At 62.9% G+C, this 110,407-nt stretch carries 115 protein-coding genes, 1 tRNA gene, 1 pseudogene and 1 riboswitch (2 of these 118 only partly in view); of the genes and pseudogenes, 70 read left to right on the top strand and 47 right to left on the bottom strand.

The window, feature by feature from the left end; translation table 11 throughout:
• The 17 genes from rplE to bfr all read left to right on the top strand — a co-directional run.
• Positions 1–211 carry the final stretch of a 50S ribosomal protein L5 gene (rplE, locus tag BUQ73_RS01060; RefSeq protein ID WP_003255474.1) on the top strand. It extends 329 nt beyond the left edge of the window, so the window shows 211 of its 540 coding nt (coding positions 330–540); its start codon lies beyond the left edge, outside the window; it ends in the stop codon at positions 209–211.
• Positions 212–224: 13 nt separating this feature from the next.
• A complete protein-coding gene (gene rpsN, locus BUQ73_RS01065) occupies positions 225–530 on the top strand; it encodes a 30S ribosomal protein S14 (RefSeq protein WP_012316516.1) in 306 nt (101 codons plus the stop codon).
• A 209-nt stretch (positions 531–739) separates the two neighbouring features.
• Entirely contained in the window at positions 740–1,132 is a 393-nt protein-coding gene (gene rpsH, locus BUQ73_RS01070) for a 30S ribosomal protein S8 (RefSeq protein ID WP_019097628.1), read from the top strand.
• A 12-nt stretch (positions 1,133–1,144) separates the two neighbouring features.
• Positions 1,145–1,678, top strand: a complete 534-nt coding sequence (gene rplF, locus BUQ73_RS01075; RefSeq protein ID WP_079226345.1) for a 50S ribosomal protein L6 — start codon at positions 1,145–1,147, stop codon at positions 1,676–1,678.
• A gap of 10 nt (positions 1,679–1,688) precedes the next feature.
• Positions 1,689–2,039 (top strand): 50S ribosomal protein L18, encoded by a 351-nt coding sequence (rplR, locus tag BUQ73_RS01080; RefSeq protein WP_003255467.1) that lies wholly within the window; start codon positions 1,689–1,691, stop codon positions 2,037–2,039.
• A 3-nt stretch (positions 2,040–2,042) separates the two neighbouring features.
• A complete protein-coding gene (gene rpsE, locus BUQ73_RS01085) occupies positions 2,043–2,543 on the top strand; it encodes a 30S ribosomal protein S5 (RefSeq protein WP_003255465.1) in 501 nt (166 codons plus the stop codon).
• A gap of 2 nt (positions 2,544–2,545) precedes the next feature.
• Positions 2,546–2,722: a 50S ribosomal protein L30 gene (gene rpmD, locus BUQ73_RS01090; protein ID WP_003255463.1), complete on the top strand. Its 177-nt coding sequence runs from the start codon at positions 2,546–2,548 to the stop codon at positions 2,720–2,722.
• A gap of 3 nt (positions 2,723–2,725) precedes the next feature.
• The gene (rplO, locus tag BUQ73_RS01095) at positions 2,726–3,160 is read left to right on the top strand and encodes a 50S ribosomal protein L15 (protein ID WP_079226346.1); all 435 of its coding nucleotides are present in this window, start codon (positions 2,726–2,728) and stop codon (positions 3,158–3,160) included.
• The gene (gene secY, locus BUQ73_RS01100) at positions 3,161–4,492 is read left to right on the top strand and encodes a preprotein translocase subunit SecY (RefSeq protein WP_016393394.1); all 1,332 of its coding nucleotides are present in this window, start codon (positions 3,161–3,163) and stop codon (positions 4,490–4,492) included.
• A 28-nt stretch (positions 4,493–4,520) separates the two neighbouring features.
• Positions 4,521–4,637 carry a 50S ribosomal protein L36 gene (gene rpmJ / locus BUQ73_RS01105; protein ID WP_002555468.1) on the top strand — a complete coding sequence of 39 codons (117 nt, stop codon included), beginning with the start codon at positions 4,521–4,523 and terminating at the stop codon, positions 4,635–4,637.
• 131 nt (positions 4,638–4,768) lie between these two features.
• Entirely contained in the window at positions 4,769–5,125 is a 357-nt protein-coding gene (rpsM, locus tag BUQ73_RS01110; RefSeq protein WP_003255457.1) for a 30S ribosomal protein S13, read from the top strand.
• 18 nt (positions 5,126–5,143) lie between these two features.
• Positions 5,144–5,533 carry a 30S ribosomal protein S11 gene (gene rpsK / locus BUQ73_RS01115; RefSeq protein WP_003255454.1) on the top strand — a complete coding sequence of 130 codons (390 nt, stop codon included), beginning with the start codon at positions 5,144–5,146 and terminating at the stop codon, positions 5,531–5,533.
• Positions 5,534–5,548: 15 nt separating this feature from the next.
• Positions 5,549–6,169: a 30S ribosomal protein S4 gene (rpsD, locus tag BUQ73_RS01120; RefSeq protein WP_079226347.1), complete on the top strand. Its 621-nt coding sequence runs from the start codon at positions 5,549–5,551 to the stop codon at positions 6,167–6,169.
• Between the two features lie 22 nt (positions 6,170–6,191).
• Complete coding sequence (locus tag BUQ73_RS01125) at positions 6,192–7,193, top strand: DNA-directed RNA polymerase subunit alpha (RefSeq protein WP_003255452.1); 1,002 nt, start codon at positions 6,192–6,194, stop codon at positions 7,191–7,193.
• Between the two features lie 42 nt (positions 7,194–7,235).
• Positions 7,236–7,622, top strand: a complete 387-nt coding sequence (rplQ, locus tag BUQ73_RS01130) for a 50S ribosomal protein L17 (protein ID WP_003255451.1) — start codon at positions 7,236–7,238, stop codon at positions 7,620–7,622.
• 172 nt (positions 7,623–7,794) lie between these two features.
• On the top strand, positions 7,795–9,234 hold the full coding sequence (locus tag BUQ73_RS01135) for a catalase (protein ID WP_079226348.1): 1,440 nt from the start codon (positions 7,795–7,797) through the stop codon (positions 9,232–9,234).
• Between the two features lie 164 nt (positions 9,235–9,398).
• Positions 9,399–9,863: a bacterioferritin gene (gene bfr, locus BUQ73_RS01140; protein ID WP_003257116.1), complete on the top strand. Its 465-nt coding sequence runs from the start codon at positions 9,399–9,401 to the stop codon at positions 9,861–9,863.
• A 72-nt stretch (positions 9,864–9,935) separates the two neighbouring features.
• On the opposite strand, the gene uvrA is transcribed toward bfr, so the two are convergent.
• Positions 9,936–12,770: an excinuclease ABC subunit UvrA gene (uvrA, locus tag BUQ73_RS01145; RefSeq protein WP_079226349.1), complete on the bottom strand. Its 2,835-nt coding sequence runs from the start codon at positions 12,768–12,770 to the stop codon at positions 9,936–9,938.
• A gap of 129 nt (positions 12,771–12,899) precedes the next feature.
• Between uvrA and BUQ73_RS01150 the strand changes: the two genes are divergently transcribed.
• The 9 genes from BUQ73_RS01150 to BUQ73_RS01195 all read left to right on the top strand — a co-directional run bounded on the left by BUQ73_RS01150 (position 12,900) and on the right by BUQ73_RS01195 (position 24,645).
• Positions 12,900–14,294 (top strand): MFS transporter, encoded by a 1,395-nt coding sequence (locus BUQ73_RS01150; RefSeq protein WP_079226350.1) that lies wholly within the window; start codon positions 12,900–12,902, stop codon positions 14,292–14,294.
• Between the two features lie 9 nt (positions 14,295–14,303).
• On the top strand, positions 14,304–14,846 hold the full coding sequence (locus BUQ73_RS01155; protein ID WP_027917840.1) for a single-stranded DNA-binding protein: 543 nt from the start codon (positions 14,304–14,306) through the stop codon (positions 14,844–14,846).
• 594 nt (positions 14,847–15,440) lie between these two features.
• Positions 15,441–18,509 (top strand): formate dehydrogenase-N subunit alpha, encoded by a 3,069-nt coding sequence (gene fdnG, locus BUQ73_RS01165; protein ID WP_152031493.1) that lies wholly within the window; start codon positions 15,441–15,443, stop codon positions 18,507–18,509.
• Positions 18,509–19,459 carry a formate dehydrogenase subunit beta gene (gene fdxH, locus BUQ73_RS01170; RefSeq protein WP_079226352.1) on the top strand — a complete coding sequence of 317 codons (951 nt, stop codon included), beginning with the start codon at positions 18,509–18,511 and terminating at the stop codon, positions 19,457–19,459. The genes fdnG and fdxH overlap by 1 nt, the downstream gene beginning before the upstream one ends.
• Positions 19,456–20,112: a formate dehydrogenase subunit gamma gene (locus BUQ73_RS01175; protein WP_027917836.1), complete on the top strand. Its 657-nt coding sequence runs from the start codon at positions 19,456–19,458 to the stop codon at positions 20,110–20,112. The genes fdxH and BUQ73_RS01175 overlap by 4 nt, the downstream gene beginning before the upstream one ends.
• 4 nt (positions 20,113–20,116) lie before the next feature.
• Complete coding sequence (gene fdhE, locus BUQ73_RS01180) at positions 20,117–21,037, top strand: formate dehydrogenase accessory protein FdhE (protein ID WP_079226353.1); 921 nt, start codon at positions 20,117–20,119, stop codon at positions 21,035–21,037.
• Positions 21,038–21,199: 162 nt separating this feature from the next.
• Positions 21,200–22,627 (top strand): L-seryl-tRNA(Sec) selenium transferase, encoded by a 1,428-nt coding sequence (gene selA, locus BUQ73_RS01185; RefSeq protein WP_079226354.1) that lies wholly within the window; start codon positions 21,200–21,202, stop codon positions 22,625–22,627.
• Complete coding sequence (selB, locus tag BUQ73_RS01190; RefSeq protein WP_079230461.1) at positions 22,624–24,543, top strand: selenocysteine-specific translation elongation factor; 1,920 nt, start codon at positions 22,624–22,626, stop codon at positions 24,541–24,543. Before selA ends, selB begins: the two co-directional genes overlap by 4 nt.
• A gap of 6 nt (positions 24,544–24,549) precedes the next feature.
• A tRNA-Sec gene (locus tag BUQ73_RS01195) sits at positions 24,550–24,645 on the top strand.
• Between the two features lie 139 nt (positions 24,646–24,784).
• Here BUQ73_RS01195 and BUQ73_RS01200 read toward each other — a convergent pair.
• Both BUQ73_RS01200 and BUQ73_RS01205 read right to left on the bottom strand, forming a co-directional pair.
• A complete protein-coding gene (locus tag BUQ73_RS01200; protein WP_079226355.1) occupies positions 24,785–25,771 on the bottom strand; it encodes an asparaginase in 987 nt (328 codons plus the stop codon).
• Between the two features lie 72 nt (positions 25,772–25,843).
• Complete coding sequence (locus tag BUQ73_RS01205) at positions 25,844–27,286, bottom strand: alanine/glycine:cation symporter family protein (RefSeq protein ID WP_079226356.1); 1,443 nt, start codon at positions 27,284–27,286, stop codon at positions 25,844–25,846.
• 179 nt (positions 27,287–27,465) lie between these two features.
• On the opposite strand from BUQ73_RS01205, the gene BUQ73_RS01210 reads away from it, so the two are divergent.
• Complete coding sequence (locus tag BUQ73_RS01210; protein ID WP_079226357.1) at positions 27,466–28,275, top strand: helix-turn-helix domain-containing protein; 810 nt, start codon at positions 27,466–27,468, stop codon at positions 28,273–28,275.
• Between the two features lie 11 nt (positions 28,276–28,286).
• Here BUQ73_RS01210 and BUQ73_RS01215 read toward each other — a convergent pair whose 3' ends face one another.
• Both BUQ73_RS01215 and BUQ73_RS01220 read right to left on the bottom strand, forming a co-directional pair.
• Entirely contained in the window at positions 28,287–29,132 is an 846-nt protein-coding gene (locus BUQ73_RS01215; protein WP_079226358.1) for an alpha/beta hydrolase, read from the bottom strand.
• Positions 29,133–29,144: 12 nt separating this feature from the next.
• Positions 29,145–29,938, bottom strand: a pseudogene (locus tag BUQ73_RS01220) (TSUP family transporter).
• A 299-nt stretch (positions 29,939–30,237) separates the two neighbouring features.
• On the opposite strand from BUQ73_RS01220, the gene BUQ73_RS01225 reads away from it, so the two are divergent.
• Both BUQ73_RS01225 and BUQ73_RS01230 read left to right on the top strand, forming a co-directional pair.
• Entirely contained in the window at positions 30,238–31,122 is an 885-nt protein-coding gene (locus BUQ73_RS01225) for a sugar nucleotide-binding protein (RefSeq protein ID WP_054886538.1), read from the top strand.
• Positions 31,115–32,047 carry an NAD-dependent epimerase/dehydratase family protein gene (locus BUQ73_RS01230; protein ID WP_079226359.1) on the top strand — a complete coding sequence of 311 codons (933 nt, stop codon included), beginning with the start codon at positions 31,115–31,117 and terminating at the stop codon, positions 32,045–32,047. The genes BUQ73_RS01225 and BUQ73_RS01230 overlap by 8 nt, the downstream gene beginning before the upstream one ends.
• Positions 32,048–32,175: 128 nt before the next feature.
• On the opposite strand, the gene BUQ73_RS01235 is transcribed toward BUQ73_RS01230, so the two are convergent.
• Positions 32,176–32,619: a winged helix-turn-helix transcriptional regulator gene (locus BUQ73_RS01235; RefSeq protein WP_079226360.1), complete on the bottom strand. Its 444-nt coding sequence runs from the start codon at positions 32,617–32,619 to the stop codon at positions 32,176–32,178.
• 103 nt (positions 32,620–32,722) lie between these two features.
• Here BUQ73_RS01235 and BUQ73_RS01240 point away from each other — a divergent pair, with 103 nt between their 5' ends.
• Positions 32,723–33,916, top strand: a complete 1,194-nt coding sequence (locus BUQ73_RS01240; RefSeq protein ID WP_079226361.1) for an MFS transporter — start codon at positions 32,723–32,725, stop codon at positions 33,914–33,916.
• Here the strand turns inward: BUQ73_RS01240 and BUQ73_RS01245 are convergent.
• From BUQ73_RS01245 to BUQ73_RS01265, 5 genes are all read right to left on the bottom strand, one after another.
• The gene (locus BUQ73_RS01245) at positions 33,904–34,587 is read right to left on the bottom strand and encodes an OmpW/AlkL family protein (protein WP_079226362.1); all 684 of its coding nucleotides are present in this window, start codon (positions 34,585–34,587) and stop codon (positions 33,904–33,906) included. The genes BUQ73_RS01240 and BUQ73_RS01245 overlap by 13 nt on opposite strands.
• A gap of 109 nt (positions 34,588–34,696) precedes the next feature.
• Entirely contained in the window at positions 34,697–35,332 is a 636-nt protein-coding gene (locus tag BUQ73_RS01250; protein ID WP_237772734.1) for a DUF3299 domain-containing protein, read from the bottom strand.
• A gap of 11 nt (positions 35,333–35,343) precedes the next feature.
• Positions 35,344–36,609, bottom strand: coding sequence for an ABC transporter permease (locus tag BUQ73_RS01255; RefSeq protein WP_079226364.1), 1,266 nt, complete (start codon positions 36,607–36,609; stop codon positions 35,344–35,346).
• The gene (locus BUQ73_RS01260; protein WP_079226365.1) at positions 36,609–37,319 is read right to left on the bottom strand and encodes an ABC transporter ATP-binding protein; all 711 of its coding nucleotides are present in this window, start codon (positions 37,317–37,319) and stop codon (positions 36,609–36,611) included. Before BUQ73_RS01260 ends, BUQ73_RS01255 begins: the two co-directional genes overlap by 1 nt.
• A 1-nt stretch (position 37,320) precedes the next feature.
• Positions 37,321–37,908: a DUF2796 domain-containing protein gene (locus tag BUQ73_RS01265; protein ID WP_079226366.1), complete on the bottom strand. Its 588-nt coding sequence runs from the start codon at positions 37,906–37,908 to the stop codon at positions 37,321–37,323.
• A gap of 130 nt (positions 37,909–38,038) precedes the next feature.
• Between BUQ73_RS01265 and BUQ73_RS01270 the strand changes: the two genes are divergently transcribed.
• Positions 38,039–38,374, top strand: coding sequence for a hypothetical protein (locus BUQ73_RS01270; RefSeq protein WP_079226367.1), 336 nt, complete (start codon positions 38,039–38,041; stop codon positions 38,372–38,374).
• Positions 38,375–38,419: 45 nt separating this feature from the next.
• Here BUQ73_RS01270 and trxA read toward each other — a convergent pair whose 3' ends face one another.
• The 3 genes from trxA to BUQ73_RS01285 are packed head-to-tail and all read right to left on the bottom strand — an operon-like array spanning position 38,420 to position 40,436.
• Positions 38,420–39,292: a thioredoxin gene (gene trxA, locus BUQ73_RS01275; RefSeq protein ID WP_079226368.1), complete on the bottom strand. Its 873-nt coding sequence runs from the start codon at positions 39,290–39,292 to the stop codon at positions 38,420–38,422.
• A 31-nt stretch (positions 39,293–39,323) separates the two neighbouring features.
• A complete protein-coding gene (locus tag BUQ73_RS01280) occupies positions 39,324–39,983 on the bottom strand; it encodes a class I SAM-dependent methyltransferase (RefSeq protein ID WP_079226369.1) in 660 nt (219 codons plus the stop codon).
• A complete protein-coding gene (locus BUQ73_RS01285) occupies positions 39,984–40,436 on the bottom strand; it encodes a YbaY family lipoprotein (RefSeq protein ID WP_079226370.1) in 453 nt (150 codons plus the stop codon).
• A gap of 105 nt (positions 40,437–40,541) precedes the next feature.
• On the opposite strand from BUQ73_RS01285, the gene nrdR reads away from it, so the two are divergent.
• The 12 genes from nrdR to BUQ73_RS01345 all read left to right on the top strand — a co-directional run bounded on the left by nrdR (position 40,542) and on the right by BUQ73_RS01345 (position 49,364).
• On the top strand, positions 40,542–41,006 hold the full coding sequence (gene nrdR, locus BUQ73_RS01290) for a transcriptional regulator NrdR (protein ID WP_003255402.1): 465 nt from the start codon (positions 40,542–40,544) through the stop codon (positions 41,004–41,006).
• A 2-nt stretch (positions 41,007–41,008) separates the two neighbouring features.
• A complete protein-coding gene (ribD, locus tag BUQ73_RS01295; RefSeq protein WP_079226371.1) occupies positions 41,009–42,139 on the top strand; it encodes a bifunctional diaminohydroxyphosphoribosylaminopyrimidine deaminase/5-amino-6-(5-phosphoribosylamino)uracil reductase RibD in 1,131 nt (376 codons plus the stop codon).
• A gap of 42 nt (positions 42,140–42,181) precedes the next feature.
• Positions 42,182–42,847, top strand: a complete 666-nt coding sequence (locus BUQ73_RS01300) for a riboflavin synthase (RefSeq protein WP_027594907.1) — start codon at positions 42,182–42,184, stop codon at positions 42,845–42,847.
• 18 nt (positions 42,848–42,865) lie between these two features.
• Positions 42,866–43,957 carry a bifunctional 3,4-dihydroxy-2-butanone-4-phosphate synthase/GTP cyclohydrolase II gene (gene ribBA, locus BUQ73_RS01305; protein ID WP_027917815.1) on the top strand — a complete coding sequence of 364 codons (1,092 nt, stop codon included), beginning with the start codon at positions 42,866–42,868 and terminating at the stop codon, positions 43,955–43,957.
• Positions 43,958–44,048: 91 nt separating this feature from the next.
• Positions 44,049–44,525: a 6,7-dimethyl-8-ribityllumazine synthase gene (gene ribE / locus BUQ73_RS01310; protein ID WP_027917814.1), complete on the top strand. Its 477-nt coding sequence runs from the start codon at positions 44,049–44,051 to the stop codon at positions 44,523–44,525.
• Positions 44,522–45,022 carry a transcription antitermination factor NusB gene (nusB, locus tag BUQ73_RS01315; RefSeq protein WP_003255393.1) on the top strand — a complete coding sequence of 167 codons (501 nt, stop codon included), beginning with the start codon at positions 44,522–44,524 and terminating at the stop codon, positions 45,020–45,022. The genes ribE and nusB overlap by 4 nt, the downstream gene beginning before the upstream one ends.
• An 18-nt stretch (positions 45,023–45,040) precedes the next feature.
• Positions 45,041–46,009: a thiamine-phosphate kinase gene (thiL, locus tag BUQ73_RS01320; protein WP_079226372.1), complete on the top strand. Its 969-nt coding sequence runs from the start codon at positions 45,041–45,043 to the stop codon at positions 46,007–46,009.
• Positions 46,006–46,509, top strand: a complete 504-nt coding sequence (locus tag BUQ73_RS01325; RefSeq protein WP_027917812.1) for a phosphatidylglycerophosphatase A — start codon at positions 46,006–46,008, stop codon at positions 46,507–46,509. The genes thiL and BUQ73_RS01325 overlap by 4 nt, the downstream gene beginning before the upstream one ends.
• Positions 46,510–46,525: 16 nt before the next feature.
• Complete coding sequence (locus tag BUQ73_RS01330; protein WP_079226373.1) at positions 46,526–47,269, top strand: substrate-binding periplasmic protein; 744 nt, start codon at positions 46,526–46,528, stop codon at positions 47,267–47,269.
• Positions 47,270–47,518: 249 nt separating this feature from the next.
• Positions 47,519–48,136, top strand: coding sequence for a GTP cyclohydrolase II (ribA, locus tag BUQ73_RS01335; protein WP_079226374.1), 618 nt, complete (start codon positions 47,519–47,521; stop codon positions 48,134–48,136).
• A complete protein-coding gene (locus tag BUQ73_RS01340) occupies positions 48,133–48,552 on the top strand; it encodes a hypothetical protein (RefSeq protein WP_027917809.1) in 420 nt (139 codons plus the stop codon). The genes ribA and BUQ73_RS01340 overlap by 4 nt, the downstream gene beginning before the upstream one ends.
• Complete coding sequence (locus BUQ73_RS01345; protein ID WP_079226375.1) at positions 48,552–49,364, top strand: cobalamin-binding protein; 813 nt, start codon at positions 48,552–48,554, stop codon at positions 49,362–49,364. The genes BUQ73_RS01340 and BUQ73_RS01345 overlap by 1 nt, the downstream gene beginning before the upstream one ends.
• Here BUQ73_RS01345 and BUQ73_RS01350 read toward each other — a convergent pair.
• The 5 genes from BUQ73_RS01350 to ribB all read right to left on the bottom strand — a co-directional run bounded on the left by BUQ73_RS01350 (position 49,342) and on the right by ribB (position 55,459).
• Positions 49,342–51,213, bottom strand: a complete 1,872-nt coding sequence (locus BUQ73_RS01350; protein WP_079226376.1) for a TonB-dependent receptor domain-containing protein — start codon at positions 51,211–51,213, stop codon at positions 49,342–49,344. The two genes, BUQ73_RS01345 and BUQ73_RS01350, sit on opposite strands and share 23 nt — an antisense overlap.
• Positions 51,214–51,336: 123 nt before the next feature.
• Entirely contained in the window at positions 51,337–53,232 is a 1,896-nt protein-coding gene (gene dxs / locus BUQ73_RS01355) for a 1-deoxy-D-xylulose-5-phosphate synthase (RefSeq protein WP_079226377.1), read from the bottom strand.
• 177 nt (positions 53,233–53,409) lie between these two features.
• Positions 53,410–54,297, bottom strand: a complete 888-nt coding sequence (ispA, locus tag BUQ73_RS01360; RefSeq protein ID WP_079226378.1) for a (2E,6E)-farnesyl diphosphate synthase — start codon at positions 54,295–54,297, stop codon at positions 53,410–53,412.
• Positions 54,294–54,536 (bottom strand): exodeoxyribonuclease VII small subunit, encoded by a 243-nt coding sequence (locus BUQ73_RS01365; RefSeq protein WP_027917804.1) that lies wholly within the window; start codon positions 54,534–54,536, stop codon positions 54,294–54,296. The genes ispA and BUQ73_RS01365 overlap by 4 nt, the downstream gene beginning before the upstream one ends.
• Positions 54,537–54,808: 272 nt before the next feature.
• Positions 54,809–55,459 (bottom strand): 3,4-dihydroxy-2-butanone-4-phosphate synthase, encoded by a 651-nt coding sequence (ribB, locus tag BUQ73_RS01370; protein WP_079226379.1) that lies wholly within the window; start codon positions 55,457–55,459, stop codon positions 54,809–54,811.
• Positions 55,460–55,539: 80 nt separating this feature from the next.
• A riboswitch (FMN riboswitch) is annotated at positions 55,540–55,681 on the bottom strand.
• Positions 55,682–55,773: 92 nt separating this feature from the next.
• Between ribB and BUQ73_RS01375 the strand changes: the two genes are divergently transcribed.
• On the top strand, positions 55,774–56,979 hold the full coding sequence (locus tag BUQ73_RS01375) for an RtcB family protein (protein WP_079226380.1): 1,206 nt from the start codon (positions 55,774–55,776) through the stop codon (positions 56,977–56,979).
• Between the two features lie 29 nt (positions 56,980–57,008).
• On the opposite strand, the gene BUQ73_RS01380 is transcribed toward BUQ73_RS01375, so the two are convergent.
• From BUQ73_RS01380 to BUQ73_RS01390, 3 genes are all read right to left on the bottom strand, one after another.
• On the bottom strand, positions 57,009–57,899 hold the full coding sequence (locus BUQ73_RS01380) for an alpha/beta hydrolase (protein ID WP_079226381.1): 891 nt from the start codon (positions 57,897–57,899) through the stop codon (positions 57,009–57,011).
• Between the two features lie 83 nt (positions 57,900–57,982).
• The gene (locus BUQ73_RS01385) at positions 57,983–59,329 is read right to left on the bottom strand and encodes a sensor histidine kinase (protein WP_079226382.1); all 1,347 of its coding nucleotides are present in this window, start codon (positions 59,327–59,329) and stop codon (positions 57,983–57,985) included.
• Entirely contained in the window at positions 59,329–60,021 is a 693-nt protein-coding gene (locus tag BUQ73_RS01390) for a response regulator transcription factor (RefSeq protein ID WP_079226383.1), read from the bottom strand. The genes BUQ73_RS01385 and BUQ73_RS01390 overlap by 1 nt, the downstream gene beginning before the upstream one ends.
• A 193-nt stretch (positions 60,022–60,214) precedes the next feature.
• Between BUQ73_RS01390 and BUQ73_RS01395 the strand changes: the two genes are divergently transcribed.
• The 3 genes from BUQ73_RS01395 (at position 60,215) to BUQ73_RS01405 (ending at position 63,356) form a co-directional block, all read left to right on the top strand.
• Complete coding sequence (locus BUQ73_RS01395) at positions 60,215–62,392, top strand: TonB-dependent siderophore receptor (protein WP_079226384.1); 2,178 nt, start codon at positions 60,215–60,217, stop codon at positions 62,390–62,392.
• Between the two features lie 322 nt (positions 62,393–62,714).
• Positions 62,715–62,957, top strand: a complete 243-nt coding sequence (locus BUQ73_RS01400) for a hypothetical protein (RefSeq protein WP_079226385.1) — start codon at positions 62,715–62,717, stop codon at positions 62,955–62,957.
• Positions 62,958–63,092: 135 nt separating this feature from the next.
• On the top strand, positions 63,093–63,356 hold the full coding sequence (locus BUQ73_RS01405) for a DUF3077 domain-containing protein (RefSeq protein ID WP_079226386.1): 264 nt from the start codon (positions 63,093–63,095) through the stop codon (positions 63,354–63,356).
• 547 nt (positions 63,357–63,903) lie between these two features.
• On the opposite strand, the gene BUQ73_RS01410 is transcribed toward BUQ73_RS01405, so the two are convergent.
• The 9 genes from BUQ73_RS01410 to BUQ73_RS01450 all read right to left on the bottom strand — a co-directional run bounded on the left by BUQ73_RS01410 (position 63,904) and on the right by BUQ73_RS01450 (position 73,302).
• Positions 63,904–64,602, bottom strand: coding sequence for a LexA family transcriptional regulator (locus BUQ73_RS01410; protein WP_079226387.1), 699 nt, complete (start codon positions 64,600–64,602; stop codon positions 63,904–63,906).
• A gap of 177 nt (positions 64,603–64,779) precedes the next feature.
• The gene (ppa, locus tag BUQ73_RS01415) at positions 64,780–65,307 is read right to left on the bottom strand and encodes an inorganic diphosphatase (protein ID WP_016484715.1); all 528 of its coding nucleotides are present in this window, start codon (positions 65,305–65,307) and stop codon (positions 64,780–64,782) included.
• Between the two features lie 105 nt (positions 65,308–65,412).
• On the bottom strand, positions 65,413–66,228 hold the full coding sequence (locus BUQ73_RS01420; protein ID WP_079226388.1) for a zinc-dependent peptidase: 816 nt from the start codon (positions 66,226–66,228) through the stop codon (positions 65,413–65,415).
• Between the two features lie 8 nt (positions 66,229–66,236).
• A complete protein-coding gene (locus tag BUQ73_RS01425) occupies positions 66,237–66,884 on the bottom strand; it encodes a DedA family protein (protein ID WP_079226389.1) in 648 nt (215 codons plus the stop codon).
• A 353-nt stretch (positions 66,885–67,237) separates the two neighbouring features.
• Positions 67,238–67,696, bottom strand: a complete 459-nt coding sequence (locus BUQ73_RS01430) for a GNAT family N-acetyltransferase (RefSeq protein ID WP_079226390.1) — start codon at positions 67,694–67,696, stop codon at positions 67,238–67,240.
• Between the two features lie 109 nt (positions 67,697–67,805).
• Positions 67,806–68,636 carry an ethanolamine ammonia-lyase subunit EutC gene (gene eutC, locus BUQ73_RS01435; RefSeq protein WP_079226391.1) on the bottom strand — a complete coding sequence of 277 codons (831 nt, stop codon included), beginning with the start codon at positions 68,634–68,636 and terminating at the stop codon, positions 67,806–67,808.
• 9 nt (positions 68,637–68,645) lie between these two features.
• Positions 68,646–70,040 carry an ethanolamine ammonia-lyase subunit EutB gene (locus BUQ73_RS01440; protein ID WP_079226392.1) on the bottom strand — a complete coding sequence of 465 codons (1,395 nt, stop codon included), beginning with the start codon at positions 70,038–70,040 and terminating at the stop codon, positions 68,646–68,648.
• Between the two features lie 46 nt (positions 70,041–70,086).
• Positions 70,087–71,535 carry an ethanolamine permease gene (eat, locus tag BUQ73_RS01445; protein ID WP_079226393.1) on the bottom strand — a complete coding sequence of 483 codons (1,449 nt, stop codon included), beginning with the start codon at positions 71,533–71,535 and terminating at the stop codon, positions 70,087–70,089.
• Positions 71,536–71,781: 246 nt separating this feature from the next.
• Entirely contained in the window at positions 71,782–73,302 is a 1,521-nt protein-coding gene (locus tag BUQ73_RS01450; protein ID WP_079226394.1) for an aldehyde dehydrogenase family protein, read from the bottom strand.
• A 243-nt stretch (positions 73,303–73,545) separates the two neighbouring features.
• Between BUQ73_RS01450 and BUQ73_RS01455 the strand changes: the two genes are divergently transcribed.
• From BUQ73_RS01455 to BUQ73_RS01470, 4 genes are all read left to right on the top strand, one after another.
• A complete protein-coding gene (locus BUQ73_RS01455; protein ID WP_079226395.1) occupies positions 73,546–75,522 on the top strand; it encodes a sigma-54-dependent Fis family transcriptional regulator in 1,977 nt (658 codons plus the stop codon).
• Positions 75,523–75,588: 66 nt separating this feature from the next.
• The gene (gene mpl, locus BUQ73_RS01460; protein ID WP_079226396.1) at positions 75,589–76,938 is read left to right on the top strand and encodes a UDP-N-acetylmuramate:L-alanyl-gamma-D-glutamyl-meso-diaminopimelate ligase; all 1,350 of its coding nucleotides are present in this window, start codon (positions 75,589–75,591) and stop codon (positions 76,936–76,938) included.
• A complete protein-coding gene (gene ubiX / locus BUQ73_RS01465; RefSeq protein WP_060509549.1) occupies positions 76,935–77,564 on the top strand; it encodes a flavin prenyltransferase UbiX in 630 nt (209 codons plus the stop codon). Before mpl ends, ubiX begins: the two co-directional genes overlap by 4 nt.
• Positions 77,561–77,848, top strand: coding sequence for a YceK/YidQ family lipoprotein (locus BUQ73_RS01470; RefSeq protein ID WP_079226397.1), 288 nt, complete (start codon positions 77,561–77,563; stop codon positions 77,846–77,848). Before ubiX ends, BUQ73_RS01470 begins: the two co-directional genes overlap by 4 nt.
• A gap of 2 nt (positions 77,849–77,850) precedes the next feature.
• Here the strand turns inward: BUQ73_RS01470 and BUQ73_RS01475 are convergent, their stop codons facing one another.
• The 3 genes from BUQ73_RS01475 to BUQ73_RS01485 all read right to left on the bottom strand — a co-directional run bounded on the left by BUQ73_RS01475 (position 77,851) and on the right by BUQ73_RS01485 (position 80,890).
• Positions 77,851–78,495, bottom strand: coding sequence for an oxidoreductase (locus BUQ73_RS01475; protein WP_027917786.1), 645 nt, complete (start codon positions 78,493–78,495; stop codon positions 77,851–77,853).
• A gap of 27 nt (positions 78,496–78,522) precedes the next feature.
• Positions 78,523–80,256, bottom strand: coding sequence for a C13 family peptidase (locus BUQ73_RS01480; RefSeq protein ID WP_079226398.1), 1,734 nt, complete (start codon positions 80,254–80,256; stop codon positions 78,523–78,525).
• Positions 80,257–80,434: 178 nt separating this feature from the next.
• Positions 80,435–80,890, bottom strand: coding sequence for a MaoC family dehydratase (locus BUQ73_RS01485; RefSeq protein ID WP_079226399.1), 456 nt, complete (start codon positions 80,888–80,890; stop codon positions 80,435–80,437).
• A 143-nt stretch (positions 80,891–81,033) separates the two neighbouring features.
• Between BUQ73_RS01485 and BUQ73_RS01490 the strand changes: the two genes are divergently transcribed.
• From BUQ73_RS01490 to BUQ73_RS01500, 3 genes are read left to right on the top strand one after another with little or no spacing between them, the layout of a single operon-like run.
• Positions 81,034–81,399 (top strand): CidA/LrgA family protein, encoded by a 366-nt coding sequence (locus BUQ73_RS01490; RefSeq protein WP_027917783.1) that lies wholly within the window; start codon positions 81,034–81,036, stop codon positions 81,397–81,399.
• Complete coding sequence (locus BUQ73_RS01495) at positions 81,396–82,112, top strand: LrgB family protein (RefSeq protein ID WP_079226400.1); 717 nt, start codon at positions 81,396–81,398, stop codon at positions 82,110–82,112. Before BUQ73_RS01490 ends, BUQ73_RS01495 begins: the two co-directional genes overlap by 4 nt.
• A 9-nt stretch (positions 82,113–82,121) precedes the next feature.
• Positions 82,122–82,712: an LON peptidase substrate-binding domain-containing protein gene (locus BUQ73_RS01500; RefSeq protein WP_079226401.1), complete on the top strand. Its 591-nt coding sequence runs from the start codon at positions 82,122–82,124 to the stop codon at positions 82,710–82,712.
• Between the two features lie 109 nt (positions 82,713–82,821).
• On the opposite strand, the gene BUQ73_RS01505 is transcribed toward BUQ73_RS01500, so the two are convergent.
• Positions 82,822–84,138, bottom strand: coding sequence for a bifunctional DedA family/phosphatase PAP2 family protein (locus BUQ73_RS01505; protein ID WP_079226402.1), 1,317 nt, complete (start codon positions 84,136–84,138; stop codon positions 82,822–82,824).
• 3 nt (positions 84,139–84,141) lie between these two features.
• On the bottom strand, positions 84,142–84,834 hold the full coding sequence (locus BUQ73_RS01510) for a DNA-3-methyladenine glycosylase (RefSeq protein ID WP_079226403.1): 693 nt from the start codon (positions 84,832–84,834) through the stop codon (positions 84,142–84,144).
• Between the two features lie 204 nt (positions 84,835–85,038).
• Here BUQ73_RS01510 and BUQ73_RS01515 point away from each other — a divergent pair, with 204 nt between their 5' ends.
• The 13 genes from BUQ73_RS01515 to BUQ73_RS01575 all read left to right on the top strand — a co-directional run bounded on the left by BUQ73_RS01515 (position 85,039) and on the right by BUQ73_RS01575 (position 97,483).
• Positions 85,039–86,310, top strand: a complete 1,272-nt coding sequence (locus BUQ73_RS01515) for a glutamate-5-semialdehyde dehydrogenase (RefSeq protein ID WP_079226404.1) — start codon at positions 85,039–85,041, stop codon at positions 86,308–86,310.
• A 1-nt stretch (position 86,311) separates the two neighbouring features.
• A complete protein-coding gene (nadD, locus tag BUQ73_RS01520; protein ID WP_079226405.1) occupies positions 86,312–86,971 on the top strand; it encodes a nicotinate-nucleotide adenylyltransferase in 660 nt (219 codons plus the stop codon).
• Between the two features lie 45 nt (positions 86,972–87,016).
• The gene (gene rsfS, locus BUQ73_RS01525; protein WP_027917776.1) at positions 87,017–87,439 is read left to right on the top strand and encodes a ribosome silencing factor; all 423 of its coding nucleotides are present in this window, start codon (positions 87,017–87,019) and stop codon (positions 87,437–87,439) included.
• Between the two features lie 9 nt (positions 87,440–87,448).
• The gene (gene rlmH / locus BUQ73_RS01530; protein ID WP_008090421.1) at positions 87,449–87,916 is read left to right on the top strand and encodes a 23S rRNA (pseudouridine(1915)-N(3))-methyltransferase RlmH; all 468 of its coding nucleotides are present in this window, start codon (positions 87,449–87,451) and stop codon (positions 87,914–87,916) included.
• A 16-nt stretch (positions 87,917–87,932) separates the two neighbouring features.
• Complete coding sequence (mrdA, locus tag BUQ73_RS01535; RefSeq protein WP_060484186.1) at positions 87,933–89,822, top strand: penicillin-binding protein 2; 1,890 nt, start codon at positions 87,933–87,935, stop codon at positions 89,820–89,822.
• A gap of 38 nt (positions 89,823–89,860) precedes the next feature.
• Complete coding sequence (rodA, locus tag BUQ73_RS01540) at positions 89,861–90,964, top strand: rod shape-determining protein RodA (protein ID WP_050437190.1); 1,104 nt, start codon at positions 89,861–89,863, stop codon at positions 90,962–90,964.
• 17 nt (positions 90,965–90,981) lie between these two features.
• Positions 90,982–91,992: a lytic murein transglycosylase B gene (gene mltB, locus BUQ73_RS01545; protein WP_079226406.1), complete on the top strand. Its 1,011-nt coding sequence runs from the start codon at positions 90,982–90,984 to the stop codon at positions 91,990–91,992.
• Complete coding sequence (locus BUQ73_RS01550; RefSeq protein ID WP_027917772.1) at positions 91,992–92,990, top strand: septal ring lytic transglycosylase RlpA family protein; 999 nt, start codon at positions 91,992–91,994, stop codon at positions 92,988–92,990. Before mltB ends, BUQ73_RS01550 begins: the two co-directional genes overlap by 1 nt.
• Before the next feature lie 296 nt (positions 92,991–93,286).
• On the top strand, positions 93,287–94,447 hold the full coding sequence (locus BUQ73_RS01555; protein ID WP_027917771.1) for a D-alanyl-D-alanine carboxypeptidase family protein: 1,161 nt from the start codon (positions 93,287–93,289) through the stop codon (positions 94,445–94,447).
• Positions 94,448–94,520: 73 nt separating this feature from the next.
• Positions 94,521–94,796, top strand: a complete 276-nt coding sequence (locus BUQ73_RS01560) for a DUF493 domain-containing protein (protein ID WP_009685832.1) — start codon at positions 94,521–94,523, stop codon at positions 94,794–94,796.
• Complete coding sequence (lipB, locus tag BUQ73_RS01565) at positions 94,796–95,443, top strand: lipoyl(octanoyl) transferase LipB (RefSeq protein WP_079226407.1); 648 nt, start codon at positions 94,796–94,798, stop codon at positions 95,441–95,443. The genes BUQ73_RS01560 and lipB overlap by 1 nt, the downstream gene beginning before the upstream one ends.
• A gap of 2 nt (positions 95,444–95,445) precedes the next feature.
• Positions 95,446–96,462, top strand: coding sequence for a lipoyl synthase (gene lipA / locus BUQ73_RS01570; RefSeq protein ID WP_027917769.1), 1,017 nt, complete (start codon positions 95,446–95,448; stop codon positions 96,460–96,462).
• A gap of 82 nt (positions 96,463–96,544) precedes the next feature.
• On the top strand, positions 96,545–97,483 hold the full coding sequence (locus BUQ73_RS01575; protein WP_079226408.1) for a S66 peptidase family protein: 939 nt from the start codon (positions 96,545–96,547) through the stop codon (positions 97,481–97,483).
• A 145-nt stretch (positions 97,484–97,628) separates the two neighbouring features.
• Here the strand turns inward: BUQ73_RS01575 and BUQ73_RS01580 are convergent, their stop codons facing one another.
• The 5 genes from BUQ73_RS01580 to leuS form a co-directional block, all read right to left on the bottom strand.
• Positions 97,629–98,945: a lytic murein transglycosylase gene (locus BUQ73_RS01580; protein ID WP_079226409.1), complete on the bottom strand. Its 1,317-nt coding sequence runs from the start codon at positions 98,943–98,945 to the stop codon at positions 97,629–97,631.
• A 60-nt stretch (positions 98,946–99,005) separates the two neighbouring features.
• Positions 99,006–99,170 carry an alternative ribosome rescue factor ArfA gene (arfA, locus tag BUQ73_RS01585; RefSeq protein WP_027917766.1) on the bottom strand — a complete coding sequence of 55 codons (165 nt, stop codon included), beginning with the start codon at positions 99,168–99,170 and terminating at the stop codon, positions 99,006–99,008.
• 109 nt (positions 99,171–99,279) lie between these two features.
• Positions 99,280–100,317 carry a DNA polymerase III subunit delta gene (gene holA / locus BUQ73_RS01590; protein ID WP_079226410.1) on the bottom strand — a complete coding sequence of 346 codons (1,038 nt, stop codon included), beginning with the start codon at positions 100,315–100,317 and terminating at the stop codon, positions 99,280–99,282.
• Between the two features lie 36 nt (positions 100,318–100,353).
• The gene (lptE, locus tag BUQ73_RS01595) at positions 100,354–100,959 is read right to left on the bottom strand and encodes an LPS assembly lipoprotein LptE (protein ID WP_079226411.1); all 606 of its coding nucleotides are present in this window, start codon (positions 100,957–100,959) and stop codon (positions 100,354–100,356) included.
• Between the two features lie 61 nt (positions 100,960–101,020).
• Positions 101,021–103,627, bottom strand: a complete 2,607-nt coding sequence (gene leuS, locus BUQ73_RS01600; RefSeq protein WP_079226412.1) for a leucine--tRNA ligase — start codon at positions 103,625–103,627, stop codon at positions 101,021–101,023.
• A 228-nt stretch (positions 103,628–103,855) separates the two neighbouring features.
• Between leuS and BUQ73_RS01605 the strand changes: the two genes are divergently transcribed.
• Positions 103,856–104,170, top strand: coding sequence for a hypothetical protein (locus BUQ73_RS01605; RefSeq protein WP_079226413.1), 315 nt, complete (start codon positions 103,856–103,858; stop codon positions 104,168–104,170).
• Positions 104,171–104,301: 131 nt separating this feature from the next.
• Positions 104,302–105,063, top strand: a complete 762-nt coding sequence (locus tag BUQ73_RS01610; RefSeq protein WP_079226414.1) for a YdcF family protein — start codon at positions 104,302–104,304, stop codon at positions 105,061–105,063.
• A gap of 126 nt (positions 105,064–105,189) precedes the next feature.
• On the opposite strand, the gene lnt is transcribed toward BUQ73_RS01610, so the two are convergent.
• From lnt to BUQ73_RS01630, 4 genes are read right to left on the bottom strand one after another with little or no spacing between them, the layout of a single operon-like run.
• Positions 105,190–106,707, bottom strand: a complete 1,518-nt coding sequence (gene lnt / locus BUQ73_RS01615; protein ID WP_079226415.1) for an apolipoprotein N-acyltransferase — start codon at positions 106,705–106,707, stop codon at positions 105,190–105,192.
• A gap of 8 nt (positions 106,708–106,715) precedes the next feature.
• A complete protein-coding gene (locus BUQ73_RS01620) occupies positions 106,716–107,555 on the bottom strand; it encodes an HlyC/CorC family transporter (protein WP_027917759.1) in 840 nt (279 codons plus the stop codon).
• Positions 107,556–107,580: 25 nt separating this feature from the next.
• Complete coding sequence (gene ybeY, locus BUQ73_RS01625; RefSeq protein WP_079226416.1) at positions 107,581–108,054, bottom strand: rRNA maturation RNase YbeY; 474 nt, start codon at positions 108,052–108,054, stop codon at positions 107,581–107,583.
• Entirely contained in the window at positions 108,047–109,045 is a 999-nt protein-coding gene (locus BUQ73_RS01630) for a PhoH family protein (protein ID WP_079226417.1), read from the bottom strand. The genes ybeY and BUQ73_RS01630 overlap by 8 nt, the downstream gene beginning before the upstream one ends.
• A 249-nt stretch (positions 109,046–109,294) precedes the next feature.
• Here BUQ73_RS01630 and BUQ73_RS01635 point away from each other — a divergent pair, with 249 nt between their 5' ends.
• Entirely contained in the window at positions 109,295–109,621 is a 327-nt protein-coding gene (locus BUQ73_RS01635) for a DUF1820 family protein (RefSeq protein ID WP_079226418.1), read from the top strand.
• Positions 109,622–109,624: 3 nt separating this feature from the next.
• Here BUQ73_RS01635 and BUQ73_RS01640 read toward each other — a convergent pair whose 3' ends face one another.
• Positions 109,625–110,170, bottom strand: coding sequence for a tetratricopeptide repeat protein (locus BUQ73_RS01640; RefSeq protein WP_027917755.1), 546 nt, complete (start codon positions 110,168–110,170; stop codon positions 109,625–109,627).
• Between the two features lie 235 nt (positions 110,171–110,405).
• Positions 110,406–110,407, bottom strand: partial view of a glutamate-1-semialdehyde 2,1-aminomutase gene (gene hemL / locus BUQ73_RS01645; RefSeq protein WP_027917754.1) — a 2-nt sliver only. 1,282 nt of this gene lie beyond the right edge of the window; just 2 of its 1,284 coding nucleotides fall inside the window; its start codon lies beyond the right edge, outside the window — the gene reads right to left on this strand; only part of the stop codon is in view: it crosses the right edge, with 2 bases visible at positions 110,406–110,407.

The raw sequence follows: 110,407 nt of genomic DNA on the forward strand, positions 1-110,407 counted from the left end.
GGTACGCGACTTCCGCGGCCTGAATGCCAAGTCCTTCGATGGCCGCGGCAACTACAGCATGGGCGTGAAAGAGCAGATCATCTTCCCGGAAATCGATTACGACAAGATCGATGCTCTGCGCGGTTTGGACATCACCCTGACCACCACTGCTCGTTCGGATGACGAAGGCCGCGCTCTGCTGCGTGCATTCAAATTCCCGTTCCGCAACTGATTGGAGTAGGAAAATGGCCAAGAAGAGCATGAAAAACCGCGAGCTGAAGCGTCAGCTCACGGTAGCCAAGTTCGCCAAAAAGCGTGCTGAGCTGAAAGCGACCATCGTCAACCTGAACGCCTCTCCAGAAGAGCGTTTCGCTGCCGTTGTCGCTCTGCAGAAGCAGCCACGTGATGCCAGCGCTGCGCGTCTGCGCAACCGTTGCCGCCTGACCGGTCGTCCTCACGGTGTATACCGTAAGTTCGGCCTGGGCCGTAACATGCTGCGTCAAGCTGCAATGCGCGGCGACGTACCAGGTCTGGTCAAAGCCTCCTGGTAATCGCTGCAGGTGTGATCCTGGCGGAAGGGGAGCAATCTTCCGACCGCCGGTGATCTCGCCAACAAACAAGCCCCCTCGTGGGGCTTGTTTCGTTTCTGCCTTGTGTCTAGAATGACCGGCTCACCCGAGCCTGGGTTTTTTACCCTGCCCGTTCGGGTGGTTGTGATAGCCGCAAGGCTAATATTTCTTGTATCAGGAGCATCTAGCCCATGAGTATGCAGGACCCGTTAGCGGACATGCTAACTCGCATCCGTAATGCCCAGATGGCTGAAAAGTCCGTCGTAAGCATGCCTTCCTCCACTCTGAAGGTTGCGGTTGCCAAAGTTCTTAAGGACGAAGGTTACATCGCTGGCTACCAGGTTACTGGTGAAGCCAAGCCTTCCCTGTCGATCGAACTGAAGTACTTCGAAGGCCGTCCGGTCATCGAGGAACTGAAGCGCTCCAGCCGTCCAGGCCTGCGCCAGTACAAGTCCGTCACTGAACTGCCGAAAGTACGTGGCGGTCTGGGCGTGTCTATTGTCTCCACCAACAAAGGTGTGATGACTGATCGCGCTGCGCGCGCTGCCGGTGTCGGCGGCGAAGTTCTCTGCACAGTGTTCTAAGGGGGGATAGACATGTCTCGCGTCGCTAAGAACCCCGTTAAGCTGCCATCTGGTGTCGAAGTCAAATTCGCCGGCCAGCAGCTTTCGGTGAAGGGTGCCAAAGGCACTCTCGAACTGAACGTTCACTCGTCTGTTGAAGTTACCGAAGAGTCTGGTGAGCTGCGTTTCGTCGCTCGCAATGGTGACCAGCAAGCTCGCGCCATGGCCGGTACTACCCGCGCTCTGGTCAACAACATGGTCCAAGGCGTAAGCCAAGGCTTCGAGCGCAAGCTCCAGCTGGTCGGTGTTGGTTACAAGGCACAGGCCAAAGGCCCCGTCCTGAACCTGGCCCTGGGCTTCTCTCACCCAGTGGACTACGAACTGCCAGCCGGTATCACCGCTGAAACTCCTAGCCAGACCGACATCCTGATCAAGGGTATCGACAAGCAGCTGGTAGGTCAGGTGGCCGCTGAAATCCGCGGGTTCCGTCCGCCGGAGCCTTACAAAGGCAAGGGTGTGCGTTACGCGGACGAAGTAGTCCGTCGTAAAGAAGCCAAGAAGAAGTAGGGCCTAGCAAATGACCGACAAAAAAGTTATTCGACTGCGTCGCGCTCGCAAAGCACGTCTCAAGATGCACGAACTCGAAGTCGTGCGCCTGTGCGTGTTCCGCTCCTCGCAGCACATCTATGCCCAGGTCATTTCGGCCGACGGCAGCAAGGTTCTGGCAAGCGCCTCGACCTTGGACAAAGACCTGCGTGATGGCGCCACTGGCAACATCGACGCGGCCACTAAGGTTGGCAAGCTGGTAGCTGAGCGTGCGAAAGCCGCCGGTGTATCTCAAGTTGCCTTTGACCGTTCCGGCTTCAAGTACCATGGCCGCGTCAAAGCGCTGGCTGATGCTGCTCGTGAAGGCGGGCTGGAGTTCTAAGTTATGGCAAATAACGATCAAAAGCGCGACGAAGGCTACATCGAGAAGCTGGTTCAAGTTAACCGCGTAGCCAAAACCGTTAAAGGCGGCCGTATCTTCACCTTCACCGCGTTGACCGTGGTAGGTGATGGCAAGGGTCGCGTTGGTTTCGGCCGTGGCAAATCGCGCGAAGTACCTGCTGCGATCCAGAAAGCCATGGAAGCTGCTCGTCGCAACATGATCCAGGTTGACCTGAAGGGCACCACCCTGCAGTACGCCACCAAGGCTGCCCACGGCGCCTCGAAGGTTTACATGCAGCCTGCCTCGGAAGGTACCGGTATCATCGCCGGCGGCGCTATGCGTGCCGTCCTGGAAGTTGCTGGTGTTCAGAACGTCCTGGCCAAGTGCTACGGTTCGACCAACCCAGTGAACGTGGTTTACGCCACCTTCAAGGGTCTGAAAGCCATGCAATCTCCTGAGTCCATTGCTGCCAAGCGCGGCAAGAGCGTTGAGGAGATCTTCTAATCATGGCAACCGTTAAAGTAACGCTGATCAAGAGCGTCTCGGGCCGCCTGCCTAACCACAAACTGTGCGTTAAAGGTCTGGGTCTGCGTCGCATCGGTCACACTGTAGAAGTCCAGGATACTCCCGAGAACCGCGGGATGATCAACAAGGCTTACTACATGCTGAAGGTCGAGGGTTAATCGATGAAACTCAATGATCTGAGTCCAGCGCCGGGTTCCCGTCGCGAGAAGCATCGTCCAGGTCGTGGTATCGGTAGCGGTCTGGGTAAGACTGGCGGCCGTGGCCACAAAGGTCAGACCTCCCGTTCGGGTGGTTCGATCGCTCCTGGCTTCGAAGGCGGTCAACAGCCGCTGCACCGTCGTTTGCCGAAGTTCGGCTTCGTTTCCCTGAAAGCCATGGACCGCGCTGAAGTGCGTCTGTCCGAACTGGCCAAAGTGGAAGGCGACGTGATCTCCGTGCAGTCCCTGAAGGATGCCAACGTGATCAACCAGCACATTCAGCGTGTGAAAATCATGCTGTCTGGCGAAGTTAGTCGCGCAGTCACCATCAAGGGCATCGCAGCCACCAAGGGTGCGCGTGCGGCTATCGAAGCAGCTGGCGGCAAATTCGAGGAATAAATGGCTAAGCAAGGTGCTCTCTCTTCGCTCGGTAAGGGCGGGATGTCGGAACTCTGGGCTCGTCTGCGCTTTCTGTTCATGGCGATCATCGTCTATCGGATAGGTGCGCATATCCCGGTTCCTGGCATCAATCCAGACCGTCTGGCGGATCTGTTTCGGCAGAATGAGGGGACCATTCTTAGCTTGTTCAACATGTTTTCCGGTGGCGCGCTTGAGCGCATGAGCATCTTTGCACTGGGGATCATGCCGTACATCTCGGCATCGATCATCATGCAGTTGATGACGGCGGTCAGCCCGCAACTGGAGCAGTTGAAGAAGGAAGGTGAAGCTGGCCGTCGCAAGATCAGCCAGTACACCCGCTACGGCACCGTTATCCTGGCACTGGTTCAAGCCATTGGCATGTCCATTGGCCTGGCCAACCAGGGCGTGGCGTTTTCTGTGGGCCTCGGCTTCTATGTCGTTGCTGTCTCCACCTTCGTGGCAGGCGCGATGTTCATGATGTGGCTGGGTGAGCAGATCACCGAGCGCGGTGTGGGCAACGGTATCTCGATGTTGATCTTCGCAGGTATCGTTGCCGGTCTTCCGAGAGCAATCGGGCAGTCTTTCGAGTCTGCACGCACAGGCGATATCAACATTTTCGCCCTGGTCGCAATCGGTTTGCTTGCAGTAGCGATCATCGGTTTCGTGGTGTTCATTGAGCGTGGTCAGCGTCGTATCGCCGTTCACTACGCCAAGCGTCAGCAGGGCCGCAAGGTCTTCGCGGCGCAGACCAGCCACTTGCCGCTGAAGGTGAACATGGCGGGGGTTATCCCGGCCATTTTCGCGAGCAGCATTCTGCTGTTCCCGGCTTCGCTGGGTGCCTGGTTCGGTCAGTCCGAAGGTATGGGCTGGCTGCAGGACATCTCGCAGTCGATCGCTCCTGGTCAGCCGTTGAACATTCTGCTGTTTAGTGCAGGGATCATTTTCTTCTGCTTCTTCTACACAGCGTTGATGTTCAACCCGAAAGACGTAGCGGAAAACCTGAAGAAGTCCGGTGCCTTTATTCCGGGTATCCGTCCTGGTGAGCAGTCCGCACGCTACATTGATGGCGTTCTGACTCGTCTGACCATGTTCGGTGCTCTTTACATGATGGCCGTCTGCCTTCTGCCCCAGTTCCTGGTGGTGGCAGCAAATGTGCCGTTCTACCTTGGCGGGACCTCGTTGCTGATTGTGGTAGTGGTTGTGATGGACTTCATGTCCCAAGTACAATCGCACCTCGTTTCGCACCAGTACGAATCCCTGATGAAGAAAGCCAACCTGAAAGGCTACGGTGGCAGCGGTCTGCTGCGCTGATACGCCCCTAAGGTTCGAGGAGTCGGTAATGAAAGTTCGTGCATCGGTGAAAAAGCTGTGCCGTAACTGCAAGATCATCCGTCGCGAAGGCGTCGTACGAGTGATCTGCAGCGCGGAACCGCGTCACAAACAGCGCCAAGGCTGAGTGTGATCTGCGTTTCAAACCCAGCAGCTAGTGTGCTGCTGGGTTGATTATTCGTTTCTACAGCGATATTATCTCGCGCCCTATTTCTTGGCTTCCGGGGCGTAGGTAGCTGTCAATTGGAGTCCCACTGAATGGCCCGTATTGCAGGCGTCAACATTCCAGATAACAAGCATACTGTTATCTCGCTGACCTACATCTATGGTGTCGGTCGCACAACTGCACAGAAGATCTGTGCAGACGCTGGTGTAAACCCAGCCGCTAAGATCAAGGATCTGAGCGACGAGCAAATCGAAACCCTGCGTGGCGAAGTCGCGAAGTTCACCACCGAAGGTGACCTGCGTCGTGACATCAACATGAAGATCAAACGCTTGATGGACCTGGGTTGCTACCGCGGCCTGCGTCATCGTAAAGGTCTGCCGGTTCGCGGTCAGCGCACCAAGACCAACGCACGCACCCGTAAGGGCCCGCGTAAGCCGATCCGCAAGTAATCGCCCAGGAATATAGACATGGCAAAACCTGCTGCTCGTCCTCGTAAGAAAGTCAAAAAGACAGTGGTTGATGGCATCGCCCACATCCACGCTTCTTTCAACAACACCATCGTGACCATCACCGATCGTCAGGGCAACGCATTGTCCTGGGCTACTTCCGGTGGTTCGGGTTTCCGTGGTTCGCGCAAATCCACCCCGTTCGCAGCCCAGATTGCTGCAGAGCGTGCTGGTCAAGCTGCGCTGGAATATGGTCTGAAGAACCTCGACGTCAACGTCAAGGGTCCAGGTCCAGGTCGTGAATCCGCCGTTCGTGCTTTGAACAGCTGCGGCTACAAGATCGCCAGCATCACCGACGTGACGCCAATCCCGCACAACGGGTGCCGTCCGCCGAAGAAGCGTCGCGTGTAATCAGGAGACAGAAGAATGGCACGTTACATTGGTCCAAAATGCAAACTGTCTCGTCGTGAAGGCACCGACCTGTTCCTGAAGAGCGGCGTTCGCGCTCTGGAATCGAAGTGCAACATCGAAGCAGCCCCAGGTATCCACGGCCAGCGCCGTGGCCGTCAGTCCGACTACGGTACCCAGCTGCGCGAGAAACAAAAAGTCCGTCGTATCTACGGTGTTCTGGAGCGTCAGTTCCGCGGTTACTACCAAGCTGCTGCCTCGAAAAAAGGCGCAACCGGTGAGAACCTGCTGCAACTGCTCGAGTGCCGTCTGGATAACGTCGTTTACCGTATGGGCTTCGGCTCGACTCGTTCCGAGTCCCGTCAGCTGGTTTCGCACAAAGCGATCAGCGTCAACGGTAAGACTGTAAACATTCCATCCTACCAAGTTCGTCCGGGTGACGTGGTCGCGGTTCGCGAGAAATCGCTGAGCCAGCTGCGCATTGTTCAAGCCCTTGAACTGTGCGCCCAGCGTGGCCGCGTTGAGTGGGTAGACGTTGATACTGCCAAGAAGTCGGGCGTTTTCAAGAACGTTCCAGCTCGTGGCGACCTGTCTGCCGACATCAACGAAAACCTGATTGTCGAGCTCTACTCCAAGTAAGGGCTAGAAAATAGGTGCATCCATGCAGATTTCGGTAAATGAGTTCCTGACTCCCCGCCATATTGATGTGCAGGTAGTCAGTCCGACCCGCGCCAAGATTACGCTCGAGCCTCTCGAGCGTGGTTTCGGCCATACCCTGGGCAACGCGCTGCGCCGCATCCTGTTGTCCTCCATGCCTGGCTGTGCAGTAGTCGAGGCCGAGATCGATGGCGTACTCCACGAGTACTCCGCGATCGAAGGTGTTCAGGAAGACGTAATTGAAATCCTGTTGAACCTGAAAGGCCTGGCTATCAAACTGCACGGTCGTGACGAAGTTACGCTGACCTTGTCGAAAAAGGGTTCGGGGGTGGTTACCGCTGCCGATATTCAGCTGGATCACGATGTCGAGATCGTCAACCCCGATCACGTAATCGCGAACCTGGCGTCCAACGGCGCCCTGAACATGAAGCTCACCGTAGCTCGTGGTCGTGGTTACGAGCCGGCTGACTCCCGTCAAACCGACGAAGACGAAAGCCGTAGCATTGGCCGTCTGCAGCTGGACGCTTCGTTCAGCCCGGTGCGTCGTATCGCCTATGTGGTCGAGAACGCCCGTGTTGAACAGCGTACCAACCTGGACAAGCTGGTCATTGATCTGGAAACCAACGGCACCCTGGATCCTGAAGAGGCTATCCGCCGCGCTGCGACCATCCTGCAACAGCAGCTGGCCGCGTTCGTCGACCTCAAGGGTGACAGTGAGCCTGTCGTAGTCGAGCAGGAAGACGAGATCGATCCGATCCTGCTGCGCCCGGTTGACGACCTGGAACTGACTGTACGTTCGGCCAACTGCCTCAAGGCGGAGAACATCTACTACATCGGCGACCTGATTCAGCGTACCGAAGTAGAGCTGTTGAAGACTCCTAACCTGGGCAAGAAGTCCCTGACTGAAATCAAGGACGTCCTGGCCTCTCGTGGTCTGTCTCTCGGCATGCGCCTCGACAACTGGCCGCCTGCAAGTCTTAAGAAAGACGACAAGGCGACCGCCTGATCGTCGTAATCACCGAACGTAGTGTTTGGTAAGGAATGAATCATGCGTCATCGTAAAAGTGGACGTCACCTGAGCCGTACCAGCTCTCACCGCAAGGCTATGTTCCAGAACATGGCAGTGTCGTTGATCGAGCACGAGCTGATCAAAACCACCCTGCCGAAAGCCAAGGAACTGCGCCGCGTTGCCGAGCCGCTGATCACCCTGGCCAAGGAAGACAGCGTTGCTAACCGTCGTCTGGCCTTCGACCGTACCCGTTCGAAGTCCGCTGTTGGCAAACTGTTCAACGACCTGGGCAAGCGTTACGCCACCCGTCAGGGCGGCTACCTGCGCATCCTGAAGTGCGGTTTCCGCGCTGGCGACAACGCGCCTATGGCGTACGTCGAGCTGGTTGATCGTCCGGTCGGCGGTGCTGTAGAAGCTGCTGAGTAAGACGTTCTGTCTGCTACAAAGAACCGGGCCTAGTGCCCGGTTTTTTGTGCCTGCAGATATTGTTAATTTCTATTGATACAAGTCATGTAATGAATTTGTTCTGAGTCGACCGCTCGTCGATACTCCTTATCAAGCCGTTTAGCCGGCACTTGAAGACCGATAAGGAGAGCCCATGAGCAAGATTCTCACCACCGCAAGCGGTGCACCTGTAGCCGACAACCAGAATTCCCGCTCCGCCGGCCCACGCGGCCCGCTGCTGCTCGATGACTTCCATCTGATCGAGAAGCTCGCCCACTTCAACCGTGAAAACATTCCTGAGCGCCGTGTGCACGCCAAAGGTTCGGGCGCCTACGGTACTTTCATCGTCACCCGCGATATCACCTCGTACACCAGCGCCAAGCTGTTCGAGCAGATCGGCAAACAGACAGAGACATTCCTGCGCTTCTCGACGGTCGGCGGCGAGCGTGGCTCGGCGGATACCGAGCGCGACCCACGTGGCTTTGCGGTGAAGTTCTACACCGAGGAAGGCAACTGGGACATCGTTGGCAACAACACGCCAGTGTTCTTCATCCGCGACCCGCTCAAGTTCCCCGATTTTATCCACACCCAGAAGCGTCACCCGCAAACCAATTTGAAGAACGCGCAGATGATGTGGGACTTCTGGTCGCACTCGCCTGAGGCCCTGCACCAGGTCACCATTCTGTTCTCCGACCGGGGTATCCCGGACGGTTACCGGCACATGCATGGTTTCGGTAGCCACACCTACAGCTTGATCAACACCCAAGGTGAGCGCACCTGGGTTAAATGGCACTTCAAGACGCAGCAAGGCATCAAGAACCTGGCGCCGGCTGACGCAGCACGCCTGGCCGGGACCGACCCGGACTACGCCCAGCGTGACCTGTTTGAAGCCATCGAGCGTGGCGACTTCCCACGCTGGACCGTATGCATCCAGGTGATGAGCGAGGCCGAGGCGGCCAACCGCGCTGAGAACCCGTTCGACGTGACCAAGACCTGGTCGCAGAAGGACTATCCGCTGATCGAAGTGGGTGTGCTGGAGCTCAACCGCAACCCGCTCAACTACTTCGCCGAAGTGGAACAGGCCGCGTTCGGCCCCAGCAATATGGTCCCGGGTGTCGGCCTGTCGCCAGATCGCATGCTGCAGGGCCGCGTATTCGCTTACGCCGATGCACACCGCTACCGTGTGGGCACCAACCACCAGCAACTGCCGGTGAACGCCCCGCGTAGCCCGGTGAACAGCTACCAGCGTGACGGTTCGATGGCCATGGGCAGCTACGGCAGTGCGCCGAACTACGAGCCCAATAGCTACGCAGGCGCGCCGAAACAGTCGCCACGCCACGCCGAGCCTGCATTGGCCCTGAACGGTGCCGCAGATCGACACGAGCACCGCGAGGATAACGACTACTACAGCCACGCCGGCGCGCTGTTCCGCTTGATGAGCGACGAACAGAAGGCACTGCTGATCAGCAATATCGCTGGAACCATGGCGGGCGTGAGCGAGGACGTGGTCCAGCGTCAGTTGCAGTACTTCTTCAAGGCCGACCCGGCCTACGGTGAAGGCATCGCCAAGGCATTGGGCGTGAATCTCGCCTAAGTCGAAGTGATAAGAAGAACCGCCCTCATTTGGGCGGTTTTTCAATGAATATCACTACTGTTTAACCGATTTTTTGCTTCTAATTGCGCACTTTTCAGTGACCGCGCGCAAAAGCTGGTTCACACTATGTGCATCAAGCCGTTTTCACAGGGAGAATCAGGGCGATGCAAGGTCACCCGGACGTAATCAACTACCTCGTCACGTTGCTGAAGGGCGAACTGGCCGCACGCGACCAGTATTTCATCCACTCGCGCATGTACGAAGACTGGGGCTTGTCCAAGCTCTACGAGCGTATCAACCACGAGATGGAAGAAGAAACGCAGCACGCCGATGCCCTGATGCGCCGTATCCTGATGCTCGAAGGCACTCCCGACATGCGCGCGGACGATCTGGAAGTTGGCAGCACCGTGCCGGAAATGATCGAGGCCGACCTCAAGCTTGAGTACAAGGTGCGTGGCGCACTGTGCAAAGGCATCGAGCTGTGCGAACTGCACAAGGACTACATCAGCCGCGACATCCTGCGCGCGCAGCTGGCAGACACCGAAGAAGATCACACCTACTGGCTGGAAAAGCAGCAGGGTCTGATCAAGGCCATTGGCCTGGAGAACTACCTGCAGTCGCAGATGTAAGTTATCCACAGCTTCATGAAAAAGCCCCTGGCACCAACGGTACCAGGGGCTTTTTCATGCCAGTGACAACACTCAGGCCCGGTCACGCTCCAGCAGTGGCTTGAGGTAATGCCCGGTATACGACTGTTTCATCTTGCTCAGTTCTTCCGGAGTACCACAGGCGATGATCTGCCCGCCCTTGGAACCGCCTTCCGGTCCAAGGTCCACCAACCAGTCTGCCGTCTTGATCACATCCAGGTTGTGTTCGATCACCACCACGGTGTTGCCGTGGTCACGCAGGCGATGCAGTACGTCCAGCAGTTGCTGGATATCGGCAAAGTGCAGGCCGGTGGTCGGTTCGTCGAGAATGTACAAGGTCTTGCCGGTGTCGCGCTTGGACAACTCACGGGACAGCTTCACCCGCTGCGCCTCGCCACCGGACAAGGTGGTCGCCGACTGCCCCAGCTTGATGTACGACAGGCCCACGTCCATCAACGTCTGTAGCTTGCGCGCCAGCGCCGGCACTGCATCGAAGAATTCCCGGGCATCCTCGATGGTCATTTCCAGCACCTCGTGGATGTTCTTGCCCTTGTACTTGATCTCCAGGGTTTCGCGGTTATAGCGCTTGCTCTTGCACACGTCGCAGGGCACGTAGATGTCCGGCAGGAAGTGCATCTCTACCTTGATCAAGCCGTCGCCCTGGCAGGCCTCGCAGCGGCCGCCTTTGACGTTGAACGAGAAACGCCCCGGGCCGTAGCCGCGCGACCGGGATTCCGGCACGCCGGAGAACAGCTCGCGGATCGGTGTGAAGATGCCGGTGTAGGTCGCCGGGTTCGAGCGCGGGGTACGGCCGATCGGGCTCTGGTCGATATCCACCACCTTGTCCAGGTGCTGCAGGCCGTCCATGCTGCTGTGCGGCGCGGCTTCCAGGCTGCTCGCGCCGTTGAGGGCGGTGGCGGCGAGGGGGAACAGGGTGTTGTTGATCAGCGTCGACTTGCCCGAGCCAGACACGCCGGTGACACAAGTCAGCAGGCCGATCGGCACTTCCAGGTCGACGTTCTGCAGGTTGTTGCCACGCGCGCCCTTGAGCTTAAGCTGCAGCTTCTTGTTGCGCGGTGTGCGCTTGGCCGGTACGGCGATCTTCTTGCGCCCGGACAGGTACTTGCCGGTCAGTGAGTCAGGGTGGTCCATGACCTCCTGCGGTGAGCCCTCGGCGACGATCTGGCCGCCGTGCACACCCGCACCCGGGCCGATGTCGACCACGTAGTCGGCCAGGCGGATGGCGTCCTCGTCGTGCTCCACCACGATCACGGTATTGCCCAGGTCGCGCAGGTGATTGAGGGTGGCCAGCAAACGGTCGTTGTCGCGTTGATGAAGACCGATGGACGGTTCATCGAGGATGTACATCACCCCGACCAGGCCGGCGCCGATCTGGCTGGCCAGGCGGATACGCTGGGCTTCACCCCCGGACAGCGTATCGGCACTGCGGTCCAGGGTCAGGTAGTCGAGGCCGACGTTGACCAGGAACTGCAGGCGCTCACAGATTTCCTTGAGGATTTTCGCCGCGATTTCGCCGCGCCGGCCGGTCAGGGTCAGTTCGCCGAAGTAGTTGCTGGCTTCGCCAATCGGCAGGTTGGTCACCGCCGGCAGGGTCTTCTCGCCAACCCACACGTGGCGGGCTTCGCGGCGCAGGCGGGTGCCGCGGCAATCCGGGCAGGGCTGGGTGCCGAGGAACTTGGCCAGCTCTTCACGCACGGTGGCCGACTCGGTCTCGCGGTAGCGGCGTTCCAGGTTCGGCACGATGCCTTCGAACGGGTGCGAGCGCTTGACGATGTCACCGCGATCATTGAGGTATTTGAAGTCGACGCTCTGCTTGCCGCTACCCTGCAGGATGACCTTCTGGTGCTCGGCCGACAGTTCGCCGAACGGCTCTTCCAGGCTGAAGCCGTAATGCGCGGCCAGCGAGCTGAGCATCTGGAAGTAGTACACATTGCGCCGATCCCAGCCGCGAATCGCGCCTTCGGCCAGAGTCAGCTCGCTGTTGACCAGGCGCTTGGTGTCGAAGAACTGCTTGACCCCCAGGCCGTCGCAGGTCGGGCAGGCACCGGCCGGGTTGTTGAAGGAGAACAGCTTCGGCTCCAGCTCACTGATCGCATGGCCGCAAACCGGGCAGGCGAAGCGTGCCGAGAAGATCATCTCTTCGCCGGGCTCGTCATCCATTGGCGCCACCAGGGCAATACCGTCTGCCAGCTTCAGTGCGGTCTCGAACGACTCGGCCAGGCGCTGCTGGAGGTCGGCGCGGACCTTGAAACGGTCCACTACCACATCGATGCTGTGCTTCTTCTGTTTGTCCAGCTTGGGCAGTTCGTCGAGCTCATAGAGCTTGCCGTTGACCCGCGCGCGGACGAAGCCCTGGGCGCGCAGTTCATCGAACACCGCCAGGTGCTCACCCTTGCGCTCGCGCACCACCGGCGCCAGCAACATCAGCTTGCTGCCTTCCGGGCGCTCCAGCACCAGGTCGACCATCTGGCTGATCGTTTGCGCCTCCAGCGGAATGTCGTGGTCCGGGCAGCGCGGCGTACCGACGCGGGCATACAGCAGGCGCAGGTAGTCGTAGATCTCGGTGATGGTGCCGACGGTCGAACGCGGGTTGTGCGAGGTCGACTTCTGTTCGATGGAAATGGCCGGCGATAGCCCTTCAATGGTGTCGACGTCAGGCTTTTCCATCATCGACAGGAACTGCCGGGCATAGGCTGACAGCGACTCCACGTAGCGGCGCTGGCCTTCGGCATACAGGGTGTCGAACGCCAGGGACGACTTGCCGGATCCGGACAGGCCGGTGATCACGATCAGCTTGTCCCGCGGCAGAGTCAGGTCGATGTTCTTCAGGTTGTGGGTTCGAGCCCCACGAATCAGGATCTTGTCCACTGCGGCCTCGCTCGGCGGGCATAAACAAGGAAGTATACGGCGCGCTGCCAGTACGCGGCAAAGCGTCGCGTAGATGCCGTCAAGCTGTCGGACTGATAGAATCGCCGCCGGTTCACACGAGGTTTATCCATGCACGACACCCACAACGAGCGCATGAGCAGCGGCGAAACCCGCGCTGCTGGCGGCCTGGCCCTGGTCTTTGCCTTTCGTATGCTGGGCATGTTCATGGTCTTGCCGGTGCTGGCCACCTACGGCATGGACCTGGCCGGCGCCACGCCCGCGCTGATTGGCCTTGCCATTGGCGCCTATGGCCTGACACAGGCAGTATTGCAGATCCCGTTCGGGATGATTTCCGACCGCATCGGCCGCCGCCCGGTGATTTACCTGGGGCTGGTGATCTTTGCCCTGGGCAGCGTATTGGCGGCCCAGGCTGACTCCATCTGGGGCGTGATCGCCGGGCGAATCCTGCAGGGCGCCGGGGCGATTTCCGCTGCGGTCATGGCACTGCTGTCCGACCTGACCCGCGAGCAACACCGGACCAAGGCCATGGCCATGATCGGCATGAGCATCGGGTTGTCGTTCGCCGTGGCCATGGTTGTCGGCCCGTTGCTGACAAGTGCCTTTGGTTTGTCAGGCTTGTTCCTGGCCACTGCAGGACTTGCCCTGGTCGGCATCTTGCTGATCGCGTTCGTCGTGCCCAACACCCACAGCATTCTGCAGCATCGTGAATCCGGTGTGGCGCGCCAGGCCATTGGCCCGACCCTGCGCCATCCGGACCTTCTGCGCCTGGATGTGGGTATCTTCATCCTTCACGCCATCCTCATGGCCAGCTTCGTCGCACTGCCGCTGGCCTTCGTCGAGCGCGGTGGCCTGCCGAAAGAGCAGCACTGGTGGGTGTACCTGACCGCGCTGTTGATCTCATTTTTTGCAATGATCCCGTTCATCATCTACGGCGAAAAAAAGCGCAAGATGAAACGTGTGTTGGCAGGTGCGGTCAGTGTCCTGCTGCTGACGGAGGTATTCTTCTGGCAGTGGGCTGACGGTTTGCGCGGACTGGTGATTGGCACCGTGGTATTCTTTACCGCATTCAACCTGCTGGAGGCCTCGTTGCCTTCGCTGGTGAGCAAGGTGTCGCCTGCTGGTGGCAAGGGGACGGCGATGGGGGTGTATTCCACCAGCCAGTTCCTCGGTGCCGCTCTTGGAGGAATCCTCGGTGGCTGGCTGTTCCAGCACGGCGGGCTGAACCTGGTGTTCCTTGGTTGCGCAATCCTGTGTGCCATCTGGTTGGTCGTCGCTTTGCGCATGAACGAGCCACCCTATGTGACCAGCCTGCGCATGCCGCTGACGCCAGAGGCAGTTCGGGAAGCCGGCTTGACCGAGCGCCTGATGGCCGTGCCGGGTGTGACCGACGCCGTGGTGGTGGCAGATGAAGCCGCCATCTATATCAAACTGGATACGAAAATTTTGGACCGTGCGACCCTCGAGCGACTGGTAAATCCAGCCTCTTCGGCGTGCGAAGCCTAGGAGAACGTTATGGCCCGTGGGGTTAACAAAGTCATTCTGGTCGGCACCTGTGGCCAGGATCCCGAAGTCCGCTACCTGCCCAACGGTAACGCCGTGACCAACCTGAGCCTGGCCACCAGCGAGCAGTGGACCGACAAGCAGTCGGGCCAGAAGGTCGAGCGTACCGAGTGGCACCGTGTGTCGCTGTTCGGCAAGGTTGCCGAAATCGCCGGCGAGTACCTGCGCAAAGGTTCGCAGTGCTACATCGAAGGCAAGCTGCAGACCCGCGAGTGGGAAAAAGACGGCATCAAGCGCTACACCACCGAAATCATCGTCGACATCAACGGCACCATGCAGCTGCTCGGCGGCCGTCCGCAGGGCCAGCAAGGCGGCGGCGATCAGTACAATCAGGGTGGCGGCAACTACGGTGGCGGCCAGCAGCAACAGTACAACCAGGCTCCGCCACGCCAGCAGGCCCAGCGCCCGCAGCAGCAACAGCGTCCGGCGCCGCAGCAGCCAGCACCGCAGCCGGCGGCTGACTTTGACAGCTTTGATGACGATATTCCGTTCTGATTGAACGGTCTGGCGTTTAGCTGGAATAGAAACCCAGGGCAGATGCTCTGGGTTTTTTTATGGCTGGTGGGCATGCCAGAAGAGGAGGAGACGGCCACCAGATGCTCGCCAAAACATGTTCAGCGCCTGTGAGATCGAGCGCCGCCCGCGCGGCGCATCGCGGATAAATCCGCTCCTACAGTCTGTTTCGGGCCAGTTATCTTGCAGCATTGGCGCGCGTGCCCTGGGCGCATGGCAGAAGACAGATTGAGCAGCAGTAGCGATACCTTTCGATTACGAATGGGACAAAGAAGGCGGACAGCGGTGACCATCACAGGATGGACTGGCCCCGAAACAGACTGTAGGAGCGGATTTATCCGCGATGCGCCGCGCGGGCGGCGCTCGGTCTCACAGGCGCCATAGAATCCAAGGCATGCACCTGGCAGCCCAAATGCAACCGTCGAACACAACCAATCCCCACACCCCTGACCCATGTCATCGCACCTTCTGGTTTCTTGACTAGTCTTACCTATTGGCGGCCGTCAAAACCGCCCCCGTGACTACCAAGAGGCGCCGGCCATGTTCCGTGCGTCCAAACCTGATCAGGAGTGCACGATGGATCTCAACCGTCGGCAGTTCTTCAAGGTCGCCGCCGTCGGCCTTGGAGGCTCGAGCCTGGCGGCGTTGGGCATGGCCCCGACGCCGGCCTTCGCCGAGCAGGTGCGTCACTTCAAGCTGGCGCACACCAAAGAAACCCGCAACACCTGCCCCTACTGCTCGGTCGGCTGCGGCCTGATCCTGTACAGCCAGGGCGATGCGGGCAAAAACGTCAAACAGAACATCATCCACATCGAAGGCGACGCCGATCACCCGGTCAACCGCGGCACCCTGTGCCCGAAAGGTGCCGGCCTGCTCGACTTTATCCACAGCCCCAGCCGCCTCAAGTATCCAGAGATGCGCAAGCCGGGCAGCAATGAGTGGGTACGGGTCAGCTGGGACGAAGCGCTCGACCGCGTCGCCGACCTGATGAAAAAGGACCGCGACGCCAACTTCATCGAGAAGAACGCCCAGGGGCAAACCGTCAACCGCTGGCTTACCACCGGTTTTCTCGCTGCCTCCGCTGCCTCCAGCGAGGCCGGCTACCTGACCCACAAGGTCGTCCGCGCAACAGGCATGCTGGGGTTCGATAACCAGGCACGTGTCTGACATGGCCCGACGGTGGCAAGTCTTGCCCCGACGTACGGCCGTGGCGCCATGACCAACCACTGGTCCGATATCGCCAACGCGAATCTGGTCCTGGTGATGGGTGGCAACGCAGCAGAAGCGCATCCGTGTGGCTTCAAATGGGTGACCGAGGCCAAGGCGCATAACCAGGCGCGGCTGATCGTGGTCGACCCGCGGTTTACCCGTACCGCTTCGGTGGCGGATTACTACGCGCCGATCCGTACCGGTACCGACATCGCTTTCATGGGCGGGCTGATCAACTACCTGCTGAGCAACGACAAGATCCAGCACGAGTACGTGCGCAACTACACCGACGTGTCGTTCATCGTCAAAGAGAGCTATGGCTTCGAGGACGGGCTGTTCAGCGGCTATGACGAGGCCAAGCGCGTGTATGCGGATAAGTCCGGCTGGGGCTACGAGCTGGGTGAGGACGGCTTCGCCAAAGTCGACCCGACCCTGCAGCACCCGCGCTGCGTGTATCAGTTGATGAAGCAGCACTACAGCCGCTACACCCCGGAACTGGCGAGCATGACCTGTGGCATGCCGCAGGACGCCATGATGAAGGTCTGGGAAGAGATCGCCAGTTGCTCGGTGCCGGGCAAGACCATGACGATCCTCTACGCGCTCGGCTGGACGCAGCACTCGATTGGCGCGCAGATCATCCGTAGTGCGGCCATGGTCCAGCTGCTGCTGGGCAACGTCGGCATGCCGGGTGGCGGGGTCAACGCCTTGCGCGGGCACTCCAACATCCAGGGCCTGACCGACCTCGGCCTGCTGTCCAACTCTTTGCCGGGCTACCTGACCCTGGCTGGCGACGCCGAGCAGGACTACGCCACTTACATCGACAAGCGTGCGTCGAAGCCGCTGCGCCCGGGGCAGTTGTCGTACTGGCAGAACTACGGCAAGTTCCACGTCAGCCTGATGAAGGCCTGGTACGGCGCCAACGCCACCGCAGAAAACAACTGGGGCTACGACTGGCTGCCCAAGCTCGATGTGCCGGCCTACGACGTGTTGCGCATGTTCGAGATGATGGGCCAAGGCAAGGTCAATGGCTACGTGTGCCAGGGTTTCAACCCGATTGCCGCGCTGCCGGACAAGAACCGCGTCACTGCGGCCCTTGGCAAGCTCAAGTGGCTGGTGATCATGGACCCGCTGGCCACCGAAACCTCGGAGTTCTGGCGCAACGCCGGGCCGTTCAACGACGTCGACACGGCCAATATCCAGACAGAGGTGATTCGCCTGCCCACTACCTGTTTCGCCGAGGAGGATGGTTCGCTGGTCAACAGCAGCCGTTGGCTGCAGTGGCACTGGAAAGGCGCCGACGGCCCGGGCGAGACCCGCACCGACGTGCAGATCATGAGCGAGCTGTTCCTGCGCCTGCGTCATCGTTACCAGACCGAGGGCGGTGCCTACCCTGATGCGATGATGAACATCCACTGGCCGTACAAGATCCCTGAAGAGCCATCGCCTGAGGAGCTGGCCAAGGAGATGAACGGCTGGGCGGTCAGCGACCTCACCGACGCCACTGGTGCCACGCTCAAGGCCGGCCAGCAGTTGGCAGGCTTTGCCCAGATGAAGGACGACGGCAGCACCGCTTCCGGCTGCTGGATCTTCGCCGGTTGCTGGACCGAACAGGGCAACCAGATGGCCCGCCGCGACAACAGCGACCCGTACGGCATGCATCAGGTGCAGAACTGGGCCTGGGCCTGGCCAGCCAACCGCCGCATTCTTTACAACCGTGCTTCCAGCGACCCGCAAGGCAAACCCTGGGACCCGGAGAAGAAGCGCCTGGTGTGGTGGAACGGCAAGGCCTGGACCGGTACCGACGTGCCCGACTTCAAGGTCGACTCGCCGCCAGAGGCGGGGATGAACCCGTTCATCATGAACCCCGAAGGCGTGGCGCGGTTCTTCGCCATCGACAAGATGGCCGAAGGCCCGTTCCCCGAGCACTACGAGCCGTTCGAGACGCCAATTGGCATCAACCCACTGCACCCGCAGAACAAGAAGGCCACCAGCAACCCGGCCGGTCGGATCTTCGATTCGGTGTGGGACACCCTGGGTACGCACGACGAGTTCCCCTATGCAGCGACGACCTACCGGCTGACCGAGCATTTCCACTTCTGGAGCAAGCACTGCCGCCTGAATGCCATCGCGCAGCCCGAACAGTTCGTCGAAATCGGCGAGGTGCTGGCCAACGAGAAGGGCATCAAGGCCGGTGACCGCGTGCGGGTGTCGAGCAAGCGCGGGCATATCGATGCGGTCGCGGTGGTGACCAAGCGGATTCGTCCGTTGCAAGTCAACAACCAGACCGTGCACCAGATCGGCATCCCGCTGCACTGGGGCTTCACCGGGACCACGCGCCATGGCTACCTGACCAACACCCTGGTGCCGTTCCTCGGTGACGGTAACACCCAGACGCCAGAGTCCAAGTCGTTCCTCGTCAAAGTGGAGAAACTCTGATGGCCAGCCAAGACATCATCGCCCGCTCGGCCACCACCACCGTTCCGCCCTCGGTACGCCAGCTGGAGGAGGTCGCCAAGCTGATCGACACCACCAAGTGCATCGGCTGCAAGGCCTGCCAGGTGGCGTGCTCGGAGTGGAACGAACTGCGAGACGAGGTCGGCCACAACCACGGCACCTACGACAACCCCCAGGACCTTACGGCCGAGACCTGGACCTTGATGCGCTTCACAGAGCACGAGCGCGACGACGGCAACCTGGAGTGGCTGATCCGCAAGGACGGCTGCATGCACTGCGCCGACCCAGGTTGCCTGAAGGCCTGCCCGAGCCCCGGGGCGATCATCAAGCACGCCAACGGCATCGTCGACTTCAACCAGGACCACTGCATCGGTTGCGGTTACTGCATCACCGGTTGCCCGTTCAACATCCCGCGTATCTCGCAGAAGGACCACAAGGCGTACAAGTGCACCTTGTGTTCCGACCGTGTAAGCGTGGGCCTGGAGCCGGCCTGCGTGAAGACCTGCCCGACCGGGGCGATCGTGTTCGGCAGCAAGGATGAGATGAAAGTGCATGCCGCCGAGCGCATCGTCGACCTCAAGTCGCGCGGTTACGACAAGGCCGGGCTGTACGACCCGGACGGCGTCGGCGGCACCCACGTGATGTATGTGCTGCACCATGCCGACACGCCGAAGCTGTACGCCGGCCTGCCGGACCAGCCGGTGATCAGCCCGCTGGTGGGCTTGTGGAAGGGCTTCACCAAGCCGCTGGCGCTGCTGGCCATGGGCGCGGCGGTGCTGGCCGGGTTCTTCCACTACGTGCGGGTGGGGCCACAGCGGGTGGAAGAGGACGAACACCCCACACCGCCGGACGAAAGCGTGCATCAGGTTGACCCGTCGGTGCATGTCTATGATCCGACCAAGCCCGGTGGGCAAGGGGAGCAGCGGCCATGAACGACAACAAACCTATCCTGCGCTACAACGCCAACGAGCGGACCAACCACTGGATCGTCGCGATCCTGTTCATGACGGCAGGGCTCTCGGGGCTGGCGCTGTTCCACCCGGCACTGTTCTGGCTCAGCCATCTGTTCGGCGGCGGGCCTTGGACGCGCATCCTGCACCCGTTCCTGGGCGTGGCGATGTTCGTGTTCTTCCTGGGCCTGGTGGTGCGCTTCTGGCGTGCCAACTTCATCACCGCCAACGACCGCCTTTGGCTGCGCCGCGTGGACCGGGTGATGTTGAACAAGGAGGAGGGCGTGCCGCCAATTGGCAAGTACAACGCCGGCCAGAAGCTGCTGTTCTGGACCCTGCTGGCGTGCATGCTGGTGCTGCTACTCAGCGGCGTGGTGATCTGGCGCGCGTATTTCAGCCACCTGTTCGGCATCGAGGTCATTCGCCTGTCGGCGCTGGCCCACGCCCTGGCGGCGTTCGTGCTGATCCTAAGCATCATCGTGCATATCTACGCTGGTATCTGGATCAAGGGCTCGATCGGCGCCATGCTGCATGGCTGGGTCAGCCGCGCCTGGGCACGCAAGCACCATGAGTTGTGGTACCGCGAAGTGACCGGCGACAAGACGCCGAGCAATCATGGACGCAAAGAAGGATGAGCGCTTGAGCACGATACTCGAACCTGGGCAGATCGAAGCTTCGGCGGTAATGCCGCCGTTTCTGCATCTGCCGCCTGCCAATTTGTTTGCAATGCGCGCAGCGCGCCTGGAATACCTGGCCGAGGGCAATGCCCTGGGTGATTACCTGCGGCTGATCGCGCAGCTGTGCCACGTCCAGCAGCAGCTTGTGGATAACCCACCCGGCGGTTTGCCGGTGGCCGAGGAGCGTCAGCGCCTGTGCATAAGTCATGGCCTGCCACCGCTGGCAGCCGACAGCCTGGTGCGCGAAGGGCCGTGGCTGGTCTGGTTGCAGGCCTTGCTTACCCACCTTGACAGTGAGGCTAGCGGCCCGCTGGGCGAGGCGCTGCAGGCCCTGCGCGACAGTGATGATAGCCAGCGCAAGGGCTGGGGTATCGCCTTGCTCGGCGGGCAGTACGATGCGCTGCCAGCGGCGTTGGTGCCGTTCATTGGCGCCGCCTTGCAGGCTGCCTGGTCGAGCTGGTTGCTGGCGCTGCCAGCCCCCGAGCTCAAGCCCGCCGGCAGCCTGGCCCAGTGCCCGGCCTGCGGTTCGCCAGCAATGGCCGGGGTTGTGCGTAACCGTGGCAAGCACAACGGTTTGCGTTACCTGGCCTGTTCGCTGTGCGCCTGTGAGTGGCATGTGGTGCGGGTCAAGTGCGTGTACTGCGAGTCGAGCAAGGATTTGCGCTACACCAGCCTTGAAGATGACCGCCATGCACCGGGCAAGGCGCCGCTGCGTGCCGAGTGTTGCCCAGGCTGCGAGAGCTACCTGAAGCAGAATTACCTGGAGAACGATGCCGCGGCCGAGCCACTGGCTGACGACCTGGCTAGCCTGGCGCTGGATATCCGGCTGGACGAAGAGGGCTTCCATCGCCTGGCACCGAACCTGATGTTCGCGCCTGGGTAGTAGGGGAGTGTCTACACTGTAATACCGAGTCGCCTGCTTCGCGGGTAAACCCGCTCCCACAAAGGCCTGCGCCGTCTCCCAGACCTGTGGAGAACCCTGTGGGAGCGGGCTTGCCCGCGAAGAGGCCAGAACAGACAACGGATCAGTCCAAGGTAGTACTGCATGTCTTCCAGCCTCGCCAGCGACACCCCACGCCTGCCCTCCATCGACACTCTTCTGCGCCACCCGGCATGCTTGCCGCTGATCGACCGCCATGGCCGCGACGCCGTCCTGGCCACCCTCAGGCAGTTGCTCGACGACCTGCGCGCCCCGGCCCTGCGCGGCGAACTCGGCAGTGCCGAGCTGGCCCCGGAAATCCTCCTCGGCCGTACCGGCGAACGCCTGGCCATCCAGCAACGCAGCCAGGTCCGTCGTGTGTTCAACCTCACCGGCACCGTGCTGCACACCAACCTCGGCCGTGCGCTGCTGCCCGAGGAAGCCATCGAGGCCATGCAGACCGCGGCCCGCTACCCGCTCAACCTGGAGTTCGACCTGGCCACCGGCAAGCGCGGCGACCGTGACGACCTGATCGAAGGCTTGATCCGCGAACTGACCGGCGCCGAAGCCGTCACCGTGGTTAACAACAACGCGGCCGCTGTGCTGCTGGCGCTCAACAGCCTGGGTGCGCGCAAGGAGGGCATCATCTCCCGCGGTGAACTGATCGAGATCGGCGGCGCCTTTCGCATTCCCGATATCATGGCCCGTGCCGGGGTGAAGCTGCACGAGATCGGCACGACCAACCGTACCCACGCCCGCGACTATGAGGCCGCCGTTGGCCCGCGCACCGGCTTGCTGATGCGCGTGCACTGCAGCAACTACAGTATTCAGGGCTTCACCCACCAGGTACCGACGGCCGAGCTTGCGCGTATCGCCCACCAGCATGAACTGCCGCTGCTCGAAGACCTCGGCAGCGGCAGCCTGCTCGACCTCACGCGCTGGGGCCTGCCCGCCGAGCCGACGGTGCGCCAGGCCTTGGCCGATGGCGCCGACATCGTCACCTTCAGCGGCGACAAGCTGCTGGGTGGCCCTCAGGCCGGGATCATCGTCGGTCGCAAGGCGCTGATCGCCAAGATCAAGAAAAACCCGCTCAAGCGCGCCTTGCGCGTCGACAAGATCACCCTCGCAGCACTCGAGGCGGTGCTGGCGCTGTACCGCAACCCCGACCGCCTGGCCGAGCGCCTGCCGAGCCTGCGCCTGCTCACCCGCAGCCAGGCCGAGATCCAGGCCCAGGCCGAGCGCCTGGCACCGCAACTCAAGGCCCGCCTGGGCGAGCAGTGGGTAGTAAGCGTTCAACCGGCGCTGGGCATGATCGGCAGCGGCAGCCAGCCGGTGGCGCGCCTGCCAAGCGCGGCGCTGTGCCTGCGCCCGCAAGTGTCGAAGAAACTGCGCGGGCGCAGCCTGCATGTGCTGGAGCGGGCCCTGCGCGACCTGCCGGTGCCGGTGCTCGGGCGCATCGATGACGACGCCTTGTGGCTAGACCTGCGTCAGCTCGATGATGAAGCCCAGTGGCTGGCGCAGTTGCCGGCCTTGCAATTGGGGCCAGTGCAGTGATCGTCGGCACCGCCGGTCACATCGACCACGGCAAGACCGCGCTGCTTCAGGCCATCACCGGCCAGGCCGGTGACCAGCGCCAGGAAGAGCGCGCCCGTGGCATGACCATCGACCTTGGCTACCGCTATGCTGCGCTGGCAGAAGGGGCGGCGTTGACCGGTTTCATCGATGTGCCGGGCCATGAGCGGTTTATCCACAACATGCTGGCGGGCGCCCATGGCATCGACCTGGTGCTGCTGGTGGTGGCGGCCGACGATGGGGTGATGCCGCAGACCCGCGAGCACCTGGCGATCATCGAGCTGTTGGGGATTCCCCAGGCGCTGGTGGCGATAAGCAAATGTGACCGGGTTGAGCCTGAACGCCTGGCAGAAGTGCAGGCGCAGGTCAGAGCGTTGCTGGCAGACGGGCCATATGCCAAGGCACGGCAGTTCCCAGTGTCGAGCATCACCGGGCAAGGTATCGAGGTATTGCGCCGGGCCTTGCTGGAGGCCGAGGTGCAAGTGCGCCAACGCAGCGTGCGCGGTGGCTTTCGCCTGGCGGTCGATCGCGCCTTTGCCGTGACCGGCGCCGGGGTGGTAGTCACTGGCACAGCGCTGGCCGGGCGCGTCAGTGCCGGCGACACCTTGCTGCTGGGCAAAGGCGGCAAGCCGGTGCGGGTGCGTGGCCTGCACGCGCAGAACCAGGTGGCACTGGTGGCTGAGGCCGGCCAGCGGGTGGCGCTGAACATCGCCGCCGAACGCCTGGCAGTAGAGCAGGTGCACCGAGGTGACTGGCTGGTGCCCGAATGGCTGCATGCGCCCAGCGTGCGGGTGGATATCGAACTTTACCTGCTACCTGGTGAAACCCGCATTTTCGAGCATTTCAGTGCCGTTCACGTGCACCTCGGCACCCAGGATGTGACGGCCCGGGTGGCTTTGCTCGAAGGCGAAACCCTGGCCGCCGGCCAGCGCATGTTTGCCCAGCTTCTGCTTAACGCGCCGTTGCAGGCGGTACACGGTGACCGCGTGGTGCTGCGAGACCAGCGTGCGCAGCGCACCCTCGGCGGCGGCAAGGTGCTCGACCCGTTTGCGCCAAGCCGGCAGCGCCGCAGTGCCGAACGCCTGCGCCAGTTGCAGGTGCTGCGCGATGCAGATGGCCTGGAGGAGGCTATGTCGGCCTTGCTCGCCAGTGCGCTTGGTGGCCTTGACCCGCAGCGCCTGGAGCGCCAGTTCAACCGCCAGCGTGAAACCTGGCTATTGCCCAATGATGTGCAAGTGGTGGCCACGCGTCAGGGCCCACTGCTTTTTGCCAAGGGCCAATGGCAGGCACTGAGGCACCAGGTGTTGGAGCAGCTGGCGCGGTTCCATGAACAGGAGCCCGACCAGCTTGGCCCGGACCGCGATCGCCTGCGCCGCTTCGCTGCCTTGCCGCTGGAGCGCCCGGCGTTTGTCAGCCTGCTCGATGAGCTGCTCAATGATGAGCTGGTAGCCAGCAGCGGGCCATGGCTGCATTTGCCTGATCACAAGGTGCAGTTGAGCGCCGCCGACAGCGTGCTATGGGCGCAGCTGCAGCCGAAACTGCTGGCAGGGCAATATGATCCGCCTTGGGTCAGGACGTTGGCCGCAGAAGAAAATTGCGCGGAGGCGGATGTGCGCCTGCTACTGCGCAAGCTGGCCCGGCTGGGCCTGGTGCATCAGGTGGTGCGTGACCTCTTCTACCCTGAGGTGACGCTACAGCGCATGGCAGAGCTGCTGCTGGGGCAGGCTAACGAGACGCCGGTAGTGCAGGTTGCCGCGTTTCGCGATATGTTGGGCATCGGTCGCAAGCGCAGTGTGCAGATTCTCGAATACTTCGACCGCATCGGCTTGACCCGGAGGGTGGCCGATCAGCGTCACATCCGCGCCGACAGCGCCCTGGCCCAGCAGGCCAGGCACTGAGTTCAAGGAAGGCAATCGCGCCCGGTGGCGCGGCCGGGCTTCAAACCCGGTTGGGGACGGCAGCCGTTCCCGGGCAGGTTCGACTCCCGCTGCCTTCCGCCATTCTCACCGCATTGCAAGGCGCTCTTCTGTAGGAGCGGCCTTGTGTCGCGAAAGGGGCGCGAAGCGGCCCCGGGTTTTCAGCTTCGTCGCATAGGTCGCCGGGGCTGCTTTGCAGCCCTTTCGCGACGCAAGGCCGCTCCTACAGCCGCTCTCCACACAGATCCAGCGCGAACCAGTGCTCGGCAGCATCCACATCCAACCCCGCCCCCAGCAGCGCAAACATCTTGCCCAGCGCCGCCTCGCGGGTCATGCCGCCACCACTGACCAGCCCGGCGCCGCGCAAGCGATTACCCGCCGCATAGGTATCGAACACCACCGACCCTTCCGGACACTGGCTGATGGCGGCCAGCAGCACACCACGCTGGCGCGCTGCACGCAGCACCTCCAGCAGCGCCTGGTCGTCCGACGGGCCGGTACCACTGCCATAGCACTCCAGCAGCAGCCCTTGTACGCCACTGCCGAGCAATGCCTTCAGGTGCGCGGCCTGCAGGCCCGGGAACACCGGCATCACCGCCAGGTTGACCGGTTGGCGCTGCTGGCGATAGCCCAGAGCGGCAGGCAAATCGGTGGCACGCTCGCCTTCACGATGGCGCGGCAGTGCGGCGAAGGCGTCAAAGGCCTCGCTACGCAGTTTCGAAGTCCGGCAGCCATGCAGCAACTGGCCGTGGAAATATAACTGCACGCCAGCTTCCAGGCCCTGTCCGACCTGGCGCAGGGCCCCGCACAGGTTGTCCCAGGCATCGCTCCCCGGCGCCCCGGCCGGCAGCATCGAGCCGGTCAGCAGCACCGGCACCGGCAGGCCCAGCAGCAGGAACGACAGCGCAGCGGCGCTGTAGGCCAGGCTATCGGTGCCATGCAGCACCAGCACGCCGTCATGGCCAGCGTCCACTGCTGCGACGATGGCATCGCGCATCGCCAGCCAGTTGTGTTGCTGCATGTTGGCGCTGTCGAGCAACGGGTTCATTTCCTGCAGCGTCCATTGCACCTGGGGCGCATCGGGCAGCTGGGCGAGGTGTTCGCGCATGCGCGTGTCGAAACCACCGGCCGGCGCCAGGCCTTCGGCGGTTTCCAGCATGCCGATGGTGCCACCGGTGTAGAGGACGAGGAGATTCTTGACTGCACGCATGGAAAGCATCCGAAGCGGTGAGCGGAGGTAGAGCAGCCGCCCACGGAAGGGGCGGCTGGGCAGGGGAGGATATCAGCGCTGCGACTGAGCTTGGCCGACTGCTTTGTCAGTGGCTGTTTCCGCCTGTGGATTGGCAGGCCAGGCGTTGCGGTCCAGGTCCAGGTCGGCGAACTTCGACGAGTCGAACACTGGCTGCTGGATGCCGGCCTTGCGCTGGTCATCGTAGTCGCGCATCACCCGCAGGCCGACTTTGAACAGCAGGGCCAGGGCTACCAGGTTGACGAAGGCCAGGCAGGTCATGGTGATGTCGGCGAAGGCGAACACGGTCGACAGGTCCTGCATCGAGCCCCACACCACCAGCGCCAGTACCAGGGCACGGAACGCCAGCAGCACCATGCGGTTGCGGCTGAGGAACTGCAGGCTGTTTTCGCCCAGGTAGTAGTTGTAGAGGATGCAGGTGAATACGAACAGCGACAGTGCCACGCTGACGAACAGGCGGCCCCAGTCACCGACCACGGCGGCCAGCGAGTTCTGGGTCAGGACGATGCCGTCACCTTCGAAGCCTGGGGTGTAGAAGCCCGACAGCAGGATCAGCAGCGCGGTGCAGGTGCAGATCACGAAGGTGTCGAGGAACACGCTGAATGCCTGGACCACGCCCTGGGCACCTGGGTGCTTCACGGCGGCCACGGCAGCTACGTTCGGGGCACTGCCCAGACCGGCTTCGTTGGCGAACACGCCACGCTTCACGCCCATGACGATGGCGCTGCCAAGCAGGCCGCCGAACGCCGGGTCGAGGCCAAAGGCGCTCTTGAAGATGGTTTCCAGCATGGCGGGCACGTGTTCGATCTGGGTGCCGATCACGTACAGGGTCACGCCGATGTAGGCCAGGGTCTTGACCGGTACCAGCAGGTCCGACACCGCCGCGATACGCTTGATGCCACCGAGGAAGGTGATTGCCAGCAGCACCGCCAGGACGATACCGGTGTGGCGCGGGTCGAAGGCAAAGGCGTTCTGCAGCGAGTGGGTCACGGTGTACGACTGCAGGCCGATGAAGGCGAAGCCGTAGGTGACCAGCAGCAGGATCGAGAACACGATGGCCATGCTTTTGCGCTTCAGGCCGTGCTGGATGTAGTAGGCCGGGCCACCACGGTACAGGCCGTCGCCGTCGGCGCGCTTGTAGACCTGGGCCAGGGTGCATTCGAAGAAGCTGCTGGCCATGCCGACCAGTGCCGTGACCCACATCCAGAACACCGCGCCTGGGCCACCCAGGGTTACGGCGATGCCGACACCGGCGATGTTACCGGCGCCAACGCGGCCGGCCAGGCTCAGCATCAGAGCCTGGAAGGAGCTCAGCTGGCCTGCCTGGCCACGCAGCGACTCTTTGAAGACGGCGAACATGTGGCCGAAGTGGCGGAACTGAACGAACCGCGAACGGATGGTGAAGTAACCGCCGAGACCGACGATCAGCACGATGAGAAGTTTCCCCGAGAGGAAATCGTTGAGTGCTTCGAGCATTGGAAAATGACCTCGATTCTTATTCTTCGCATGGAATGACTAGCGGACGGCAGGCGCACCGCTATTCGTTGGGGCGCATGGTTGGCCATGACAAGAGTGGTTACAATTTCGCGGGTTGCTCTGATTTGGTGCGACTTGATGCTAGACTGGCATCATTCGCGTCACCTGAGTCCCCTGTCATGAGCGATCATTTCGCTACCAACCTCAAATTGGCCTGCAGCCACTACCGCTCTATCTCGGAAGTTTGCCGCCAGCTCTCGATCAACCGCGCGCAGTTCAACAAGTACCTGAGCGGCCAGAGCCGACCGACGCCTTTCAACCTCAAGCGCATCGGTGATTTCTTCGGTGTCGAGGATTACGAGCTGAATCTGCCGGCCGAGCAGTTCGCCCGCCTGATCGGCGCACGCGTATCGACTGTCACCGACCAGCCCGGCGACCCGATCAGCGAACTGTTCCGCCCGCTGCACGATCAAGCCGGCAACCTGTCGCGCTATTGCGGGTATTACTTCGAGTATTCCAACTGCATGTCGGTACCCGGCACCATCCTGGTGTCGCTGGTGCACCTGTGGGAGGAGCGCGGCCGCTTCATGTTCGAGCGCCAGGAACGCCAGGAGCGCTCCAGCGCCACCGACCAGCATGCCGAGGTGCGCTGCCGTTACCTGGGAGCGGCGTTCCAGCTGCAGGACCGGATGTTCCTCATCGACTACGAGTCGCTGACCTTCAACGAGATGAGCCAGACCATCCTCATCCCCAGCTTCAAGAGCCGCATCACCCGCCTCAATGGCCTGAAGGCCGGGGTGTCGAGCGGCGACCGGCGCAATCCGGCCTGCACCCGCGTGGTGTGGGAGTATCTGGGCGAGGAGATCAACCGCATCAATGCCTATCGGCAGGTCAGGCTGTACCGGCCGGATGACCCACGGATAGATGACGATGTGCGCGAGCGGTTGAGTGTGGGGCCGCTCAGTAACGGGCTGTTTGAAATCGAGTGATGGTCAGCGCGTCACGCGCCGTCGAGGATGAACGTTGCAACCGCATTGCCAACCTTGTCCGCGATGGCCGGCGTGCTGCGTAAGTGGGCGGCGATGCCGTGGTCACAGTCTGTAAGGAACAGGCATTGCAAACGCGCCGCCGGCACGGCCCGCATCAGCGCGTGGGTGACCTCTTCAGGGATCGGGCTGTAGCGCTCGGTACCGGCCAGCCACAGGTTACCTGCGCTGGTCCCTGGCCCTTTGCCGAAGCGTTGCGAGTTGAGCCCGTCATACTCGCCAATCACCATCAGCACTCTGCCCTGGAACTGCTTTAGAAAGGCATAGCTGTCGCTATCGAGAAAGCCGTAAGGCTTGCTGATGGCCGCTGTGAATGCCGGGCCAAACGGCGCTTGGTGGGCATCATCGGGATAGACCGCTGGGCAGATCAACACGATGCTGCGCACTTGCGGCAACCGTGCCGCAAGTTTCAATGCGATTGCTGCGCCCAGGCTGTGGCCTATGAGTGTTTGGCATAGAGGCGCGATATGCGCGTGGAATCGCAGTGCCTCTTCGAGGTTGGTATTTAGTGACGGCGACACTGCGCCTGGTTCGCTGGCGAGGCTGTGGCCGGAAAGATTGCCAGTGAGCGACCCGATGCCAGCGGCTTGCAAGCGATAGAGCAGGGGATTGAGCCGGGTAAAGTCCGAACGCGCGCCACCCAGCACGAATGCCGGTGCTGCGCGCTCGGTATCAGGAACCAACAATCGGGCCTGTTGCAGGTAGCTTCCGAATTGTTCATCGATGAACAGCTCTTTGCCCGGGGCGGGCTCGTCGAACTGCCATTTCAGGCGCTGCTGGGTGCCCGTTTGCCAGTGCATGGTGCTCTCTAGCTAGAAGAACTGATTGTGCAGCCATTCGCCAAGTGGGTTGCCTGAGTCGAGCAACAGCTTCAGTGCCATGATGCAGCATACGCAGACCAGCAGCGGTTTGATCAGCTGCGGGCCGAAATGTACTGCGCAGCGTGCCCCCAACTGTGCCCCCACTAACGCGGCAAACGCCATTGCCAGCGCCAGCGGCCAGATGATCGCCCCGCTCAGTGAGAACACCGACAACGCGCCCAGGTTGCAAGCTGCGTTCAGCAGTTTGCTGTTGCACACGGCTTGTATCAGGTGCTGGCCCAGCAGTATCACGCAGGCCAGCATGAAGAACGAGCCGACCCCCGGGCCAAAGATCCCGTCATAGAAACCGATGATCGGAGCCACTGCCACGCAGCACAGGCTAGTCGAAATCTTTGCCTTGCGCGCTTGTTCATTCGATTTTGGGCTGAAGGCGAAGTAGGCCGCCACCAGAATCAGCAATATGGGTACGCAAGCTTGTAAAACGTTCTTGGGTACGTAGCTGACAGACAAGGCGCCCAGGGCCCCTCCGATGAAGGACAGACAGCCATGGGGCTGCCGCGCTTCCAGTCGATCATGCCTTTGCGGGCAAAAGCGCACGTAGCCGACACCGTGGCCGAAGCCGCCTGGAATTTGTTGGTGGCAATAGCTGCCAAGGGTTCTATGCCGGCAACGAACAAGACCGGGAGTGTGATCAAGCCCCCGCCTCCTGCGATCGCATCAAAAAAGCCAGCCATCAGTGCAACCAGGGCGAGTATCAGGATGAGGTTCAAGTCGAGTTCGATCACTGGGTGTTTTCCTGTTCTCAGCCACTAATGGGGCATTGAACATTCCTTGTTGTTGTTTTTATGCAGCTCCTCACCTGGCAAGTGGGTGAGTCAACTATTCAATGCAGTTATGCTGCTTCGCGAAAGCCAGCTCATTCCCGGCATGCTGTAGGAGAAGTCTGATGGCGACTGTCTTGATATTTGTAAAACTGAATTCACTACCGTCGGCGGCCTTGGCCAGGCCCTGCGTTGGACTTCCCGGGCAGGAAACCGCAAAATGACCCCTTTCCCTCATCAACCTGTTCGGATCTGCTGACTCTATGCGTATGCGCCTGATGCTGTTGGGTGGTGGCAATGCCCTCGGGCAAGCGCTGATTCGTCTCGGGGCCGAGGAGGACATCGCATTCCTGGCACCGCGCCCGCCGGAAAACGGCTGGGCCCCGGCCAGCCTCACTCAGCTGCTTGACGATCATCGCCCCGATGCCCTGGTCAACCTGGCCTACTACTTCGACTGGTTCCAGGCCGAGTCGGTCAGCGACCAGCGTCTGGCCCAGCAGGAGCGGGCTGTAGAGCGGTTGGCGGAGTTGTGCCAGCATCACCAGATCACCCTGGTGCAGCCTTCCAGCTACCGGGTGTTCGATGGTTCGCGGGCCACCGCCTACAGCGAGAAGGACGAACCGGTACCGCTGGGCCAGCGTGGCCAGGCGCTGTGGCGTATCGAGCAAAGCGTGCGCGCGGCGTGCCCGCAGCATGTGCTGCTGCGCTTTGGCTGGTTGTTGGACGAGAGCATCGACGGCGCCCTGGGCCGCTTCCTGACCCGCGCCGAACAACCGCAGGAGCTGCTGCTGGCCGATGACCGGCGCGGCAACCCGACGCCGGTAGACGACGCTGCGCGGGTGATCCTGTCGGTGCTCAAGCAGCTTGATTGCAGTGCACCGCTGTGGGGTACCTACCACTACGCCGGCAACGAGGCGACCACGCCGCTGGCGCTGGGCCAGGCGATTCTCAGCGAGGCCGGGCAGTACCGTCAGCTGGCAGTGCAGGCGCCGACCGCGCAGGCCCATGCCGCACGGCCGGACGCCAGCGAGGAGCCGCAACACGCGGTACTGGCCTGCAAGAAAATTCTTCACACTTTCGGTATCAAGCCGCGTGCCTGGCGCGCGGGCTTGCCACCATTACTGGATCGATTCTACCGCCATGGCTGATGCCCCCATCCTGATCACCGGCGGCGCCGGCTTTATTGGCTCCCACCTGTGCGATGCGTTGCTGGCCAAAGGCTACGCCGTACGTATTCTCGACGACCTTTCCACCGGCAAGCGCGACAACTTGCAGTTGGGCAACCCGCACCTGGAGCTGATCCAGGGCGATGTGGCCGACGCCGAGCTGGTTCAGCGTGCTGCCGCCGGTTGCCGTGCCGTGGTCCACCTGGCTGCGGTGGCGTCGGTGCAGGCGTCGGTCGAAGACCCGGTGAAGACCCACCAGAGCAACTTCATCGGCACCCTCAACGTGGCCGAAGCCATGCGCGTGCATGGCGTGCGCCGCGTGGTCTTTGCATCAAGCGCAGCAGTGTATGGCAACAATGGTGAAGGTGAGTCGATTGCTGAGGACACGCCCAAGGCGCCGTTGACGCCCTACGCGGTGGACAAGCTGGCCAGCGAGCAATACCTCGACTTCTACCGCCGTCAGCATGGCCTGGAGCCGGTGGTGTTCCGCTTCTTCAACATCTTCGGCCCGCGCCAGGACCCTTCCTCGCCGTATTCCGGGGTGATCAGCATCTTCAGCGAGCGGGCGGCCCAGGGCTTGCCGATCACCGTGTTCGGTGATGGCGAACAGACCCGTGACTTCCTCTACGTCGGCGACCTGGTGCAGGTGATGGTGCAGGCACTGGAGCAACCGCAGGTGGAAGAGGGCGCGGTGAACGTCGGCCTGAACCAGGCGACTTCGCTGAACCAGATGCTCAAGGCGCTGGAGCAGGTGGTGGGCAGTTTGCCGGCGATCAGCTACGGCCAGGCGCGGTCGGGTGACATTCGCCATTCCCGGGCGGACAACCAGCGTTTGCTGGCGCGTTTCGACTTCCCGCAGCCGACCCCGATGGTCGAAGGGCTGGCCAAGCTGCTCGGCAAGGCTTGAGATAGCCGGGGCTGCTTTGCAGCCCATTCGCGACACAAGGCCGCTCCTACAGCAGACCGCAATCTATTGTAGGAGCGGCCTTGCCGGGGCGCCGGACCGGTCGGAAAGGGGTGCGAAGCGCCCCCTGTTCACCGATGGCGCACCAGCTTGCGCTGGCAATCCTCCGCCGCCAGTGGCCTTCCGTCCTCTGCACGTACCTGCAGAAGCTCGACAGCTTGCCCCTTGGCACTGTCCACCAGTGCCGAGCGCACTTCCCCCGCCTCGAACAGAAACCGCTCCCCCCACTGGCGCAACCCCACCACGATCGGAAACACCGAGCGGCCTTTCTCGGTCAGCACATATTCCTTGTACGCACTGCCATCGGACGCCGGCTGCAAAGCCAGCAACCCGCTCTCCACCAGCAACTTCAGCCGCGACGCAAGGATGTTCTTCGCCAGCCCCAGGTTCTTCTGAAACTCGCTGAAACGGCGCAGGCCATCGAAGGCATCGCGCAGGATCATCAGCGCCCAACGGTCACCCAGCACTTCCAGCGCCCGAGCCACGGGGCATTGAGCGTTCACTTCGTCGAGCATTGGCAACACCTGTGTTGTTCATCTGGTTGCAGATTAAAACCACATTTGCTAAATATCCATCATGTGGTTTTAATTTGAAACCAGTTGCGAAGGAGTCAGCCCGATGAATCGCTGGATATCCCTCTTGCTTGCCTCTACCAGCGCCATGGCCGTGGCCACGGTCTATTTCGCTCAGCCTTTGCTCGAGTCGATAGCCAGAGACCTGGGCGTGGCGCAGCAGCAGATCGGTTGGGTGGTCGGCGCAACGCAGGCGGGTTATGCCGTTGGGCTGATCCTGATCGTGCCCCTTGGCGATCTGATCGAGCGCAAACGCCTGCTGCTGGTGCAACTGCTGCTTGCCACCGTGGCCTTGATCGGTGTTGGCCTGGCGCAGCAGTGGCTGGTTCTGCTGGCTGCTTTGGCTCTGGTCGGGCTGATGGCGGTCATGGTGCAGGTCATGGTCGCCCACGCCGCCACCCTTGCCACCCCGGCCAGTCAGGGCCAAGCGGTGGGCACGGTCACCAGCGGCGTGGTGCTGGGCATTTTGCTGGCACGTCTGGTTTCAGGTGCGCTCGCCGACCTGGCCGGATGGCGTACGGTGTACTTCGTGGCGGCGGTTGTGCTCATGCTGATGGCCGTGGTGCTCTGGCGCTGGTTGCCCGCCAGCCGGTTACCTGCGCAACGGCCAGGCTACCTGCAACTGATCGGCTCGTTGTTCACCTTGTATCGACACGATCGTCTGCTGCGCCGGCACGGGCTGTTCGGCCTGTTGATCTTCGCGGCGTTCAGCGTGTTGTGGAGTGCCATGGTGTTGCCCCTGAGTGCGCCACCGCTGGCGCTCAACCATACCGAGGTCGGCCTGTTCGGCCTGGCGGGTATCGCCGGTACCTTGGCGGCGTCGCGGGCCGGTCGTCTGGCTGATCGAGGGCTGGGTGAGCGTACCACCGGGCTGGCGCTGGGCCTGCTGACGTTGTCGTGGCTGCCGGCAGCCTGTGTCGGGCACTCGCTGACGGCGTTCGCGCTGGGTGTGCTGATGCTGGATTTTGCGGTGCAAGCGGTGCATGTCACCAACCAGAGCCTGTTGCTGGCGGGGCGTGGCGCGATGGCCAGCCGGTTGATCGGCGCCTACATGTGTTGCTACTCGATCGGCAGTGGGCTGGGGGCGGTGCTGGCGAGTTGGGTTTATGCGCGCTGGGGCTGGATTGCGGTGTGTGGGCTGGGGATGGCGATCAGTGCGCTGGCGCTGGGGTGCTGGTCCTGGGGGCAACGAGAAAGGGCGACCGAAGCCGCCCTGCCGTGTTCGGGTCAGAACTTGTAGCCAAGGCCGACCATGTACACCCAAGGGTCGACATCGACGTCGACCTTGGTTTTGCTGTAGCCCAGTGCGGTCGGGCCGTTGACGCTGGCCTTGGTGTCGATGTCGACGTACCAGACCGAGGCGTTCACCAGCAGGTTGTCGGTGATCATGTAGTCCATGCCCAACTGGCCGGCGATACCCACCGAGTCCTGCAGCTTGAGGTTGCTGAAGCCCTGTTGCTTGCGCTCGCCGGTCAGGTCTTCATCGAAGAACAGGGTGTAGTTGATGCCGACGCCAGCATAGGGCTGGAACTTGGAGTTAGGCTCCATCGGGTAGTACTGCACGGACAGGGTCGGTGGCAGCTGCTTGATGTCGGCCAGCTTGCCGTCCAGCCCGCCGCCCAGGCCTTTGACGCCTACGCTGTGCTTGAACGGGGTTGCAGCCAGCAGCTCCAGGCCGATGTGGTCGGTGAGCATGTAGGCGAAGGTCAGGCCCAGCTGGGTGTCGCTGTCCAGGGTCGCCTTGGTGCCCGACACCTTGTTGCCGTCGAATTTCAGGTCGCCGCTGCTTTCGTTCGGAGCAGTGGTGATGGCACCGGCGCGGACGATGACATCACCCGCTTTGTGGGCGTGGGCAACAGGGGCGGCGAGCGCAAGGGCCACAAGCGAGGCACCGAGCAAGGACTTGTTCATGGAAGCTCCCAAAGGACGTGAGTAATTGAATAGTCCAATGGTACGGAGCTGAATAAACGGAATGTTTGACCCAGCTCAAAGAAGCGTCATCACGAATTCGAAACAGTTCTCACTTGAGAACATAAGCGTATATTTTCTCGGCTTCCATCTGGTATCCGGCGTCGGCCAATTCGCTGCTGGAGGCTCTAACCTGCATCTTTCCCTCGATCCAGTAGGGCTGATAGAGGTCCTCCACACGCACACCCATTTCGCTGAAGATATGCACGATCTGGTTCGACGGCGGCGGTGGCACATGGATGCAGGCACCGTAGTAAGGCACCAGCAAGAACTCCGTGGTGCGGCCTTCTTCGCTCACCTCCAGCGGCACGATGTAGCCAGGAATCTTGACCTGCTGGCCATCGAGGCTTTTCACCACCGGGGCGTCGGGCCCTTGCTGGCGTGCCGGCGGGGCCGATTCGGCAGACAGCGCATCGCTCAACTGCGACATGTCGTGCAGCGGCGCCAGTTGTGGCGGGATGACCGGTGCGCCCTCAGGGATGAGCGCAGGCCAGTCCAGTTCACGCACCTCATCTGCCCAGGCTGGTAGAGCCAGTGAGAGCAGCACGGCCAGCAAGAGCTGTGCTGCCTGTCCCGGCCTCTTCGCGGGTAAATCCGCTCCCACAAAGCCCTCCACAGCTTTCAAAGCCAGCGCAGTACCTGTGGGAGCGGGTTTACCCGCGAAGAAGGCGATGAGGTTCCGGATCATTACACTGACTCTCAGAGATGAATCGACAAGCCATCGGCCAGCGACTGCCGATAGGCGCGCCAGGCCGGTACGCTGCCCATCAGCAGCGCTGCGCCAAGGATGATAGCCAGCAGCGTCCATTCATGTGCGCTAGGCAAGGCCAGGGGCAGGTACAGGCCGTAGTTGGCCTGCACGTAGCCTTGGGCCAGGGCGATGCCTGCGTACAGCAACCCAAGCCCTGCCGCGATGCCCGTCACCGCCAGCGCCAGCGCTTCGAGTACCAGCAGCCCGGCGATATGCCACGGGCGTGCGCCCACCGAGCGCAGGATCGCCATCTCCCGGCGGCGTTCGTTGAGGCTGGTGAGAATCGCCGTGAGCATGCCAATCAGGCCAGTCAGCACCACAAACAACGACACCACGAACAACGCCTGCTCGGCGGTGCCCATCAGGCTCCACAACTCCTGCAAGGCAACCCCAGGCAGGATCGCCAGCAGCGGCTCGCTGCGGTACTCGTTGATTTCGCGCTGCAGGCTGAAGGTGGCGATCTTGCTGTTCAGGCCGAGCATGAACGCGGTGATGGCTGCCGGCTGCAGGTCCATGGTCCGCGCCTGATCGGCGCTGATGCGCCCGGCACCACGGGCCGGCACGCCGTTGTGCCAGTCGATGTGGATGGCCTCCATGCCGCCGAGGCTGATGTGCAGGGTACGGTCGACCGGTGTGCCGGTGCGCTTGAGCACGCCGACCACGGTGAATGGTTTGTCGTCGTGCTTGACCAGGCTGATCGCAGCTACGCCGTGCGCCAGTACCAGCTTGTCGCCCAGCTTGTAGTGCAGCGCTTCGGCCACTTCGGCGCCGAGCACCACTTCGAACGGGTCGCTGGCAAACTCACGGCCCTGGCTCAGTTCCAGATGCTGCCGGCGACCGTACTGATAGTGGCTGAAATAGTCCGTGGTGGTGCCCATCACCCGGTAACCACGGTGTGAATCGCCCAGTGAAATGGGGATCGCCCACTTTACCCGCGGGTCTTGGGCATAGTGCTGGTAGCTGTCCCAGCGGATGTTGTTGGTGGCGTTGCCGATGCGAAATACCGAATACAGCAGCAGGTTCACCGAGCCCGAGCGGGCGCCGACAATCAGGTCAGTGCCGCTGATGGTGCTGGCGAAGCTGGCGCGAGCCTCGGTGCGTACGCGTTCGACAGCCAGCAACAGGCACACCGACAAAGCGATGGCGAAGGCAGTGAGAAAGGCGGTGAAACGGCGGTTGGCCAGGCTGGCCAGGGCAAGGCGGAGCAGGTACATCAGGCCTCCCGGGGCTTGGCGGCGCGGTTGAGTTCGGCCAGTGAAAGGTGACGGTCGAACAACGGTGCCAGGCTTTGGTCATGGCTGACGAACAGCAGGCTGGAACCGGCTGCGCGGCACTCGTCGAACAGCAGGCGAATGAACGCTTCGCGGGTGTCTGCATCCAGTGCCGAGGTCGGCTCGTCGGCAATCACCAGTTCCGGCTGGCCGATCAGTGCGCGGGCGGCGGCGACGCGCTGCTGCTGGCCGATCGACAGGCTGTCGGCACGCCGTGCAAGCAGCGCCGGGTCACCCAGGCCCAGGTGCGCGAGCAGTTCGCTGGCGGCCTGGTCGACGCTGCCGTGGCGCTGGGTGGCACGCTCGGCGCGGCTGCGCGAGAACCGGCACGGCAACTCGACGTTTTCCCGCACCGAAAGGAACGGCAGCAAGTTGAACTGCTGGAAGATGTAGCCGGTATGGTCGACACGGAAGCGGTCGCGTGCGCCTTGGCCGAGCGTGGCGAGGTCCTGCCCCAGTAGCTGGATACGCCCCTGGCCCGGCCGGTTGACCCCGCCGAGCAGGCCCAGCAGGGTGGTCTTGCCACTGCCGCTGGGGCCCTTGAGGAACAACGCTTCGCCGGCTTGCAGGCGGAACGCCGGGATATCCAGCAGCGGCGCCTGGCCGGGCCAGGCGAATACCAGGTCCTGCAGTTCAATCAACGGCTGGCTCATTTCAGAACGCGACCACGGCCTTGGCGGGCGAAGTTTCGACGCCTTTCTGGCCGTTCGGGCCGATCAGTTGCACATTGATCTTCTGGGTGGCCGGGAAGGCCTTGTATAGCGGGGCAAGGTCGATCTGGGCGAGTTTTTCCGGGTTGGCGCAGGTCAGCTGGTAGTGGGCATTGATGTCACTGTGCACGTGGCCTTTCTCATGCTCGTCACCGTCGTCGTCAGCTTTGGCCGCGTCACCAAACAGCGGGCTTTCCAGCTCTTGCTGGTCTTCCTTGCAGCCGGCGGCCGAGGCCAGGGCGAACAGCTTCAACGGTTGTTCGAGCTGTTGGCGCACAGCGGCCACCTTGGCCTTGTCGGTATCGCTGCTGGCCGTGTGCTCGAAGCCCACCAGGTTCATCGCCGGGCTGTCCAGCTCCAGTTCCAGGGTGTTGCCGTCGAGAACCGCGTTGAGCTTGGCCACGCCATGCTCGTGGGCTCCGAGGGTGCCGTGGGCGTGATCATGATCATGATCATGATCATGTTCGTCGTGGGCATGAGCCACGGCCAGGGGCAGCAGGGCGAAGGGCAGGGCGAGCAGCAGACGACGCATGGACGACTCCGGAGCGGGCTGAAAGATTCGGTTATGTTATAACAACTTTTCTTCGCGCCGCCAGCCTGCGTGGCGCAGGTTTCATGTTGCGGTAGGATGGCTGCATTGACCTGAGCTCAAGGAATGCATCGTGAGAATTCGTGGGCAGATTGGTGACTGGCCGGTGGACCTGACCATCGAGCTGGAGCCTTCGGAATGGGCGCAGTTGGGGCGGCAGATCGAAATACCGGTGCCTGAGCCGGTAGCCACGACAGCGTCGCCGCGCCAGGACGATGGGCAGTGGAATGCAGCGCGTGAGGTACTGCGCCTGGCAGGGCAGATGAGCGGGCCGGAGTTGCTGGACCGGTTGGAAGGGCTGGCCGGGAGTACCGCGGCGGGCAAGCGTTTGCTGGTGCGCTTGCGGCATAGCAGTGAGGTGAAGGTGGAAAGTGGCGCGGATGCGCCGGTGTATCACTGGCTGGGTTGAGGTTCTGGATTCTGGGGCCGCAAAGCGGCCCCGGCATTCTCAGGCTCAGAACATGGCCGAAGACAGGCGACGGCGGTACACGCCAACCAACGGATGATCGCTGCCCAGCAGCTCGAACACCTGCAGCATCGCCTTCTGCGGCAATCCGTTTTCATACCCACGATTACGCTGGAACAGTTTCAGCAAACCGTCCAGCGCCGCCTCGTACTGCTGGCGCGCCAGTTGCTGGATGCTCAGCTGGTACGCCGCTTCGTCATCCTGTGGGTTCTGCGCCAGGCGGCTCTTCAGGTCGGCGACTTCCGGCAGGCTGGCGGCCTGGCGCAGGAAGGTCAGCTGAGCCTTGGCACCGGCCAGCGCGGCCTTGTGCTCGTCGGTCTTGACCGCGTCCAGCACCACCTGGGCTTCCCCCAGCTCACCACGCTCGGCCAGGCAGCGGGCATACAGGATCAATGCCTCGGCATTGCTGTTGTCTTCGCCCAGCAGTGCTTTGAGCGCAGCTTCGGCCTCGGCGAAACGGCTTTCGGCGAACAGCGCCTTGGCTTGCTCCAGCGGCGAAGCGGCCGGGGCGGCAGGCATCTGCACGTGCGGTTCGAGCATGGCGCGGATCGCCGACTCCGGCTGCGCACCGGCAAAGCCGTCGACCGGCTGGCCATCCTTGAACAGCACCACGGTCGGCAGGCTGCGGATACCGAACTGGGCCACCACTTGCTGCTCGACGTCGCAGTTGATCTTGGCCAGCAGCAGTTCGCCCTGGTAACCCTCGGCGATTTTCGCCAGCAGCGGCATCAGCGCCTTGCATGGCGCGCACCACTCGGCCCAGAAGTCCACCAGCACCGGCTTGTGGAAGGAGTTCTCGATCACCAGTTGCTGGAAGGTGGCATCTGTAGCGTCGAAAATGTAAGGCGTGTCTTGGGTCATCGCGACTCTCGCAAACTCGTGTATGGCACCACTATAAGGTGTCGCGGCTGGCGTGGTACAGGCTGACCCTGCGGAATTCGTGTGGCTCGGCCAGGTCTGGCAGGGTCAGCGCTTCGAGCACGCCCAACTGCTGGTACAGCGGGTGGCTGAAGTCGCGTACTCGCGAGTCGGCCACCAACGCCTGGCGGCCGCGACCGAGGAAGGCATCCAGCAGCGGCAGGTTGGCGCGGTCGTACAGCACATCGGCAACCAGGATCAGGTCGAAGCGGTCGTCTTCGGCAAAGAAGTCGCTGCTGTAGCTCAGCTCAACCCCGTTCAGCGCGGCATTGGCGCGGCAGGCATCGAGGGCCAGCGGGTCGAGGTCGCAGGCCACCACCTCCAAGGCGCCTGCGCGGGCAGCGGCAATCCCGGCGATGCCGGAGCCGGCGCCAAAGTCGAGCACACGCTTGCCAGCCACCCATTCCGGGCGCTCGGCCAGGTAACGCGCCATGGCCAGGCCGCTGGCCCAGCAGAAGCTCCAGTACGGCGGCTCTTCGAGAATGCGCCGGGTTTCTTCGCTGCTGAAGGCACGGTCCATGTTCTGATCATCGATCAGCCATAGCTTCAGCGCGCATTCGGGCAAATCGCTGACCACCAGGCGCGCTTCACCGATCAGTCCGCTGAGGGCCTGTTGCAGGGCAAGCGGCGCCACTTATGGCGCCTTCTCGAAACGCAGCGGGCCGGTGGCCTGGGTCTGGGCCTGGATGATGCGTACAGGGGGCAAGTGCATGATCAACTGGCCGGAGCTGCTGGCGCGGCCGCGCAGTTCCACGCGGGCACCGGCCGGGAAGGCTTCGGGGTTGAAACGCAGGTGATAGGGCAAGGCCTGGCCCGTGCCGGTCAGGGTGCTGCTGGCCAGCAGCTGTTGCGGGCGGTCGCGGTCGTCGATGACCAGCAGCGCCAGCTCTACGTCGGCGCCGGCGGGGATCTCCAGCAAGGTGCCGCTCAGTTCTCGTTGATAGGCTGGCAATGGGCCAAGCGGTTCGGCGTTTTTCGCTACCTTGGCCGATGCTGGCGCGGGGACTGCTTCGGTCTTGGGGCGGTCACTGCCGCAGGCGGCGAGCAGGGAAGCGCAGCACAGCACGACGAGCGCACGAAGATGCATGGGTGGGTCCTTCACGGGCAGAATTGTATGGATGTTAACCCCTTTGGCTTGTCTTGCCAGTGCAATGCGCTACCATGGCCCTCCCTTTTTTTGTTGCCTGCCACCATGCACTGTCCCTTTTGCGGTGCCAACGACACCAAGGTCATCGACTCGCGTCTGGTCGCCGAGGGCGAACAGGTGCGCCGCCGCCGTGAATGCGTCGCCTGCGGCGAGCGCTTCACCACCTTCGAAACCGCCGAGCTGGTGCTGCCCCGGTTGATCAAGCAAGACGGCACGCGCCAGCCCTTCGATGAAGAGAAGCTGCGGGCCGGCATGCAGCGTGCGCTGGAGAAGCGCCCGGTCAGCGTCGAGCGCCTGGAAGCGGCGCTGGCGCATATCAAGAGCCGACTGCGCGCCACCGGCGAGCGCGAGGTCAAGTCGCTGGTGGTGGGCGAAATGGTCATGGCCGAGCTGCGCAAGCTCGATGAAGTGGCCTACATCCGCTTCGCCTCGGTGTACCGGCGCTTCCAGGACCTCGACGAATTCCGCGAAGAAATCGACCGCCTGGCCCGCGAGCCGGCTAAAGAGTGAGCATGCCCAGCCAGACCGCGATCCTCGACGCCCATTACATGGCCCGCGCGCTGGAGCTGGCGCGCAAGGGCGTGTACACCACCCACCCCAACCCGCGTGTGGGTTGTGTGATCGTCCGCGATGGCGAAGTGGTCGGTGAAGGCTGGCACGTGCGTGCCGGTGAACCGCACGCCGAAGTGCATGCCTTGCGCCAGGCCGGCGAACGGGCCCGCGGCGCCTGCGCCTACGTCACCCTTGAGCCGTGCAGCCACCATGGCCGCACGCCGCCGTGCGCCGAGGCGCTGGTCAAGGCCGGTGTGGCCCGGGTGGTTGCCGCCATGCAGGACCCCAATCCGCAAGTCGCCGGTCAGGGCCTGCGGCGCCTGGCAGACGCCGGCATCATCGTGGCCAGCGGCGTGCTCGAAGCCGAGGCCCGCGCGCTCAACCCTGGCTTCCTCAAGCGCATGGAACACGGCCTGCCGTTCGTCCGCGCCAAGCTGGCGATGAGCCTGGACGGCCGCACCGCCATGGCCAGCGGTGAAAGCCAGTGGATCACCGGGCCCGCTGCCCGCTCGGCAGTGCAGCGCCTGCGCGCCCGTTCCAGCGTGGTGCTGACCAGTGCCGCCAGCGTGCTGGCCGACAACGCGCGGATGACCGTGCGTGGCGCCGAGCTGGGCCTGGACGCCGAAACCACCGCTCTGGCGCTCAGCCGCACGCCGTTGCGCGTGCTGATCGACGGCCGCCTGCGCCTGCCGCTGGATGCGCCGTTCTTCCAGGCCGGCCCGGTGCTGGTAGTTACTGCTGTCGCAGATGACCCGCGCTATGCCGCCGTCGGCCATGAGTTGCTCAGCCTGCCGGGCGACAATGGCCAGGTAGACCTGCCGGCATTGCTGCAGGCGCTGGCCGCCCGCGGCGTCAACGAAATCCTGCTGGAGGCTGGCGCCGGCCTGGTCGGCGCCTTCGCCCGCCAGGGCCTGATCGACGAGTACCAGCTGTTCGTCGCTGGCACTTTCCTCGGTTCCCAGGCCCGGCCGTTGCTGGACTGGCCGCTGGACAAGATGAGCCAGGCGCCACGGCTGAAAATCACCGAAATGCGTGCAGTGGGCGATGACTGGCGGGTCACGGCCATCCCTCTGCCGGCACCCGGCGTATAATGCCGGGCTTGCCCCGCGCAATCCGTTTCTGAGGAAGTCCCCATGTTCACCGGCATCATCGAATCCATCGGCACCATTCGCAGCATGACCCCCAAGGGCGGTGACGTGCGCGTATACGTCGAAACCGGCAAGCTCGACCTGGGTGACGTCAAGCTCGGCGACAGCATTGCCGTCAACGGCGTGTGCCTGACCGCCGTCGAGCTGCCGGGTAATGGTTTCTGGGCCGACGTCAGCGTCGAGACCCTCAAGCGCACCGCCTTCATCGACCTTAAAAGCGGTAGCAAGGTCAACCTGGAGAAAGCCCTGACCCCGACCACCCGTTTGGGCGGCCACCTGGTCAGCGGCCACGTCGACGGCGTCGGCGAAATCATCTCGCGCAGCGATAACGCCCGCGCCATCCAGTTCCGCGTGCGTGCACCCAAGGAGCTGGCCAAGTACATCGCCCACAAGGGTTCGATCACCGTCGACGGCACCAGCCTGACGGTCAACGAGGTCAATGGCGCCGAATTCGAGCTGACCATTGTCCCGCACACCCTGTCCGAAACCATCATGGCCGACTACCGCGCAGGGCGTCGGGTGAACCTTGAGGTCGACTTGCTGGCCCGTTACCTGGAGCGTCTGCTGCTGGGCGACAAGGCCGCCGAACCGAGCAAGGGCAGTGGCATTACCGAAAGCTTCCTGGCCGCCAACGGCTTCTTGAAATCCTGATTGAGAAGGGGGTGCCGAGTGGCGCTCAACAGCATCGAAGAACTGGTCGAAGACATCCGCCAGGGCAAAATGGTCATCCTCATGGATGACGAAGACCGCGAGAACGAAGGCGACATCATCATGGCCGCCGAGTGCTGCCTGCCTGAGCACATCAACTTCATGGCCAAGCACGCCCGCGGCCTGATCTGCATGCCGATGACCCGCGAGCGCTGCGAGACACTGAAGCTGCCGCTGATGGCACCGCGCAACGGCTCGGGCTTCGGCACCAAGTTCACCGTGTCGATCGAAGCCGCCGAAGGCGTCACCACCGGCATTTCCGCCGCCGACCGCGCCCGCACCGTGCAGGCTGCAGCAGCCAAGGACGCCAAGGCTGAAGACATCGTCAGCCCGGGCCACATCTTCCCGCTGATGGCCCAGCCTGGCGGCACCCTGGCCCGCGCCGGCCACACCGAAGCGGCCTGCGACCTGGCGCGCATGGCTGGCTTCGAGCCGAGCGGCGTGATCTGCGAAGTGATGAACGACGACGGCACCATGTCGCGCCGCGCCGAGCTGGAAGTGTTCGCCGCCGAGCATGGCCTGAAGATCGGCACCATCGCCGACCTGATCCACTACCGCATGATCCACGAGCGCACCGTGCAGCGCGTCTCCGAGCAGCCGATCGAGAGCGAACTGGGTGAGTTCAACCTGGTTACCTACCGCGACGCGGTGGAAGGTGACGTGCACATGGCCCTGACCCTGGGCAACATCTGCGCCGAAGAGCCGACCCTGGTGCGTGTGCACAACATGGACCCGCTGCGTGACTTGCTGCTGGTCAAGCAGCCTGGCCGCTGGAGCCTGCGCGCGGCCATGGCCGCCGTAGCCGAGGCTGGCAGTGGCGTGGTGTTGCTGCTGGGCCACCCGCTGGACGGCGACGTGCTGTTGGCGCATATCCGCGAAAGCGCGGGCGATGCACCGACCAAGGCGCCGACCACCTACAGCACCGTCGGTGCCGGTTCGCAGATCCTGCGCGACCTCGGTGTGCGCAAGATGCGCCTGATGAGTTCGCCGATGAAGTTCAATGCGATATCCGGATTCGATCTGGAAGTTGTAGAATACGTGCCCTCCGAGTGACTTGAGGCGGCATTGACGCCCTGAGCTCGAGTCCAGACCCCTGTCGAGGCCGCTTGTATGCGGCCTCGCTCTTGAAGATGAGAATATCGGAATGACCCTGAAGACCATCGAAGGTACCTTCATCGCCCCCAAAGGTCGCTATGCTTTGGTGGTTGGCCGCTTCAACAGCTTCGTCGTCGAAAGCCTGGTAAGCGGCGCCGTTGATACCCTGGTACGCCACGGTGTCAGCGAAAGCGACATCACCATCATCCGTGCCCCGGGTGCGTTCGAAATCCCGCTGGTGGCACAGAAAGTCGCCCAGCAGGGCGAATACGACGCGATCATCGCCCTGGGCGCAGTGATCCGTGGCGGTACCCCGCACTTTGAATACGTGGCGGGCGAATGCACCAAGGGCCTGGCCCAGGTGTCCATGGAGTTCGGCGTACCGGTGGCCTTCGGCGTTCTGACCGTCGACTCCATCGAGCAAGCCATCGAGCGCTCCGGCACCAAGGCTGGCAACAAAGGCGGTGAAGCTGCCCTGTCCGCTCTGGAAATGGTCAGCCTGCTGGCGCAGTTGGAGGCCAAGTGATTAGCGACGAAAGCGATCGTTTCAACCCGCGCGATCCAAAACCTGCGGATGCCGGCAAGCCATCGAAGAGCGCCAAGCGCCGCGAAGCCCGCAAGCTCGCGACCCAGGCCCTGTATCAGTGGCACATGGCCCAGCATTCGCTGAACGAGATCGAAGCGCAGTTCCGGGTCGATAACGATTTCACCGATGTCGACGGTGCCTATTTCCGCGAGATCCTCCACGGGGTCCCGGCGATCAAGGGCGAAATCGACAAGGCGCTGGTGCCTTGCATGACCATCGCACTGGAAGAGCTCGACCCGGTCGAGCTGGCGGTGCTGCGCCTGTCCACCTGGGAACTGATCAAGCGCGTCGACGTACCGTACCGCGTGGTGATCAACGAAGGCGTGGAACTGGCCAAGGTCTTCGGTGCCACCGACGGCCACAAGTTCGTCAACGGCGTGCTGGACAAGCTCGCTCCGGCCCTGCGTGAAGCAGAAGTCAAGGCGAACAAGCGCTGATCCTGGCGCTGCCGGCCCATGGGTGAGTTCGAGCTGATCAACCATTACTTCGCCGCCGCGCCCTGTGCGCAGGGCGGCGAGGGCGTGGTGCTGGGCATCGGCGACGATTGCGCCCTGCTCGACCTTCCCCCCGGTGAACAACTGGCGGTGTCGACCGACACCCTGGTCGCCGGGGTGCATTTCCCCGCTGTCTGCGATCCGCTGCTGCTTGGCCAGCGCTCGTTGGCCGTGGCGGCCAGTGACCTGGCGGCCATGGGCGCGACGGCGATCGGCTTCACCCTCGCCCTGACCCTGCCTGATGTTGGCCCCGACTGGCTGGCGGCCTATGCCGACGGCCTCAGCCGCATGGCCCAGCGTTGCCGCATGAGCCTGATTGGTGGCGACACCACCCGTGGCCCGCTGAGCATTACCGTCACCGTGTTCGGCCGCGTGCCGGCTGGCCAGGCGTTGCGCCGCAGCGGCGCGCGGCCGGGCGACCTGCTGTGCGTCGGCGGTTCGCTGGGCAAGGCGGCAGGGGCGTTGCCGCTGGTACTGGGCGAGCGCGAGGCACCGGCCGAGCTGGCCGGGCCACTGCTCGACCACTACTGGTCGCCGATGCCTCAGCTCGACCTTGGTCAGCGGCTGCGCGGCCGGGCCACGGCGGCGTTGGACATTTCCGATGGCCTGCTCGCCGACTGTGGGCATATCGCCAAGGCATCCGGGGTCGCACTCGAGGTGAACCTGGCGCAGGTGCCAGTGTCTCCTGCTCTGGAGGCCTTCCTTGGGCACGATGCGGCCCGGCTGGCAGCGCTGACCGGCGGCGACGACTACGTATTGGCATTTACCCTGCCGCCTGCGGCGCTCGCTCCGTTGACCGACCTCGGTTTCGCCGAGGTGCACGTTATCGGGCGCGTGCTCGAAGGCCAGGGCGTGACCCTGCGCGACCCGCAGGGCCAGGACATCACCCCGCTTCAACGGGGCTATCAACACTTTAGGGAGACACCGTGACCGACCACCCCAACCAGGTGCCTGCGGAGTTCGTTCCGCCATCGGTCTGGCGCAACCCGTGGCACTTCATCGCTTTCGGCTTCGGCTCTGGCACCCTGCCCAAGGCCCCCGGCACCTGGGGTTCGATGGTAGCGATCCCGTTCATCCCGCTGTGGCAGATGCTGCCCGACTGGGGTTACTGGCTGTTGCTGGGCGTGATGATGCTGTTCGGCTTCTGGCTGTGCGGGAAAGTCGCTAACGACTTGCGCGTTCACGACCATGAGGGCATTGTCTGGGATGAGATGGTCGGCATGTGGATCACCCTGTGGCTGGTGCCGGAAGGGTGGCAGTGGATCCTCGCCGGGTTCCTCATGTTCCGCTTCTTCGACATCCTCAAACCATGGCCGATCCGCTGGATCGACCGCCATGTTCATGGTGGTGTCGGGATCATGCTCGACGATATCCTGGCCGGTGTGTTCGCCTGGCTGGGCATGCAGATTCTGGTGTGGGCGGTAGGCTGAGGCAGGGAGCGTTTCGATGGCCATGAGGACTGTGCTGCTGGCAATGATGCTGAGCCTTGCCCCCTGGGTAATGGCGGCTGATGCGCTACCGAAGCAGATTCACCTGGTCAGCGAAGAGTGGATCGACTACACCAATGCCGATGGCAGTGGCGTGGCCTGGGATGTGCTGCGCAAGGTGTTCGAGCCTGCCGGTGTCAAAGTGCTGACCCAGAGTGCGCCTTACAGCCGCGCGGTTGGCCTGGTCAAGCGTGGCGAGGCTGATGCCTGGGTCGGGTCGTACAAGGACGAAAACGACGACAACCTCTATCCGCGCTGGCATTTCGACATGGACCACATCTATGCCTTGGGGCTGGCCACCACTCCGGTGCCGACCTTGGCCACCGTCGGCCAGTACCGCCTGGCCTGGGTGCGCGGCTATGACTACAGCAGTTACCTGCCCAACGCGCACAACTTCCGCGAGATCCAGCGCCGTGAAGGGATCTTGCCGATGCTCGAGCATGAACGGGTGGACTTCTACATCGATGCACAGACCGAAGTCGATTATGTGCTCGGGCAGACCTCGCAGCCGGAGCGTTTTCGCAGCACCCATGTGGCCGAACTGCCGTTGTACCTGGCGTTTTCCAAGAACGAGCACGCCAATGCTCTGCGCGACTTGTTCGACAAACGCATGGCCGAACTGGTGCGTAGCGGCGAGTTGAAACCGATCTTCGAGCACTGGAAGCAGCCCTATCCCTTCACCCCGGACAGCAAGCCGCAGTAACCCGTGCAATTGCCCGATGCCTGCGAGATCCCTGTGGCAGCGGGTTTACCCGCGGAGCAGGCGACGTGGTGGGTTGCCGGTGATCGCGGGTAAACCCGCTCCCACAGGCGTTGCGCGGGGCACAAAGCCAGGTCCTGCTAAGCATCGAACTTTTCGATCTTAAGCTACGGTATTCAACGAGCGCACACGCGGCAACCTGCTGATACAATCGGCTCACGAGAAATTACCTACTTAATCCAGGAGCACAACGTGCCCGTCGTCTTTGTTGCCGCCTCGAAACTCCCGACTCCCTTTGCGATCTTCACCATGCATGGCTTTCTCGACGAAGCCACTGGCCGTGAGCACGTGGTGCTCAGCCTGGGTGATTTCGCCGACGGCGAGCCGGTGTTGGGGCGTCTGCACTCCGAGTGCCTGACCGGCGATGCCCTGTTCAGCCAGCGCTGCGACTGCGGTTCGCAGCTGGAAGCCGCGCTGCAGGCAATCGCCCGCGAAGGCCGTGGCGTGCTGCTGTACCTGCGTCAGGAAGGCCGTGGCATCGGCCTTTTGAACAAGATCCGCGCCTATGAGCTGCAAGATGGCGGTGCTGACACCGTCGAGGCCAACGAGCGCCTGGGCTTTGCCGCCGACCAGCGCGACTACGCCATGTGCCTGCCGATGCTCGAGCACCTGGGCGTGAAGTCGCTGCGTCTGATGACCAACAACCCACGCAAGGTCAAGGCGCTGACCGACATGAACATCAAGGTCGCCGAGCGCGTGCCGCTGCACACCGGGCATAACCCGCACAACCGTTACTACCTGGCCACCAAGGCCGGCAAACTTGGCCACATGCTGGGTAACGAACACCAGGGCGAGGTGCCCCAGGCGTGACCCGCGGCGAGGTCAAGCGGCGCCTGGCGCTGGCCTGGTGGCAGTACCTGGCGGTCGGCCTGGTGCCGCTGCCGGTCATGGCCTGGGCCTTCGGTGGTGGCGATGCGCTGATCCCGGTGCTGGCGATGCCGCTGTTCATCGCCGGTGCCGCGACCATGTTCCTCAGCCTGCCGCGCTTCGGCGCCTACAAGCGGGCGCTGATCGCCACCTCGAAGGTGCTGGGCACCCCTGAAGAGCCTGCAGCCTGGATAACCTTGGCGCGGGTGCGGCGCATGGCCATGCTGTTCGCCTGCTTCCCGGCCTGGGTCGCTGCGCTGTCGGTGCTGGTCGGGCTCGAAGCGGTGCCGCAGTTCCTCCTTGCGCTGTCCACCGTGGTGGTGCTTTACCTCTACCGCATTCCGCGTCAGCTGGGCTGATGCGCGTCCTGCTTTGCCTGTTGGCACTGCTGGCCCTGACCGCAAGGGCCGGCGAACCCTTGCGTGTGGTCAGCCTTGCGCCGTCGATGAGCGAAATCATGCTCGAACTGCACGCCGATGACCTGCTGGTGGGCGTGCTCGATGGCGGCGAGCGACCGCAGGCACTGCAGCGGCTGCCTTCGGTCGGGCGCCAGGGCCAGCTGGACATGGAAACTCTGCTCAGCCTCAAGCCCGACCTGCTGCTGCTCTGGCCTGGCAGCGTGGCACCGGCCCAGCGCGACCAGCTCAGGCGTCTGGGTATCGCCACGTACAGCGCCGAACCTCACAACCTTGACCAGTTGCTCGAACAGATCGAGGCCATCGCCGTGCGTGTCGGGCGGGGCGAGCAAGGCCGGCCCTATGTACAGGGCCTGCGCGTGCGCCTGCAGCACTTGCGCCAGCAGTATCGGCGCGAGCAGCCGCTGCGGGTGTTCTACCAGGTCTGGGACCGGCCGCTGTACACCTTGGGTGGGCAACAGGTGGTCAGCGATGCCCTGGTGGTGTGCGGGGCGCGCAATGTCTTTGCCGACCTGAGCCAGCCGGCACCACAGGTGAATGTCGAGTCGGTGCTGATGCGTGACCCGCAGGTGATTCTGGCGGGTGACCAGGTGCAGCTGGCGAGCTGGAAGGCCTGGCCGCGGCTGAGCGCGGTGGCGGGGGAGGGCCTGTTGGTGGTGCCAGACAAGGGCCTGGAGCGGCCCAGCGGGCAGATGATCGAGGCCACCGCCCGCCTGTGCGCGCTGCTGGCGGCTAGAGTGCCGGCGTCCAGGTGACGCTGAACAACGCGGTGCGGCCTTCTTCGCGGTAGCCGTAGCTGGCCCCGTCGAAGCTGTAGAGTGCCCGGCTGTAGTCCTTGTCCAGCAGGTTATCCAGCTTCACTTCCAGCTTCAGGTCCTCAGTAGCCATCCAACCGGCACGCAGGCCCAGCAGGCCGTAGCCGCCAAGTCGATTGCGGTTGGCCTCGTCGTCGTAGCTGGCGCTCACGGCCTGCCAGCTGGCGCCCACAGTGAGCCGATCGAACTGACGATCCAGGTCCAGGCTCAGCGTGCGCCGGGCTCGGCGGGCGAGGGTGTGGCCACTGTCGCGGTCACGCGGGTCGATCAGCGCAAGGCCAAGTTGGCTGCGCCATTCGCCCCATTGCTGATCCAGTGCCATTTCCAAGCCATTGATACGCGCCGCAGCCACGTTCTGTGGGATCGAGTCCTGGCCGAAAATGATCGCATCGCGCAGGTCGGTACGGTACAGCGAGGTTTCCAGGCGGCTGTCGTGGGTGAGCTGGCTGCGCCACTGCACTTCATAGCTCTTCGAGCGCTCGGGCTTGAGGTCCGGGTTGCTGAACTGCGGGTAGTACAGGTCGTTGAACGTCGGGGCACGGAACCCTTCGCTGTAGGACAGCAGCACATCGTTCTGGGCATTCAACGGTACGGTGAGGCTGCCGCTCCAGGTAGTCTGGCCGCCGAACTGCTGGTTCTGGTCGCGGCGTACGCCCACCTCGGTGGAAAAACGTTCTCCGCTGTATCGGTGCTGGATAAACGCAGCACGGTTCCAGCGGCTGTCCTCGGTGAAGTCGGTGCTACCGTGCACACGGTCTTCGTACCAGTCGCCTCCCAGCAGCAGGTTATGCCGTTCGGCCAGGGCCAGGTCGTTCTGCCAGGTGACCTGATCGCGGTAGGTGTTGAACACGAAACGCTCGTCGCTGAGCTTGTCGCGCTTGTCGTCACGGTTTTCGCTGTGGCCAAGCTCCAGGCGCGAATGCCACAGGTCGTTGAGCTGCGCATCGAAGTAGCTGCCCAGGCTGCTGACGCTGAAGTCGGTGTAGGGCTTTTGCCCGAAGCTCTGGAAGGTGACCGGGTCGAAACGGCCGAACGGGTTGTCGTATTCGCTGCGGCCGCGGCTGTCGAGCAGGTTCAGGCCGGCTTCAAAGCGCTCGCCGAAAGTGTGGCTCAGGCTGAGGTTGAGCGACTTGTTACGGTAGGCGTCGTGGTCGCCGTCACTGGCGAACGATGGCCCGGTAGAGTCGATGCCCGCGGTTTCATCAAGGCTGGCGCCGAGGTTGAAACGGGTGGCGTCGTCACCGCCGGATAGCCCCAGGCTACGCTGGAATGTCTGGTTGCTGCCCGCCGCCAGGCGCAGGCGTGGTTGCAGGCCGGGGCCGCTGCTGCGGCGGGTGAAGATCTGGATCACCCCGCCGATGGCGTCACTGCCGTACACCGCCGAGCGCGAGCCGCGCAGCACTTCGACGCGTTCGATCTGGTCGACATCCAGAAATTGCAGGCCGCTGTCGCCGGAGGTGGCGTTGGCGATGCGCACGCCATCGACCAGCACCAGGCTCTGGGCGGCCTTGGTGCCACGGATGAAGATGCCTGGCAGGCTGCCACGGCCACCGGTGGGCGCGACTTGCACGCCGGGCACACGGGTGAGCAGGTCGGTGACGCTGCCAGGTTGCAGGCGGTCGATATCGGCGCGGGTGAAGACGGTGTTGGCGGCGCTGGTGGTGGCCCGCGACTCGACCTGGCGGTTGGCGCTGATCAGGATGTCGGGGAGCTTGAGGGCGTCGTCGCGTTCGGCGGCCAGCAACGGAATGGGGAGGCAGAGCAGGGTGGCAAAGGTTGAGGTTTTCATTGGCTGTTCCATTTTGCGAGGGCTGCGCCCTCGATCGCGACGCAAGGCCGCTCCTACAGGATTGCGCGATCCTGTGTAGGAGCGGCCTTGTGTCGCGAAAGGGCCGCAAAGCGGCCCCAAAATCTACAGCCCAAGCTTGGCCATGCGGGCCTTCACCGAGGTTTCGATGCCGGCAGCATCCAGCCCGCACTCGGCCAGCATCTGCGCCGGTTTGGCATGCTCGACATAAATATCTGGCAGGCCCAGGTGCAGCAGCGGCTTGACCACGCCTTCGTTGGCAAGGAACTCGCCTACGGCAGCCCCTGCGCCACCCATGATGCTGTTCTCTTCAATGGTCACCAGCAACTCATGGCTGGCAGCCAGTTCCAGCACCAGGGCCTCGTCCAGCGGCTTGACGAAGCGCATGTCGACCACGGTGGCGTTGATCTGCTCGGCAACCTGCAGGGCCTCGGCCAACTGCACGCCAAACACCAGCAGGGCAACTTTTTCGCCCTGGCGGCGAACCACGCCCTTGCCGATTTCCAACGGTTCGAGGTCACCGCTGATCGGTGCGTTCGGGCCGGTACCACGTGGGTAGCGCACAGCCGCCGGGCCGTTAAACAGGTGGCCGGTACTGAGCATCTTGCGCAGCTCGTTCTCGTCGCTCGGGGTCATTACCAGCATGCCCGGGATGCAGCGCAGGTACGACAGGTCGTAGCTGCCAGCGTGAGTCGGGCCGTCTTCGCCCACCAGGCCGGCACGGTCGATGGCGAACAGCACATCAAGGTTCTGCACAGCCACGTCATGAATCAGCTGGTCGTAGGCGCGCTGCAGGAAGGTGGAGTAGATCGCCACCACCGGCTTGCTGCCTTCGCAGGCCATGCCGGCGGCGAGGGTGACCGCGTGCTGCTCGGCGATCGCCACGTCGAAATAACGCTGCGGGTAACGCTCGCTGAAGGCGACCAGGTCGGAGCCTTCCTTCATCGCCGGGGTGATGCCCACCAGGCGGTTGTCGGCGGCAGCCATGTCGCACAGCCACTGGCCGAACACAGCGGAATACTTCGGCCCGCTGACCTTCTTCGGCGCAGCCGGCTTGTCGGCAGGTTCGAGCTTGGTGATGGCGTGGTAGCCGATCGGGTCGATCTCCGCCGGGGCGAAGCCCTTGCCCTTCTTGGTCACCACGTGCAGGAACTGCGGGCCCTTGAGGTCACGCATGTTGCGCAGGGTGGCGATCATGGTTGGCAGGTCGTGGCCGTCGATCGGGCCGATGTAGTTCCAGCCCAGCTCTTCGAACAGCGTGCCTGGCACCAGCATGCCCTTGGCATATTCCTCGGTGCGACGGGCGATTTCCCAGGCACCGGGCAGGCGCGACAGCACCTTCTTGCTGCCTTCGCGCATGCTCGCGTAGGTGCGGCTGGAGAGGATCTTGGCCAGGTAGTTGGACAAGCCGCCGACATTGCGCGAAATCGACATGTCGTTGTCGTTGAGGATCACCAGCATGTCGGCGTTGACTTCCTGGGCGTGGTTCAACGCTTCGAAGGCCATGCCAGCAGTGAGGGCGCCATCGCCGATCACGGCGATCGACTTGCGTGCACTGTTCTGCAGGCGGGCGGCAATGGCCATGCCCAGCGCTGCGCTGATCGAGGTGCTCGAGTGGCCGACGCCGAAGGTGTCGTATTCGCTCTCGCTGCGGCGCGGGAAGGCGGCGATGCCGTCCTTCTGGCGCAGGCTGAGCATGCGGTTGCGGCGCCCGGTGAGGATCTTGTGCGGGTAGGCCTGGTGGCCGACGTCCCACACCAGCCGGTCATCCGGGGTGTCGAAGACGTAGTGCAGGGCGATCGTCAGCTCGATGACGCCTAGGCCGGCGCCGAAATGCCCACCGGTCTGACCAACGGTGTAGAGCAACTCCTGGCGCAATTCGTCGGCCAGGGTCTCCAGGTCGGCTTCGGCCAACCGGCGCAAGCCGGCAGGCGTGTCAGCGCGGTCGAGCAACGGCGTGACCGGGCGTTCGCGGGGGATCTCTTGAAACGTCGTGGGCATCAGGCGAGTCGTTATAGGTGTGTGAAGACGCGGCAGTTTACCCCATTGTGGGAAAAGTGCCCATTCGACCACGGGTTTCGCGGACCCTGTGGGAGCGGGTTTACCCGCGAATGCAATGTTGGACTTACCACCGCATTCGCGGGTAAACCCGCTCCTGCAGGGGATTGGGGTCAATCCTTAATGACGGCGCTCGACGATATAGCGCGCCAACGCCCGCAGCGGCTCGGCGGATTCACCAAAACCTTGCAGGGCGAACAGCGCCTGGTCGCGCAGTTCGATTGCGTAGGCCTTGGCGGCTTCCAGCCCCAGCAGCGCCGGGTAGGTCGGTTTGTCACGGGCGATGTCGGCGCCCTGGCGCTTGCCCAGGGTGGCGGTGTCGCTTTCCACGTCGAGGATATCGTCCTGCACCTGGAATGCCAGGCCGATGGCCTGTGCATAAGTCTGCAGGTCATCCAGCTGCGCCTGCTCGGCGCGGGCACTGGCCAGGGCGCCGAGGCGCACGCTGGCTTCGATCAGGGCGCCGGTCTTGTGCCGGTGCATGAATTCCAGAGCCTGCTGGTCTAGCTTCAGGCCGACCGAGCCAAGGTCGATGGCCTGGCCGCCGACCATGCCCGCAGGGCCTGCGGCCTTGGCCAGGGCCTGGACCATGGCCAGGCGGGTGCTGTCGGCCTGCGGGCTCAGGCGCGGGTCGAGCAGGGCGCTGAAAGCCAGGCTCTGCAAGCCATCACCGGCGAGAATCGCGCAGGCCTCGTCGAAGGCTTTGTGGGTGGTTGGCTGGCCACGGCGCAAGTCGTCATCGTCCATGGCCGGCAGGTCGTCATGGACCAGCGAATAGGCGTGGATCAGCTCTACCGCACAGGCGGCGCCGTTGGCTTGTTCGGCGGGCGCGCCAAGGGCTTCGCAGGCGGCATAGGCGAGCAACGGGCGCACGCGTTTGCCGCCATTCATCACGCTGTAGCGCATGGCCGCATAAAGGCGTTCCAGCTCTTTGGTCGGGGCGATGAACAGCGGTTCGAGGGCGGCGTCGACGCGGGCCTGGCAGCTGGCCTGGTAAACAGTGATCATGCTTCTGGCTCCGCATCGAACGGCTGCGCGGTGAGTTCGCCGTCACGTTCCAGCAGAATCTGTACTTTCTGTTCGGCCTGGGCCAACGCCCCCTGGCAATCGCGGGTCAGGGCGATGCCTTGCTCGAACGCGGCCAGCGAGTCTTCCAGCGACAGTTCGCCGTTCTCCAGGCGCTCGACCAGGGCTTGCAGGTCGGCGAGGGATTGTTCGAAATCGATGGAGGCTTTTTTGCGGGCCATGGCGACAGTCTCGGTGGCGGGTCAGAACCGCGCGACGTTAGCAGAGCGGGGCGGGGGGAGCAAACTTCAGGCTACCCGATCATTAGATGCGGACATTTGTAGGAGTGGCCTTGCCGGGGCGCCGGACCGGTCGGAAAGGGCCGCAACGCGGCCCCGGCAATTTCGGCTGTGAAGCTGAAACCCTGGGGCCGCTTCGCAGCCCTTTCCGACCGGTCCGGCGCCCCGGCGAGGCCGCTCCTACAGGTCCGTGCCCACGGGCCCCGTGCGGTCTGTCAGGCCGGCTCTGCTTCCAGCTCGACCATGGCCTCACGGCACCGCGCCAGCTCCTCGATGGTCAGCACCGGCAGGTTGTACTGCCGCGCATACACCGCCACCTGCTCGCCCCGCGCCATGCTGCCATCGGGGTTCATCAGCTCGCACAGCACCGCTGCCGGGCGCAAGCCGGCCAGGCGTGCCAGGTCCACCGAGCCTTCGGTGTGGCCACGACGGGTCAGCACGCCACCATCACGCGCACGCAGCGGGAACACATGGCCCGGGCTGACGATATGGCGCTGCTCGGCGGTCGAACGCAGCGCCGCTTCGATGGTGGTGATGCGATCCTGCGCGGAAACGCCGGTGCTCACGCCCTCGGCCGCTTCGATGGTGACGGTGAAGCCCGTGCCGTGGCGGGCCTGGTTGTTCTGCACCATCGGTGCCAACTGCAGGGCATCGACAGTGGCCTCGTCCAGGCACAGGCAGACAATGCCGCTGCAGTCGCGGATCATCATGGCCATGGTCTGCAGCGACAGGTTCTCGGCGGCGGCCACGATATCGGCTTCGTCCTCGCGGTCGTCATCGTCGAGCAACAGCACAGGGCGCCCGGCCTGGAAGGCGGCGACGGCGGCAGATACGTTGGGGAATTGTTTTTGCAGCAAAGGGGACATGAAACGCTCCTCGTGAATGATCGATGAACGTCTCGGGGCGAACAAAATGCGCGCGCAGGGGCGCCCGAATGGCCCCTGCCTGACGCCTTCTTTCATCCGGACTATGACCGTCGGCTCTGGAGTCGCACCAGATCTGCTGACCCCCGGCATGGCCGGGGCGCTCGCGGGCTCATCTTTCGATTTACCGCCGGTGGGGACTTGCACCCCGCCCTGAAGACCGGCCAAGCATACAGCACTGGGCCACCTTGCTGGCAACCCGCACATCTACGACCTTCGGCGGTATCCTGCAGGCATGGCTCAACAGGAACAGCTCAATGGACATTCTTCAGGTCGCCGGCGGCAAGCCGGTCAAACTGTGGACCGACGGTGTGCCGGTCGAGGACGACGCCCGCCGGCAACTGCTGAACACGGCGAAGATGCCGTTCATCTTCAAGCACCTGGCGGTGATGCCGGATGTGCACCTGGGCAAGGGCTCGACCATTGGCAGCGTGATTCCCACGGTCGGCGCGATCATTCCTGCGGCGGTGGGTGTGGACATCGGCTGCGGCATGATCGCCGCGCGTACCTCACTGCAGGCGCGTGACCTGCCAGACAACCTGCATGGCCTGCGCAGCGCCATCGAGCAGGCTGTGCCCCACGGCAAGACCTTTGGCAAGCGCGACCAGGGGGCCTGGGACAATGTGCCGGGTTCGGCAGAAAAAGCCTGGGGCCAGCTCGCCGGGCGCTTCAAGGCCATTACCGACAAGTACCCGCGCCTGGAAAAGACCAACAACCGCCACCACCTTGGCACCCTGGGCGGCGGCAACCACTTCATCGAGGTGTGCCTGGACGAGGCCGACCGGGTCTGGTTCATGCTGCACAGTGGCTCGCGTGGTGTGGGCAATGCCATTGGCAATCTGTTCATCGAACTGGCCCAGGCCGACATGCGTCAGCACCTGGCCAACCTGCCGGACAAGGACCTGGCCTATTTCGAGGAGGGCAGCCGCCATTTCGCCTACTATGTCGAGGCGGTGGAGTGGGCGCAGGACTTTGCCCGCTGCAACCGCGAGCTGATGATGCAGGCGGTGGTCGCGGCTGCCCGCAAGGCGCTGGGCAGAGCCTTCGAGGCAAGCCTGGAGGCGGTCAACTGCCACCACAACTATGTGCAACGTGAGCAGCACTTTGGCCGCGAGGTACTGGTGACGCGCAAGGGCGCGGTGTCGGCGCAGAAGGGGCAGTTGGGCATCATTCCCGGGTCCATGGGCGCCAGAAGCTTCATCGTGCGGGGGTTGGGTAACGAGGAGTCGTTCTGCTCCTGCAGCCATGGCGCGGGCAGGGTGATGAGCCGGACCAAGGCCAAGAGCCGCTTCACCGTGGAAGATCAGAGGCGGGCCACGGCGCATGTGGAGTGCCGCAAGGACAAGGACGTGATCGACGAGATTCCCATGGCGTACAAGGACATTGATGCCGTGATGCGGGCGCAACAGGAGTTGGTGGAAGTGGTGCACACTCTGCGGCAGGTGGTTTGTGTGAAAGGTTGACCTGTACTGGCCTCTTCGCGGGTACGGGTTTACCGAGAAAGGTCTTCTATCACTTTATTCAGTGAGGCCGGCAACATCGGCCCATGTCCCAGCCCTTCGAAGCGGTCAAAGCGCACCCGCAGCCCTTGCACCCTGGAAAGATCAGCCGCCAGCTCCCGCGCCGGCCGCTCCACATCGCCCTTCACCGGCATACGCGGATTCGCCGGCTCTTCACTCCCGCGCATCAGCAACAGCCGCGGCCGGCTGTCACTCAGGCGCTGTTGCAACCCCTGCGCCTCACGCACGATCGCCCCATCGTTCCACCACAGTGATGGGCTGGCCGCCGCATAGTCGCTGAACGCCCCTGGCCGGGTGAACAGCGCATGCAGCACCGCCAAACCGCCATAGGAATGCCCCCACAGCGTCTGCCGCTGCAGGTCGATCGGCGCCACGCCCGCCACCAGCGGCCGCATCTTCAGGGTCAGCAGATCAAGAAACGCATCCACCCCACCGCTGGGTTCGCCCGTGAGTGGATCGCGCTGCTCGGCCTGCCCAGGCAACGCCGGGGTGTAGTCGAAGGTACGCCCTGCGCGCTCGATACGCTGCTCGGTCTGGTACCCCACGGCCACCAGCAACGGCGCCTGGCCGGCGGCGAGCTTGCTCAGTTGCTGGCCATCAAGCGCGCCAATTGCCGCATTGCCGTCGAGCATCCACAGCACCGGATAACCGGCGGCAGGCGCCGGGCGATCCGGCTTGCCGATCCACAGACGGTAGTGGCGCAGGCCATCCGCCGAGTCCAAATCGAGGTGACTGAAACGGTAGGCCAGGTCCTGGCGCTGTAGCAACGATGTATCCATCTTCTGCTCACGCTCTGGCTGTGCCACGGCAACTGGGGCGGCCAGCGCCAGGGCCAGCACCAGGGACAGGGTCATCTTGCTCATCAGGTGTCTCGTCAGGGCGTTGCGAGAATCGCAAGGCTTGAAAGCCCCAGATGATAATCAGTGCTGTTTGGCCGTAAAGCGCATTAACTTTCTAAACATTCCTGGCCGATCGGCAGCATCACGTGCAGGCACAAGCCAGGGTGGCCATTGCTGGCCCACAGCCGGCCGCCTTGCAATTCGATGGCGCGGCGGGCAATGGCCAGCCCGAGGCCAAAGCCTGCGCCGCTGCCGGGCAGGCGTTGGTAGGGTTGGAAGATGCGCTCGAGGTCAGCTTGCGGTACGCCGGGCCCTTGGTCGCTCAGGCGCAGGTGCCAGCAGGCGCCGTCACGCCAGCCATCGAGGCTGACCCGGCCGTCGTCAGGTGAATGGCGGATGGCGTTGCGCATCAGGTTTTCAAGCGCCTGGGCCAGGCTGTCCAGGTGGGCCTGCACCCGGCAATCGGTGCCCAGCGAGCAGGGCAGGCGTGATTGCTCCCAGCCACTTTCGAAGCAGATGTCTTGGCACAGCGCTTCCCACACGGACAGCATCAGCACTGGTTCAGTGGGCAGTTGCGGCTGCTCGGTGTCCATCCAGGCGAGGTCCAGGGTGTCCTCGAGCAGCTTCTGCATGTCGTTGACTTCGCGTCCCAGGCGCTCACGCAGTTGCGCCGGCGGCAACTCGCTGTCGTGGGCGATGCGCAGCCGCGCCAGGGGTGTGCGCAATTCGTGGGACAGCGTGCGCAGCAGCAAGCGTTGTTGCTCCAGGCTTTGCCGCAAGCGCCCGGCCATGTGCTCGAAGGCCTGTGCCAGCTCGCCCAGCTCATCGCGGCGCTCCTGCAGGGGCAGCCCCGGGCTGTCCAGGTCGTCCGCGCGCAGGGCATCGGCGCGGTCGCGCAGGCGGTTGAGCGGCACCACCAGCTGCCGGTAGATGGCCAGGCCCAGCAGCAGGGCGAGCAGCGTGGGTGCGACGCCGTGGGTGATGACATGGGTCCAGGGCGTGAGCCCGGTAGGCAGCAAGCGCTCGGGCAACTGCATCACCAGGCGACCGTTTTCGGGGTGCTGCGGAAACTCGATGCTGACGTAGGGCAGTTCATCCTGCAGGCGCCGGCTCATGGGCCAGTCGAGCTTGCGCATGAAGGTCAGGTGGCTGGCCTCTTCGGCGTCCAGGGCCGTGGTGCCGAGGCTTTGCAGGTGCGGCCCGAGTAATACCACCCAGGTGTCTTCGGCATGTTCGAGCTTGCGGCGGAAGGCCTCGGCCCCCGAAGCGCCTGCTTGCTGCCAGGCCTGTTCGGCCTGCTGCGCATAGCGGGCGAGATAGTCCTGGTCGGCCTGGGAAAGAAAATAGGTACTGCGCTCCACCGACAGTCCCCAGGTCCAGATCAGCCAGGTCAGCAGCAGGCAGAAGCTGACCTGCAATGCTGCCAGTTTCCACAGCAAGGGATGCCGGCGCATCAGGCGTGTTCCGTGTCGACCAGGATGTAGCCCTGACCGCGTACAGCCTGGATCTGCAGGTGCTGGGCAGCGATATCGGCCAGTTTGCGGCGCAGGTTGCACACGTGCACATCGAGGCCGCGGTCCAGGCGGGTGTAGGCCCGGTGCAGCACGGTCTGGTAGAGGAACGGCTTGCTCAGGGCCTCGCCAGGGTGGGCATTCAACGTGGCCAGCAAGCGGAATTCAGATGCGGTCAGGCCGGCCGCTTTGCCATGGTGCAGCACATCCTGCAGGTACTGGTCGAAGACCAGCGGGCCGGGCTCGCTGTGCGGGAGCGGTTCGCGGCCGAAGGCCACGCGTCGCAACAGGGCATCCACCCGTGCGTCCAGCTCAGCGAGGCTGAATGGCTTGGGCAGGTAATCGTCCGCACCCCGGGTAAAGCCGCTGATACGGTCTTGCTCGGCGCCAAGCGCCGACATCAGCATCACGGGCACGGCATGCTGGCGGCGCAGTTCGTCGAGCAGGCTCAGGCCGTCGATGCCCGGTAGCATGATGTCCAGCAGCACCATGTCGAAACGGCTGTGCTGCACGGCATTCAACGCCTGGGTGCCGGTAGCGCAGGCGTTGACCAGGAAACCGCGGTTGAGAAAGTGGCGCTGCAGGTCCTCACGCAGACGTGCATCATCTTCGGCGAGGAGGAGTGAGGTGGGCATCGGTGGTCTTTAATGAGAATCCGTATCAGTTAGCCATCATCCCACTGTGGACGGGGGAAGGGCAATCGCCCCGTGTCGGCCGCATGTGTTAAGAAGGTTAATCCTGCTGCACCCCGGTTTTTCGTCCGGTATCGTTCGCAAAAAGCAACTTGTTTCGTTTGCGATTAAATATCATTTGGGCGAAGGGTTTGTCATGAGCGGTTTTAAAGGTGTGGGGAGCCCGCGGCGGGTTCGGGGATGGCTGGTGCTGGGGCTGCTGGCGCCTTTTTCGTTGTCGGCACTGGCTGAAACGGTGGCAGACCAGGCTGCTGAGGGCGACACATCGCTCGACCTGCCGGCCCTGACCATCGAAGGTAACCGCCTCTACGACATGCTGCCCTCGGAACAGACCGGTGGTTACAGCGTCGATGCCGCTACCGTGGGTACCAAGACCCCGGCGGCACTCAAGGACATCCCGCAATCGATCACCGTGTATACCCAGGACTACTTCAAGGACCGCCAGTTCGTGCATCTGGACGACTTGGCCAAGTACACGGCAGGCCTGCGTACCCTGACCAACGACAGCGGTCGTTCGTCTATCTACGCTCGTGGCTATGAGTACAGCGAGTTCAACATCGACGGCCTGCCGGCACCCATGGCCAGTATCTTTGGCACCGTGCCGTCGCTGGCCGCCTTCGACCGGGTCGAGATCATGCGCGGCCCGGCCGGCCTGTTCAGCAGCACCAGCGAGTTGGGCGGCATCGTCAACATGGTGCGCAAACGCCCGACCGCCGAATTCCAGGGCCATGTCGAAGGCAGCTATGGCACCTGGGACACCAACCACGAAGAAATCGACCTGAGTGGGCCGCTGGATGATGCCGGCCGGGTACGCGGGCGTTTCATCACCTCGCGCGATGACACCAATGGCGAAGTCGACTACAACGCCAACACCAGCAATAGCTACTACGGCGCGCTGGACATCGACCTGGACGACGACACTCAGCTGTCGTTCGGCCTGATCCACGAGGTGAAGAACATCACCCCGCACAACGGTTACCCGGCCACGTTGTCTGGTGAGGTGCCCGACTTCAGCCACTCGCGTTTCCTCGGCGCCGACTGGAACTACTTCGACGGCAAGACCACCGACCTGGTCGCCGAGCTGACCCACCGCTTCGACAACGGTGGCTATGGTCGCGTTGCCGCGCGCGGTTCGCACCGCGATACCAACTACCTGTATGCCTTCACCGCGACCAATGCCACTACCGGGGCCAACTCCGAGCGCGCCAGCGCCCGCGACTTCACCCAGGACACCTACTCGCTGGACGCCAGCTACAGCCAGCCGTTCGAAACCTTCGGCCAGGTCAGCGAATTCGTGGTCGGCACCGACTACAAGAACTACGACACCGAGTACCTCAACGGCACCACCAACCTGGGCAGCATCAACGTCAACACCTACACGCCGACGCGTTTCGCCAAGCCGTCACCGAACTACAGCACCGAGACCGGCATGCAGGAAGAGGAATACGGCCTTTACTCCAAGGTCACCTTCCGCCCGGTCGAGCGCCTGGCGCTGATTGCCGGTGGCCGCTTCAGCTGGTATCGCGGTGACTTCTACACCACCACCCTGAGCAGTGGCTCGACGGTCGACGACAACAAGCGCGTCGATGGCCGCTTCACGCCTTATGGCGGCCTGGTCTACGACCTGACCGAAAACCACGCGCTGTACGCCAGTTATTCGCAGGTGTTCAAGCCGCAGTCGGACACCGACGGCAATGGCCGGGTGCTCAAGCCGCGCCAAGGTGAACAATATGAATTCGGCCTGAAAAGCAGCTACTTCGGTGGCGACCTGAACACCCGTTTCTCGGTGTTCCGCCTGACCGACAAGAACCGCGCCAGTACCGAATACGATGCCGATGGCGTGGACACCGGCTTCTCGGTCGCCTCCGGCAAGACCCGGGTCAAGGGCGCCGAAGTGGAAGTCAGCGGCAAGCTGACGCCGAACTGGGAGCTGCTGGCGGGGTACACCTGGATGGAAACCGAAACCGTCGAGGGTGACGCCGAAACCACTTTCTTCATCATGCCGCGCAACCAGGCGTCGCTGTGGAGCAAATACACCATCAGCCAAGGCCCGCTGACCGGGTTGGCCATTGGTGGCGGTGTGTCGGCGATGAGCAACTTCTACTCCGAGAACGGCGGGGTGCGTATCGATGCGCCGGGCTATGCCACCGTGGACGCCATGCTGTCGTACCCGGTGACCTCGAAGCTGACGGCGACCTTCAACGTCAACAACCTGTTCGACCGCGATTACCTGTCGCGGGTGGGGTCGACCTCGACATTCAACTTCTATGGGCCATCGCGAAGCATGATGGTCGGGGCGCGGTATGACTTCTAAGTTCAGAAAATTCCCGTTGTTTGTAGTCCATTTCTGAATTAGCTTCCTAGCGCCCTTGGGCCATTGCGGTGGTGTTTCTGGCGGCATAGTGTGGCCCGGTCGTTGCCAAATCAGCGACCGGGCCTGCAAGCCCGTACAGACGCTCAGTACCGCTTTCCGAGTTGTTGCATGCTGGCAACTTCGGTTAATGGTGGCTGCGTGCGGGAGGTCTTCGGATCTGCCGGTTCTCGTCTGTCCGGTCTTGCAGACCCGCGCGTAGCCGCCACCCATCAAATGCAAGTGATGTCGTGGTGGTCCCTTCTTATACAGACGAGATTACACCATGCTTAAAATTGTCCCCGATCCACCCCACGATATTCATTCCCTCGAAGACACCCTGATCCAGGCCACCGACTACGCCCTATGCGCGTCGACCGTGGTGCATCAGGCGTTGCTGCTGCAGCCCAAGTCACCGGCGTCGATCCTGATGATGGCCTCGATGCATGAGATGGAGGCGCTACGGGTTTTGCTCGAAGCCGCGTTGATCCAGGTGCAGATGCCTACTGGGCCTAGGACGCTGCATTGAGGCTTGAGTGATGTGTTTTCTGGGCCGGCCAATCGCGGATAAATCCGCTCCTACAGGTTGAGTGGTTCTTGTAGGAGCGGATTTATCCGCGATTGGCCGGCCCAGACACGCGAGTGTTTTCAGGGAGATTGACCAATGACCACAGACAACACCCCATGCACCGTCGGCAAGACCATTTTCTTCCAAGGTGAAAACCAGACCCACCCACTGTTCCGCGTTGAACCCGGCATCCCTTGCCAGGATGCCCGCGAACAGGCCTCGGAACTGATGGGCTATGTGCGGGAGCTGACCATCCTCGGCCTGATGGACGAGAAACCAATGATGATCTGGGCCTCGCACTACCTGAGTGCGATGGCCAAGGCGCTGATGGATGATGCCGAACTCGGCATGAGGCATTGATGAGCCTGGCTTGAGGGGGCATCAGGGCCACCACATGCACGCCGGGGGAGTTGTAGCGCCTGTGAGATCGAGCGCCGCCCGCGCGGCGCATCGCGGATAAAATCCGCTCCTACATCTGTTGCAACGTGCCGAACCTGTTACGTCATGGTTGTCAGCCTTGGCGCATGACTTGAGCCCTACAAACAGGCTGACAACCATGGCCTGTCAGGCATGGCCACGTTGCAACAGATGTAGGAGCGGATTTTATCCGCGATGCGCCGCGTGGGCGGCGCTCGATCTGATAGGCGCTGCAAACCATCGGCATACAAAAAATGGGCATTAAAAAGCCGGCTTGTGGCCGGCTTCTCGGGGACGGTTCCGACTAATTTATGGTAAGTCGCAGCCGCCTTAACTGTGTGGCCATCAAGGGCCTGAAAGAGATGGCAAACGATCGTGTGGAACGTCGCCGAGCCCTCTGGAACGCGGCTTGCGCCGGCCGGGGCTGAATGTGCCGCGTAGCATACAAGGGCTGGCGCGGTATGCCCAGCAAAAAATGGCACAGAGTGTGTCAGTCGGGACGTCGCTGGCGGTAATGCGACCAATGGAACACCCACCCGAGTACTTCCAGTTTCTGCACATCGCACTGCAAAGGTGAGTAGCGTTCCACCACCTCACGCCGGTTGTGGCTGTGCAGGCACAAGGCGCCCTGGTGGCCAATGCTCAGGCTGTTCACCCTGAGCCTGCCGTTGTGCAACAGCGCATAGATCTCGCCATCAACTACACGGGTGAAGCTGAGGTCGATCGCCAGGATGGCATCGCGCGGTATCCACGGCGCCATGTTGGCGGCTGGCATGGTCATGCAGATGGCTTTTTCCACAGGCACGGCCAATGCCGCCAGCGCAGATGCCGGCATTGCCAGGCAATGATGCTCCACTGCCATGAGCTGACCATTGCGCAGTTCGTTGAAGGGGACTTGCACCAGGGGAGGATGCGATATCGAAGGTAGCCCGGGTGTTTCTACCGGCGTCGACTGGGGCGCGTACATGCGTAGAAACGAATGCGGGTGCTTGGGGCCTTCGCCGGTTTGCAGCCAGCGTCGGTGCACGCAGAACAACTCGGCCATTTCATCGAGGCGGGCAATCGGAATGCCGCGAGTGAACCAGTTGTTGATGTGCTGCGACGTGACGCGGCGCTGGGCAGCGAAGTCTGCGGGGGTCAGGCCACATTCCCTGAGGAGTGCCTTGAGTCGGTCACCGGATCTGTTCATGAGGCCGAGTGTAGCGGCCGGATGCCAGTAGCGAAATGAACGAGATGTAGATCTGAACGGTATGAAAAACGCCTGGATGTAGGGTGAAAGTGTAGGAATGCGTAGGACTTTTTACCTGCTCTTAATGTCACCCATAAAAAAGCCCCGCCGAGGCGGGGCTTTTTCTGCAAAGCGGTATCAGCCTTTGTAGGCAGCGACCGATTTGGTGATTGCAGCGCGGGCGGCGTCGGCGCCATCCCAGCCTTCGATCTTGACCCACTTGCCCTTCTCGAGATCCTTGTAGTTCGCGAAGAAGTGCTCGATTTGTTGGATCAGCAGGGCTGGCAGGTCGGTGTATTCCTTCACGTCGACGTACAGCTGGCTCAGCTTGTCGTGAGGAACGGCGATGACCTTGGCGTCGCCGCCGCCGTCGTCGGTCATGTTCAGCACGCCGACCGGGCGGGCACGAATGACCGAGCCTGGGGCTACCGGGTAAGGGGTCACGACCAGCACGTCCAGCGGATCACCGTCGTCGGCCAGGGTGTTCGGGATGAAACCGTAGTTGGCTGGGTAGAACATCGGGGTAGCCATGAAACGGTCAACGAACAGCGTGTCGCTGTCTTTGTCGATTTCGTATTTGATCGGCGCGTGGTTGGCCGGGATCTCGATAGCGACGTAGATGTCGTTCGGCAGGTCTTTGCCAGCCGGAATCTTGCTGTAGCTCATTGGGCAGTGCCCCCGTGATTGCTCAAAAAGTGGCGGCGATTATAGGCACATTCCGCCAGGCCATGCCACGTCTGGCCTGATGTGCGGGCAATATGAGCGGCCGCCTCAGGCGTGGTTTTCGCGGTACTCCGGGTGCTCGGCTTGCAGCTGTACAAGGCGTGCCAGCGGATCCTGGCGATAGAACAGCGACAGCTGCCGGTACACCTGTGGATAAGCCTGGTGCAGCAGGTCGGGGGCGCTGAAGAAGTATTCACTGGTGACGGCGAAGAATTCCGCCGGGTTTTCCGCTGCGTAGGGGTCGATGGCGGTTTGTGCGTCGGGGTCGGCGTCGAGCTGGCGGTTGAGGTCGTCATACGCCTGCTGCATGGCCGCGGCCCAGTCTTCCACGTGCATGCCCGGGTGCAGCGGCGGCAGGCCGTTGGCATCGCCATTGAGCATGTCGAGTTTATGCGCCAGTTCATGGATCACCAGGTTGTAGGCTTCCCAGCTGCCACTGGCCAGCACACCGGCCCAGGCCAGGATGATCGGCCCCTGCTGCCAGGCTTCGCCGCTGTGCTCGGCATCCCACACGTGCTCCACGCCGCTGGCATCGCGGTGGCGCTGCGGGCTCTTGAAGTCGTCGGGGTAGAGGATGATCTCGTGGAAGCCCTGGTACCAGTTCAAGTCGCCCAGGTGCAACAGCGGCAGCTGTGCCTGAGCGGCTAGAAACAGGCGCTGCTCATCGTCAAGTTCGACCCCGGGGAGAGTGGTCAGGTGCTTGTCGAGCAGGAACAGGATGCAGGCTTCGCGCAGCCACTGGTCTTCTGCATCGCTGATGCCATCGAGCATTGGCAGGCGATCGCGGATCACCTGCCATTGCCGTGCGTCGATCGGGTAGCGCGCCAGGGTGCGCTTGCGCCGCCAGGCGCTGAAGGACCACATGTCTGCTGTCAGTGGGCCTTGGCGGTGCGGCCCAGGCGGCTACGCAGCAGGCCGAGGATCATCGGTACCAGCGAAAGCACGATGATGCCGACCACCATCAGCGACAGATGCTGCTTGATGAATGGCACGTTACCGAAGAAGTAGCCCAGGGTCACCAGGCCGCCGACCCACAGCAACGAACCTGCCACGCTGAAACCGAGGAAGCGCGGGTAATGCATGTGCGCAATGCCGGCGACGAACGGCGCGAAGGTGCGCAGGATCGGCAGGAAGCGCGCCATGGTCACGGTCTTGCCACCGTGGCGTTCATAGAACTCGTGGGTACGCTGCAGGTAGTCGCGGCGGAAGATCTTCGAATTGGGGTTGCTGAACAGTCTTTCGCCTGTCGTGCGGCCGATGATGTAGTTGGTGCTGTCGCCCAGGATAGCCGCCGCCATGAGAAGGCCCGCCAGCAGGACCGGATCCATGCCACCCCCTGCGGCCACGGCGCCGGCGATGAACAGCAGCGAGTCGCCCGGCAGGAACGGCATCACCACCAGGCCAGTTTCGCAGAAGATGACAGCGAACAGGATCGCGTAGATCCAGGGGCCGTAATTGGTGACCAGCAAATCGAGGTAGGTATCGAGATGAAGAATAAGGTCCAGCGGGTTGAATTCCATGTACAGCACCTGTGTTCTTGACCCGCTTTACGGGCACGCGATGACGGACAATGCCCTGGGCGTCGGCATGAATACCTGTGGATGGGTAAATTTTCACACATGACAGGTCGTTGCATTATACGGCTAAGTAGGAAACCTGCCCGGGGAGTTTGTAGCGGGGGGTTACTGGTACTTGCAGGTGTACGCGATCGTTGTAGGAGCGGCCTTGCCGGGGCGCCGGACCGGTCGGAAAGGGCCGCAAGGCGGCCCCGGCAATTCTCGCTGCGAAGCTGAAAACCTGGGGCCGCTATGCGGCCCTTTCCGACCGGTCCGGCGCCCCGGCAAGGCCGCTCCCACAATGATCGTGGTGCGGTTCAGTCCTGGCTGATCGGCAGGATGTAGTTCTCGAACTCGGTGTCCTTGCGAAAGCCCATCGATTCGTAGGTCTTGCGCGCCACGTCGTTGTTGGCACTGGTCGAAACCCGCATCCGTACCGCGTTGGTTTCCTTGGCCATTTTCTTGGCCTCACGCATCAGGTGGTCGGCTACCAGCATGCGCCGTGAATCTTCGGCCACGAAGATGTCATTGAGAATCCACACCCGCTTCAGCGACAGCGACGAATAGCTTGGATAAAGCTGGCAGAAGCCGAGCAGCTTGCTGTCATCGTCGACTGGCAAAGCCAGGTAAATGACCGATTCACCGCGCATCAGGCGTTTTTGCAGGAATTTGCGCGAACTGTCGGGATAAGGGAGCTGCCCATAGAACTCGCGGTATCTGACGAACAGCGGGGTGAGCAGGTCGAGGTGTTCCAGGGTTGCCTTGATAATGCGCATGTGCGGCCCTCAGAGTCCATTTGGGGAAACAGCGGAATGCCTGCAGCGTTCATGGGCATGCTGCCCCAATGCTGGCCATCAGTGCAATCCGCCTTCCGTGACATGTTCTTTAACCTTCGCCGAGCAGGAAGTTGCCTCGCTGGGTGGGGGCATTTTCGCTGTCGATGCTATGGACCTCGGCTTCGTCCTTCAGATTCACACCGGAAAGCTGCCGTCGGCAGGCTTCGCGCATCAGGTATAGCAGGCGATGGGCGGCCATGCCGTAGCTCAGGCCTTCAAGGCGGATGTTGGAGATGCAGTTGCGATAGGCATCGGTCAGGCCGACCTTGGGCGCGTAGGTGAAATACAGGCCGAGGCTGTCCGGCGAGCTCAGGCCCGGGCGTTCACCAATCAGCATTACGGTCATGCGTGCACCGAGCAACTGGCCAACTTCGTCCGCCACCGCAACCCGGCCTTGCTCTACCAGCACCACCGGGGCGCTGGTCCAGCCATCGGCGGCGGCCTGTTCCTCGAAGCGGGCCAGGAACGGCAAGGTATGGCGGTGCACGGCCAGGGCCGAGAGGCCGTCGGCGACCACGATGGCCAGGTCGACCCCGTCGGGGTTGGCCTGGGCATGTTGGCGCAAGCGTTCGGCCGAGTCATCGTTGAGCCGCCGGCCGAGGTCGGGGCGTTGCAGGTATTGGTGACGGTCGCTGGCGGCGCTGTGCAGCACCAGGCTGTCGCGGCCACGGTCCTTGAGCTGTTCGCTCAGGGCGGCGTGGTCGAAGGCCAGGTGCACGGCGTCACGGGCCTGGGCGTGGGCAAACTGGAAGTCCAGTTGTGCGCTGGTGGGCAGGCTGATGCCGGTGCGGCCCAGGGCGATGCGCGCCGGGGTCAGGTTGCGCAGGGCCAGCCAAGGGTTTTCTTGGGTTGAGGGCGGGGTGGGGGTACGGTCTGCCATGGTCACCTCTTAAGCCAGCTGTGCCAATGCCTGGCGGAATGCCGGCGGCAGGTTGTCGCCAAAGCGCACGCGGCCATCGGCCTGGGTGAAGATGCCGGTGCGTTGCAGCCAGGCTTCGAATTCCGGCCCGGGCTTCAGGCCCAGGGTCTGGCGCGCATACAGCGCGTCGTGGAACGACGTGGTCTGGTAGTTGAGCATGATGTCGTCGGAGCCGGGGATGCCCATGATGAAATTGATCCCGGCCACGCCCAGCAGGGTCAGCAGGGTATCCATGTCGTCCTGGTCGGCTTCGGCGTGGTTGGTGTAGCAAATGTCGCAGCCCATCGGCACGCCCAGCAGCTTGCCGCAGAAGTGGTCTTCGAGGCCGGCGCGGATGATCTGTTTGCCGTTGTACAGGTACTCGGGGCCGATGAAGCCGACCACGGTGTTGACCAGGAACGGTTTGAAGTGACGGGCCACGGCGTAGGCGCGGGTCTCGCAGGTCTGCTGGTCGACACCGTGGTGGGCGTTGGCCGACAGGGCGCTGCCCTGGCCAGTCTCAAAGTACATCAGGTTCTGCCCGAGGGTACCGCGCTTGAGCGACAGGCCGGCCTCGTAACCTTCCTGCAGCACGTTCAGGTTGATGCCGAAGCCGGCGTTGGCTGCTTCGGTGCCGGCAATCGACTGGAACACCAGGTCCAGCGGCACGCCGCGGTTGATTGCTTCGATCGAGGTGGTGACGTGGGTCAGCACGCAGGCCTGGGTGGGGATGTCGTAGCGCTGGATGATGGCGTCGAGCATTTCCAGCAGGGCGCAGATCGAGGCGATGCTGTCGGTCGCCGGGTTGATGCCGATCATGGCGTCGCCGTTGCCGTAGAGCAGGCCGTCGAGAATGCTGGCGGCAATACCGGCCGGTTCGTCGGTCGGGTGGTTGGGCTGCAGGCGGGTCGACAGGCGCCCGCGCAGGCCCATGGTGCCACGGAACCTGGTGACCACGCGGATCTTCTGCGCCACCAGTACCAGGTCCTGCACGCGCATGATCTTCGACACTGCGGCGGCCATTTCCGGGGTCAGCCCTGGCGCGAGGGCGCGCAGGCTTTGTTCGTTGGCCTCTTCGCTTAGCAGCCAGTCGCGCAGGCCACCAACGGTCAGGTGGCTGACCGGGGCGAAGGCCTGGGTGTCGTGGGTATCGACGATCAGCCGGGTGATTTCGTCCTGTTCGTAGGGGATCAGTGCTTCATTCAGAAAGTGCGTCAGCGGTATGTTGGCCAGGGCCATCTGCGCGGCCACCCGCTCGCCGTCGTTGGCGGCGGCGACGCCGGCCAGGAAGTCCCCGGAACGGGCTGGGCTGGCCTTGGCCATCACGTCCTTGAGGCTGTCGAAGCGGTAGACCAGGTGGCCTACCGTGTGTACGAAACTTGCCATACAGAATCTCCAGAGCCGCGGGCTGGCCCGCGGCAGGTGGCGGCGATCAGTGCAGGGCCTCTTCGGCCTTCTGGATCGCGGCGAATTCCTCTTCCGGTGTGCCCGCGACCAGGTGGTGGCGGCTGTAGAACGCAAAGTAGGCAATCAGTACCGCATAAATCACCGCGGCGCCAATCACTACCCGTGGGTCGACCAGGAAGCCCGCGACCACGGCGATGCAAGCCAGCACCAGGGCCAGGCCCGAGGTGAAGATGCCGCCCGGAGTGCGGTAGGGGCGTTCCATTTTCGGCCGGCGGATGCGCAGGGTGATGTGCGCGGCCATCATCAGCACATAGGACAGTGTGGCACCGAATACCGCTACCAGGATCAGCAGGTCGCCCTGGCCGGTCAGCGACAGGGCGAAGCCGATGATGCCGGGGATCACCAGCGCCATCACCGGGGCCTTGCTTTTGTTGGTTTCCGACAGTTTGCGCGGCAGGTAGCCGGCACGGGACAGGGCAAAGATCTGCCGTGAATAGGCGTAGATGATCGAGAAGAAGCTGGCGATCAGGCCGGCAAGCCCCACCAGGTTGACGAAGCTGCCCATCCAGGTGGAGCCACCGTAGGCTTTGGCCAGCGCCTCGACCAGCGGGTTGCCGGAGGCCTTCAGGGCTTCGGAGCCCGCACCGCCAGGGCCGACCACCAGGATCAACAGGGCGAAGGCCAGCAGTACCAGCATCGCGCCGATCAGGCCGCGTGGCAGGTCACGCTTGGGGTTCTTGGTTTCTTCGGCGGCCAGTGGCACGCCTTCGACGGCGAGGAAGAACCAGATGGCATAGGGGATCGCTGCCCACACACCGACATAGCCGAACGGCAGGAAGCTGCTGGCTCCTGCGGCGTCCGTTTTGGCGATGTCGAACAGGTTGGCTGCATCAAAATGGGGCACCATTGCCACCAGGAATACGGCCAGGGCGATGGCCGCGATGGCGGTGATGATGAACATCAACTTCAGCGCTTCACCCACGCCGTAGATGTGAATGCCGATGAAGACCACATAGAACACCAGGTAGATCATCCAGCCGCCGATGCCGAACAGTGACTGGCAGTAGGCGCCAATGAACGTGGCGATGGCGGCGGGGGCGATGGCGTACTCGATGAGGATCGCCGTGCCGGTCAGGAAGCCGCCCCACGGGCCGAAGGCACTGCGGGCAAAGCCATAGCCGCCGCCTGCGGTGGGGATCATCGAGGAAAGTTCGGCCAGCGAGAAGCACATGCACAGGTACATGGTGGCCATCAGCAGGGTGGCGAGGAACATGCCGCCCCAGCCACCCTGGGCCAGGCCGAAGTTCCAGCCCGCATAGTCGCCGGAAATCACATAGGCAACACCCAGGCCCACCAGCAGTACCCAGCCGGCGGCGCCTTTTTTCAGTTCACGTTGCTGGAAATAGTCCGATCCGACTTTTTCGAAGTCGACGGAAGACCCTGCCGGCACGCCGGCGGAATGATCGCTTGGCATAGTTTCACCTGTTTTTTTTCTTGGTGGCCGGAAGGGGTCCGGGCCGATGGTGATGGGTACTGCAGGAAGCGAGCCAGAGCGGTTGGTGCACAGTTGCCGCTCTGGGGTTGTGTAACCAGGCCTGGCTTCTTCGCGGGCAAGCCCGCTCCCACAGGTACTTCATAGGGCTGGAATCTTGTGCGATCCCTGTGGGAGCCAGCTTGCCTGCGATGGGCCGCAAAGCAGCCCCTGAGGCCATTGCAGGGTTTAGAAGAAGCCCAGCGGGTTGATGTCGTAGCTCACCAGCAGGTTCTTGGTCTGCTGGTAGTGGTCGAGCATCATCTTGTGGGTTTCACGGCCGACACCGGACTTCTTGTAGCCACCGAACGCGGCATGCGCAGGGTACAAGTGGTAGCAGTTGGTCCATACGCGGCCAGCCTTGATGCCGCGGCCCATGCGGTAGGCGCGGTTGATGTCGCGGGTCCACACGCCGGCACCGAGGCCGAATTCGGTGTCGTTGGCAATGGCCAGGGCTTCGGCTTCGTCCTTGAAGGTGGTGACGCTGACCACCGGGCCGAAGATTTCTTCCTGGAACACGCGCATCTTGTTGTTGCCCTTGAGCAGGGTCGGCTGGATGTAGTAACCGGTGGCCAGCGAGCCTTCCAGTTTTTCCACCTTGCCGCCGGTCAGCAGCTCGGCGCCTTCGTCCTGGGCGATCTGCAGGTACGAGAGGATTTTCTCGAACTGCTGCTGCGAGGCCTGGGCGCCGACCATGGTGTCGGTGTCGAGTGGGTCGCCGCGCTTGATCTGCAGGACCTTCTTCATCACCACTTCCATGAACTGCGGGTAGATCGATTCCTGCACCAGTGCGCGCGATGGGCAGGTGCACACCTCGCCTTGGTTGAAGAACGCCAGCACCATGCCTTCGGCGGCTTTGTCGATGAAGCTCGGCTCGGCCTGCATGATGTCTTCGAAGTACACGTTCGGCGACTTGCCGCCCAGCTCGACGGTGGACGGGATGATGTTCTCGGCAGCGCATTTCATGATGTGCGAGCCGACCGGGGTGGAGCCTGTGAAGGCGATCTTGGCGATGCGCTTGCTGGTGGCCAGCGCTTCACCGGCTTCGCGGCCATAGCCCTGCACCACGTTGAGCACGCCTTTGGGCAGCAGGTCGCCAATCAGCTCGACCAGCACGGTGATGCCCAGCGGGGTCTGTTCGGCCGGCTTGAGCACCACGCAGTTACCGGCGGCCAGGGCCGGAGCGAGTTTCCAGGCGGCCATCAGGATCGGGAAGTTCCACGGGATGATCTGCCCGACCACGCCCAGCGGTTCGTGGATGTGGTAGGCCACGGTGTTTTCGTTGATTTCGGCGGCGCCGCCTTCCTGGGCGCGGATGCAGCCTGCGAAATAGCGGAAGTGGTCGACGGCCAGCGGGATGTCGGCGTTGAGGGTCTCGCGGACCGGCTTGCCGTTGTCCCAGGTTTCGGTGATGGCCAGGATTTCCAGGTTCTGCTCGATACGGTCGGCGATCTTCAGCAGGACGTTGGAGCGGTCCTGCACCGAGGTGCGGCCCCAGGCGTCGGCGGCGGCATGGGCGGCGTCGAGCGCCTTGTCGATGTCTTCGGCAGTGGAGCGGGGGAATTCGGCAATCAGCTTGCCGTTCACCGGAGAGGTGTTTTCGAAATATTGCCCTTTGACCGGAGCTACGAACTCACCACCGATGTAGTTGCCGTAGCGGCTCTTGAAGGAAACCTTGGAGCCGTCGGTACCGGGATGTGCGTAACGCATGGTGTGTCTCCTGGCTATTGTGTTTGTTAGGAAGTTGAAAAGCGTAGAGCAAAGGTTGGGCCAGCGTGGCGAGTCATAGAAAAATCAATGACTTGGGGCACGTGGGTGGCGCTTTTGATGTGCCTGTGTGCCAGCGCTGGCACGGGCTGGGTGACACTTTGTACCGTTTGCGGTGCGCGCTTGACCGGGCGGTCGCCGCGGAGGATGCTGGCTGATATCTCTATCTGCGGAGAACAACAACTAATGCAGAGCAATCCTTTCACTCGCCATGCTCAGCAAGTGCACACGGTTGCCCGTGGCGAAGGTGTCAGCGATCCTTCCATCGCCCGTTCCTGGCTGCGCTGCCTGGATGATTACCACCTTGACCCGTCTGTGATCGAGGCACCCGTGGTGCTCGAGCATGGTCGCCTGCTGGAGAGTCGTGAACGCCTGCGCCAGGTGCTTAGGATTGCCGACAACGAGATGAACAGCCTGCATCAGCAGCTGTCTGGCACTGGCCATGCGGTGCTGCTGACCGATGCCCGCGGGGTGATCCTCAACTGTGTCACCGCACCCGGTGAGCGGCGTAACTTCGAGCGTGCCGGGCTATGGCTGGGTGCGGACTGGAGTGAAGCCCGCGAAGGCACCAATGGCATCGGTACCTGCCTGGTCGAGCGCCAGGCCCTGACCATTCACCAGAGCGAGCACTTTCGTGGCCGCCACACCGGGCTGACCTGTTCGGCGAGCCCGGTGTTCGACCCGCACGGCGAGCTGCTGGCGGTGCTCGATGTGTCCTCGGCGCGGCCTGACGTGTCGCGCCAGAGCCAGTTCCACACCATGGCGCTGGTCAACCTCTCGGCGAAGATGATCGAGAGCTGCTATTTCCTGCGTCATTTCGAGCAGCAATGGTTGCTGCGTTTCCACGTGCAGGCCGAGTCGGTCGGCCAGTTCAGCGAAGGGTTGCTGGCGTTCGACGGCGATGGCCGCATCTGCGCTGCCAACCAGAGTGCCCTGAACCTGTTGAGCACCATTCGCGGCGGCGTGTTGGGCAAACCGCTGGAGATGTTCTTCGCATGCAGCCATGACGAGCTGTTCAGCCGTGCCACGCCGGGAGGCAGTACTGTCTGGCCGTTGCGCACCCGCGATGGCCGCCAGGTGTTCGCCAGCTTGCGCGGGCAGGCGCGGGCGCCGCTGTGGACGGTGCCGGTCAGCCTGCCCCAGGCCAAGCCCGCTACAGAGCCTGGCATCTGCTTGCTGGACCCGGCCTTGCAGCACGATTTCCAGCGTGCCGTGCGCGTGTTCGAGCGTGATGTGCCGCTGCTGCTGTGCGGCGAGACCGGTTGCGGCAAAGAGGCCTTCGCCCAGGCCGTGCATCAGGCCAGCCAGCGCCGTGGCAAGCCATTCGTGGCAGTGAACTGTGCGTCGATCCCCGAGAGCCTGATCGAGAGCGAGCTGTTCGGTTATCGCGGTGGCAGCTTCACCGGGGCGCGCAAGGAGGGCATGCGCGGCAAGCTGCTGCAGGCCGATGGCGGTACCTTGTTGCTGGACGAGATCGGCGACATGCCACTGGCGTTGCAGACCCGCCTGCTGCGAGTGCTGGAAGAGCGCCAGGTAGTGCCGATTGGCGGTGAGCCGCAGGCGGTGGATGTGCGTATTGTCAGCGCCACGCACCGCGACTTGCTGGAGCGGGTGGAGCAGGGCAGTTTCCGCGAGGATCTCTATTACCGACTGAACGGGCTTGAAGTGGCATTGCCAGCGGTGCGTGAGCGCACTGATAAAGAGGCATTGCTGGACTTCCTGTTACGCCAGGAAGCGCAGGGGCAGGTTGTACATCTGGCGCCCGAGGCGCGCCAGGCGCTGCTGGATTTTGCCTGGCCAGGAAACGTGCGGCAGATGCGCAATGTGTTGCGGACCCTGGTTGCGCTGTGCGAAGACACGCATATCGAACTCTCGGACCTCCCTGTAATCATTCGAAGTGACGCGGGCCCTGTAGGAGCGGCCTTGTGTCGCGAAAGGGCCGCGCAGCGGCCCCAGGATCTCACCGGTGACGCTCAGTCCGCCGGGGCTGCTGCGCAGCCCTTTCGCGACACAAGGCCGCTCCTACACGCTGAGCATCAAGCGCTGATGGAGGTGCTGGAGGCTAAACACTGGCACCTGACCCGTGTCGCCGAGCACCTGGGCATCAGCCGCAATACCTTGTATCGAAAACTACGCAAACACGGCATTGCCAGGGGCGTCTGAGCAAAACACCGGGTGCGATTTCCCGCGCCCTGGGCTACCCTGCCTCGAAGTTTTGCGAGGTCGACCATGCATATTCATATTCTCGGTATTTGCGGCACTTTCATGGGTTCGCTTGCGGTGCTGGCCAAAGAGCTCGGCCACCGCGTCACCGGCTCCGACGCCAACGTCTATCCACCCATGAGCACCCAGCTCGAAGCTCAGGGAATCGAGCTGACCCAGGGCTACGACCCGGCTCAGCTGGACCCTGCACCTGATCTGGTGGTCATCGGCAATGCCATGTCGCGGGGCAATCCGGCGGTGGAGTATGTGCTGAACAAGGGGCTGCCCTATGTGTCCGGGCCGCAGTGGCTTGCCGACCATGTGCTGCAGGGCCGTTGGGTGCTGGCAGTCGCGGGTACCCACGGCAAGACCACCACCAGCAGCATGCTGGCCTGGGTGCTGGAGCATGCCGGCATGAGCCCGGGCTTCCTGATCGGTGGCGTGCCGCAGAACTTCTCGGTGTCGGCGCGCCTGGGCGGCACACCATTCTTCGTGGTAGAGGCCGACGAATACGACAGCGCCTTCTTCGACAAGCGTTCAAAGTTCGTGCACTACCACCCGCGCACCGCGATCCTGAACAACCTTGAGTTCGATCACGCGGACATCTTCCCTGACCTGGCATCCATCGAGCGGCAGTTCCACCATCTGGTGCGGACCATTCCTAGCGAAGGCCTGGTCATTCACCCGACCTCCGAGCAGGCGTTGGAGCGCGTTATCGGCATGGGCTGCTGGACCCCGGTGCAGACCACCGGTGAAGGTGGCCAGTGGCAGGCACGCCTGCTCAGCGCCGACGGCTCGCGTTTCGAGGTGCTGTTCGACGGTGAAGTGCAGGGTGTGGTGGACTGGGCCCTGACTGGCCAGCACAACGTCGCCAACGCCCTCGCCACGCTGGCTGCTGCCCGTCATGTGGGTGTGGTGCCAGCCATGGGCATCGAAGGCCTGAGCGCGTTCAAGAGCGTCAAGCGGCGCATGGAGAAGGTCGCTGAAGTTCAAGGCGTGACCATCTACGACGATTTCGCCCACCACCCGACTGCCATTGCCACCACCCTCGACGGCTTGCGCAAGCGCGTTGGCGAAGCACCGGTCATCGCCATCATCGAGCCGCGCTCCAACTCCATGAAGCTTGGTGCCCATCGTGACGGCCTGCCGGAAAGCGTCAACGACGCCGACCAGGTGATCTGGTACGCGCCCGCCAACCTGGGTTGGGACCTGGCTGCCACTGCAGCGCAATGCAAGGTACCAAGCGTGGTTGCCGACAGCCTTGACGCGATCATCGAGCGGGTCAAAGGCCAGGCGCGCCCAGGTACGCATGTGGTGATCATGAGCAACGGCGGCTTCGGCGGCCTGCACGGCAAGCTGGCTGAGGCCTTGAAGTGAGCGGGCCGGAGCGTATCACCCTGGCCATGACTGGCGCCTCCGGGGCGCAGTATGGCCTGCGCCTGCTCGATTGCCTGGTGCGCGAGGACCGTGAGGTGCATTTCCTCATCTCCAAGGCCGCGCAACTGGTGATGGCCACCGAGACCGATGTGGTCCTGCCGGCCAAGCCACAGGCCATGCAGGCGTTTCTTACCGAATATACCGGTGCTGCCGACGGGCAGATCCGTGTGTACGGCAAGGAAGACTGGATGTCGCCGGTGGCTTCGGGCTCCGGTGCACCAGCCGCGATGGTGGTGGTGCCGTGCTCTACCGGTACCTTGTCGGCAATCGCTACCGGTGCCTGCAACAACTTGATCGAGCGCGCCGCCGACGTCACCCTCAAGGAGCGTCGGCAGCTGATCCTGGTACCGCGCGAGGCGCCGTTCTCGACCATTCACCTGGAAAACATGCTCAAGCTGTCGCAGATGGGCGCGGTGATCCTGCCAGCGGCGCCGGGTTTCTATCACCAGCCGCAGACCATCGATGACCTGGTCGACTTTGTCGTGGCGCGCATTCTCAACCTGCTGAACATTCCGCAGGACATGCTGCCGCGCTGGGGCGAACATCATTTCGGGGCTGATGATTGAGGCGTCTGCTGGCAGGCTTGCTGGCAGCAAGCCTGCTCGGCGGCTGCGCCACGGTGCGCACGCTGGATGCCAACAAGCCTGGGGCGCCGGTGGTGTATGCCGGGACCCGGCTGGATATGTATGTGATCAATGGCGGGTGCTGCCCCAAGGACCGCTTCGGGGCTGAGGCTCCGGCGTATCCACACCTCGACCTGCCGGGCAGCATGCTGCTGGATACACTACTCCTGCCATTGTCATTGCTGACTGCGGCAGGAATAGGTTTTCAGGCTACGGGTGGTCTGTAGGGCTATTTCTTGCCGAGTTTGCGCAGCTCATCGGACTCGATGACCCGTATTCCGTCCTCTTCTTCCAGCGCCAGGCGCCAGAGCGCCCGTGCCAAGGTACAGGCCTCGATGCCCCGGTACTTACCCGGCATCAACTTCGCAAATGGTGATGCCAGCTTTTCGCCCAGCCGTGGCTGCAGCCGTTCACCCAGCAGCAGCGACGGGCGCACGATGGTCAGTTGCGGCCAGTCCTGAGCCTTGAGTGCTTCTTCCATCTCACCCTTGACCCGGTTGTAGAAGATCGGTGACTTGGGGTCGGCGCCTATGGCGCTGACAACAAGCAGGTGCCGCGCACCCATTTCCCGTGCGCGCTTGCTGAAGGCCACGACCATGTCCAGATCGACGGCGCGAAACGCTTGCTCTGAGCCCGCCTGCTTGAGGGTGGTGCCCAGGCAGCAGTAGGCAATATCGACGCGACCGGCCAGCTGCGGGAGAAATACTGCCGGGTCGCCCACCGGGTTTTCCAGGTGGGGGTGCCCGGCCAATGGCCGGCGAGTCGGTGCCAGTACGCGACTGATGGTGGGTTCGTTGAGCAGGCGGTCGAGCAGGTGCTCACCGGTAAGGCCGGTGGCTCCGGCAAGCAGGACATGCTGAGGCGTCAAATACATGATGTCTCTCCCTTGTTACACACAAGCTTAGCGGCTGGCAGGCGTTTTTGCCTGTTCCTCCGCCTTGGCCTGAGCCGCATTACGTAAGGCTTCTTCGGCCTGGTGCTTACGCAGTTGCTGCCAGTGTGCCAGCACTGCGGGCGGTGCCCAGATTTGTGGTTCGGAGGCCTCGAAACCTTCCCTTCGTTCTCTTTCGGCAACACTGGTGCGAGCTAGTTCGAACGCTTGTTTCAGGTCGTCGGTCTGGTTAAGCGCCTCGGCAAACAACGCATCGCCGAAGTAGGTGAAGTCGGCCTCTTCCGAGCAGCCGAAGGACACCCGGTCGGCACGTGCCGCAGTCATGATCACTGTGCGCTCATCCTTGAGCGGGGCGATGTAGCCACCTGAATAGCAGGCAGAGATGACAATGACCTTGTCGCGGTCCTTGAGTGGATCCAGGGCGCTGGCCAGTTCGTCGGCAGACAGGTCAGCGAGCTGCAGGCGCGGCTGGTCGAGCACCAGTTGGTGGTCCTGGCTGCCGTGGCTGGTCAGGTAAATGAAGATCAGGTCTTGCGGGCCACTGCGTTCGGCCAGGGTGCGGGCGGCGCGGGTAAGGTTCTCGCGTGTGGCCATGGGGCGGGTGGTCATCTGGTCACGGTGGTTGACCAGGGTGACTTGGCCGCGGGCACCGAAACGTACCTTGAGCATGTTGCTGACATAGTCGGCTTCACGCAGGAACACGCTTTGCTGGCCATCGCCGGCCAGGACCAGGCTGTACAGCTGGATGGGTGGGGCTGAGCGCGGTACCCGGGCCAAGGCTTCGTCGAGCAGGCGACCCTGATTGAGCAGGGCCAGGTCCAGCGGGTCGGGCAGCAGTTTGCCTTTCTGGTCTCGGACGCGTACGCCATTGACCCAGAAACCGCTTTCTACCTGGCCGCTGGCCAGGGTCAGTTTGCCGTGCCCCTGGTAGGCATCGTTGTCAAAGCCACCAACGTATTGGCTGCCATCAGGCAACTGCAGGCTGCCTTGGCCAGACAGGTGCCAGTCAAGGAATGTGCCTTTGTAGTGGCTGCCGTCGCTGCCGAGCAATTCGCCTTCGCCGATCAGCGAGCCGTCCTTGAAGTCGCCGATCCATACGTCGCCGTCGGCATTTTCGTAGCGCCCGCGGCCTTCAAGGCGGTTGTCCTTGAATTCACCGATGTATTGCTCGCCATCGGTGCTGTCGTAGGTGCCGCTGCCCTGCAGCTGGCCATCGACGAAGCGGCCGCTGAACTGGTTGCCGCTGGCATCGCTGCGCACGCCCGCGCCATTGGGCTTGCCCTTGGCGAACAAGCCTTGGTAGCGGCTGCCATCGGCCAGTTCCAGTTCGCCTGCGCCTTCGTACTGGTCGTCCTTGAACTGGCCTCGGTAACTCTGGTCAGCCTGCTTGAGGCTACCTTCACCATCACGCCGGCCGTGGCTGAAGGTGCCAGCATAGTGGCTGCCCGGTGTGGTCAGGTCGCCCAGGCCGTGGAACAGCCCCTTGTCGAATTGCCCACGGTAGACTTCGCCATTGCTGCCGTGCCACTCGCCCAAGCCATGCCACTGGCCGTCCTTGAAATTGCCCGCGTACCAGCTGCCGTTGGGGTAATCGATGCGCCCCTCGCCCTGCAGCAGGCCATCGACCACCTGGCCCCGATAGCGACCGCCATCGGGCAGGCGTGCGTCGGGTGGGGACAACGACTCACCATCGCCACAGGCAGCGAGCATCAGGGTCAGTGCGAGGGGGAGCAGGGGACGCATGGCGTAATCCGGGCAAAAGGTCTGCCGAGTATGCCGCAGAATACGGGGCGCAGGTATCCGTGATCTGACTGAAATCGATGCTGGAATCTTCGCGGGCAAGCCCGCTCCCACAGGTGCTGCACAAGGCTCGAGCCCTGTGGTGATTTGTGGGAGCGGGCTTGCCCGCGAAGAGGCCTGGTCAGACGAAGCAGAGCGAGAGGGGTTCTGCGATGTAGGCGGGCTTATCTTCGCCTTCGATCTCCAAGGTGACAGTGGCTTTCAGCAGCCACTGCCCCGGTTTCTTCTCGATCACGTCGCCCAGGTCCACTTTCAACCGTACCTTGCTGTCGACTTTTACTGGCTGAATGAAACGCACGCTATCCAGCCCGTAATTGACCACCATCTTCAACCCCTCGGGCATCACCAGGATGTCCTCCATCAGCTTGGGGATCAGTGACAAGGTCAGGAAACCGTGGGCGATGGTAGTGCCAAACGGGGTTTTCGCCGCCTTTTCCGGGTCGACATGGATGAACTGGAAATCGCCGGTGGCTTCGGCGAACAGGTTGATGCGCTGCTGATCGATCTTCAGCCAGTCGGAACGTCCCAGCTCCTTTCCAACGTACTTCGCAAGCTCGTTTACCGGTACATAGGGCATCGCGACTCTCCAGGTTGTCATTTGGTACGAGAGTGCAAGATCAGCACGGCGAACCGTTTCAGTCAAGATGCCCGCTTTTCGGCGAATATCGGCTTATAGGCAGCGCGTGCTTATAATGGCCGGCATGCCTGAAGGAGATCCTTATGCTGTTGCGTGGTTTGACCTGGCTGGTGCTGTTTCAGCTGCTGGGTACGGCGCTCAATCACTTGTGCGTGCCGATACTACCGGGCCCGATCATCGGCCTGTTGCTGCTCCTGTTCTTCCTCATGGCCCGTGGCGAGGTGGGCAAGCCCCTGAACGAAGCCGCCGGCAGCCTGTTGCGTTATCTGCCACTGCTGCTGGTACCACCGGCGGTGGGGGTGATGGTCTACGCCAAGGACATTGCTGCAGACTTCTGGGCGATTGCCGGTGCCTTGTTGATTTCTTGCCTGGTGACGCTGGTGTTCGTCGGTCTGCTGATGCAGAAGCTCATCGATCGCCAGCACGGCAAACGTGAGGAGCAGCCATGACCCTTGACTGGCAAGGCGCGCTCGACGCAGTGATTCACCATCCCTTGTTCGGAATCGGCATTACCCTGGGCGCCTACCAGATCGTGCTGGCAGCCTATGAAAAGACCCGTTGGATCTTCCTGCAGCCGGTGCTGGTGTCGATGCTGCTGGTGATCGGCGTGCTGCTGACCTGCGGCATCAGCTACGCCGAATACCGCAAGAGCACCGAGATCATGAACATCCTCCTCGGGCCCGCTACCGTGGCCCTGGCGGTGCCGCTCTACCTTAACCTGAGGCGCATCCGGCAACTGTTCTGGCCGACATTTACTACGCTGGTAATCGGAGGCCTGTTCGCCACGGTCTGCTGCCTGCTGCTGGGCTGGTGGTTTGGTGCCGAGCATATGATCCTGATGACCATGGCGCCGAAATCGGTCACTTCACCGATCGCCATGCTGGTGGCCGAGCAGATTGGTGGTGTGGCAGCGTTGGCGGCCGTATTCGTCTTGATTACCGGTGTGATCGGGGCGATCTTCGGCCCGGCGCTGCTGACCCGGTTGGGTGTGCACAGCCCGGAGGCACGTGGCATGTCGTTGGGGGTAACGGCACATGCCGTGGGTACGTCGGTGGCCTTGCAGGAAAGTGACGAATGCGGCGCCTTTGCCGCGCTGGCGATGAGCCTGATGGGGGTGGCCACGGCGGTGTTCCTGCCGTTGGCGGTCAGCCTGGTGGCTTGAGGAGTTGTGATGACGCTACCGCTGTTTCCGCTCAATACCGTGTTGTTTCCCGGTTGCCTGCTGGATCTGCAGATCTTCGAGGCGCGCTACCTGGACATGATTGGCCGCTGCATGAAGCAGGGTACCGGCTTTGGCGTGGTCTGCATCGTCGAAGGCGAGCAGGTCGGCAAGGCGCCGCCAGTGGTGGCGTCGATCGGCTGCGAAGCGGTGATCCGCGACTTCGTCCAGCAGGACAATGGCTTGCTGGGCATTCGTGTGGAGGGTGTGCGTCGCTTCGAGCTGAGCCAGACCGACGTGCAGAAGGATCAGTTGCTGGTAGGCGAGGTGCATTGGCTGGCGGAGCAGCCGGACAGCCCATTGATCGAACAGGATGATGATTTGCTGGCGCTGCTGGTCGCCCTCGGCGAGCACCCGATGGTCGAAGCGCTGGACATGCCGCGGGACGTCGACGGGCGCCAGGCGTTGTCCAACCAGCTGGCGTACCTGTTGCCGTTCATGGAAGAGGACAAGCTGGATCTGCTGGCGATCGGCTCGCCGGCGCAGCGGCTGGAAGAGATCCAGAAGCTGCTGGAGCGAATTCAGGGTGAGCTGTTCGCCTGATTGAATTCATTGGCCTGTACCGGCCTCTTCGCGGCTAAAGCCGCTCCTACAGGTTTGCGCTATCCCTGTGGGAGCGGCTTTAGCCGCGAAGAGGCCAGTACAGGCAAGCTCAATACTGGTATCGAAGCAGGGCGTGCGGCAGCGCATGCATGGCAAAGAACGCCAGCAACGCGGTACACGCCGGCAACACCAGCCACCATACCCGCAGCGGCAGTGCAGTCAGCGGCTGGCGATGTTGCACCAGCGTCAAACTCAGTGCGCACACGCAACAGGCCAGCAAGGCCCCGGCCATGATGTCGGTCGGCCAATGCGCCCCCAGGTAGACCCGCGACAAGGCAATCGCCAGTGCCGGGATGCAGCCCAGCAGTACCCAGGTCAGGCGCATGCGCGGCGGCATGCCGCGCCCCGCCAGTACAGCCAGGGTCAGAAAGAACGCGAACGACGCCGAACTGTGCCCGCTGGGCATGCTGTAGCTGGTCAGCGGGTCGCTCAGCACCTCCGGCCTCGCCCGGGCGAACAGCCATTTCAGCGAGCCGTTGGCCAGGGCCGTGCCGATCAGCGTCCCGCCGGCGAACAGGGCATGGCGCCATTGCCGCGCCAACAACAGCAAGCCGGTCAGCAGGCCGCCCAGGAAGAACTGTGTCTTGAAGTCGCCCAGGCGGGTCACCAGGACCACGGTGCCGTCGATCATTCGGCTGCGGTGTTCTTGTACCAGCGTCATCACGCCCTGATCGAATGCCTGCAGGTAGGGCCAGCCAAGGAACACCGCCGTCAGTGCGATGAAGCTGAGGCCGGCGATCAGCCGGGTGCCGTGCCGCTGATCGCGCAGGCTGCTGTTAAGGCTCAGGCCGATCAGCACCGCCAGGGTGCCGGCGATGATGCCGGCATCCAGCCAGAAGCCTTCCGGCAACGGCAGGCGCATGGCCGCACCGGTGGCCCAGCCTGGCAGCAGGTAGGCGACCGACCAGCCCGCACCCGCCACCAGGCTGACCGCGATGAAGCGCGGCAGCGGCATGTCGAACATCCCGGCGACCATCGGCAGCATCGGCCGCAGCGGGCCGATGAAGCGGCCTACCAGCAGGCTGGCGATGCCGTAACGCTGGAAGTAGGCCTCGGCGCTGCCAATCCACTCAGGGTGGTGGCGCAGCAACGGCAGGCGGCGGATGTTCTGGTGGAAGTACTTGCCGATGGTGTACGACAGCGCGTCACCGAGCAGGCCGCCGAGGAACCCCAGCAGCAGGGTTTCCCCAAGGGTGAATGCGCCACTGCCAGCCAGCACGGCAACGGCGAACAGCAGCACCGTGCCTGGCACGATGATGCCGGCAATCGCCAGGCACTCCACGCAAGCCACCACAAAAATAGCCAGGCCAAGCCACTGGGGGTTGGCGCTGAGCCAGCCGGTCAGGCTGTCGAGCCATTGGCCCATGTTTCAGCTTCCTTGTTCGAGTATGAAAAAGTCTTGCCCTTCGACTTGGCCCCGGCGCAGCGGGTTCCGGGTGCAGAAGCGGGCGAAATCGGCGTCGACGAAGCGATACGGCAGGTGCTCGTCGCGGCCATGGGGGATACCCAGGCGTGGCGCCTGGACCACCCGCGGCACGGCGATGCCGCAGTCTTCCACGTACAGGCGCTCAGGATCGAAGCGTTGCGCGTCCCAGTGCGGCACTTTAAGGCCCATGGCCTTGCACAGCAGGGTCTGCCCGGCGCACAGGCGTTCGGCCGGGCGCAGGTTGCCGCTGGCATCGGGGTTGTTCAGTTGCATCTGCGCCAGGCTGTTGGCACCAGATATGGCATCGAGCCAAGGGTAGGCGGACTTGATCAGTACCGCATTACCTGGGCCTTGGGCGCTGAAGTTGAGCGAATCACCGCCGCGTGAGTAGTACATGTAGATGTGCCCGCCATCGAGGAACAGCGCCTTGCGCTTCTCGGTATAGCCAAGCGAGGCGTGGCTGCCCTTGTCGGCCAGGTAGTAAGCCTCGGTCTCGATGATCCGTGCGGCCAGCCACAGGTCGCCGTGGCGATGGCGAATGACTTTGCCCAGCAACGCCTTGGCCAACGTCTGGGCGTCGCGGTCGAAGAAGCTGTCAGGGAGGGCGCGTGCAGGGCAGGGGGCTGAGGCTGGCATGCTGGCGGTTCGTGGCAGTAAAGGCCGGGATGATAGCAATGAATAGCTTAATCGAGGCTGAACCCGGACTGTTCGATAAGCGCGGTTACATCTTTCCTATGGAATCTTGTGAGCCATTTTCTACCATCCGCCACCCGCCGCTGGGCGTATACCTGCGCGACAGTTATAATCAGCCGATTTCCCCTTCGCCAAGACACCGAACCCATGACTGAGTCCGTTCTTGACTACATGACCCGCCTGGGTCGCGCCGCTCGCCAGGCTTCCCGCGTCATCGCACGTGCCAGCACCGCGCAGAAGAACCGCGCCCTGCAGGCCGCCGCCGATGCGCTCGATGCCGCGCGCGCCGAGCTTGCCGCAGCCAATGAACTGGACCTGGCCGCCGGCCGTGCCAATGGCCTGGAGCCAGCGCTGCTTGACCGCCTGGCGCTGACCCCGGCGCGCATCGACGGCATGATCACTGGCCTGCGCCAGGTTGCCAGCCTGCCAGACCCGGTTGGTGCCATCCGCGACATGAGCTACCGCCCGTCGGGCATCCAGGTCGGCAAGATGCGCGTGCCTCTGGGGGTGATCGGGATCATCTACGAGTCGCGTCCGAACGTGACCATCGATGCCGCCAGCCTGTGCCTGAAGTCGGGCAACGCGACCATCCTGCGTGGCGGCTCCGAGGCTATCCATTCCAACCGTGCCATCGCCATCTGCATTCAGCGTGGCCTGGCTGCAGCGGGCCTGCCGGCTGCCGTGGTGCAAGTGGTCGAGACCACCGACCGCGAAGCCGTTGGTGCGCTGATCAGCATGCCTGAGTTCGTCGATGTCATCGTGCCGCGTGGCGGCCGTGGCCTGATCGAGCGCATCAGCCGCGACGCCCGCGTGCCGGTCATCAAGCACCTGGACGGCATCTGCCACGTCTATGTGGCCGAGCACGCCGACCTGGACAAGGCCTGGCGCGTGGCATTCAACGCCAAGACCTACCGCTACGGCATCTGTGGCGCGATGGAAACCCTGCTGGTCGACCAGCGCGTGGCTGAAGGCTTCTTGCCGGAAATGGCCCGTCGCTTCCAGGAGAAAGGGGTCGAGCTGCGTGGTTGCGAGCGTACCCGCGCGCTGATCGATGCCAAGCCGGCCACTGAAGACGACTGGCACACCGAGTACCTCGACGCGATCCTGTCGATCCGCGTAGTCGACGGCCTGGACCATGCCATCGAGCACATCAACCAGTACGGCTCGCACCACACCGACTCGATCATCACCGAACACCAGGGCCAGGCCCGACAGTTCATGGCCGAAGTCGATTCGGCATCGGTGATGCTCAACACCCCGACCTGCTTCGCCGATGGCTTCGAGTACGGCCTGGGCGCGGAAATCGGCATTTCCACCGACAAGCTGCACGCCCGCGGCCCCGTCGGCCTGGAAGGCCTGACCTGTGAGAAGTACGTGGTGATCGGTGACGGCCAGCTACGCGGTCAGGAGTCCTGCTGAGTTGAGCAAGGCCCAGGCAGTCCGGCGCATCGGCATTCTTGGCGGTACCTTCGACCCCGTGCACATCGGCCATCTGCGCAGCGCGCTGGAAGTGGCCGAGTTCATGGGGCTCGATGAGCTGCGCCTGTTGCCCAATGCCCGCCCGCCACACCGCGATACCCCGCAGGTGGCGGCTCAGGATCGCCTGGCCATGGTGCGCGAAGCGGTACAGGGCGTAGCCTGCCTGAGCGTCGATGCCCGCGAGCTCGAGCGCGACAAACCGTCGTACACCATCGACACGCTGGAGTCGCTGCGCGCCGAGCTGGGCGTCGAAGACCAGCTGTTCCTGGTCCTGGGCTGGGACGCTTTCTGCGGCCTGCCTGGCTGGCACCGCTGGGAAGAACTGCTGCAATACTGTCACATCCTGGTGCTGCAGCGCCCGGATGCCGACGTTGAACCCCCTGACGAGTTGCGCAACCTGCTGGCTGCGCGCTCGGAGAGCGATCCCACCGCCATGTCCGGCCCGGCGGGGAATATTTCGTTCGTCTGGCAGACGCCGCTTGCGGTGTCGGCTACACAGATCCGACAGCTGCTGGCCAGCGGCAAATCGGTGAGGTTCCTGGTGCCGGACGCCGTACTGGCCTACATCGAGGCGCACGAACTGTATCGTGCCCCTAACTGACGGTGCCCCCAGGGCGCCTCATCCAAACGAGTTGAAGAGTTTTATATGAGCAAGCAGAAAATCAATGGCGAAGAACTGGTCAAACTGACCATCAGCGCCCTGGAAGACGTCAAGGCCCAGGACATTCAGGTCATCGACGTGCGCGAAAAGCACAGCCTGACCGACTACATGATCATTGCCACCGGTACTTCCAACCGCCAAATCAACGCGATGCTGGAAAAGGTCCGTGAAACGGTCAAGAAACAAGGCGCGCAACCACTGGGTGAAGAAGGCAAGGGCGACAGCGATTGGGTACTGCTGGACCTGAACGACGTCATCGTTCACATGATGACCGCCGCTGCCCGCCAGTTCTACGACCTGGAGCGCCTGTGGATGGGCGCCGAGCAGAGCCGTGCCGCCGACGCCAAGCACCACAGCCCGGAAAACGCCAGCGACTACTTCACCGACAAGCTGAAAGACCGGGAATAAGGAAGCGTCGTGCGTCTTCGCCTGATCGCGGTCGGCTCGCGCATGCCCAAGTGGGTCGAGGAAGGCTGGCATGAATATGCCAAGCGCCTGCCCCAGGAGCTGTCGCTCGAGCTGGTGGAAATCCCGCTGAACACCCGTGGCAAGAATGCCGACGTCGCCCGCCTGATCCGTCAGGAGGGCGAAGCCATGCTGAGCAAGGTTCAGCCTGGGGAACGCATCGTCACCCTCGAGGTCCATGGCAAGCCCTGGAGTACCGAGCAGCTGGCGACCGAGCTGGACCGCTGGCGCCTGGACTCGCGTACGGTGAATTTGATGGTGGGCGGCCCGGAAGGGCTGGCGCCTGAGGTCTGTGCGCGCGCCGAGCAACGCTGGTCGCTGTCGCCGCTGACCCTGCCGCACCCGTTGGTAAGGATACTCATCGGCGAGCAGATCTACCGCGCCTGGACAGTATTGTCCGGGCACCCTTACCACAAATGAGCCTGTAAGCAGTCCGATGTCGCAGCCGATCCGTCTCAAGGACCACGAGAAAGACGCCCGCCTGGTGCGTAACCGCGTCGTTGTCGGCGCGGTGGCGGTGATACTGCTCATCTGCGTGCTGGTTGCGCGGCTGTACTACTTGCAGATCATCCAGTACGACTATCACTCCACGCTGTCGGAGAACAACCGGGTGCATGTGCAGCCGATTCCGCCTACGCGTGGCCTGATTTTTGACCGCAACGGCGTGATCATTGCCGACAACCGGCCTAGCTTCAGCCTGTCCATGACTCGCGAACGTGCGGGTAACTGGCAGGAAGTGCTGGATACCATCGTCGAAGTACTGGACTTGACGGCGGATGACCGGGCGATTTTCGAAAAGCGCATGAAGCAGGGGCGTCGGCCGTTCGAGCCGGTGCCGATCCTGTTCGAGCTGAACGAGGAGCAGATTGCCCGCGTGGCGGTCAACCAGTTCCGCCTGCCCGGCGTGGAAGTCGTCGCCCAGCTGGTGCGCCACTACCCTCAGGGTGCGCATTTCGCCCACTCGGTCGGTTATGTCGGGCGGATCAACGAGAAAGAACTGAAAACCCTCGACCCGGTCAATTACAGCGGCACCCACCATATCGGCAAGACCGGCATCGAGCGCTTCTACGAGCCTGAGCTGCACGGTCAGGTCGGTTACGAGGAGGTCGAGACCAACGCCCGGGGCCGTGTGCTGCGGGTGCTCAAGCGCACCGATCCGAAGCCGGGCAAGGACATCGTGCTGAGCCTCGACATCAAGCTGCAGGAGGCCGCCGAGGCCGCTCTGGGTGGCCGGCGGGGCGCCGTGGTGGCGCTCGACCCGCGTACCGGTGAGGTGCTGGCGATGGTCAGCCAGCCCAGCTTCGACCCCAACCTGTTCGTCACTGGCATCAGCTTCAAGGCCTATGCCGAGCTGCGCGACTCGATCGACCGGCCACTGTTCAACCGCGTCCTGCGCGGCCTGTATCCGCCGGGCTCGACCATCAAACCGGCAGTTGCCATTGCCGGCCTCGACAGTGGGGTGGTCAACGCCAGTAGCCGGGTGTTCGACCCGGGCTACTACCAGTTGCCCAACTACGATCACAAATACCGTAACTGGAACCGTACCGGTGATGGTTGGGTCGATCTGGACACCGCGATCATGCGCTCCAATGACACCTACTTCTACGACCTTGCCCACAAGATGGGCATCGATCGGCTGTCCAGTTACATGAACAAGTTCGGCATCGGCCAGAAGGTGGCCCTCGACATGTTCGAGGAGTCGCCCGGGCTGATGCCGTCGCGCGAGTGGAAGCGAGCCACCCGCCGGCAAGCCTGGTTCCCGGGGGAAACGCTGATCCTCGGCATCGGCCAGGGCTACATGCAAGCCACGCCGCTGCAACTGGCCCAGGCCACCGCGCTGATCGCCAACAAGGGCGTGTGGAACCGCCCGCACCTGGCCAAGACCATCGAAGGTCAGCCGCCGGTGGACCCCAACCCGATGGAAGACATCGTCCTGCGTGACAAGTCCGATTGGGCCAAGGTCACCCACGGCATGGAGCAAGTGATGCACAACGCCCGCGGTACCGCCCGCAAGGCTGCGGCCGGCGCCCAGTACCGCATCGCCGGCAAGAGCGGTACCGCCCAGGTGGTGGCCATCAAGCAGGGCGAGAAGTACGACCGCAACAAACTCCAGGAACGCCACCGCGACCACGCGCTGTTCGTCGCCTTCGCCCCAGCTGACGATCCGAAGATCGTGGTCTCGGTGATGGTCGAGAACGGTGAGTCCGGCTCTGGCGTTGCAGCACCCGTCGTGCGGCAGATCATGGACGCCTGGCTGCTCGATGAGAGCGGCCGGCTCAAGACTGAATTCGCGCCTGCCACCGTCGCCCAGGAAACGGCCCAGTGAAGAATAATTTCGATCGCATGCTCTCCAGCGAGGACGTGATGCGTCGACGCGCCAGCTTCCTGCAGCGCATCCACATCGACGGCCCCTTGCTGATCATCCTGCTGACCCTCGCGGCCGGCAGCCTGTTCGTCCTCTATTCGGCCAGTGGCAAGAACTGGGACCTGCTGCTCAAGCAGGCTACCTCGTTCGGTATCGGCCTGGTCTCGATGTTCGTCATCGCCCAGCTGGAGCCACGCTTCATGGCGCGCTGGGTGCCGTTGGCGTATCTGGTGGGGGTATTCCTGCTGGTGGTGGTGGACGTCATGGGCCACAACGCCATGGGCGCCACGCGCTGGATCAACATCCCCGGGGTGATCCGCTTCCAGCCCTCGGAGTTCCTCAAGATCATCATGCCGGCGACCATCGCCTGGTACCTCTCCAAGCGCACCTTGCCGCCGCACTTGAAACACGTGGCAATAAGCCTGGTGTTGATCGGTGTGCCGTTCATTCTTATCGTCCGCCAACCTGACTTGGGCACGGCGCTGCTGATTCTCGCCTCCGGCGCATTCGTGCTGTTCATGGGTGGCCTGCGTTGGCGCTGGATTCTCAGCGTGCTTGCAGCGACGGTGCCCGTAGCGGTGGCGATGTGGTTCTTCGTGATGCACGACTACCAGAAGCAGCGCGTACTGACCTTCCTCGACCCGGAGAGCGACCCGCTGGGCACCGGCTGGAACATCATCCAGTCAAAGGCGGCGATCGGCTCCGGTGGCGTGTTCGGCAAGGGTTGGCTGCTGGGTACCCAGTCGCACCTGGACTTCCTGCCGGAAAGCCACACCGACTTCATCATCGCGGTGCTTGGCGAGGAGTTCGGCCTGGTCGGTATCTGTCTGCTGCTGATCGTCTATCTGCTGCTGATCGGCCGCGGGCTGATGATCACCGCGCAGGCGCAGACCCTGTTCGGCAAGCTGTTGGCGGGCAGCCTGACCATGACCTTCTTTGTATATGTGTTCGTCAATATCGGTATGGTCAGTGGCCTGTTGCCTGTAGTGGGTGTGCCGCTGCCCTTCATTAGCTATGGCGGAACTTCGTTGGTGACGCTGCTGTCAGCGTTTGGCGTTCTGATGTCGATCCATACGCACCGCAAATGGATCGCGCAGGTTTGAATAAGGTGAAGAATTTAATGCAAGCAGTGCGTAACTGGGCTGCCCGTTGTGCGCCGTGGATCGGCGCGGTGGGCCTGTTCGGCGCTGTACAGCTGGCCCATGCCGGTGATTACGACGGCTCGCCGCAGGTGACCGAATTCGTTCTCCAGATGAGCCGCGACTATGGGTTTGCTCCCGAACAATTGAACGGGGTATTCCGCGAGGTACAGCGCAAGCAGTCGATCCTCGATGCCATCTCGCGCCCGGCCGAACGGGTCAAACCGTGGAAGGAATACCGGCCGATGTTCATCACCGACGCGCGCATCGCCCGTGGCGTGGACTTCTGGCGCCAACACGAGGCGGTGCTGGCACGTGCCGAGCAAGAATATGGCGTGCCAGCGCAGTACATCGTTGCAATCATCGGCGTGGAAACCTTCTTCGGCCGCAATACCGGCAATTACCGGGTGATCGATGCCTTGTCGACCCTGGCCTTCGACTACCCGCCGCGCGCGGAATTCTTCCGCAAGGAACTGCGAGAGTTCCTGCTGCTGACCCGTGACGAACAGGTCGACCCGCTCACCCTCAAGGGTTCTTATGCCGGTGCCATGGGCCTGCCGCAGTTCATGCCGAGCAGCTTCCGCAACTACGCGGTGGACTTCGACGGCGATGGCCACATCAATATCTGGAACAACCCCGACGATGCCATCGGCAGCGTGGCCAGCTACTTCAAGCGCCATGGCTGGGTGGCCGGCGAGCGCGTGGTCAGCCGTGCCCAGGTCAGCGGCGCGCAGGCAGATCTTGGCCTGACCACGGGTATCGAACCTGCGAAAACCTTCGGGGAGTTGCGGGCGTTGGGCTGGTCGAGCCATGATGCGTTGCGCGATGATCTGCCGGTTACCGCTTTCCGCCTGGAAGGCGACAACGGCCCCGAGTACTGGTTGGGCCTGAAGAACTTCTACGCGATCACTCGCTACAACCGCAGCGTGATGTATGCCATGGCGGTGCATCAGCTTGCGGAACAGCTGGTCCAAGTACGGGGCGTCAAGTAATGCGCGCAATCATCTCTGCCAATACCTTCAAGCTGCTGACCTGCATGACCGTCGGCATGTTGCTGGTCAGCTGTTCCTCCAGCCGCCCGACCACCCAGAGCAGTGGCAACGTCGTCCGTTCGCAGCCTGGCCTGGACATCAACCGTGCCCACAAGGACGGAGCGCCGTGGTGGGACGTGGACGTCAACAAGATTCCCGATGCTACGCCAACCGTGCACACCGGTGCCTACAAGGCCAACCCGTACACTGTACTGGGCAAGACCTACTACCCGCTGCAGGACTCGCGCAATTACCGCGCCGAGGGCACCGCGTCGTGGTACGGCACCAAGTTCCATGGCCAGAACACCGCCAACGGCGAACTCTACGACCTGTATGGCATGAGTGCGGCACACAAGACCCTGCCGCTGCCGGCCTACGTCAAGGTGACCAACCTGGCCAACGGCCGCAGTGTGATTCTGCGGGTCAACGACCGTGGGCCGTTCTATTCCGACCGCATCATCGACCTGTCCTATGCCGCGGCGAAGAAGCTCGGCTACGCCGAGATCGGTACTGCGCACGTGCGGGTCGAGGGCATCGACCCGCAGCAATGGTGGGCACAGAAGGGCCAGCAGCCGCCGCTGATGCTGAAAGAACCGCAGGTCGCGCAGACCCAGGCGATTCCGGCCAGCACCGGGCGGGTCGAGCAATGGACCCCGCCGCCGCAGCAGCACGCGGCGCCGGTGGTGCCGGTACAGGTGGGCGGCAACAGTGTGGCCGCCAACACCGGGGGCAACGTTCTTCAGGTGGGCGCCTTCGCCAACCCGGATGCCGCCGAACTGCTGCGCTCCAAGCTGAGCACCATGGTCAGCGCGCCGGTGTTCATCAGCTCCATCGTGCGTAACCAGCAAACCCTGCACCGCGTGCGCCTGGGGCCGTTCAGCAGCCAGGGCGAGATCCAGCAGGCGCAGAACAGCATTCGCCTGGCGAACCTTGGCCAGGCCAAGCTGGTCACAGACTGACTTGCCTGAGCAGCAAGCTTCCAGCTGCAAGTTGCAAGAAGGGGCGGCGCAATCCTGGGCTGGCTTTTTCTTGTGGCTTGAAGCTTGAGACTTGCCGCTCAAGCTGTCGGTTTTGTCATGAATTGCCGGCCCCGGCCATGTACAATGTCGGCTTTTGCCCGCAGCGGCATAACGCCGCACCCTGATTCAGACGTTCAGGGGTGGGCCGGCCATGGCCACTAAAACTAGACTGACTGGCGCTGGGCACACGATGTGGCCCAGGGAACATCAGACCATTAGCGATTTTCGAGAGACGGATGAACATCACCAACCTTGCCAAACGACTTTGCCTGCCCGTACTGCTGATGCTCACGCCTGCTGCCTTCGCAGCAGAGCAGATGATGCCTGCACCACCGCAGCTGGCTGCCAAGTCCTACGTACTCATGGACGCGTCCAGCGGCAACGTGCTGGTCGAGAACAATGGTGACGAGCGCCTGCCGCCAGCCAGCCTGACCAAGCTGATGACCGCCTACATCGCCACCGTCGATATCCGTCGTGGCCAGATTGGCGAGAACGACCCGGTCACCGTCAGCGAAAACGCCTGGCGTACCGGCGGTTCGCGCATGTTCATCAAGGTCGGTAGCCAGGTTACCGTCAGCGACCTGCTGCACGGCATCATCATCCAGTCGGGTAACGATGCCTCGGTCGCCCTGTCCGAGCACATCGCCGGCAGCGAAGACGCCTTCGCCGACATGATGAACAAGACTGCTGCCGAACTGGGCATGTCCAACAGCCACTTCATGAACCCGACTGGCCTGCCGAACCCGGAGCACTACTCCTCGGCTCACGACATGGCCCTGCTGGCCCGCGCGATCATCAACATCGACCCGGCCCACTACGCTATCTACTCGCAGAAAGAGTTCTTCTGGAACAACATCAAGCAGCCGAACCGCAACCTGCTGCTGTGGCGTGACAAGACCGTCGACGGTCTGAAAACCGGCCACACCGAGGAAGCCGGTTACTGCATGGTGGCTTCGGCCGTTCGTGATGGCCAGCGGCTGATCGCCGTGGTGTTCGGCACCAACAGCGAGCAAGCCCGCGCCGCCGAGACCCAGAAGCTGCTGACCTACGGTTTCCGCTTCTTCGAAACCCAGACCTTCTACCAGAAGGGCACCGAGCTGACCCAGGCACCGGTATGGAAGGGCGCGACCAGCCAAGTCAAGGCTGGCCTGGCCGACGACCTGACCATGACTATGCCTAAAGGCCAATTGAAGCGCCTGCAGGCTTCGATGACCATGAACCCGCAGCTCACCGCACCGATTGCCAAAGGTGACGTGATCGGCAAAGTGGAAGTCAAACTGGACGAGAACGTGGTTCACAGCGCCGACCTGATCGCCCTCGATGGCGTCGAGGAAGGTGGTTTCTTCCGCCGTATGTGGGATAGCATCCGTCTATTCTTCTACGGGTTGTTCAACTGATACGTGACCTGCAAGCCCCCGCACATCCTGCGGGGGCGTTGTTGTTGCCACGGCTTACGAGGCCGTTTCCGCCATGAGCGAACCTGACGTAAAGTCGCACAAGATCGAATTCCCATGCGCCGATTACCCGATCAAGGTAATCGGCGACACCGTTGTCGGCTTCAAGGACACGGTGATCGAGATCCTCAGCAAGCATGCCAAGGTCGACCTTTCCACGCTGGCCGAGCGCCAGAGCAAGGAAGGCAAGTACACCACCGTGCAGCTGCATATCGTCGCCGAAAGCGAAAACCAGCTGCATGACATCAATAGTGCCCTGCGTGCCACCGGCATCGTGAAAATGGTGCTCTGATGTCCCTTTGCCTCGGTATTCGCGAGCTTGGCCTGCAGCCCTATGAACCGGTGCTGGAGGCCATGCGTCGCTTCACCGAGCAGCGTAGCCCGGACAGCCAGGACGAAATCTGGCTGGTCGAGCATCCCGCGGTCTTCACCCAGGGCCAGGCTGGCAAGGCCGAGCACCTGCTGGTACCGGGCGACATCCCGGTGGTGCAGACCGACCGCGGTGGCCAGGTGACCTACCATGGCCCCGGGCAGCTGGTGGCCTACCTGCTGCTGGACGTGCGCCGCCTGGGTTTTGGCGTGCGCGAGCTGGTCAGCCGCATCGAGCAGACCTTGATCGACCTGCTCGCCAGCTACGGCGTCAGCGCCGTGGCCAAGCCCGATGCGCCGGGTGTCTATGTCGACGGAGCGAAAATCGCCTCCCTCGGCCTGCGAATCCGCAACGGCCGTTCCTTCCACGGCCTTGCTCTGAACGTGGACATGGACCTAGCGCCATTCCGCCGAATCAACCCCTGTGGGTATGCGGGGCTGGCCATGACCCAGCTGCGCGACCTGGCAGGCCCGATCGTACTCGACGAGGTCAGGACAAGGCTGCGCGGACAGCTGGTCAAGCACCTCGACTATGCTGAGCAGACGACCCTCACGGGCGGAATCGACTGAATATGACAACTGTGCAAGAAGCCGTGCCGAACCTGATACCTACCCAGGATGCCACCGCGCGCCCAGCGCCGAAGAAAGTGGAAGCTGGGGTAAAACTGCGTGGCGCCGAAAAGGTCGCGCGTATCCCGGTAAAGATCATCCCCACCGACGAACTGCCTAAAAAGCCTGACTGGATCCGCGTGCGCATCCCGGTATCGCCGGAAGTCGACCGTATCAAGCAGCTGCTGCGCAAGCACAAGCTGCACAGTGTGTGCGAAGAGGCGTCCTGCCCGAACCTTGGCGAGTGCTTCTCCGGTGGCACCGCGACCTTCATGATCATGGGTGATATCTGCACCCGTCGTTGCCCGTTCTGCGACGTCGGCCACGGTCGGCCGAAGCCGCTGGACCTGGACGAGCCGAAGAACCTGGCCGTGGCCATCGCCGACCTGCGCCTGAAGTACGTGGTGATCACTTCGGTGGACCGCGACGACCTGCGTGACGGTGGTGCCCAGCACTTCGCCGACTGCATTCGCGAAATCCGTGCATTGTCGCCAGGTGTGCAACTGGAGACCCTGGTGCCAGACTACCGCGGCCGTATGGACGTTGCCCTGGAAATCACTGCGCAAGAGCCGCCAGATGTGTTCAACCACAACCTGGAAACCGTACCGCGCCTGTACAAGGCTGCGCGTCCTGGTTCGGACTACGACTGGTCGTTGGACCTGCTGCAGAAGTTCAAGCAGATGGTTCCGCACGTACCGACCAAGTCGGGCCTGATGCTCGGCCTGGGCGAGACCGACGAGGAAGTGATCGAAGTGATGCAGCGCATGCGCGAGCACGACATCGACATGCTGACCCTCGGCCAGTACCTGCAGCCGTCGCGCAGCCACTTGCCGGTGCAGCGTTTCGTCCACCCGGACACCTTCGCCTGGTTCGCCGAGGAAGGCTACAAGATGGGCTTCAAGAACGTCGCTTCCGGCCCATTGGTGCGTTCGTCGTACCACGCCGACCAGCAGGCTCACGAAGCCAAGATCAAGCTCTGATCCGGGCCTTCGCTGAACATGCCGATGCACGCTGAGAGGCGGCATCGGCATTTTTGTTTTTGCTGCATAGAAAGGAGCTGCGATGAATTGCGCTGAAACCATGGAATCGCGTTTGCCCAAGGCGCTGGCAGCCAATGCCTGCTTCGCCATCGTCGCCCCTGCCGGGCCGGCTCGCCTGGATGCGCAGAAGGCGGCCCAGTGGTTCGCCGAGCGAGGCTACCGCTGCCGGATCTTCCCGGGTGTTCATCAGGCCGAGGGTTACCTGGCTGGTAGCGATGATCAGCGCCTTGAAGATCTGCATGCGGCCGTTGCCGACCCTGATGTCGACGCAATCCTGTGCATGCGCGGTGGTTATGGCAGCATGCGTCTGCTCGATCGGCTGGACTTCGAGTTGATCCGCCGCAACCCCAAGCCGCTGGTTGGATACAGCGACATCACGGCGTTGCACACGGCCATCTACCAGCGTACCGGGTTGATCACCTTCCACGGCGCAATGCTCAATGCCGACCTGTTGGGTGCCAAGCTGCAGCCGACCGAGTCGTCGCTGCTGGTGCAATTGGGCGGGCTTTTGCGGGAGGGGGATGAAATTGCCCATCCGGCCGATTTCGCCTTGAGTTGCGTGGTGCCCGGCGTTGCCAGCGGGCGCTTGCTGGGGGGCAATCTGTCGATGCTGGGGGCGACACTGGGGACAGTGGCGGAAATTGATACGCGGGGCTGCATTCTGTTCATCGAGGACGTCAACGAGCCGTTATATCGGGTGGACAGGCTGCTGACCCAGTTGCGCCTTGCAGGCAAGCTGGAGGGCATCAAGGGCGTGCTGGCAGGGGATTTTGCCGGGATTACTACCGCAGCGCTGGCACCGTTGCTTGAGGAGACTTTCGGGCCGTTGGGCGTACCAGTACTGGCTGGGTGGCGCAGCGGGCATTGTGATCCGAATGTGTGCTTGCCGCTGGGGGCCTGGGTGAGGCTGGACAGTGAGAAGCAGACACTGGTGCTGGGGCAAGATCTGTTCAGGGCTTGAGATTGCCGGGGCTGCTTCGCAGCCCTTTCCGACCGGTCCGGCGCCCCGGCAAGGCCGCTCCTACAGGTCACGCGTTTTCCTGTAGGAGCGGCCTTGCCGGGGCGCCGGACCGGTCGGAAAGGGCCGCAAAGCGGCCCCAGGTGCATCAGCGCTGACGCAGGCTGTCGAGCAGTTTGTGGGTCGGGTAGCCATCTGCCGGCCACCCCAGCCCCTGCTGGGCATTGCGAATCGCCTTGCGGGTATTGGCCCCGATGATGCCATCCGGGTTGCCCGCCTCATGCCCCTTGGCATTCAACAAGTTCTGCAACTCCATCCGCTCGCTGCGACTCAGTGGCAGGTCTTCCTTCGGCCAGCTGCCGCTGATGAAGCCCCAACCCGAGAAGCGATCACCCAGCAGGCTCACCGCCAGCGCGTAGGAAGACGAGTTGTTGTACTTGAGAATGGCGCGGAAGTTGTCCAGTACCAGGAATGCCGGCCCACGGGCGCCAGCCGGTAACAGTAGGGCAGCTGACAACTGGTTGCTGCCGGCCGGCAGCTGGGTACCCGCAGGTAGCTTTACGCCCATCTGCAGCCATTCGTAAACCGGTTTGCGCAGCGTGCCGTCGGCCTGCCAATAGTCGAAGCCTGCTGGTACTTGCACTTCGAAGCCCCACGGCTGGCCATGCTTCCAGCCAGAGCTCTGCAGGTAATGTGCAGTCGATGCCAATGCGTCGGGCGTGCTGTTCCAGATATCCCGGCGACCGTCACCGTCGAAATCCACCGCATGGGTGTTGTAGGTGGTCGGGATGAACTGGGTCTGGCCCATGGCGCCGGCCCACGAACCACGCATGGCCTCAGGCTGGATGTCGCCATGCTGGATGATCTGCAGGGCGGCGATCAGCTGGTCCTGGGCGAACTGGGGGCGGCGGCCTTCATAGGCCAGGGTGGCCAGCGAGCGGATCACCGACTTGTTGCCCTGGAACTGGCCGAAGTTGCTTTCCATGCCCCACACTGCGACCAGTGCCTGGCGGTCGACGCCGTAGCGTTGCTCGATGCGGGTGAGCAGCTCGGCGTTCTGTTCCAGCAGTTTCTTGCCGTTGCGCACGCGCAGGGGCGACAGGGCACCATCAAGGTATTCCCATACCGGGCGGGTGAATTCGGGCTGGCTGCGGTCGGCCTTGATCACGTCCATGTCTGGCGTGACGCCGAGGAACGCGCGGTCGAAGGTGCTTGGCGCGATGCCGGCCTGGAGTGCCTGCAGGCGGAAGTTCGCCTGCCATTCGGCAAAGGTCTGCAGGGGCTGGATTTCGGTGCTGACGTCAGGCGTGGCGCTGGGCAGGGTCACTACCGGCGCGGGCTGGGCGGGCGCCAGCGGCAGGGCGTCGGCGGCGGTGGGTTTTTCCGCGCAGGCGACGAGCAGGATGAAGCTGGAGGCCGCGAGTAGCTGGCGGGATTTCCAACGGGGAAGAAGACTCAAGAGCATGCACAGATCCAGAATTGCAGGTCAGGTGCCGACCATACCATGCCTGCGCTTGCGATGCTTTCATGCGGCCAAAAAGTAAGAAGCCTCCCAATCTCTCGATTGGAAGGCTTCGCGGCGGTAGCTGCCTTTGCCCTTGTCTGGTCGCTCCTGGCGGCAGCGGAAGAGGGGCTGGGCAATGATCGACTTGGCCTTGTTCGGGCCGTGCTTTTTCGGCTTTTTGCTCATGGCGGGGTTCCTGGCTTGGGTGGCTTTCGGGGCGCACTTTAGGCCTGGGAAGGTGAAGGAGCCAATTGATTGTGTTTATGGTCGCTCTCTGGGGCTGCTTCAGCCCCGGCTATTCTGCAGGCAGCACCAGCCTTTGCCCTGCCATCAATAGCGACAAGCGCGACAACCCGGTCCAGGGCGAACCCTCGGCCTGCCCCTTGATCTGCGCATCGATACGCTGGGCATCTCGCAGCAACTGTGCCCAGCGCTGTGCCGAGAGGCGCTGCAGAGCCTTGCTGACGAGTGGTCGGCGCTTGTCCCAAACCGGTGGCCGGGCCTGGCTGAAGGCCTTGTCCAGCGGCACACCCTGGGAAAATTGCTGGGCCAGGCCGGCCAGCAGGCGCAACTCGCGGGCCAGAGCCCAGAGAATCACCGGCGGTTCCACACCCTCGCCGCGCAAGCCTTCGAGCATGCGCAGGGCGTGTGCTGCCTCACCATTGAGGATGGCGTCAACCAGCCCGAAGACATCGAAACGCGCGCTGTCGGCAACCGCAGCCTGCACTGTCTCGACGGTGATCTGGTTACCGTCAGCCAGCAGCTTGAGCTTTTCGATCTCCTGGGCTGCGGCCAGCAAATTGCCTTCGACCCGCGCGGCGATCAGGTCGACGGCATCGCGTTGGGCCGACAGCCCGGCCTGGGACAGGCGCTGGTTGATCCACTGCGGCAATTGCTGGGTATCCACCGGCCAGATCTGGATGAACTGGCAATGCGTGCCTTCGATCAGTGCCTTGCCCCACTTGGTCTTCTGTGCACTGCCATCGAGCTTGGGCAGGCTGATCAGCAGCAGGGTGTCTTCGGCGGGTCTGGCGCAATACTCCATGAGCGCGGCAGCCCCTTTGTCACCGGGCTTGCCCGACGGCAGGCGCAGCTCCAGCAGGCGCCGCTGGGCGAACAGCGACAGGCTGGCACCCGCTTGCAGCAGGGTACCCCAGTCGAAGTTGGCGTCGGCACTGAACACCTGGCGCTCGTCGAAGCCTTGCTGGCGGGCCGCATTGCGGATGGCGTCGGCGGCTTCCTGGCACAGCAACGGGTCATCGCCACTGACCACGTAGACCGGGGCCAGGCTGCCTTGCAGGTGCTTGTTGAGTTGGGCGGGGGCGAGCTTCATGGGAGCAGGCGGGGCGCCGGAGCGCCCCGCTCGGGCTTAGTTGCCCGGGATTTCCAGAGGTGACTGCTGCGGCGTTTCCGCCTGCTGGCGGCGCGCGGCCTCAAGCGCGTCGGCTTCAGCCTTGGCACGTGCGTCGGCCTTGCGTTGCAGCTCGTCGAGTTGGGATGGGGTCAGCATCTGCAGGCGAGTGACCATCGACTGCACCAGGTCGCGGCGCATTTCTTCGCGCGAGCGCTGGGCCTCCTGATCGGAGCCGGTGATATTACTGCCGTCACGCACATAGATCTTGCGTACTTCTACCTTGTCGCTCAGCAGCTCGAGGTTGTTAAGGCCCAGGATGCTGTAATTGAGCGTGGTGGTGAGCTCGTATTCGGCAGTGGCGTTGCCAGCCGCGTAGCTCGCCGAACGCGAGTTTTCCTGCTCGTTGGTCAGCACCAGGCGATAAGGTGCGCCGGCGTGCACATTGACGCCACTGTTCTCAAGTACCTGGCGCAGTTGAACCAGGGTCGGGCCATAGGCGTTGCGTGCGCTGACGTCCATTTCCTTGACGCTCAGTTCGTTGGTGCCGGTGCCGCGCAGCTGGAAACCGCAGGCGCTGAGCAGGACAGCCAGGCCCATTACCAGCAGATTGCGTTTGATCATGTTGTTGCTCCCTTGTGGGCCGATACCGCCCACCCGCATAGGCTGCGGGTGGGCGTTGCCATCAGTTGGCGACGATGTTGACCAGTTTGCCCGGTACCACGATGACCTTGCGGATGGTCAGGCCATCGATGAAGCGCAGGACGTTTTCGTTGCTGCGGGCAGCGGCTTCGACTTCCTCACGGCTGGCGGCGGCAGGCATTTCCACCTGGCCGCGCAGCTTGCCGTTGACCTGCACCACCAGGGTGATGCTGTCCTGCACCAGGGCGCTCTCGTCGACCGCCGGCCAGCCAGCGTCGATGACAGCCTGGTCGTGGCCCAGCTGTTTCCACAGTTCGTGGGAAATGTGCGGCGTGATCGGCGCCAGCAGCAGGGTCACGGCTTCCAGGCCTTCCTGCAGCAAGGCACGGTCTTGCTCGCTGGCCTGCGGGGCCTTTTCCAGCACATTCATCACGGTCATCACCTGGGCGATGGCGGTGTTGAACTTGTGGAACTGGCCCACGTCGGTGCTGGCCTGCTTGATCGCAGCGTGGATGGCGCGACGGATGACCTTCTGTGCGTCGTCCAGAGCGGCGACATCCAGCTTGCCCGGCAGGCCCTGGGCGACGTGAGCCTGGGCCAGGCGCCATACGCGGCGCAGGAAGCGGCTGGCACCCTCGACGCCGGAGTCGGACCACTCCAGGCTCGCGTCAGGTGGCGAGGCAAACATCATGAACAGGCGGCAGGTGTCGGCGCCGTACTGGTCGATCATCGATTGCGGGTCGACGCCGTTGTTCTTCGACTTCGACATCTTCTCGGTGCCGCCGATTTCCACCGGCAGGCCATCGGTCTTCAGGCGTGCACCGATGATCTTGGCCTTGGCATCGCGCTCGATTTCGACGTCGGCCGGGTTGAACCAGTCCTTGCCGCCGTTGCTGGCCACGCGGTAGTAGGTCTCGGCGACCACCATGCCTTGGGTCAGCAGGTTCTTGAACGGCTCGTTGGAGGTGACCAGGCCCTCGTCACGCATCAGCTTGTGGAAGAAGCGCGCGTACAGCAGGTGCAGGATCGCGTGCTCGATACCGCCGATGTACTGGTCGACCGGCAGCCAGTGGTTGGCCGCTTTCGGGTCGACCATGCCACCTTCGTAGTTTGGCGAAGCGTAGCGGGCGAAGTACCAGGACGATTCCACGAAGGTGTCCATGGTGTCGGTTTCGCGCTTGGCCGCGGCACCGCATTTCGGGCAGCTGCACTCATAGAACTCAGGCATGCGCGCCAACGGCGAACCGGCGCCGTCCGGCACCACGTTTTCCGGCAGGGTGACTGGCAGCTGGTCTTCCGGCACTGGCACGTCGCCGCACGACGGGCAGTGGATGATCGGGATCGGGCAGCCCCAGTAACGCTGGCGGCTGATGCCCCAGTCGCGCAGGCGGAACTGGGTGCGCGATTTGCCCAGCTCTTTGCGGATCAGGGCAGCTTCGATGGCGTCGAAGGCGCCGGCGAAGTCCAGGCCGTCGAACTCGGCGGAGTTGATCAGCTGGCCATGCTCGCCATAGGCGGCCAGCCACTCGCTGCCAACGTCATCGCCCGCGCTGGTGCGTACCACGGCCTTGAACGGCAGGTTGTACTTGTGAGCGAACTCGAAATCGCGCTCGTCGTGGGCCGGTACAGCCATCACGGCGCCATCACCGTAGTGCATCAGCACGTAGTTGGCGACCCACACTGGCAGCTTCTCGCCGGTCAGTGGATGCTCGACGAACAGGGAAGTGGGCATGCCCTTCTTCTCCTGGGTGGCCATGTCGGCCTCGGCCACGCTGCCGCTCTTGCATTCGTCGATGAACGCCTGCAGCGCCGGGTTGCCCTGGGCGGCCTGGGTGGCCAGCGGGTGCTCGGCAGCAACGGCGACATAGGTGGCGCCCATCAGGGTGTCCGGGCGGGTGGTGAAGACCTTCAAGGTGCCTTCGTGGCCGATGCTGGCCTGGTCGAACGGGAACTGCACTTCCATTCCGCGCGACTTGCCGATCCAGTTGCGCTGCATGGTCTTGACCTGCTCAGGCCAGCCCGGCAGCTCGTCGAGGCTTTCCAGCAGCTCGTCGGCGTAGTCGGTGATGCGGAAGTAGTACATCGGGATTTCGCGCTTCTCGATCAGCGCGCCCGAACGCCAGCCGCGGCCGTCGATGACCTGCTCGTTGGCCAGTACGGTCTGGTCGGCCGGGTCCCAGTTCACGGTCCCGTTCTTGCGGTAGATGATGCCTTTTTCGAACAGGCGGGTGAACAGCCACTGTTCCCAGCGGTAGTAGTCCGGCTTGCAGGTGGTGACTTCACGTGCCCAGTCGATGGCCAGGCCCAGGCTCTTGAGCTGGGTCTTCATGTAGTCGATGTTTTCGTACGTCCACTTGGCCGGGGCGACGTTGTTCTTCATCGCCGCGTTTTCCGCGGGCATGCCGAAAGCGTCCCAGCCCATCGGCTGCAGGACGTTTTTGCCCAGCATGCGCTGGTAGCGGGCAATCACGTCGCCGATGGTGTAGTTGCGCACGTGGCCCATGTGTAGCTTGCCGCTCGGGTACGGGAACATCGATAGGCAATAGTAGGTGTCTTTGCCTGGCTGTTCGGTAACAGCGAACGATTGTTGCTCGTCCCAGAAGTTCTGGGCGGCGGCTTCGATATCACGGGGCGTGTATTGTTCGTGCATGGCTACTTTTTGCTGAGAGAGAAGAGACCTTGTTCCAGGCAGCGGAACCTCGCTGCGTCCGGCACTCCGGTGTCATTTAGAGTGAACGCCGTAGCATACAGCAGCGCTGCGTATCGTGGGAAACCTTGATTGCGAATGCCCGCTGGTCGCGGCATCCGGCTGCTTTTTGCAGCGACGCTAAGCTCAGGTGTGGGGGGAGATATTCTTTATCTTCAATGAGGTGAACGGATGGGAGAGACGCAGCTACCCGCAAGCAAACCGGAGCTTTACGAACGCCTGATCGACCGTCTTGGCCTGGCACTGGAAGTCGCCAGAACCTCGGTGAGATTACGCGACGAGATGCCAGCCGAGCTGGAGTTGCGTGGCTTGAGCCATGCAGAGTTCGAAGTGATCAAGGCTTACCTGGATTCCCTCCCGGAACGCCGCAATGCCTGCGCCGGTACTTTCCCACAAGCGGAACCGGCAACGGCCAAGATTATCTGGCTCAAGGACAAGAAACGCCCCGCCAACTCGGCGAGATCCAGGACGCTGCCGCATCGCTAGCCGTTCAGGACGCCAGGCGCAGGCTATCGCGCGCCGGTTCTACAACATACATCCCATGATTGGCGCCGGTTCACACTTGTTGACCGGCGCCGATCCTCTATAGGCTGCACGCCTTCCATGGAGGTGTGTCGATGCCGATCCGGTTTTTCATCAAACAATGGCTGATGCCGCCTGGCATCCTGTTTCTGCTGCTGCTTGCGGCGTGGTGGTTGCGCAACCGACGGCCGCAGCTGGCCATGGTCTGTTTTGTCGCGGGGCTGGGAGGCCTGTGGTTGATGAGCTTGCCGCTGGTGGTGCAGCAGTCTGCACGCCTGCTGGAGACCGAACCGCCTTTGCCGACAAGCGACTGGGCTGGCCTTGCAGGCAGGGCGGATGCCATCGTCGTGCTCGGTGCAGGGCGTGAGCGCGGTGACCCAGCCTGGGGTGGTGATGATCAGCCCACGGCAACTGCACTCGAGCGCATGCGCTTTGCCGCGCGGCTGGCGAAAGCCTCGGGGTTGCCAGTGCTGACCAGTGGCGGCTTGCATTACGGTACGCCGCCAAGCGAGGCGCAGTTGATGGCAGACCGCCTGCGCGAGGATTTCGCGGTGCAGGTGAAGTGGAAGGAAGAGGCCAGCCGCACGACTTGGGAAAATGCCCAGTTGAGCGCCAAGGTGTTGCAGCCGTTGGGCATACGCCGAGTGGTGGTGGTGACCCAGGCGTGGCACATGCAGCGCTCGCGCTGGAGCTTCGAGCGGGCCGGGTTTGAGGTGGTGCCGGCGCCGGTCGGGTTCCTGGGGCGCGATCATGCACGGCCGTTCGGCGGGTTGCTGCCGGAGAGCCGGGCCATGTGGCAGAGCGGCCAGTTGTTCAATGAAGCGGCTGGGTTGGTGGGGTACCGGTTGCTTTACTGAATGGCGACCTGCACAAAACTCTTGTGGGAGCGGCCTTGCGTCGCGAAAGGGCTGCGCGTTGGTGCACAGATTTTTGGGGCCGCTTTGCGGCCCTTTCGCGACGCAAGGCCGCTCCCACAGGGCCTGTCAGACGGTCTTGGCAATACGGCCGGCCAGCAACGCCCAGCCCAGCAACAGCACACAGAGGATCGCCAGCGGCCACGACCGCCACTGCAGGTAAGGCGTCAGTTGCTGCATCGGCACCACTTCGCCATACAGCACCGCGCGCTGGAACTGCGGCACCTCTGCGGTGATCCGGCCAAACGGGTCGATCAGTGCCGTCACGCCGTTGTTGGTGGCGCGGATCATCCAGCGGCCGGCCTCCAATGCACGCATCTGCGCCATCTGCAGGTGTTGCAGCGGGCCGATCGAGGTGCCGAACCAGGTGTCGTTGCTGATGGTCAGCAGCAGGTCACTGCGTGCTGCCAGGCCTGCAGCGAACTCGGGGTAGACCACTTCGTAGCAGATGAACGGCGCAATCTGGTAACCCTTGGCCTGCAGCAGTGGCTGGTCCGCGGGGCCGCGGGCAAAGTCCGACATCGGCAGGTTGAAGAACTCGATCGCGCCGCGAAGCATGTCCTGCAGGGGCACATACTCGCCGAACGGCACCAGTTTCTGCTTGAGGTAGGTACCGTCGCCTTCGCCGGTCACGGTGACGCCGTTGTAGTAGCGGCGCTGATGGTGCACCACTTCACGCACCGGCACGCCGGTGATCAGCGCCGAATGCCGGTCGGCGGCAAAGCGCCCCATTACATCGATATACCCCTGGGCCTGGTCCTTGAGCACCGGTACGGCAGTTTCCGGCCACACCAGCAGGTCGACCGGCCTGGAGCTGAAACTCATGTCGCGGTACAGCGCCAGTTGCGCATCGATGTGCGCCGGGTCCCATTTCAGGTCTTGTTCGACATTACCCTGCAGGGCCGCGACCTTGAGTGGGTCGCCGGCAGGCTTTGTCCAGGCGTGGCCTTTGAGGGCCATGCCGATCACCCAGGGCGCCAGCAGCAATACCGCAGCTACCGCGAGGAATGATGGGCGTTCGCGCAGGCGGTGCAGGTTGCACAGCAGCGCGGCACTCAGTGCCAGGGTGAAGGATATCAGCCACACCCCGCCCAGCGGCGCCAGGCCTGCGAGCGGGCCATCCAGCTGGCTGTAACCGGCATACAGCCAAGGGAAACCGGTGAGGAACCAGCCACGGAAGGCCTCTTGCAATAGCCATAGTGCGGCGAAGCAAAGGGCGTCGGCCAGGGGCGCCTCATTACGCCTGAACCAGCGCGCCCACAACCAGGTGGGCAAGGCGAAGAACCAGGCGAGGGCGGCGAAGAACGCCAGCAGCAAGACGATCGCCAACAGCGGCGAGGCGCCGCCGTAGGTGTTCATGCTGACGTAGATCCACCAGGTGCCAGCGCCGTAGAGGCCGAAGCCGAACCACCAGCCACGCCACATGGCCTGGCGCGGGCTGAGCTCGCGCAGGCCGAGGTAGAGCAGGGCGATGGACAGCAGGGCCAGTGGCCAGATGTCGAACGGCGCCAGGGCCAGGAGGGTCGATGCGCCGGCCGCCAGGGCCAGCAGGTTACCGGGCCAGCCGGGGCGGGTGATCCAACGCATGTTTGTCCTTAGCGGGTGATCGGAGTCAGGCGCAGCAGGTGTATCCGCCGGCTGTCGGCATTGAGAATACGGAACTTGTAGGCGCCGATCTCGGTGGTCTCGTTGCGCTTGGGCAGGTGGCCGAAGGCACTCATCACCAGGCCGCCAACGGTGTCGAACTCGTCATCCGAGAACTCGCTGTCGAAGAACTCGTTGAAGTTGTCGATCGGGGTCAGCGCCTTGACCAGGAAGTCGCCACTTGGCAGCGGCTTGATGTAGCTGTCTTCTTCGACGTCATGCTCGTCCTCGATGTCACCGACGATCTGTTCCAGCACGTCCTCGATGGTCACCAGGCCTGCCACACCGCCGTATTCGTCGATGACGATGGCCATGTGGTTGTGGTTGGCGCGGAACTCGCGCAGCAGCACATTCAGGCGCTTGGACTCCGGCACGAAAGTGGCCGGGCGCAGCAGGTCCTTGATGTTGAAGCTATCGCCGTTCTCCTTGAGGATCAGCGGCAGCAGGTCCTTGGCCAGCAGGATCCCGAGCACATCGTCATGGCTTTCACCGATCACCGGGTAGCGCGAGTGGGCGGCGTCGATGACGGCCGGAAGGAACTCGCGCGGCGATTGGGTCGCCTTGATGCTGATCATCTGCGAACGCGGGACCATGATGTCGCGTACCTGCAGGTCGGCGACCTGGATGGCACCTTCGACGATGGTCAGTGCTTCGCTGTCGAGCAGCTTGTTCTGATGGGCTTCGCGCAGCAGCTCAAGGAGCTCCTGGCGGTTTTTCGGCTCATGGGCAAAAGCCTGGGTCAGTTTACCCAGCCAGGACTTTTGCCCGTTGCTCGATCGATCTTCGCTCATGGCGGTTCTCGTGATCCTTGGTGTATCAGTGTGGGAGAAGTTCGTTTTCATCGTCGGCGTACGGGTCGGGGTGACCCAGTTCTGCCAGCAATTCCCGTTCCAGCGCTTCCATCTCCTCGGCCTCATCGTCATCGATGTGGTCGTAGCCGAGCAGGTGCAGGCAGCCGTGGATGACCAGGTGCGCCCAGTGCGCTTCCAGCGACTTGCCCTGTTCGGCGGCCTCGCGTTCGACCACCGGCACGCAGATCACCAGGTCGCCCAGCAGCGGAATGTCGAGCAGGTCATCGGGTACATCGGCCGGGAACGACAGCACATTGGTCGCGTAGTCCTTGTGCCGGTAGGTGTGGTTGAGCTCGCGGCCTTCGGCCTCGTCGACCAGACGGATGGTCATTTCCGAGTCGGCCGTGCGCTGGCGCAAGGCCAGTTCGCACCAGCGGCGGAAAGCAGCATCGTCAGGGGCGGCGGCATCCGTGGCCCTTTGCAGGTCAAGTTCAAGCATCTTTGTTGCTGGCCTCGGGCTTGGCTTGACGGGCTTCGAAGCGGTCGTAGGCTTCGACGATACGCTGCACCAGTGGGTGACGAACCACATCTTTGGGTTGGAAATGGGTGAAACTGATCCCCGGTACGTCCTTGAGCACCTCGATCACATGGGCCAGGCCCGACTTGGTGCCACGTGGCAGGTCGACCTGGGTGATGTCGCCGGTAATCACCGCGGTCGAGCCGAAGCCGATGCGGGTAAGGAACATCTTCATCTGCTCGAGCGTGGTGTTCTGGCTCTCGTCCAGGATGATGAAGCTGTTGTTCAGGGTGCGGCCACGCATGTAGGCCAGCGGGGCGATCTCGATCACCTGGCGCTCGATCAGCTTGGCCACGTGTTCAAAGCCGAGCATTTCGTATAGCGCGTCGTACAGTGGGCGCAGGTACGGGTCGATCTTCTGGGCCAGGTCACCCGGCAGGAAGCCGAGCTTTTCGCCCGCCTCGACTGCCGGGCGTACCAGCAGGATGCGGCGTACCTGCTCGCGCTCCAGGGCATCGACGGCGCAGGCCACGGCAAGGTAGGTCTTGCCGGTACCGGCCGGGCCGATGCCGAAGTTGATGTCGTTGGCCAGGATTTCCTTGACGTAGCGCTGCTGGTTGACGCCGCGCGGGCGAATATTGCCCTTGCGTGTGCGCAGCGAGACGCTGACCTCATTGACCGCCGGGTTGTCGATGTTTTCGACCGTCGACTCCTGCAGATACAGGTGCACGGTTTCCGGCGACAGGTCGTTGGCCTTGGTCTCGCGATAGAGGCGGCGCAACAGTTGTTCGGCAGCGGAAGTGGTCTTGGGTTCGCCGATCAGCTCGAATTGGTTGCCGCGGTTGCGGATTTCGATGGCCAGGCGTTGTTCGATCAGGCGCAGGTGCTCGTCGAACTGGCCGCACAAGTTGGCGAAACGGTGGGCCTCGAAGGGTTCGAGGATGAAACGATGGGGTTGTATGGGTGCGTTCAAGGTCGTTTTTAGCCGCTCGACGGCGATGGATGTGAACTCAAGAATAACCCTTGAAGGGCAGTGGCGAAAGCACTGAAACGTTCAACGGTCTGTACTGCCTGTTCCGGCCTCTTCGCGGGCAAGCCTGCTCGCACAGGTACTGCGCCACCCTGAGGGCTGCGGATAACCTTTGGGAGCGGGCTTGCCCGCGAAGGGGCCGGTACAGGTATCATGCGCGCCATTTCTTACGCATGTGTTAACCCGCCGAACATGAGCAAACGCGAGCCCGCCATTTATAAAGTGATCTTCCTCAACCAGGGGCAGGTCTTCGAGATGTATGCCAAGCAGATCTACCAGAGCGACCTGTGGGGTTTTCTGGAAATCGAAGAGTTCGTTTTCGGTGAGCGCACCCAGGTGGTGGTCGACCCGAGCGAAGAGAAACTCAAGAACCAGTTCGAAGGGGTGATCCGCAGTTTCGTGCCGATGCATTCGATCGTGCGCATCGATGAGGTGGAGCGCCTGGGTACGGCCAAGATCAGCGAGGCCAGGGCCACTGGCAACGTGATGCCGTTCCCGATGCCGATGCCGGAGAAGTAAGGATCAGGGGAGTGGCGAGAACGGCGTGCGCCCTTCGGCGTTCTGCAGTTCGAGCAGGTATTTGCGGAAGATCTGGCCAAGCACCTGAGTAGCGTGCTCCAGCTCGTCGCGCGGCATCTGCTCGGTCACTTCGTCGGCCATGTCCAGCGCGTCCTCGGCGCCGTTCACCGCGGCCATCTTCAGCAGGATATAGGCCTGCACGTTGTTGGCCTTGACCCCTTCGCCATGGAAGAACATGGCGCCAAGGCGGTACTGGGCTTCGGCGTGGCCTTGCAGCGAGGCCTTTTCGAACCAGTCCAAGGCCTTTTTCAGGTCTTTCGGTGTCAGCGTGTAGTAGTACTCGCCCAGCTCGAACTGTGCCTGGGCGTCCCCGGTCGCCGCTGTTTCCTCGCAGGCTTTCAGCGCGTTCTGCAGGTCTTCTGGCTGAACATTGAGCGTGCAGCGCCCCGTTGCCGGAATCAGCAACGAGTTACCGCCCTCCGCCAGGGCCAGCAGGGGCTGAAGAAGCAACAGGCAGCCCAAGGTCAGGGCGCGGCCGGTGCGGTTCATGGGGATCGACTTACCTCTGCAAAGCTGCGGCCAATGTCTCTGGTGGCACATTATGGGATAAGCAGCGCCAACCTTACAAAGTTTTACGCGAAATTCTGTATTGAAGAAGCCTTTGCTGATTGAGCAGCGCATTTATTACCTGCTCTGGCCTCATCGCGGGTAAACCCGCCCCACAGGTCACGCATGTCCTTGTATGGGCGGGTTTACCCGCGATGAGGCCAGAGCAGGCTGGCATTT

It is taken from the genome of Pseudomonas putida (assembly GCF_002025705.1).
GTDB classification, from domain to species: Bacteria; Pseudomonadota; Gammaproteobacteria; order Pseudomonadales; family Pseudomonadaceae; genus Aquipseudomonas; species Aquipseudomonas putida_J.

Coding starts and splice junctions, on each gene's coding strand:
- mltB (WP_079226406.1), top strand. CDS start 90,982: ATGCAAGCAGTGCGTAACTGGGCTGCCCGTTGTGCGCCGTGGATCGGC.
- BUQ73_RS01495 (WP_079226400.1), top strand. CDS start 81,396: ATGACCCTTGACTGGCAAGGCGCGCTCGACGCAGTGATTCACCATCCC.
- BUQ73_RS01250 (WP_237772734.1), bottom strand. CDS start 35,332: ATGATCCGGAACCTCATCGCCTTCTTCGCGGGTAAACCCGCTCCCACA.
- lipA (WP_027917769.1), top strand. CDS start 95,446: ATGACAACTGTGCAAGAAGCCGTGCCGAACCTGATACCTACCCAGGAT.
- selA (WP_079226354.1), top strand. CDS start 21,200: ATGTCTTCCAGCCTCGCCAGCGACACCCCACGCCTGCCCTCCATCGAC.
- rpsD (WP_079226347.1), top strand. CDS start 5,549: ATGGCACGTTACATTGGTCCAAAATGCAAACTGTCTCGTCGTGAAGGC.
- BUQ73_RS01375 (WP_079226380.1), top strand. CDS start 55,774: ATGGACATTCTTCAGGTCGCCGGCGGCAAGCCGGTCAAACTGTGGACC.
- ribB (WP_079226379.1), bottom strand. CDS start 55,459: ATGTCCCCTTTGCTGCAAAAACAATTCCCCAACGTATCTGCCGCCGTC.
- BUQ73_RS01285 (WP_079226370.1), bottom strand. CDS start 40,436: ATGCATCTTCGTGCGCTCGTCGTGCTGTGCTGCGCTTCCCTGCTCGCC.
- BUQ73_RS01580 (WP_079226409.1), bottom strand. CDS start 98,945: ATGCTCTTGAGTCTTCTTCCCCGTTGGAAATCCCGCCAGCTACTCGCG.
- rpsN (WP_012316516.1), top strand. CDS start 225: ATGGCCAAGAAGAGCATGAAAAACCGCGAGCTGAAGCGTCAGCTCACG.
- BUQ73_RS01135 (WP_079226348.1), top strand. CDS start 7,795: ATGAGCAAGATTCTCACCACCGCAAGCGGTGCACCTGTAGCCGACAAC.
- BUQ73_RS01555 (WP_027917771.1), top strand. CDS start 93,287: ATGAACATCACCAACCTTGCCAAACGACTTTGCCTGCCCGTACTGCTG.
- BUQ73_RS01550 (WP_027917772.1), top strand. CDS start 91,992: ATGCGCGCAATCATCTCTGCCAATACCTTCAAGCTGCTGACCTGCATG.
- rpsE (WP_003255465.1), top strand. CDS start 2,043: ATGGCAAATAACGATCAAAAGCGCGACGAAGGCTACATCGAGAAGCTG.
- BUQ73_RS01150 (WP_079226350.1), top strand. CDS start 12,900: ATGCACGACACCCACAACGAGCGCATGAGCAGCGGCGAAACCCGCGCT.
- rpmJ (WP_002555468.1), top strand. CDS start 4,521: ATGAAAGTTCGTGCATCGGTGAAAAAGCTGTGCCGTAACTGCAAGATC.
- nrdR (WP_003255402.1), top strand. CDS start 40,542: ATGCACTGTCCCTTTTGCGGTGCCAACGACACCAAGGTCATCGACTCG.
- BUQ73_RS01245 (WP_079226362.1), bottom strand. CDS start 34,587: ATGAACAAGTCCTTGCTCGGTGCCTCGCTTGTGGCCCTTGCGCTCGCC.
- lnt (WP_079226415.1), bottom strand. CDS start 106,707: ATGCGTTGGATCACCCGCCCCGGCTGGCCCGGTAACCTGCTGGCCCTG.
- secY (WP_016393394.1), top strand. CDS start 3,161: ATGGCTAAGCAAGGTGCTCTCTCTTCGCTCGGTAAGGGCGGGATGTCG.
- eutC (WP_079226391.1), bottom strand. CDS start 68,636: ATGGCAGACCGTACCCCCACCCCGCCCTCAACCCAAGAAAACCCTTGG.
- BUQ73_RS01510 (WP_079226403.1), bottom strand. CDS start 84,834: ATGCCAGCCTCAGCCCCCTGCCCTGCACGCGCCCTCCCTGACAGCTTC.
- BUQ73_RS01395 (WP_079226384.1), top strand. CDS start 60,215: ATGAGCGGTTTTAAAGGTGTGGGGAGCCCGCGGCGGGTTCGGGGATGG.
- BUQ73_RS01345 (WP_079226375.1), top strand. CDS start 48,552: ATGCGCGTCCTGCTTTGCCTGTTGGCACTGCTGGCCCTGACCGCAAGG.
- BUQ73_RS01155 (WP_027917840.1), top strand. CDS start 14,304: ATGGCCCGTGGGGTTAACAAAGTCATTCTGGTCGGCACCTGTGGCCAG.
- BUQ73_RS01485 (WP_079226399.1), bottom strand. CDS start 80,890: ATGCCCTATGTACCGGTAAACGAGCTTGCGAAGTACGTTGGAAAGGAG.
- BUQ73_RS01385 (WP_079226382.1), bottom strand. CDS start 59,329: ATGCGCCGGCATCCCTTGCTGTGGAAACTGGCAGCATTGCAGGTCAGC.
- mrdA (WP_060484186.1), top strand. CDS start 87,933: ATGTCGCAGCCGATCCGTCTCAAGGACCACGAGAAAGACGCCCGCCTG.
- ribE (WP_027917814.1), top strand. CDS start 44,049: ATGACCCTGAAGACCATCGAAGGTACCTTCATCGCCCCCAAAGGTCGC.
- rpsK (WP_003255454.1), top strand. CDS start 5,144: ATGGCAAAACCTGCTGCTCGTCCTCGTAAGAAAGTCAAAAAGACAGTG.
- mpl (WP_079226396.1), top strand. CDS start 75,589: ATGCATATTCATATTCTCGGTATTTGCGGCACTTTCATGGGTTCGCTT.
- BUQ73_RS01175 (WP_027917836.1), top strand. CDS start 19,456: ATGAACGACAACAAACCTATCCTGCGCTACAACGCCAACGAGCGGACC.
- eat (WP_079226393.1), bottom strand. CDS start 71,535: ATGCCAAGCGATCATTCCGCCGGCGTGCCGGCAGGGTCTTCCGTCGAC.
- BUQ73_RS01200 (WP_079226355.1), bottom strand. CDS start 25,771: ATGCGTGCAGTCAAGAATCTCCTCGTCCTCTACACCGGTGGCACCATC.
- lptE (WP_079226411.1), bottom strand. CDS start 100,959: ATGATCAAACGCAATCTGCTGGTAATGGGCCTGGCTGTCCTGCTCAGC.
- BUQ73_RS01420 (WP_079226388.1), bottom strand. CDS start 66,228: ATGTGGTCCTTCAGCGCCTGGCGGCGCAAGCGCACCCTGGCGCGCTAC.
- BUQ73_RS01350 (WP_079226376.1), bottom strand. CDS start 51,213: ATGAAAACCTCAACCTTTGCCACCCTGCTCTGCCTCCCCATTCCGTTG.
- BUQ73_RS01380 (WP_079226381.1), bottom strand. CDS start 57,899: ATGAGCAAGATGACCCTGTCCCTGGTGCTGGCCCTGGCGCTGGCCGCC.
- BUQ73_RS01610 (WP_079226414.1), top strand. CDS start 104,302: ATGCCGATCCGGTTTTTCATCAAACAATGGCTGATGCCGCCTGGCATC.
- BUQ73_RS01390 (WP_079226383.1), bottom strand. CDS start 60,021: ATGCCCACCTCACTCCTCCTCGCCGAAGATGATGCACGTCTGCGTGAG.
- BUQ73_RS01240 (WP_079226361.1), top strand. CDS start 32,723: ATGAATCGCTGGATATCCCTCTTGCTTGCCTCTACCAGCGCCATGGCC.
- rsfS (WP_027917776.1), top strand. CDS start 87,017: ATGAGCAAGCAGAAAATCAATGGCGAAGAACTGGTCAAACTGACCATC.
- arfA (WP_027917766.1), bottom strand. CDS start 99,170: ATGAGCAAAAAGCCGAAAAAGCACGGCCCGAACAAGGCCAAGTCGATC.
- rpsH (WP_019097628.1), top strand. CDS start 740: ATGAGTATGCAGGACCCGTTAGCGGACATGCTAACTCGCATCCGTAAT.
- BUQ73_RS01330 (WP_079226373.1), top strand. CDS start 46,526: ATGGCCATGAGGACTGTGCTGCTGGCAATGATGCTGAGCCTTGCCCCC.
- BUQ73_RS01225 (WP_054886538.1), top strand. CDS start 30,238: ATGCGTATGCGCCTGATGCTGTTGGGTGGTGGCAATGCCCTCGGGCAA.
- BUQ73_RS01210 (WP_079226357.1), top strand. CDS start 27,466: ATGAGCGATCATTTCGCTACCAACCTCAAATTGGCCTGCAGCCACTAC.
- rpsM (WP_003255457.1), top strand. CDS start 4,769: ATGGCCCGTATTGCAGGCGTCAACATTCCAGATAACAAGCATACTGTT.
- BUQ73_RS01400 (WP_079226385.1), top strand. CDS start 62,715: ATGCTTAAAATTGTCCCCGATCCACCCCACGATATTCATTCCCTCGAA.
- BUQ73_RS01215 (WP_079226358.1), bottom strand. CDS start 29,132: ATGCACTGGCAAACGGGCACCCAGCAGCGCCTGAAATGGCAGTTCGAC.
- rplF (WP_079226345.1), top strand. CDS start 1,145: ATGTCTCGCGTCGCTAAGAACCCCGTTAAGCTGCCATCTGGTGTCGAA.
- BUQ73_RS01365 (WP_027917804.1), bottom strand. CDS start 54,536: ATGGCCCGCAAAAAAGCCTCCATCGATTTCGAACAATCCCTCGCCGAC.
- bfr (WP_003257116.1), top strand. CDS start 9,399: ATGCAAGGTCACCCGGACGTAATCAACTACCTCGTCACGTTGCTGAAG.
- BUQ73_RS01480 (WP_079226398.1), bottom strand. CDS start 80,256: ATGCGTCCCCTGCTCCCCCTCGCACTGACCCTGATGCTCGCTGCCTGT.
- BUQ73_RS01430 (WP_079226390.1), bottom strand. CDS start 67,696: ATGCGCATTATCAAGGCAACCCTGGAACACCTCGACCTGCTCACCCCG.
- BUQ73_RS01515 (WP_079226404.1), top strand. CDS start 85,039: ATGACTGAGTCCGTTCTTGACTACATGACCCGCCTGGGTCGCGCCGCT.
- BUQ73_RS01440 (WP_079226392.1), bottom strand. CDS start 70,040: ATGGCAAGTTTCGTACACACGGTAGGCCACCTGGTCTACCGCTTCGAC.
- BUQ73_RS01425 (WP_079226389.1), bottom strand. CDS start 66,884: ATGGAATTCAACCCGCTGGACCTTATTCTTCATCTCGATACCTACCTC.
- rodA (WP_050437190.1), top strand. CDS start 89,861: ATGCGTCGACGCGCCAGCTTCCTGCAGCGCATCCACATCGACGGCCCC.
- rplO (WP_079226346.1), top strand. CDS start 2,726: ATGAAACTCAATGATCTGAGTCCAGCGCCGGGTTCCCGTCGCGAGAAG.
- ybeY (WP_079226416.1), bottom strand. CDS start 108,054: ATGCTTGAACTTGACCTGCAAAGGGCCACGGATGCCGCCGCCCCTGAC.
- BUQ73_RS01635 (WP_079226418.1), top strand. CDS start 109,295: ATGAGCAAACGCGAGCCCGCCATTTATAAAGTGATCTTCCTCAACCAG.
- ispA (WP_079226378.1), bottom strand. CDS start 54,297: ATGATCACTGTTTACCAGGCCAGCTGCCAGGCCCGCGTCGACGCCGCC.
- BUQ73_RS01260 (WP_079226365.1), bottom strand. CDS start 37,319: ATGAGCCAGCCGTTGATTGAACTGCAGGACCTGGTATTCGCCTGGCCC.
- ribD (WP_079226371.1), top strand. CDS start 41,009: ATGCCCAGCCAGACCGCGATCCTCGACGCCCATTACATGGCCCGCGCG.
- BUQ73_RS01475 (WP_027917786.1), bottom strand. CDS start 78,495: ATGTATTTGACGCCTCAGCATGTCCTGCTTGCCGGAGCCACCGGCCTT.
- BUQ73_RS01575 (WP_079226408.1), top strand. CDS start 96,545: ATGAATTGCGCTGAAACCATGGAATCGCGTTTGCCCAAGGCGCTGGCA.
- dxs (WP_079226377.1), bottom strand. CDS start 53,232: ATGCCCACGACGTTTCAAGAGATCCCCCGCGAACGCCCGGTCACGCCG.
- BUQ73_RS01620 (WP_027917759.1), bottom strand. CDS start 107,555: ATGAGCGAAGATCGATCGAGCAACGGGCAAAAGTCCTGGCTGGGTAAA.
- BUQ73_RS01490 (WP_027917783.1), top strand. CDS start 81,034: ATGCTGTTGCGTGGTTTGACCTGGCTGGTGCTGTTTCAGCTGCTGGGT.
- rpmD (WP_003255463.1), top strand. CDS start 2,546: ATGGCAACCGTTAAAGTAACGCTGATCAAGAGCGTCTCGGGCCGCCTG.
- holA (WP_079226410.1), bottom strand. CDS start 100,317: ATGAAGCTCGCCCCCGCCCAACTCAACAAGCACCTGCAAGGCAGCCTG.
- ppa (WP_016484715.1), bottom strand. CDS start 65,307: ATGAGCTACAGCAAGATTCCGGCTGGCAAAGACCTGCCGAACGACATC.
- BUQ73_RS01125 (WP_003255452.1), top strand. CDS start 6,192: ATGCAGATTTCGGTAAATGAGTTCCTGACTCCCCGCCATATTGATGTG.
- BUQ73_RS01505 (WP_079226402.1), bottom strand. CDS start 84,138: ATGGGCCAATGGCTCGACAGCCTGACCGGCTGGCTCAGCGCCAACCCC.
- rplQ (WP_003255451.1), top strand. CDS start 7,236: ATGCGTCATCGTAAAAGTGGACGTCACCTGAGCCGTACCAGCTCTCAC.
- BUQ73_RS01410 (WP_079226387.1), bottom strand. CDS start 64,602: ATGAACAGATCCGGTGACCGACTCAAGGCACTCCTCAGGGAATGTGGC.
- BUQ73_RS01405 (WP_079226386.1), top strand. CDS start 63,093: ATGACCACAGACAACACCCCATGCACCGTCGGCAAGACCATTTTCTTC.
- rplR (WP_003255467.1), top strand. CDS start 1,689: ATGACCGACAAAAAAGTTATTCGACTGCGTCGCGCTCGCAAAGCACGT.
- BUQ73_RS01300 (WP_027594907.1), top strand. CDS start 42,182: ATGTTCACCGGCATCATCGAATCCATCGGCACCATTCGCAGCATGACC.
- BUQ73_RS01455 (WP_079226395.1), top strand. CDS start 73,546: ATGCAGAGCAATCCTTTCACTCGCCATGCTCAGCAAGTGCACACGGTT.
- BUQ73_RS01640 (WP_027917755.1), bottom strand. CDS start 110,170: ATGAACCGCACCGGCCGCGCCCTGACCTTGGGCTGCCTGTTGCTTCTT.
- BUQ73_RS01560 (WP_009685832.1), top strand. CDS start 94,521: ATGAGCGAACCTGACGTAAAGTCGCACAAGATCGAATTCCCATGCGCC.
- trxA (WP_079226368.1), bottom strand. CDS start 39,292: ATGACCCAAGACACGCCTTACATTTTCGACGCTACAGATGCCACCTTC.
- fdxH (WP_079226352.1), top strand. CDS start 18,509: ATGGCCAGCCAAGACATCATCGCCCGCTCGGCCACCACCACCGTTCCG.
- BUQ73_RS01450 (WP_079226394.1), bottom strand. CDS start 73,302: ATGCGTTACGCACATCCCGGTACCGACGGCTCCAAGGTTTCCTTCAAG.
- BUQ73_RS01230 (WP_079226359.1), top strand. CDS start 31,115: ATGGCTGATGCCCCCATCCTGATCACCGGCGGCGCCGGCTTTATTGGC.
- thiL (WP_079226372.1), top strand. CDS start 45,041: ATGGGTGAGTTCGAGCTGATCAACCATTACTTCGCCGCCGCGCCCTGT.
- BUQ73_RS01205 (WP_079226356.1), bottom strand. CDS start 27,286: ATGCTCGAAGCACTCAACGATTTCCTCTCGGGGAAACTTCTCATCGTG.
- BUQ73_RS01265 (WP_079226366.1), bottom strand. CDS start 37,908: ATGCGTCGTCTGCTGCTCGCCCTGCCCTTCGCCCTGCTGCCCCTGGCC.
- BUQ73_RS01255 (WP_079226364.1), bottom strand. CDS start 36,609: ATGTACCTGCTCCGCCTTGCCCTGGCCAGCCTGGCCAACCGCCGTTTC.
- BUQ73_RS01235 (WP_079226360.1), bottom strand. CDS start 32,619: ATGCTCGACGAAGTGAACGCTCAATGCCCCGTGGCTCGGGCGCTGGAA.
- lipB (WP_079226407.1), top strand. CDS start 94,796: ATGTCCCTTTGCCTCGGTATTCGCGAGCTTGGCCTGCAGCCCTATGAA.
- BUQ73_RS01500 (WP_079226401.1), top strand. CDS start 82,122: ATGACGCTACCGCTGTTTCCGCTCAATACCGTGTTGTTTCCCGGTTGC.
- BUQ73_RS01605 (WP_079226413.1), top strand. CDS start 103,856: ATGGGAGAGACGCAGCTACCCGCAAGCAAACCGGAGCTTTACGAACGC.
- leuS (WP_079226412.1), bottom strand. CDS start 103,627: ATGCACGAACAATACACGCCCCGTGATATCGAAGCCGCCGCCCAGAAC.